Origin of the sequence: Rhodanobacter glycinis, assembly GCF_006438785.1 — a bacterium.
Classification (GTDB): Bacteria; Pseudomonadota; Gammaproteobacteria; order Xanthomonadales; family Rhodanobacteraceae; genus Rhodanobacter; species Rhodanobacter glycinis_A.
Genome location: NZ_RCZB01000001.1, coordinates 1,532,793 through 1,646,312, shown reverse-complemented (window position 1 = coordinate 1,646,312; position 113,520 = coordinate 1,532,793). Strand labels below are relative to the sequence as shown.

106 protein-coding genes and 1 tRNA gene (2 of these 107 running past the window's edge) are annotated in these 113,520 nt (G+C 64.2%); 55 read left to right on the top strand and 52 right to left on the bottom strand.

The window, feature by feature from the left end; genetic code table 11:
- Window positions 1-582, bottom strand: partial view of an acetyl-CoA carboxylase carboxyltransferase subunit alpha gene (locus EAH75_RS07925; protein WP_140649777.1) — the 5' portion only. It extends 375 nt beyond the left edge of the window; only the first 582 of its 957 coding nucleotides appear in the window; the start codon lies at window positions 580-582; its stop codon lies beyond the left edge, outside the window.
- Between the two features lie 156 nt (window positions 583-738).
- Between EAH75_RS07925 and EAH75_RS07920 the strand changes: the two genes are divergently transcribed.
- Window positions 739-1,119, top strand: coding sequence for a YajD family HNH nuclease (locus tag EAH75_RS07920; RefSeq protein ID WP_140649778.1), 381 nt, complete (start codon window positions 739-741; stop codon window positions 1,117-1,119).
- A 118-nt stretch (window positions 1,120-1,237) separates the two neighbouring features.
- Here EAH75_RS07920 and dnaE read toward each other — a convergent pair whose 3' ends face one another.
- The 17 genes from dnaE to rpsB form a co-directional block, all read right to left on the bottom strand.
- Window positions 1,238-4,810 (bottom strand): DNA polymerase III subunit alpha, encoded by a 3,573-nt coding sequence (gene dnaE, locus EAH75_RS07915; RefSeq protein ID WP_140649779.1) that lies wholly within the window; start codon window positions 4,808-4,810, stop codon window positions 1,238-1,240.
- A 111-nt stretch (window positions 4,811-4,921) separates the two neighbouring features.
- The gene (locus EAH75_RS07910; protein ID WP_140649780.1) at window positions 4,922-5,461 is read right to left on the bottom strand and encodes a TlpA family protein disulfide reductase; all 540 of its coding nucleotides are present in this window, start codon (window positions 5,459-5,461) and stop codon (window positions 4,922-4,924) included.
- A gap of 72 nt (window positions 5,462-5,533) precedes the next feature.
- On the bottom strand, window positions 5,534-5,737 hold the full coding sequence (locus tag EAH75_RS07905) for a hypothetical protein (protein WP_140649781.1): 204 nt from the start codon (window positions 5,735-5,737) through the stop codon (window positions 5,534-5,536).
- A 233-nt stretch (window positions 5,738-5,970) separates the two neighbouring features.
- Window positions 5,971-6,549 (bottom strand): ribonuclease HII, encoded by a 579-nt coding sequence (gene rnhB, locus EAH75_RS07900; RefSeq protein WP_240046159.1) that lies wholly within the window; start codon window positions 6,547-6,549, stop codon window positions 5,971-5,973.
- Window positions 6,550-6,619: 70 nt separating this feature from the next.
- On the bottom strand, window positions 6,620-7,834 hold the full coding sequence (gene lpxB / locus EAH75_RS07895; RefSeq protein ID WP_140649783.1) for a lipid-A-disaccharide synthase: 1,215 nt from the start codon (window positions 7,832-7,834) through the stop codon (window positions 6,620-6,622).
- A gap of 61 nt (window positions 7,835-7,895) precedes the next feature.
- Entirely contained in the window at window positions 7,896-8,684 is a 789-nt protein-coding gene (lpxA, locus tag EAH75_RS07890; RefSeq protein ID WP_140649784.1) for an acyl-ACP--UDP-N-acetylglucosamine O-acyltransferase, read from the bottom strand.
- The gene (gene fabZ / locus EAH75_RS07885) at window positions 8,681-9,154 is read right to left on the bottom strand and encodes a 3-hydroxyacyl-ACP dehydratase FabZ (RefSeq protein ID WP_140649785.1); all 474 of its coding nucleotides are present in this window, start codon (window positions 9,152-9,154) and stop codon (window positions 8,681-8,683) included. Before fabZ ends, lpxA begins: the two co-directional genes overlap by 4 nt.
- A complete protein-coding gene (gene lpxD / locus EAH75_RS07880) occupies window positions 9,147-10,190 on the bottom strand; it encodes a UDP-3-O-(3-hydroxymyristoyl)glucosamine N-acyltransferase (RefSeq protein WP_140649786.1) in 1,044 nt (347 codons plus the stop codon). Before lpxD ends, fabZ begins: the two co-directional genes overlap by 8 nt.
- Before the next feature lie 121 nt (window positions 10,191-10,311).
- Window positions 10,312-12,732, bottom strand: coding sequence for an outer membrane protein assembly factor BamA (bamA, locus tag EAH75_RS07875; RefSeq protein WP_140649787.1), 2,421 nt, complete (start codon window positions 12,730-12,732; stop codon window positions 10,312-10,314).
- A 192-nt stretch (window positions 12,733-12,924) separates the two neighbouring features.
- Entirely contained in the window at window positions 12,925-14,271 is a 1,347-nt protein-coding gene (gene rseP, locus EAH75_RS07870) for an RIP metalloprotease RseP (protein ID WP_140649788.1), read from the bottom strand.
- 36 nt (window positions 14,272-14,307) lie between these two features.
- Window positions 14,308-15,498 carry a 1-deoxy-D-xylulose-5-phosphate reductoisomerase gene (locus EAH75_RS07865; protein WP_140649789.1) on the bottom strand — a complete coding sequence of 397 codons (1,191 nt, stop codon included), beginning with the start codon at window positions 15,496-15,498 and terminating at the stop codon, window positions 14,308-14,310.
- A 1-nt stretch (window position 15,499) separates the two neighbouring features.
- Complete coding sequence (locus EAH75_RS07860) at window positions 15,500-16,318, bottom strand: phosphatidate cytidylyltransferase (RefSeq protein WP_140649790.1); 819 nt, start codon at window positions 16,316-16,318, stop codon at window positions 15,500-15,502.
- A gap of 8 nt (window positions 16,319-16,326) precedes the next feature.
- Window positions 16,327-17,067: a polyprenyl diphosphate synthase gene (gene uppS / locus EAH75_RS07855; RefSeq protein ID WP_140649791.1), complete on the bottom strand. Its 741-nt coding sequence runs from the start codon at window positions 17,065-17,067 to the stop codon at window positions 16,327-16,329.
- 17 nt (window positions 17,068-17,084) lie between these two features.
- The gene (frr, locus tag EAH75_RS07850; protein ID WP_140649792.1) at window positions 17,085-17,642 is read right to left on the bottom strand and encodes a ribosome recycling factor; all 558 of its coding nucleotides are present in this window, start codon (window positions 17,640-17,642) and stop codon (window positions 17,085-17,087) included.
- Window positions 17,643-17,713: 71 nt separating this feature from the next.
- Entirely contained in the window at window positions 17,714-18,436 is a 723-nt protein-coding gene (gene pyrH / locus EAH75_RS07845) for a UMP kinase (protein ID WP_140649794.1), read from the bottom strand.
- A gap of 201 nt (window positions 18,437-18,637) precedes the next feature.
- On the bottom strand, window positions 18,638-19,516 hold the full coding sequence (tsf, locus tag EAH75_RS07840) for a translation elongation factor Ts (protein ID WP_140649796.1): 879 nt from the start codon (window positions 19,514-19,516) through the stop codon (window positions 18,638-18,640).
- A 98-nt stretch (window positions 19,517-19,614) separates the two neighbouring features.
- On the bottom strand, window positions 19,615-20,487 hold the full coding sequence (gene rpsB / locus EAH75_RS07835) for a 30S ribosomal protein S2 (RefSeq protein ID WP_140649797.1): 873 nt from the start codon (window positions 20,485-20,487) through the stop codon (window positions 19,615-19,617).
- A gap of 310 nt (window positions 20,488-20,797) precedes the next feature.
- Between rpsB and map the strand changes: the two genes are divergently transcribed.
- The 3 genes from map (at window position 20,798) to EAH75_RS07820 (ending at window position 24,813) form a co-directional block, all read left to right on the top strand.
- Window positions 20,798-21,562: a type I methionyl aminopeptidase gene (gene map, locus EAH75_RS07830; protein WP_140649799.1), complete on the top strand. Its 765-nt coding sequence runs from the start codon at window positions 20,798-20,800 to the stop codon at window positions 21,560-21,562.
- A 74-nt stretch (window positions 21,563-21,636) separates the two neighbouring features.
- Complete coding sequence (glnD, locus tag EAH75_RS07825; protein ID WP_140649801.1) at window positions 21,637-24,285, top strand: [protein-PII] uridylyltransferase; 2,649 nt, start codon at window positions 21,637-21,639, stop codon at window positions 24,283-24,285.
- A 78-nt stretch (window positions 24,286-24,363) separates the two neighbouring features.
- Window positions 24,364-24,813 (top strand): CopD family protein, encoded by a 450-nt coding sequence (locus EAH75_RS07820; RefSeq protein WP_140649804.1) that lies wholly within the window; start codon window positions 24,364-24,366, stop codon window positions 24,811-24,813.
- 7 nt (window positions 24,814-24,820) lie between these two features.
- On the opposite strand, the gene EAH75_RS07815 is transcribed toward EAH75_RS07820, so the two are convergent.
- Window positions 24,821-25,831: an NAD-dependent epimerase gene (locus tag EAH75_RS07815; protein WP_140649806.1), complete on the bottom strand. Its 1,011-nt coding sequence runs from the start codon at window positions 25,829-25,831 to the stop codon at window positions 24,821-24,823.
- A gap of 251 nt (window positions 25,832-26,082) precedes the next feature.
- Between EAH75_RS07815 and thrS the strand changes: the two genes are divergently transcribed.
- From thrS to EAH75_RS07770, 9 genes are all read left to right on the top strand, one after another.
- Complete coding sequence (gene thrS, locus EAH75_RS07810; RefSeq protein ID WP_140649808.1) at window positions 26,083-27,984, top strand: threonine--tRNA ligase; 1,902 nt, start codon at window positions 26,083-26,085, stop codon at window positions 27,982-27,984.
- Between the two features lie 29 nt (window positions 27,985-28,013).
- On the top strand, window positions 28,014-28,556 hold the full coding sequence (gene infC / locus EAH75_RS07805; protein WP_140649810.1) for a translation initiation factor IF-3: 543 nt from the start codon (window positions 28,014-28,016) through the stop codon (window positions 28,554-28,556).
- A gap of 206 nt (window positions 28,557-28,762) precedes the next feature.
- On the top strand, window positions 28,763-28,960 hold the full coding sequence (rpmI, locus tag EAH75_RS07800; protein ID WP_140649813.1) for a 50S ribosomal protein L35: 198 nt from the start codon (window positions 28,763-28,765) through the stop codon (window positions 28,958-28,960).
- A gap of 16 nt (window positions 28,961-28,976) precedes the next feature.
- On the top strand, window positions 28,977-29,336 hold the full coding sequence (gene rplT / locus EAH75_RS07795) for a 50S ribosomal protein L20 (protein ID WP_072757645.1): 360 nt from the start codon (window positions 28,977-28,979) through the stop codon (window positions 29,334-29,336).
- A 137-nt stretch (window positions 29,337-29,473) separates the two neighbouring features.
- The gene (gene pheS, locus EAH75_RS07790; RefSeq protein WP_140649815.1) at window positions 29,474-30,469 is read left to right on the top strand and encodes a phenylalanine--tRNA ligase subunit alpha; all 996 of its coding nucleotides are present in this window, start codon (window positions 29,474-29,476) and stop codon (window positions 30,467-30,469) included.
- Window positions 30,470-30,506: 37 nt separating this feature from the next.
- Complete coding sequence (pheT, locus tag EAH75_RS07785; RefSeq protein WP_140649817.1) at window positions 30,507-32,927, top strand: phenylalanine--tRNA ligase subunit beta; 2,421 nt, start codon at window positions 30,507-30,509, stop codon at window positions 32,925-32,927.
- 1 nt (window position 32,928) lies between these two features.
- The gene (gene ihfA, locus EAH75_RS07780; RefSeq protein WP_007804491.1) at window positions 32,929-33,228 is read left to right on the top strand and encodes an integration host factor subunit alpha; all 300 of its coding nucleotides are present in this window, start codon (window positions 32,929-32,931) and stop codon (window positions 33,226-33,228) included.
- The gene (locus EAH75_RS07775) at window positions 33,209-33,565 is read left to right on the top strand and encodes a MerR family transcriptional regulator (RefSeq protein WP_056386704.1); all 357 of its coding nucleotides are present in this window, start codon (window positions 33,209-33,211) and stop codon (window positions 33,563-33,565) included. Before ihfA ends, EAH75_RS07775 begins: the two co-directional genes overlap by 20 nt.
- A gap of 72 nt (window positions 33,566-33,637) precedes the next feature.
- Window positions 33,638-33,714, top strand: a tRNA-Pro gene (locus EAH75_RS07770).
- A 100-nt stretch (window positions 33,715-33,814) separates the two neighbouring features.
- Here the strand turns inward: EAH75_RS07770 and serA are convergent.
- Complete coding sequence (gene serA / locus EAH75_RS07765; protein WP_140649819.1) at window positions 33,815-35,047, bottom strand: phosphoglycerate dehydrogenase; 1,233 nt, start codon at window positions 35,045-35,047, stop codon at window positions 33,815-33,817.
- A gap of 120 nt (window positions 35,048-35,167) precedes the next feature.
- Here serA and EAH75_RS07760 point away from each other — a divergent pair, with 120 nt between their 5' ends.
- The gene (locus tag EAH75_RS07760) at window positions 35,168-36,559 is read left to right on the top strand and encodes an FAD-binding oxidoreductase (protein WP_140649821.1); all 1,392 of its coding nucleotides are present in this window, start codon (window positions 35,168-35,170) and stop codon (window positions 36,557-36,559) included.
- A gap of 64 nt (window positions 36,560-36,623) precedes the next feature.
- Window positions 36,624-37,583, top strand: a complete 960-nt coding sequence (pip, locus tag EAH75_RS07755) for a prolyl aminopeptidase (protein ID WP_140649823.1) — start codon at window positions 36,624-36,626, stop codon at window positions 37,581-37,583.
- 31 nt (window positions 37,584-37,614) lie between these two features.
- On the opposite strand, the gene upp is transcribed toward pip, so the two are convergent.
- The 3 genes from upp to EAH75_RS07740 all read right to left on the bottom strand — a co-directional run bounded on the left by upp (window position 37,615) and on the right by EAH75_RS07740 (window position 40,400).
- Window positions 37,615-38,259 carry a uracil phosphoribosyltransferase gene (upp, locus tag EAH75_RS07750; protein ID WP_140649825.1) on the bottom strand — a complete coding sequence of 215 codons (645 nt, stop codon included), beginning with the start codon at window positions 38,257-38,259 and terminating at the stop codon, window positions 37,615-37,617.
- Between the two features lie 102 nt (window positions 38,260-38,361).
- Window positions 38,362-38,748 (bottom strand): PsiF family protein, encoded by a 387-nt coding sequence (locus EAH75_RS07745; protein WP_140649827.1) that lies wholly within the window; start codon window positions 38,746-38,748, stop codon window positions 38,362-38,364.
- 155 nt (window positions 38,749-38,903) lie between these two features.
- Window positions 38,904-40,400, bottom strand: a complete 1,497-nt coding sequence (locus tag EAH75_RS07740) for an aminotransferase class III-fold pyridoxal phosphate-dependent enzyme (RefSeq protein ID WP_140649829.1) — start codon at window positions 40,398-40,400, stop codon at window positions 38,904-38,906.
- Window positions 40,401-40,691: 291 nt separating this feature from the next.
- Between EAH75_RS07740 and EAH75_RS07735 the strand changes: the two genes are divergently transcribed.
- The 9 genes from EAH75_RS07735 to secF all read left to right on the top strand — a co-directional run bounded on the left by EAH75_RS07735 (window position 40,692) and on the right by secF (window position 50,131).
- On the top strand, window positions 40,692-41,621 hold the full coding sequence (locus EAH75_RS07735; RefSeq protein WP_140804932.1) for an ABC transporter ATP-binding protein: 930 nt from the start codon (window positions 40,692-40,694) through the stop codon (window positions 41,619-41,621).
- Between the two features lie 13 nt (window positions 41,622-41,634).
- The gene (locus tag EAH75_RS07730) at window positions 41,635-42,411 is read left to right on the top strand and encodes an ABC transporter permease (RefSeq protein ID WP_428993494.1); all 777 of its coding nucleotides are present in this window, start codon (window positions 41,635-41,637) and stop codon (window positions 42,409-42,411) included.
- A gap of 45 nt (window positions 42,412-42,456) precedes the next feature.
- Window positions 42,457-43,686 carry a sensor histidine kinase gene (locus EAH75_RS07725; protein ID WP_140649835.1) on the top strand — a complete coding sequence of 410 codons (1,230 nt, stop codon included), beginning with the start codon at window positions 42,457-42,459 and terminating at the stop codon, window positions 43,684-43,686.
- A gap of 79 nt (window positions 43,687-43,765) precedes the next feature.
- Window positions 43,766-44,368, top strand: a complete 603-nt coding sequence (locus tag EAH75_RS07720) for a response regulator transcription factor (protein WP_077442406.1) — start codon at window positions 43,766-43,768, stop codon at window positions 44,366-44,368.
- Window positions 44,369-44,417: 49 nt separating this feature from the next.
- A complete protein-coding gene (queA, locus tag EAH75_RS07715; RefSeq protein ID WP_194150614.1) occupies window positions 44,418-45,467 on the top strand; it encodes a tRNA preQ1(34) S-adenosylmethionine ribosyltransferase-isomerase QueA in 1,050 nt (349 codons plus the stop codon).
- A gap of 27 nt (window positions 45,468-45,494) precedes the next feature.
- Window positions 45,495-46,637, top strand: a complete 1,143-nt coding sequence (gene tgt, locus EAH75_RS07710) for a tRNA guanosine(34) transglycosylase Tgt (RefSeq protein ID WP_205043171.1) — start codon at window positions 45,495-45,497, stop codon at window positions 46,635-46,637.
- Between the two features lie 194 nt (window positions 46,638-46,831).
- Window positions 46,832-47,164, top strand: coding sequence for a preprotein translocase subunit YajC (gene yajC / locus EAH75_RS07705; RefSeq protein ID WP_140649841.1), 333 nt, complete (start codon window positions 46,832-46,834; stop codon window positions 47,162-47,164).
- A 111-nt stretch (window positions 47,165-47,275) separates the two neighbouring features.
- Window positions 47,276-49,159 (top strand): protein translocase subunit SecD, encoded by a 1,884-nt coding sequence (gene secD / locus EAH75_RS07700; protein WP_140649843.1) that lies wholly within the window; start codon window positions 47,276-47,278, stop codon window positions 49,157-49,159.
- A 9-nt stretch (window positions 49,160-49,168) separates the two neighbouring features.
- A complete protein-coding gene (secF, locus tag EAH75_RS07695) occupies window positions 49,169-50,131 on the top strand; it encodes a protein translocase subunit SecF (RefSeq protein ID WP_140649845.1) in 963 nt (320 codons plus the stop codon).
- A 172-nt stretch (window positions 50,132-50,303) separates the two neighbouring features.
- Here the strand turns inward: secF and murU are convergent, their stop codons facing one another.
- The 4 genes from murU to EAH75_RS07675 form a co-directional block, all read right to left on the bottom strand.
- Window positions 50,304-51,008 (bottom strand): N-acetylmuramate alpha-1-phosphate uridylyltransferase MurU, encoded by a 705-nt coding sequence (murU, locus tag EAH75_RS07690; protein ID WP_140649847.1) that lies wholly within the window; start codon window positions 51,006-51,008, stop codon window positions 50,304-50,306.
- Window positions 51,005-52,018: an aminoglycoside phosphotransferase family protein gene (locus EAH75_RS07685; RefSeq protein WP_140649850.1), complete on the bottom strand. Its 1,014-nt coding sequence runs from the start codon at window positions 52,016-52,018 to the stop codon at window positions 51,005-51,007. The genes murU and EAH75_RS07685 overlap by 4 nt, the downstream gene beginning before the upstream one ends.
- A gap of 71 nt (window positions 52,019-52,089) precedes the next feature.
- Window positions 52,090-53,415, bottom strand: coding sequence for an ammonium transporter (locus EAH75_RS07680; protein ID WP_140804928.1), 1,326 nt, complete (start codon window positions 53,413-53,415; stop codon window positions 52,090-52,092).
- Entirely contained in the window at window positions 53,405-53,743 is a 339-nt protein-coding gene (locus EAH75_RS07675; RefSeq protein WP_140649855.1) for a P-II family nitrogen regulator, read from the bottom strand. The genes EAH75_RS07680 and EAH75_RS07675 overlap by 11 nt, the downstream gene beginning before the upstream one ends.
- A 240-nt stretch (window positions 53,744-53,983) precedes the next feature.
- On the opposite strand from EAH75_RS07675, the gene EAH75_RS07670 reads away from it, so the two are divergent.
- The 11 genes from EAH75_RS07670 (at window position 53,984) to EAH75_RS07620 (ending at window position 63,551) form a co-directional block, all read left to right on the top strand.
- Window positions 53,984-54,442 (top strand): SUF system Fe-S cluster assembly regulator, encoded by a 459-nt coding sequence (locus EAH75_RS07670; protein WP_140649857.1) that lies wholly within the window; start codon window positions 53,984-53,986, stop codon window positions 54,440-54,442.
- A gap of 8 nt (window positions 54,443-54,450) precedes the next feature.
- A complete protein-coding gene (gene sufB / locus EAH75_RS07665) occupies window positions 54,451-55,917 on the top strand; it encodes a Fe-S cluster assembly protein SufB (RefSeq protein ID WP_428993493.1) in 1,467 nt (488 codons plus the stop codon).
- Window positions 55,914-56,420, top strand: a complete 507-nt coding sequence (locus EAH75_RS07660) for a hypothetical protein (protein ID WP_140649861.1) — start codon at window positions 55,914-55,916, stop codon at window positions 56,418-56,420. Before sufB ends, EAH75_RS07660 begins: the two co-directional genes overlap by 4 nt.
- Window positions 56,421-56,422: 2 nt before the next feature.
- Window positions 56,423-57,202 carry a Fe-S cluster assembly ATPase SufC gene (gene sufC, locus EAH75_RS07655; RefSeq protein ID WP_140650422.1) on the top strand — a complete coding sequence of 260 codons (780 nt, stop codon included), beginning with the start codon at window positions 56,423-56,425 and terminating at the stop codon, window positions 57,200-57,202.
- Entirely contained in the window at window positions 57,199-58,521 is a 1,323-nt protein-coding gene (gene sufD, locus EAH75_RS07650) for a Fe-S cluster assembly protein SufD (protein ID WP_140649863.1), read from the top strand. The genes sufC and sufD overlap by 4 nt, the downstream gene beginning before the upstream one ends.
- Window positions 58,522-58,628: 107 nt before the next feature.
- Window positions 58,629-59,873 carry a cysteine desulfurase gene (locus EAH75_RS07645; protein WP_140649865.1) on the top strand — a complete coding sequence of 415 codons (1,245 nt, stop codon included), beginning with the start codon at window positions 58,629-58,631 and terminating at the stop codon, window positions 59,871-59,873.
- A gap of 80 nt (window positions 59,874-59,953) precedes the next feature.
- Window positions 59,954-60,868 carry an acyltransferase gene (locus EAH75_RS07640; protein WP_140649867.1) on the top strand — a complete coding sequence of 305 codons (915 nt, stop codon included), beginning with the start codon at window positions 59,954-59,956 and terminating at the stop codon, window positions 60,866-60,868.
- Window positions 60,869-60,871: 3 nt separating this feature from the next.
- Window positions 60,872-61,807, top strand: coding sequence for a 2-dehydropantoate 2-reductase (panE, locus tag EAH75_RS07635; protein WP_140649869.1), 936 nt, complete (start codon window positions 60,872-60,874; stop codon window positions 61,805-61,807).
- A 59-nt stretch (window positions 61,808-61,866) separates the two neighbouring features.
- Window positions 61,867-62,415, top strand: coding sequence for a GNAT family N-acetyltransferase (locus EAH75_RS07630; protein ID WP_140649871.1), 549 nt, complete (start codon window positions 61,867-61,869; stop codon window positions 62,413-62,415).
- A complete protein-coding gene (locus tag EAH75_RS07625) occupies window positions 62,412-62,726 on the top strand; it encodes a non-heme iron oxygenase ferredoxin subunit (RefSeq protein WP_140649873.1) in 315 nt (104 codons plus the stop codon). The genes EAH75_RS07630 and EAH75_RS07625 overlap by 4 nt, the downstream gene beginning before the upstream one ends.
- Before the next feature lie 51 nt (window positions 62,727-62,777).
- The gene (locus EAH75_RS07620; protein ID WP_140649875.1) at window positions 62,778-63,551 is read left to right on the top strand and encodes a CPBP family intramembrane glutamic endopeptidase; all 774 of its coding nucleotides are present in this window, start codon (window positions 62,778-62,780) and stop codon (window positions 63,549-63,551) included.
- Here the strand turns inward: EAH75_RS07620 and EAH75_RS07615 are convergent.
- Window positions 63,525-64,307: a MipA/OmpV family protein gene (locus tag EAH75_RS07615; protein WP_140649877.1), complete on the bottom strand. Its 783-nt coding sequence runs from the start codon at window positions 64,305-64,307 to the stop codon at window positions 63,525-63,527. The genes EAH75_RS07620 and EAH75_RS07615 overlap by 27 nt on opposite strands.
- Window positions 64,308-64,446: 139 nt before the next feature.
- Here EAH75_RS07615 and EAH75_RS07610 point away from each other — a divergent pair, with 139 nt between their 5' ends.
- Together EAH75_RS07610 and EAH75_RS07605 are read left to right on the top strand one after the other, a co-directional pair.
- Window positions 64,447-65,142 (top strand): MtnX-like HAD-IB family phosphatase, encoded by a 696-nt coding sequence (locus tag EAH75_RS07610; protein ID WP_140649879.1) that lies wholly within the window; start codon window positions 64,447-64,449, stop codon window positions 65,140-65,142.
- Between the two features lie 61 nt (window positions 65,143-65,203).
- A complete protein-coding gene (locus tag EAH75_RS07605) occupies window positions 65,204-66,604 on the top strand; it encodes an aspartate aminotransferase family protein (protein ID WP_140649882.1) in 1,401 nt (466 codons plus the stop codon).
- Between the two features lie 98 nt (window positions 66,605-66,702).
- Here the strand turns inward: EAH75_RS07605 and EAH75_RS07600 are convergent, their stop codons facing one another.
- Window positions 66,703-67,935 carry a beta-ketoacyl-[acyl-carrier-protein] synthase family protein gene (locus tag EAH75_RS07600; protein ID WP_140649884.1) on the bottom strand — a complete coding sequence of 411 codons (1,233 nt, stop codon included), beginning with the start codon at window positions 67,933-67,935 and terminating at the stop codon, window positions 66,703-66,705.
- A complete protein-coding gene (locus tag EAH75_RS07595; protein ID WP_140649886.1) occupies window positions 67,935-68,207 on the bottom strand; it encodes an acyl carrier protein in 273 nt (90 codons plus the stop codon). Before EAH75_RS07595 ends, EAH75_RS07600 begins: the two co-directional genes overlap by 1 nt.
- A gap of 68 nt (window positions 68,208-68,275) precedes the next feature.
- Between EAH75_RS07595 and EAH75_RS07590 the strand changes: the two genes are divergently transcribed.
- Both EAH75_RS07590 and EAH75_RS07585 read left to right on the top strand, forming a co-directional pair.
- Window positions 68,276-69,346: a peptidogalycan biosysnthesis protein gene (locus EAH75_RS07590; protein WP_140649888.1), complete on the top strand. Its 1,071-nt coding sequence runs from the start codon at window positions 68,276-68,278 to the stop codon at window positions 69,344-69,346.
- Window positions 69,339-70,220 carry a hypothetical protein gene (locus tag EAH75_RS07585; RefSeq protein WP_140649890.1) on the top strand — a complete coding sequence of 294 codons (882 nt, stop codon included), beginning with the start codon at window positions 69,339-69,341 and terminating at the stop codon, window positions 70,218-70,220. The genes EAH75_RS07590 and EAH75_RS07585 overlap by 8 nt, the downstream gene beginning before the upstream one ends.
- 2 nt (window positions 70,221-70,222) lie before the next feature.
- Here the strand turns inward: EAH75_RS07585 and EAH75_RS07580 are convergent, their stop codons facing one another.
- The 10 genes from EAH75_RS07580 to EAH75_RS07535 all read right to left on the bottom strand — a co-directional run bounded on the left by EAH75_RS07580 (window position 70,223) and on the right by EAH75_RS07535 (window position 79,774).
- Window positions 70,223-71,434, bottom strand: coding sequence for a DegT/DnrJ/EryC1/StrS family aminotransferase (locus EAH75_RS07580; protein ID WP_140649892.1), 1,212 nt, complete (start codon window positions 71,432-71,434; stop codon window positions 70,223-70,225).
- A gap of 20 nt (window positions 71,435-71,454) precedes the next feature.
- Window positions 71,455-71,856 (bottom strand): DMT family transporter, encoded by a 402-nt coding sequence (locus tag EAH75_RS07575; protein ID WP_140649894.1) that lies wholly within the window; start codon window positions 71,854-71,856, stop codon window positions 71,455-71,457.
- Window positions 71,853-72,230 carry an EamA family transporter gene (locus tag EAH75_RS07570; protein WP_140649896.1) on the bottom strand — a complete coding sequence of 126 codons (378 nt, stop codon included), beginning with the start codon at window positions 72,228-72,230 and terminating at the stop codon, window positions 71,853-71,855. The genes EAH75_RS07575 and EAH75_RS07570 overlap by 4 nt, the downstream gene beginning before the upstream one ends.
- 2 nt (window positions 72,231-72,232) lie before the next feature.
- Window positions 72,233-73,069: an alpha/beta hydrolase gene (locus tag EAH75_RS07565; protein ID WP_140649898.1), complete on the bottom strand. Its 837-nt coding sequence runs from the start codon at window positions 73,067-73,069 to the stop codon at window positions 72,233-72,235.
- An 83-nt stretch (window positions 73,070-73,152) separates the two neighbouring features.
- Window positions 73,153-74,151, bottom strand: coding sequence for an efflux RND transporter periplasmic adaptor subunit (locus tag EAH75_RS07560; RefSeq protein WP_140804926.1), 999 nt, complete (start codon window positions 74,149-74,151; stop codon window positions 73,153-73,155).
- A complete protein-coding gene (locus tag EAH75_RS07555; protein WP_140649903.1) occupies window positions 74,148-74,903 on the bottom strand; it encodes an ABC transporter ATP-binding protein in 756 nt (251 codons plus the stop codon). Before EAH75_RS07555 ends, EAH75_RS07560 begins: the two co-directional genes overlap by 4 nt.
- A 5-nt stretch (window positions 74,904-74,908) precedes the next feature.
- On the bottom strand, window positions 74,909-76,039 hold the full coding sequence (locus tag EAH75_RS07550) for an ABC transporter permease (protein WP_140649905.1): 1,131 nt from the start codon (window positions 76,037-76,039) through the stop codon (window positions 74,909-74,911).
- Window positions 76,039-77,502, bottom strand: coding sequence for an efflux transporter outer membrane subunit (locus EAH75_RS07545; protein ID WP_240046160.1), 1,464 nt, complete (start codon window positions 77,500-77,502; stop codon window positions 76,039-76,041). Before EAH75_RS07545 ends, EAH75_RS07550 begins: the two co-directional genes overlap by 1 nt.
- 170 nt (window positions 77,503-77,672) lie before the next feature.
- Window positions 77,673-79,088: a sensor histidine kinase gene (locus tag EAH75_RS07540; protein ID WP_140649909.1), complete on the bottom strand. Its 1,416-nt coding sequence runs from the start codon at window positions 79,086-79,088 to the stop codon at window positions 77,673-77,675.
- Window positions 79,085-79,774, bottom strand: coding sequence for a response regulator (locus EAH75_RS07535; protein ID WP_140649911.1), 690 nt, complete (start codon window positions 79,772-79,774; stop codon window positions 79,085-79,087). Before EAH75_RS07535 ends, EAH75_RS07540 begins: the two co-directional genes overlap by 4 nt.
- A 342-nt stretch (window positions 79,775-80,116) precedes the next feature.
- Between EAH75_RS07535 and EAH75_RS07530 the strand changes: the two genes are divergently transcribed.
- Window positions 80,117-82,300: a M1 family metallopeptidase gene (locus tag EAH75_RS07530; protein WP_343182729.1), complete on the top strand. Its 2,184-nt coding sequence runs from the start codon at window positions 80,117-80,119 to the stop codon at window positions 82,298-82,300.
- Between the two features lie 44 nt (window positions 82,301-82,344).
- Window positions 82,345-83,229 carry a hypothetical protein gene (locus tag EAH75_RS07525; RefSeq protein ID WP_343182728.1) on the top strand — a complete coding sequence of 295 codons (885 nt, stop codon included), beginning with the start codon at window positions 82,345-82,347 and terminating at the stop codon, window positions 83,227-83,229.
- A gap of 47 nt (window positions 83,230-83,276) precedes the next feature.
- On the opposite strand, the gene EAH75_RS07520 is transcribed toward EAH75_RS07525, so the two are convergent.
- The 3 genes from EAH75_RS07520 to EAH75_RS07510 all read right to left on the bottom strand — a co-directional run bounded on the left by EAH75_RS07520 (window position 83,277) and on the right by EAH75_RS07510 (window position 84,744).
- Window positions 83,277-83,816, bottom strand: a complete 540-nt coding sequence (locus tag EAH75_RS07520) for a GNAT family N-acetyltransferase (protein ID WP_140649918.1) — start codon at window positions 83,814-83,816, stop codon at window positions 83,277-83,279.
- Between the two features lie 5 nt (window positions 83,817-83,821).
- The gene (locus EAH75_RS07515) at window positions 83,822-84,295 is read right to left on the bottom strand and encodes an SET domain-containing protein-lysine N-methyltransferase (protein ID WP_140649934.1); all 474 of its coding nucleotides are present in this window, start codon (window positions 84,293-84,295) and stop codon (window positions 83,822-83,824) included.
- Window positions 84,296-84,381: 86 nt separating this feature from the next.
- Complete coding sequence (locus tag EAH75_RS07510) at window positions 84,382-84,744, bottom strand: ComEA family DNA-binding protein (RefSeq protein ID WP_140649936.1); 363 nt, start codon at window positions 84,742-84,744, stop codon at window positions 84,382-84,384.
- A gap of 223 nt (window positions 84,745-84,967) precedes the next feature.
- On the opposite strand from EAH75_RS07510, the gene EAH75_RS07505 reads away from it, so the two are divergent.
- From EAH75_RS07505 to EAH75_RS07490, 4 genes are all read left to right on the top strand, one after another.
- On the top strand, window positions 84,968-86,392 hold the full coding sequence (locus tag EAH75_RS07505; RefSeq protein WP_140649939.1) for a M20 family metallopeptidase: 1,425 nt from the start codon (window positions 84,968-84,970) through the stop codon (window positions 86,390-86,392).
- A 22-nt stretch (window positions 86,393-86,414) separates the two neighbouring features.
- A complete protein-coding gene (locus EAH75_RS07500) occupies window positions 86,415-87,146 on the top strand; it encodes a YggS family pyridoxal phosphate-dependent enzyme (RefSeq protein ID WP_140805074.1) in 732 nt (243 codons plus the stop codon).
- Window positions 87,147-87,705: 559 nt separating this feature from the next.
- Window positions 87,706-88,323, top strand: a complete 618-nt coding sequence (locus EAH75_RS07495) for a C40 family peptidase (RefSeq protein ID WP_241668921.1) — start codon at window positions 87,706-87,708, stop codon at window positions 88,321-88,323.
- Between the two features lie 203 nt (window positions 88,324-88,526).
- Complete coding sequence (locus tag EAH75_RS07490; RefSeq protein WP_140649941.1) at window positions 88,527-89,192, top strand: rhomboid family intramembrane serine protease; 666 nt, start codon at window positions 88,527-88,529, stop codon at window positions 89,190-89,192.
- A 4-nt stretch (window positions 89,193-89,196) separates the two neighbouring features.
- On the opposite strand, the gene rapA is transcribed toward EAH75_RS07490, so the two are convergent.
- From rapA to EAH75_RS07450, 7 genes are all read right to left on the bottom strand, one after another.
- The gene (gene rapA / locus EAH75_RS07485) at window positions 89,197-92,037 is read right to left on the bottom strand and encodes an RNA polymerase-associated protein RapA (RefSeq protein WP_140649943.1); all 2,841 of its coding nucleotides are present in this window, start codon (window positions 92,035-92,037) and stop codon (window positions 89,197-89,199) included.
- A 123-nt stretch (window positions 92,038-92,160) separates the two neighbouring features.
- Window positions 92,161-92,841, bottom strand: coding sequence for a Fe2+-dependent dioxygenase (locus tag EAH75_RS07480; RefSeq protein WP_140649945.1), 681 nt, complete (start codon window positions 92,839-92,841; stop codon window positions 92,161-92,163).
- Window positions 92,842-92,900: 59 nt separating this feature from the next.
- Complete coding sequence (locus tag EAH75_RS07475; protein ID WP_140804924.1) at window positions 92,901-95,240, bottom strand: catecholate siderophore receptor Fiu; 2,340 nt, start codon at window positions 95,238-95,240, stop codon at window positions 92,901-92,903.
- A 364-nt stretch (window positions 95,241-95,604) separates the two neighbouring features.
- On the bottom strand, window positions 95,605-97,737 hold the full coding sequence (locus tag EAH75_RS07470) for a M13 family metallopeptidase (protein ID WP_140649949.1): 2,133 nt from the start codon (window positions 97,735-97,737) through the stop codon (window positions 95,605-95,607).
- 131 nt (window positions 97,738-97,868) lie between these two features.
- Entirely contained in the window at window positions 97,869-99,704 is a 1,836-nt protein-coding gene (locus EAH75_RS07465) for a M14 family metallopeptidase (protein WP_240046161.1), read from the bottom strand.
- A complete protein-coding gene (locus tag EAH75_RS07460) occupies window positions 99,701-100,378 on the bottom strand; it encodes a DUF502 domain-containing protein (RefSeq protein ID WP_140649951.1) in 678 nt (225 codons plus the stop codon). The genes EAH75_RS07465 and EAH75_RS07460 overlap by 4 nt, the downstream gene beginning before the upstream one ends.
- Window positions 100,379-101,368: 990 nt before the next feature.
- A complete protein-coding gene (locus EAH75_RS07450) occupies window positions 101,369-101,992 on the bottom strand; it encodes a hypothetical protein (RefSeq protein WP_140649955.1) in 624 nt (207 codons plus the stop codon).
- A gap of 85 nt (window positions 101,993-102,077) precedes the next feature.
- Here EAH75_RS07450 and EAH75_RS19800 point away from each other — a divergent pair, with 85 nt between their 5' ends.
- From EAH75_RS19800 to EAH75_RS07435, 3 genes are all read left to right on the top strand, one after another.
- Window positions 102,078-102,437 (top strand): hypothetical protein, encoded by a 360-nt coding sequence (locus tag EAH75_RS19800; protein WP_205043173.1) that lies wholly within the window; start codon window positions 102,078-102,080, stop codon window positions 102,435-102,437.
- Window positions 102,438-102,746: 309 nt separating this feature from the next.
- Window positions 102,747-103,274, top strand: coding sequence for an RNA polymerase sigma factor (locus EAH75_RS07440; protein ID WP_140649957.1), 528 nt, complete (start codon window positions 102,747-102,749; stop codon window positions 103,272-103,274).
- 2 nt (window positions 103,275-103,276) lie between these two features.
- Window positions 103,277-103,942 carry a hypothetical protein gene (locus tag EAH75_RS07435; protein ID WP_140649960.1) on the top strand — a complete coding sequence of 222 codons (666 nt, stop codon included), beginning with the start codon at window positions 103,277-103,279 and terminating at the stop codon, window positions 103,940-103,942.
- A gap of 105 nt (window positions 103,943-104,047) precedes the next feature.
- Here the strand turns inward: EAH75_RS07435 and EAH75_RS07430 are convergent, their stop codons facing one another.
- Together EAH75_RS07430 and trxA are read right to left on the bottom strand one after the other, a co-directional pair.
- Window positions 104,048-104,500 carry a DUF4442 domain-containing protein gene (locus EAH75_RS07430; RefSeq protein ID WP_140649962.1) on the bottom strand — a complete coding sequence of 151 codons (453 nt, stop codon included), beginning with the start codon at window positions 104,498-104,500 and terminating at the stop codon, window positions 104,048-104,050.
- A 117-nt stretch (window positions 104,501-104,617) separates the two neighbouring features.
- Entirely contained in the window at window positions 104,618-105,487 is an 870-nt protein-coding gene (gene trxA, locus EAH75_RS07425) for a thioredoxin (protein ID WP_140649964.1), read from the bottom strand.
- Between the two features lie 151 nt (window positions 105,488-105,638).
- On the opposite strand from trxA, the gene EAH75_RS07420 reads away from it, so the two are divergent.
- The 7 genes from EAH75_RS07420 to holA form a co-directional block, all read left to right on the top strand.
- The gene (locus EAH75_RS07420; protein ID WP_140649966.1) at window positions 105,639-106,256 is read left to right on the top strand and encodes a paraquat-inducible protein A; all 618 of its coding nucleotides are present in this window, start codon (window positions 105,639-105,641) and stop codon (window positions 106,254-106,256) included.
- A complete protein-coding gene (locus tag EAH75_RS07415) occupies window positions 106,253-106,906 on the top strand; it encodes a paraquat-inducible protein A (RefSeq protein ID WP_140649969.1) in 654 nt (217 codons plus the stop codon). The genes EAH75_RS07420 and EAH75_RS07415 overlap by 4 nt, the downstream gene beginning before the upstream one ends.
- Window positions 106,899-108,602: an intermembrane transport protein PqiB gene (locus EAH75_RS07410; RefSeq protein WP_140649971.1), complete on the top strand. Its 1,704-nt coding sequence runs from the start codon at window positions 106,899-106,901 to the stop codon at window positions 108,600-108,602. The genes EAH75_RS07415 and EAH75_RS07410 overlap by 8 nt, the downstream gene beginning before the upstream one ends.
- The gene (locus tag EAH75_RS07405) at window positions 108,599-109,267 is read left to right on the top strand and encodes a PqiC family protein (protein WP_140649973.1); all 669 of its coding nucleotides are present in this window, start codon (window positions 108,599-108,601) and stop codon (window positions 109,265-109,267) included. The genes EAH75_RS07410 and EAH75_RS07405 overlap by 4 nt, the downstream gene beginning before the upstream one ends.
- A gap of 101 nt (window positions 109,268-109,368) precedes the next feature.
- Window positions 109,369-112,125: a leucine--tRNA ligase gene (gene leuS, locus EAH75_RS07400; protein ID WP_140649975.1), complete on the top strand. Its 2,757-nt coding sequence runs from the start codon at window positions 109,369-109,371 to the stop codon at window positions 112,123-112,125.
- 5 nt (window positions 112,126-112,130) lie between these two features.
- Window positions 112,131-112,679 (top strand): LPS assembly lipoprotein LptE, encoded by a 549-nt coding sequence (gene lptE, locus EAH75_RS07395; RefSeq protein WP_140649977.1) that lies wholly within the window; start codon window positions 112,131-112,133, stop codon window positions 112,677-112,679.
- Window positions 112,679-113,520, top strand: partial view of a DNA polymerase III subunit delta gene (gene holA, locus EAH75_RS07390; protein WP_140649979.1) — the 5' portion only. It continues 169 nt past the right edge of the window; 842 of the gene's 1,011 nt are visible here — the first part of the coding sequence; the start codon lies at window positions 112,679-112,681; its stop codon lies beyond the right edge, outside the window. Before lptE ends, holA begins: the two co-directional genes overlap by 1 nt.

The following is a 113,520-nucleotide window of genomic DNA, read 5'->3' as shown; positions in this document are numbered from 1 at the left end:
GCAGATGATCGGCACCTTCAGCTCGGCCATTTCCAGCAGGTTGCGGGCGATCGCCTCGCTCTGGCCGCGCTCCTCGGCGCCCACGCCGGGATAGGCTCCGGGGGTATCGATCAGGGTCAGCAGCGGCAGGCCGAAGCGTTCGGCCATCTTCATCAGGCGCAACGCCTTGCGGTAACCCTCGGGGCGCGGCATGCCGAAGTTGCGGCGCACCTTGGTCTTGGTGTCGCGACCCTTCTGGTGGCCGATGATCACCACCGACCGGCCGTTGATGCGGCCAAGGCCGCCGACGATGGCGGCGTCCTCGGCGTACATGCGGTCGCCGGCCAGTTCGTGGAACTCCTCGCAGATCACACCGATGTAGTCGAGCGTGTACGGCCGCGCCGGATGGCGCGAGAGCTGGGTGGTCTGCCATGAGTTGAGGTTGCGGAAGATCTCGTTGGTCTTGAGCTTCAGCTTCTCGCGCAGGCGGCCGACTTCCTCGTCGATATTGAACGCCTGGCCACTGCTGGCATGGCGAAGCTCTTCGATCTTCGCGTCCAGTTCGGCAATGGGTTGTTCGAAATCGAGGAAGTTGGGGTTCATTCGTTGCATTTCGTGGCACAGAAGCGGGTCAGTATACCGTCCCGCAGGAAAACGCGAGAACGCCGCCGTATGGCTGTGGCGGGTTCGCCGACGCCCGCCATGCGGCGCCGGATTGCGTTATCGTCCGCTCCATCAAGCCTCCACACGGGTCCGACCATGCCGATCAAGCCACCCATCGACAACGCCAAACTCGACCGCATCGTGGCCGAGGCGCGACGCAACGCCGAGCAGCGCGAGCTGGGCTATCGCGAGCGGGCGCTGAAGATGTACCCGTGGATATGTGGCCGCTGCGCGCGCGAGTTCACCCGCACGAACCTGCAGGAGCTGACCGTGCATCACCGCAACCACGATCACGACTTCAACCCGCCCGACGGCAGCAACTGGGAGTTGCTGTGCGTGTACTGCCACGACAACGAGCACTCGCGGCACATCGACCACGTGCGTGGCGGGGTGATGGAGGTCGAGGATGCGCCGGCCGCCACCGGCAATCCGTTTGCTGACCTGAAGGCGATGATGGAGCGGGGCAAGAAGGCGTAGAGGTGTGGGTGCGCTTGCGGGAGTGGCTTCAGGCGCGATGTGGTCGATGTTGCCCAAGCTGCAGGGCCAGAAGCATCGCGGCTGAAGCCGCTCCCACAAGTACGTGCATCTGGCTTGCTCAGTCCTGCTGCTTGACGATACGCAGGCGCGCGGCCTGCACGCCGGGCAGGCCGCGCACGGCGCGCAGCAGTTCGGGGATGGCATCGACGCGCCAGGCTTCGCCGAGTTCGATATCGGCCTGCGCGTTGCGGTTGCGATAGCCGTGCAGGGTCACGCTGGCGCGGCCGCCACGGTAGCCGGCCAGGGCATGTTGCAGCTGGTCGATGAAGCCAGGACCTACACCGTTCAATTTCAGCTGCAGCACGCGCGCGTACTTGCGGCAGGCGTCGGCCAGCGAGATCGCGCTGCGCGCGCGCAGCTGGAAGCCGCCGCCGGAGAAATCGTCGATGCGCAGTCCGCCATCGACGATCAGCATCTGGTCACGGGTGAGCAGCGGGGCGATCTGCTGGTACAACTCGCCGAAGAAGCTCACCTCGATGATGCCGCTGCCGTCCTCCAGCCGCACGAACGCGTCGCTGTCGCCGCGCTTGCGCACGGCGGTGACCATGCCGGCGACGGTCCATGGCGTGTCCGGCCCACGGCGGAACCGGTTGCCATCATCGTTGTCGTTCTTGCGCGGTTTCGGCGGCTGGTAACGATCGGCGATCTCGCCCAGTGGGCAGGTCGACAGCTGCGCCAGCTCGTCCTTCCACGGGTCGGTGGGATGGCCGGAGAGATAATGGCCGAGGGTGTCGCGCTCGCCCTGCAGCACCTGCTCCAGCGGCCATTCCGGCACGGTCGGCAGGTTGATGTGCACCACCGGCGTCAGGGCACCCATCGCCGCTCCGAACATGTCGTTCTGGCCCGACTGCTTATCGCGCAGGTGCTGTTCGGCAGCCTTGATCGCATCGGGCAGCTGCAGCATCAGGCTGGCGCGGTTCGGCGCCAGCGCGTCGAGCGCGCCAGACAGGATCAGCGCTTCGAGCACGCGGCGGTTGAGCCTGGTCGGGTCGACCCGGCGGCAGAAGTCGGCGAGATCGGTGTACGCACCGTGCGCACGTTCGGCGACGATCGCTTCGCAGGCGCCGTGGCCCACACCCTTGATCGCGCCCAGGCCGTACTGGATCGTGCGAGCGCCCTGGCGCGAGGGTTTGGACAAAGTGTCCGGCTCCACGGCAACGAACATGTAGTCGGACGCATTGACGTCGGGCGGCTGCACGGTGATGCCGAGCGCGCGCGATTCGTCGAGGAAGGTCACCGCCTTGTCGGTGTTGTCCATGTCCGCGGAAATCGTCGCGGCCATGAACTCGGCCGGGTAGTGCGCCTTCAGCCACGCGGTCTGGTACGACACCAGTGCATAGGCGGCGGCGTGCGACTTGTTGAAGCCGTAGCCGGCGAATTTTTCCATCAGGTCGAAGATTTCATCGGCCTTGGATCCGGCCAGGCCGTCCTTCGCCGCACCCTCGCGGAACTTGGCGCGCTCCTTGGCCATTTTCTCGGCGTCTTTCTTGCCCATCGCACGGCGCAGCAGATCGGCGCCGCCGAGCGAATAGCCGCCCACGATCTGCGCCATCTGCATGACCTGCTCCTGGTAGACCATGATGCCGTAGGTCTCCTTCAGGATCGGCTCGACGCGCGGGTCGGGATACTCCACTTCCTCGCGGCCGTGCTTGCGCGCGACGAAGCTGGGAATCAGGTCCATCGGGCCGGGACGGTACAGCGCCACCAGCGCGATGATGTCCTCGAAGCGGTCGGGCTTGGCGTCCTTGAGCATGCGCTGCATGCCGGAGGATTCGAGCTGGAACACCGCGACGGTCTGCGCCTTCTTCAACAGCTCGTACGGCTTCGGGTCGTCCAGCGGCAGCTGCGAAATATCCAGCGGCGCTTCGCCGATTTTCGCGCGGCGCACGTTGATCGCCTTCACCGCCCAGTCGATGATGGTCAGCGTGCGCAGGCCGAGGAAGTCGAACTTGACCAGACCGACGGCCTCGACGTCGTCCTTGTCGTACTGGGTCACCACGCCGCCGCCGCCCGCTTCGCAGTACAGCGGTGCGAAATCGGTGAGCGGGGTCGGCGCGATCACCACGCCGCCGGCGTGCTTGCCGGCGTTGCGGGTGAGGTTTTCGAGTTTCAGCGCAAGGTCAATCAGCGCGCGGGCGTCTTCATCGTGCTCGTAGGCTTCGCAAAATTCCCTGACGACGCGATCGGTTTCCTTCTTCGATTTTTCCGAACGGCCGAGTGCGTCGGACAAGGTGAGATCAAGTGGCCGTGGCGGCACCATCTTGGCCAGCCGGTCGACCTGGCCATACGGCATGCTGAGCACGCGTCCGGAGTCGCGCAGCACGGCCTTGGCCGCCATCGAGCCGTAGGTGATGATCTGGCTGACGCGATCGCGGCCGTACTTGCGCGACACGTAGTCGATCACCTCGTCGCGGCGGTCCATGCAGAAGTCGATGTCGAAGTCGGGCATCGACACGCGTTCGGGGTTGAGGAAACGCTCGAATAGCAGGTTGAACTGCAGCGGGTCGAGGTCGGTGATCTTCAGCGCCCAGGCGACCAGCGAGCCGGCGCCGGAACCGCGGCCCGGGCCGACCGGGATGCCGTTCTGCTTGCCCCAGTTGATGAAGTCCGCAACGATCAGGAAGTAGCCGGGGAAACCCATCTCGACGATGACGTCGAGCTCGCGTTCCAGCCGTGCCTCGTAGTCGGGTAGCGTGTGGCCGGCAGCCAGCGGCGCGCTGGCCAGGCGTTCGCGCAGGCCCTGCCGCGAGAGTTCGCGGATGTGGCTGTTGAGATCGTGGCCGGCCGGTACCGGGAAGTCGGGCAGGTAATATTTGCCGAACTGCAACTCCAGGTTGCAGCGCCTGGCCAGCTCCACGCTGTTTTCCAGCGCCTCCGGCAGGTCGGCGAACAGCGCGGCCATCTCGTCCGGCGTCTTCAGGTATTGCTGGTCGCTGTAATCGCGCGGGCGCTTGGGGTCGGCCAGCACGCGGCCCTGGTTGATGCACACGCGTGCCTCATGCGCGCCGAAGTCGTCCTGCTTGAGAAAGCGCACGTCGTTGCTGGCCAGCACCGGCAGGCCCAGTTCCGCCGACAGCGTGAGCGCAACAGCGTTCCAGTTTTCCTCACCGTCGCGGCCGCAGCGGGTCAGCTCCAGATAGAGCCGCCCCGGAAACAGCCGGGTCAGCGGGCGCAGCTTTGTCAGCGCCGCCTCGATGCCCTGGTTGACCGCGATGCGGCCCACTTCGCTTTCGCGACCGAGCAGGGCGATCAGCCCGCCGCAGGCGTCCGCATTCAGCCAGCCCGCTTCAACCAGCGCACGACCGCCGTGCTGGCCTTCCTGCCATGCGCGCGATACCAGCCGTGACAGGTTGAGGTAGCCGTCGTGGTTCTGGCACAGCAGGGTGAGTCGCCACGGACGCGGGTCGTCGGGTGCGGAAATCCACAGGTCGCAGCCGCCGATCGGCTTGATGCCGGCGGCGCTGCATGCCTTGTAGAACTTCACCAGCGCGAACATGTTGCATTCGTCGGTCAGCGCCACCGCCGGGATGCCATCGCGCACGCACGCAGCGACCAGCGCCTTGATGCGGATGGTCGAATCGACCAGCGAATATTCGCTGTGCAGGTGCAGGTGGGTATAGCGGACGGTCATGCAGGTTTACGCGGTGAGTCCATGCAGGCTAACCGGCGCTCCGTCCAGCGGCAAGATTGACTTCCGCGTGGTTTGCGCAAAGCGTGTTGGCGTCTCGCCGGCCGCCGACAATCAGTTTGCCGCGACCGCCGTCGAAGCAGGCGACGGCTCGCTGAGCAGCGCGTTGATCTCGGCCACCAGACTGTCCAGCATGTCTTCGCCGTAGCCGACATGGACATGTGCCACGGTGCCGTCCCGATGCAGCATCACCATCACCGGGATGCTTTTGTCGGTGCCGTAGGGCTTGCCGATGGTGCCGTCGCGATCCCATGTCATCAGCAGTCCGGGCAGGCGCGGTCGGAGCACGCGAACGGTATTGACGAAGGTGCGTCGATCCTCCTTGTCGTTGACCGTGACTACCTGTAACTGCAGGCCACGTTCGCTGGCCAGCTTCTGCAAGTTGGCCAGCACCGGCATCTCTTTCATGCAGTAGCCGCACCACGTGGCCCAGAAGCTGATGACCACCACTTTGCCGTGCAGGGAGGACACGCTTATGACCTGCCCGTCCTGGGTCGAGCCGAGAGCATCCGGTGGCGTATCGCCGGGGTTCACTGCAGCGCTCGCAGCAAGGCAGAGCAGCAGTCCGATCAGTGCGGCCACGATCTTGCGCATATCATCCATCCCCTGGTTGGTATGGCCAGCGTAGCAACAGGGGCTGGACGGCGAAAGCCGTGTCGGGCGCAATCAGCGGATATGAAAGCGTTCGAGTTCGCTTTCGTCGACAGGGATGACGTAGTGGTCGAGGCTTTTCACCAGCAACGGCTGAAGGTTGTAGTCGGCGTGGGTCAGGCCGTCATCGCCGACTTCGCCTGGCGTCATGGTGGCTGTTGCGGAGGGCATGGCTGCCGGCATCGGCGATTTGGATGAGAGAGTGTTCGGAAGCATCATGGCACGGTTCCTGCAGTCGATGAGTGCGCCAATGGGGGCGCTAATGACAGCTGGTCGGCGTGTCTCGCGTGGACAGGCCGGTGTTGCTGGCGCGTCCGTGCAGGCGGGGATTCCTGTAGGGAGTGATGCGCGTGCGCGGGGGAAAGTTGCATAGACTCAATGGGCTATACCGATCAATCTCGTTCGTGGCGCAATCAGGCGATTTGCATGCGTCAGGATTCCTGGTTGGCTGATCAGAACAATCTCGCCTGATCCAGCAGCACGCGCACCGGCGCAAAGCTGCGGCGATGTTGCACGCATGGCCCGAGCTGCTGCAATGCATTCAGGTGCACTGGAGTCGGGTAGCCTTTGTGAATGGCAAAGCCGTAGCCGGGATGAATGGCATCCAGCCCCACCATCAGGCGGTCGCGGCTGACCTTGGCCAGGATCGAGGCGGCGCTGATCGCCGGCTCCAGCGCATCGCCACCGACAATGGCGCGGCCGCGGCAAGGAAGGTCCTTTGGCAGCTTGTTGCCATCGATCAGTGCCTCATGTGCCACCAGGGCGAGGCCGGCCACAGCGCGACTCATGCCGGTCATGGTGGCCTGGAAGATATTCAGGCGATCGATCTCATCCGGTTCGATCAATACGATGCAATACGCCAGCGCGCGTTCGATGATCTGCGGATACAACGCCTCGCGCTTCGCCGCACTGAGTTTCTTGGAATCGTTGAGCCCGGCGATCGGGCGATCCGGGTCGAGGATCACGGCGGCTACTGCCAGTGGGCCAGCCAACGGGCCGCGACCGGCCTCGTCCACGCCGGCCACAAGCATGTTCTTTGCGTTCGCGCTGGCTCTCTCTTGGAGAGATGGTTGCGATGAGGGGCCGGTACTCGCCGAAAACTTACCCACCGGCATGTTTTTCGTCGATCAATTCGGCTATGGCAGCTGCCGCGCGATCTCCCGCGTGACCTTCCAGACCACTTCGCAATGACTGATGCAGCTGCTCGAACGCGGCGACGATCGCGCCGCGTCGTTCACTGTCACGGAACAGTGCGAGCGTGGCGTTGGCCAGGTTCCCGGCCGTGCAGTCGTCCTGCATCAGTTCGGGCACCAGCAGGTCGCCGCCGAGACCACTGGCGCGCGCCAGGATATTGGGTAGCGCATAGACATCGGTCTTCAACATTTTCATCGCACGGGCGATGCGGTAGCTCAGCGGCGCGACGCGGTAGCCCACGACCATCGGCCGCTTGGCCAGCATCGCCTCCAGCGTGGCAGTGCCGGATGCCAGCAGCACCACATCGGCAGCCAGCATGGCTTCATGCGCATGGCCGTCCAGCAGCAAGGGCGCCGCTTCATCGCGCGGTCCGTTGTCCAGCAGTTCCTTGAGCCTGGCGTGCACCTGCGGATTGGCGGCCGGTATCACGATGCGCAATCCGGGCAAGGCGGCGGCGACGCGGCTTGCGGCGTCGATGAAAGTCTGGCCGAGTCGCGCCACTTCGGACGGACGGCTGCCGGGCAACACGGCCAGCACCGGCGCCTGCTGCGGCAACTGCAGGGCATCGCGTGCACCCACGCGATCGGAAACCAGCGCGAAACGATCGGCCAGCGGGTGGCCGACAAAGCGGGCATCGATGCCGTGTTTCGCGTAGATCGGTGGCTCCATCGGGAACAGGCAGAGCACGCGGTCGGCGCTGCGGCCGATCTTTTCAGCGCGTTTCTCGCGCCACGCCCAGACCGACGGGCTGACGTAATGCACGGTCAGCAAGCCAGCCTGCTTCAGGCGCTGCTCCACGCCGAGATTGAAATCGGGCGCGTCGATGCCGATCACTACGATTGGCTTCGCCTGCAGCAGACGCGCAACGAGTGCCTTGCGCAAGCGCAACAGCCGGGGCAGGTGGCTGATCACTTCGCTGAAGCCGAACAACGACAGCTCGCGGATGTCGTACCAGGATTCGAAGCCCTGCGCCTGCATCCGGGCGCCACCGATGCCGATGAAACGCGCATGCGGGTAACGCTGGCGCAGCGCGATGATCAGGTCGGCGCCAAGCTGGTCGCCGGAATCCTCGCCGGCGAGGAGGGCGATGATGGGGGCCTGGTCAGTCTCAGTGGCTGGCATGATTCAGTTCCAGCTAGAGCAAGTTCGCGTGCTTGATCTGCTGATATGTGCTGCGCACATATCAGCGCGCGAGCGCCCGCTCGCTGTGATCGAGAAACTCGAGCATGGCCCGCACGTCATCGCTTTCGCGTGCCTGCTCGGCGAGTTTTTCACGCGCCTCGGGCAACGCCATGCCGGCCATGTACAAGGTGCGATAGGCACGCTTGATCGCCGCGATGCGGCTGGCGTCAAAACCGCGGCGTTTCAGCCCTTCGCTGTTGATGCCGCGCGGACGGCCTTGCTGCTCGTTGGCCATCATCACGAACGGCGGCACGTCATGGCCGACCAGGCAGCCCATGCCGATGAACGCGTGCGCGCCGACCTTGCAGAACTGGTGTACGCCGGAATAACCGGAGAGGATCGTCCAGTCGCCGATCTCCACGTGTCCGGCGAGCGCTGCGTAGTTGGAGAACACCACGTTGTTGCCGACCTGGCAGTCGTGCGCCACATGCACGTAGGCAAGTACCCAGTTGTCGTTGCCGATGCGGGTGACGCCGCCGCCGTCGCCGGTGCCGCGATTGATGGTGACGAATTCACGGATTAGGTTGCGGTCGCCGATCACCAGCTCGGCGCGTTCGCCGGCAAATTTCTTGTCCTGGGGCGCGCCGCCGAGCGAGGCGAACTGGGTGATGCGGTTGTCGCGGCCGATCCGGGTCGGCCCCTCGATCACCACATGCGGCCCGATCACCGTGCCATCGCCGATTTCCACCTCGGCACCGATCACGCTGTAGGCGCCGATGCTGACGTTGGCGCCAATGACGGCTGAAGGATCGATCAGCGCAGTAGGGTGAATCGAGCCGGCGGGGATCATTTTTCGGCCCTCGCGGCGCACATCAGTTCACAACTGGCCACTTCGTTGCCGTCGACCAGTGTGCGTGCCACGAACAGGCCCATGCCGCGCATCAGGCGTTTCAGTCTGACCTCCAGCCGCAACTGGTCGCCGGGGACCACGGGTGCACTGAAACGTGCATTGTCGACCTTGACCAGATAGAACAACGGGCTGCCGTTGTCGCCCTTCATGCGGCGGCTGATCTGGGTAAGCAGGCCGGCGGTTTGCGCCATGGCCTCGACGATCAGCACGCCGGGCATCACCGGATGGCCGGGGAAGTGCCCCTGGAAAAATGGTTCGTTGATGGTCGCGTTCTTGAGTGCGACCACGCTCACGTCGGGCACGATCTCGATCACGCGATCCACCAGCAGGAACGGATAGCGGTGCGGCAGCAGTTCCTGGATCTGCTCCACGTTGATCGGCAATGACAGGGACCCGATTTTTTTACTCATTGTTGCTGTCCTTCTCCAGCGCCGACAGTCGGCGCGCGTACTCGTCCAGATGCTTGAAGCGTGCGGCGTTCTTGCGCCACTGACGGTTGTCCTGCAGCGGCACGCCGGATGAATATTCGCCGGGCTCGCGGATTGAATGTGTGACCAGGCTCTTGGCGGTAATGGTAACCCGATCGGCCAGCTCCAGATGGCCAAGCACCCCGGCGTTGCCGCCGATCATGCAGTAGCGGCCGATCTTCGCGCTGCCGGCCACCGCGGCGCAGCCAGCCATGGCAGTGTGCGCGCCGACGTGCACGTTGTGGGCGATCTGGATCTGGTTGTCCAGCCGTACATCCTCTTCCAGCACGGTGTCGTCCAGCGCGCCGCGGTCGATCGTGGTGTTCGCGCCGATCTCGCAGTCGTCGCCGATGCGTACGCCGCCCAACTGCGGCAGCTTGATCCAACTGCCGTGATCGGATGCGCTGCGATCGAAGGCGAGGCCGAAGCCGTCCGAGCCGATCACCGCGCCCGGATGCACCAGCACCCGTCGCCCCAGCGTGACCCGCGTGACCAGGGTGACCCGCGCCACCAGCCGTGACTGTGCGCCGACCGTGCAATCTTCCCCGATGATGCAATGCGGCCCCAGGATCGCGCCGTCTTCGATCACGGCACCGTTCTCGATCACGCAGCAGGGGCCGATGCTGGCGCTGCCGCTCACCCGCGCTCCGGCGGCGATCACGGCGCTGGGATGGATGCCCGGTGGTGCTGCGGGCAGCCGTTCGAACAGCGCGGCGATCTGCGCGTAGGCAACGTAGGGATCGCGGGCGACCAGGGCGGCGCCCGGGCAGTCAGCGAGGTTTTCCTCGCGCACCACCACCACGCCTGCGCGGGTCGCCGTCAACTGGGCGGTGTACTTGCTGTTGGAGAGGAAGCTCAGCTGGCTGGGACCTGCCCCGGCCAGCGTGCCGACGCCCTCGATGACGTGCGTGCCATCACCGCTGAAGGTGAGCCCAAAGCGATCGGCCAGCTCGGCTACGGTGTAGGTGATTGCGCTCATGCCTGGCTCCAGAACCTGCCGGTCATTGTAGGGGGTGGCGCCATGAGGTGCAGCGCGCCGGCCGGCAAAAGAAAGCGCGGCATGGCCGCGCTTTCTTTGGTTCCCTGATCGTGGGACCAGGTCAGAACTGACTGCCGAAAGTGAACTGGATCCGCTCCTCGTAGTGACGGTCCGCGGCCGACGAGCGGAACGGCACGGCGAAGCTGATGATCAGCGGTCCGATCGGCGCCTGCCATTGCAGCGACAGGCCGGTGGATGCGCGCAGGTCCGAAGCGTTGAAGCTCTGGTAGTCCTTGTAGACATTGCCGGCATCCAAGAACCAGGACACGCGCGCCGTATTGACGTCCTTCAGGAACGGCAACGGCAGGTAGACCTGCGCCGTGCCGAGCACCTTGAACGAGCCGCCGACCGGTTGCGAATAGTAGGCGCCGCCGTTGCAGGTGCCGTTGGCGATGGGAGCACTGCCGTCGATGCAAACGCGAGGCCCCAGCGTGTTGTCCTGGAAGCCGCGTACATCGCGCACGCCGCCGGCGTAGAGGTTCTGCCAGAACGGGAAATCCTGGCGCATGTCGGTCAGCACATGGTTGGGATTGGCCACCAGACTCGCCGCTTTCAGCGCATCGAATGCGGTATCGCTGATGCCGTTGCCGCCATAGGTCTGCCCATAACCGACCTGGCCATCCAGGTACAGGACGAAACCCTTGCCGATCGGCCAGTAGTGGTTGATCTCGGTGGTGAGCTTCCAGTACTGCACGGTCGAACCGGGCAGGGCGATGTCGGTCGAGGCGGAGATCAGGCCGCCGCGGGTAGGTGCCCAGTAGCCGTTGCGGGTGTCGTGATTCCAGCCCAGCGTTCCGGTCCACGAGTGGATCGTCTTGTTGCCGATCTGGTTTTGGTAATCGATCAGTATCTGCGGGCTATAGCCATCGAACAGGTTGACCTTGTTGCTGCTGATGCCCATGCCGATGCGCACGCCGTCCGTCTCGGTGATCGGTATGCCCAGATAGGTGGAGAAACTCTTGGCGCTGGTAGCGTAGTTCGCGAAATCGGTATTGCCGTAGTCGGTCTTCGAGTACGACGCGCTGTAGCCGATGCCGATGCCGCTGTCGGTCAGATAGGGGTTGTAGTAGTTGACGCCGAGATTGGTCTGATAGCTGCTGCGCTCGCCGCTGATCGAGAAGCTGTCGCCGGTGCCGAACAGGTTGTTCTGCGATACCGAGGCATTCAGGATGATGCCGGAGTACTGCGAATAGCCGACGCCGAACTGCATGCTGCCGGCGGATTGCTCCTCGACCTTGACGCTGACGTCCACCTGATCCTGCGTGCCAGCGACCAGCTTCTTGTCGATGTCGACCTTCTTGAAGTAGCCGAGTTTCTGCAGGCGGATCTTGGAGCGATCGAGCGCGGCCTGCGAATACCAGGAGCCTTCGAGTTGGCGCATTTCACGACGCAGCACGCCATCTTCGGTGCGGGTGTTGCCCTCGAATACCACCCGGCGCACGTACACGCGCTGACCCGGTTCGATGTACATGGTCAGGTCGACCGTGCGCTTTTCCTTGTCCAGTTTGGGAACCGGAGTGACCTTGGCGTAGGCGTAGCCGATATTGGCCAGCACCGCCTTGATCGCCTTGCTGCTCTCCTCGATCGCGCCGCGGTTGAAGGTTTCGCCCTCCTTGACGAAGACCAGCTGGCGCATGGTCTTCTCCGGCAGGATCAGCTCGCCGAGCAGCTTGACGCTGGCGACCTTGTAGATTTCACCTTCCTTGATGCTGGCATCGATGTACATCGCGCGCTTGTCCGGCGCGATCGCCACCTGGGTGGAATCGACGCCGAAGTCGGCGTAGCCGCGATCCATGTAATAGGACTGCAGCTTCTCCAGATCGCCGGAGAGCTTTTCACGGGAGTACTGATCGTCCTTCGAATACCATGACATCAAGTTGCTGGTGTTCGATTCAAAGCCGTCGCGGATCTGCTTGTCGGCGAACGCGTGGTTGCCGAGGATGTTCAGTTCCTTGATCTTGGCTGCCTTGCCCTCGCGGATCTCGATCTCGACGGCGACGCGGTTGCGGTCCAGCCGGGTCACGTGCGGCTCCACCGATACGTTGTACTTGCCGCGGTTGTAGTACTGCCGGATCAGTTCCTGCTGCACATTGTCCAGCGCCAGCCGGTCGAAGGTTTCGCCTTCGGTGAGTCCGATTTCCTTCAGGCCCTTCTTCAGGTCATCGGTCTTGATGTCCTTGTTGCCGCGCAGGGTCAGCTTGGCGATGGACGGCCGCTCGACCACCTTGATCACCAGGATGTCGCCGTCGCGATCGAATTCCACGTCGCTGAAGAACTTGGTCTGGTACAGCGCCCGGATGGCCCGCTGGGCCTCGTCGCTGGTCAGCCGGTCACCCTTGTTCACAGGCAGGTAGTTGTAAACCGTACCGGCAGAAATGCGGCTGAGGCCGTCGATGCGAATGTCGGACACCACGAACGGGTCGAACGCGAACGCATTGGCGGAGAGGGAGGCAAGCAGGATCAGCGCGGCGATACGCTTCATCGTCGATTCCGTTGGGTTATTTCGATGGAGCAGCCAGCGCGGCTGCTCCGATCAACGCATGAGGCAGGGCCGGGCCCTGCCTCGAAAGAGAGTCTGCAATCCACCGCAGAAGTGCTTTGGTTGACACGCCGCCGCGCCTTGCTGCCGCTGGCTGGCGTGTCGCCGAGATGCTGCTGTCACCGACCATCGGTGTCACGACAGCAACATGCGGTGGATATCGTTGTAGAACGCCAACCCCATCAGGGTGAACAGCAACGCCAGCCCGATGTACTGACCGACAATCATCGTCTGTTCGCTGACCGGGCTGCCTTTGATCAACTCGACAACATAATACAGCAGGTGCCCGCCATCCAGGACCGGTATCGGCAGCAGGTTGAGAATCGCCAGGCTCAGCGACACCAGCGCCAGAAACTGCAGGAACCAGGGTAGCCCCATGTTGGCCGACGCATTGGCCACTTCGGCAATGCCGATGACCCCGGAAAGGTTTCTGGTCGAAGCCTGGCCGGTCAGCATCTTGCCAAGCATGCTGAAGGTCTGCGTGGTGTTGCGCCAGGTGGTACTGAACGAGGCACCCAGTGCCTTGATCGGGCCATAGTGCACGGTGGCCGGTTCGATCGACGGTGCGCCGATACCCATCACCCATTTCTGTGGCTGGCCTTCCAGCGATTCCCACCTGGCGGTGATGTTCAGCGGCAGTGGCTGGCCTGCACGCTCCACGATGACGGCCAGCTGCGGTGACTTGGAGGCATCGGCCTGTACCTGTTTGCCGAACGCGAGGAAGTCGCTCACCGGTTTGCCGTTGACACTGACGATGCGATCGCCGCCCTGCATGCCAGCCAACGCGGCCGGCTGGCCAGCCATGACAGTGGCGGCGATCGCTGGCGGCGGCGCCAGTTGCAGCCCGAGTTTGTCCAGGTATTGGCCCACGTCCTGGCCCGGCGGCAATTCGTTCAGCGGCAAGGTCAGTTGACGTGAATGACCGTCACTGCCGCGCACGGTAAGCGGCAGCGGCGAACGCCCCAACAGGGCGTTGGCCACCGCATCCATCGAATCGGTCCAGGTGGTTACCGCCCGGCCATCGATGCTGAGGATGCGGTCGCCCGGTTGGATGCCTGCCTTGGCGGCGATGCTTTGCGGGGTTGCGGTCACCACCGGCGCCACGTCCGGGCGACCCAGCATGAACATCAGCCAGAACGCCGCCAGGGTGAAGATCAGGTTGAAACCCGGCCCGGCAGCGACAATGGCGATGCGCTTCCAGACCGATTTGCCGGTGAATTCCTGGTCGCGCAAGGCCGGATCAACCTCGCCCTCGCGTGCGTCGAGCATCTTGACGTAGCCGCCCAGCGGGATCGCGGCAATCTGATACTCGGTGCCGTCGCGGCCCACCCGCTTCCAGATGGCCGTGCCGAAACCGATCGAAAAACGCAGCACCTTGACGCCACAGCGGCGGGCGACCCAGTAGTGGCCGAATTCATGAAAGGTCACCAGCACGCCAAGCGTGACCAGCAACCAGAACACCGAGCCGAAGAAGGGAGTCATCAAGTACCGTACGGAAAAGTCATCGAAGCAAGAATATCAGCAAGCATTGCGCAGAATGCGACGGGCCGCTTCACGGGCGACGCGGTCGCGTTCACACAGGGACTGAACATCGACCACGGCTTGCGCCGGCAGTTCCGCAAGCACGGCCTCGACCACATCGGCGATCGACAGGAACGGCAGGGTGCCGGCGAGGAAGGCCTCCACCGCGATCTCGTTGGCGGCATTCAGTACGGCCGGGGCATCACCACTCTCGCGCAGCGCCTGGAATGCGAGCGCCAGACAACGGAAGGTGACCAGATCCGGCTGCTCGAACTGCAGCGGTGCGCAGGCGGTCAGATTCAGCGGGGCGACGCCGGCCTCCACTCGCTCGGGCCAGGCCAGCGCATGGGCGATCGCGGTGCGCATGTCCGGGTTGCCCAGCTGGGCCAGCACCGAACCGTCGACGTACTCGACCATCGAGTGGATCAGGCTCTGCGGGTGCACCACCACCTCGATCACGTCGGCCGGCGCACCGAACAGATGGTGTGCCTCGATCACTTCCAGCCCCTTGTTCATCAAGGTGGCCGAATCGACCGAGATCTTGCGGCCCATCACCCAGTTCGGGTGCTTGCAGGCCTGGTCCGGCGTGATGTCGGCCAGCTGCGTCCGCGTGCGTCCGCGAAAGGGGCCGCCGGACGCGGTCAGGATGAGGCGACGCACACCGCTCTTGCGCAGGTCGGGGTGACCGCCGGGCAGGCACTGAGGCGGTAAACATTGAAACAGCGCATTGTGTTCGGAGTCGATCGGGATCAGCGCGCCGCCACCGGCAGCCACTGCTTCCAGCAGCAGCGGGCCGGCCATCACGATGGATTCCTTGTTGGCCAGCAACAGGCGCTTGCCTGCATGCGCGGCGGCCAACGTGGATTCCAGCCCGGCGGCGCCGACGATCGCGGCCACCACGGTGTCGCACAGGCTGCTGGCAGCGGCGGTGGCGAGCGCGGCATGCCCGCTGGCCACTTCGCAGCGCACACCGGCGGCCACCAGCCGACGCGACAGCTCGGCTTCCAGGGCGGGGTCGGCGATCACCGCGAGTTCCGGTCGATGCTGTACGCACAGGGCGACCAACGCCTCGACCTGGCGATGCGCGGTCAGTACGGTTGCGCGGAAACGCCCCGGGTGACGCGCGACCACGTCGAGCGTGTTGCCGCCGATCGAACCGGTGGCGCCGAGGACGGCGACATTATTCATTTCAGAGATCCAGCAGCAGCATGCCGGCGGCGAACACCGGCAACGCGGCGAACACGCTGTCCAGTCGATCCATCAGGCCGCCATGGCCGGGGAAAATGGTGCCCGAATCCTTCACCTGGGCATGCCGTTTCATCAGGCTCTCGGTCAGGTCGCCGACGATCGACACGGACACCGTGAGCACGGCCAGCAGAGCCAGCGCAAACAACGGCGCACCGCGCACATCGAGCAGCCAGCCGCCGACCTCGGCGACCACCACGCCGGCCACCATCGCGCCATACGCACCGGCCCAGGTCTTGCCGGGGCTGATCTGCGGCGCCAGCTTGCGTTTGCCGAACGTGCGGCCGCTGAAGTACGCACCGATGTCGGATGCCCACACGATCAACAGCGCAAGCAGGGTCCACCACGGTCCGTTCGGCTGGTGCGCGTGGATGGCGATCAAGGCCACCCAGGTCGGGAAGATCACGAAGGCACCGGCGAGCAGCTTCAGCGCGAGATTCTCGCGGGTGGGTGCCGCGGCAAACGCGAAATGGCGCAGCCACAGGCAGGCCAGCAGCCACCAGGCTACGCCAGCGGCCAGCAGCAGCGGCGTCACCGCAGTGGCGCGAGCCCACCACAGCAGCCCGAACACACATGCCGCCACGACCAGCAAGCCGGCACGCCATGACGGGCTCTTCAGCCCGCTCAGCTGGGCCCATTCCCACAGGGCGGCGAGGAACGCCAGCGAGACGATCATCGCGAACACGACGCTCGACGACAGCAGGATGATCAGGATCGCCAGCGGCGCGAGCACCATGGCGGTGAGGGTGCGCTGAAGCAGCATGGGAATCCTCAGGAAGCGGTGGCGACCTGCTCGCCGGTGCGACCGTAACGGCGCTCCCGGCGGGCATAGTCTTCAATGGCCTGGCGCAGGCAAGCCTGGTCGAAATCGGGCCACAAGGTATCGGTAAAGTACAGTTCGGCGTAGGCAACCTGCCACAACAGGAAGTTGCTGATGCGGCATTCGCCGCCGGTGCGGATGAACAGATCCAGCGGCGGCAGGTCGGCCAGGCTCATCCATTGGCCCAGACAGGTTTCGTCGATGTCCTCGGCGCGCAGCTCGCCTCGTGCAACGGCGGCGGCGGCCTGGCGGCTGGCCTGCACGATATCCCAGCGACCGCCGTAGCTGACGGCGATATTCACCTGCAGCCTGGTGTTGCCGGCAGTGTGGGTCATCGCCGCCTGCATGAGCTGGCGCAGTGGCTCGTCGAACGCACTCAGGTCCCCGATGAAACGCAGCCGCACACCGTGGCCATGCAGCTCCTCCACTTCCTTGTCGAGCGCTCGCACGAACAGCCCCATGAGGGCGCCTACCTCGTCCTGCGGGCGCTGCCAGTTTTCGCTGGAGAACGCGAACAGGGTCAGTGCCTGCACGCCTTCGCGAAGGCAGGCTTCCACCACCTCACGCACCGCCTTGCGGCCGGCATTGTGGCCGAAGCTGCGCGGGCGATGGCGGGCCTTGGCCCAGCGGCCGTTGCCGTCCATCACGATGGCAACGTGGCGCGGAACCTGGGCGGCCTCGGCGCCGGACATGGCGGGCGTGACGGCGCTCAGAGCGCCATCAGCTCCTCTTCCTTGGCCTTGCACACGGCGTCGACATCCTTGACCGCGCGATCGGTGAGCTTCTGGATCTCGTCGTCGACGCGGCTTTCGTCGTCTTCGGTAATCAGTTTCTCCTTGAGCAGGTCCTTGACCTGCTGCAGGGCGTCGCGGCGCACGTTGCGGATCGCGATCTTGGCGTTCTCGCCTTCGTGGCCGACGTGCTTGGCCAGCTCCCGGCGGCGCTCTTCGGTGAGCGCAGGCATGTTCAGGCGGATCACGGTGCCGGCGGTGGTCGGCGTGATGCCGATGTCGGAAGCCATCAGCGCCTTTTCGATCGGCGCCACCATGTTCTTTTCCCACGGCGTGATGATGATCGTGCGCGCATCGGCCAGCGACACCGAGGCGACCTGGCTCAGCGGCATGTCGGCGCCGTAGTAGGGCACCTTGATGTGGTCCACCAGCGAGGTGCTGGCGCGGCCGGTGCGAATGCGGGTGAGGTCGTGCTTGAGCGAGTCGATGCTCTTGCCCATGCGGGTATGGGCATCGTTCTTGATGTCGTTGAGCATGTGGCGTTTCCCGGTAAATCTGCAACGTTTGATTATAGCAGTGACGGAGTCATACCCTGGCGCAGGCGAGTTCAGCCGCCATCGACCATGGTGCCGATCGGCTCACCCTGCATGATCCGCATCAGATTGCCCGGCACGGTCATGTCGTAGATGCGCAGCGGCATCTGGTGGTCGCGGCACAACGCGATCGCAGCGGTGTCCATCACGGCCAGCTTGCGCTCGATCACGTCGTCGTAGCCGAGCCGGTCGTAACGGGTGGCGTTGCGGTCCTTGGCCGGATCGGCGGTGTACACGCCGTCCACCTTGGTCGCCTTCAGCAGCAGGTCGGCACCGATTTCCACCGCGCGCAGCGCAGCAGCGGAGTCGGTGGTGAAGAACGGGTTGCCGGTGCCGGCGGCGAACAGCACGATGCGGCCTTTCTCGATATGGCGGATTGCACGGCGGCGGATGTAATCCTCGGCCACGTCATGGATCTGGATGGCACTGGTCACGCGCGCAAAGCCGCCGCGCTTTTCGATCGCGTCCTGCATCGCCAGCGCATTCATCACGGTGGCCAGCATGCCCATGTGATCGCCGGTGACGCGATCCATGCCGGCAGCGGCCAGGCCGGCACCGCGGAAGATGTTGCCGCCGCCGATCACGATGCCGATCTGCACGCCGGTACGCTGCACCTCGATGATCTCGTCGGCGAGCCGGCCGATCACTTTCGGATCGATGCCGTAGTCGGCGTCGCCCATCAGGGCTTCACCGGAGAGCTTGAGCAGGATGCGATGGTACTTGGGCTGGTCGCTCATGGAATCTCCGGATTGTGTGGGGCAAACCGATGCATTGTAGCGGTAGCGGGCTCCTGCCGGAACGCTGGCGTCGGGCTGTCGTTGCAATGGTTGGGAGCTTCCCGCTGCCCAATCATGTGACGACGTGATTCGTGAGAGATGCATCCACAAAAAAGCCGCGGTTTCCCGCGGCTTTTCGCAGCTTGATGGTCTGGAAGTCGCTTAGACCTGCATCGCCTTGGCCACTTCAGCCAGGTAGTCTTCCTGGACCTTCTCGATGCCTTCGCCGACGGCCAGGCGGGCCACCGAGATGACATCGGCACCTTCCTTTTTCAGCGCGTCGGCGACGGTCGTGTTGGTGTCCAGCACGTACGGCTGACCGAGCAGGGTGACTTCGGCGATGATCTTGTGGACCTTGCCGGCGACAATCTTCTCGAGGATCTCGGCCGGCTTGGCCTTTTCCTTGTCGGACATCTGGCTCAGCGCGATGTCCTTTTCCTTGGCCAGGAATTCGGCGGGAACGTCATCGGCGCGGACATAGGCCGGGTTCATCGCGGCGACATGCATCGCGATGCCCTTGGCCAGCTCCTCGGAACCGCCCTTGAGCGCGACCAGCACGCCGATGCGGCCGCCGTGGGTGTAGCTGCCGATCACGCCATCATTCTTGACGACAGCCATGCGGCGCACGTCGATCTTCTCGCCGATGGTGGCGATCAGGACCTTGGCGGCTTCCTCGACGTTGCTGGCACCCGGGTAGGCGGCAGCCTTCAGCGCGTCGATGTCGGCGGCACCGGAATTCAGCGCGACGTCGGCGACGGTGTCGGTGAACTTCAGGAAGCTGGCATCTTTGCCGACAAAGTCGGTCTCGCAGTTGATCTCGACCAGCACGGCCTTGCCCGGTGCCTGGGCGGCCACGATGCGGCCTTCGGCGGCGATGCGGCTGGCCTTCTTGTCAGCCTTGGCCAGGCCGGACTTGCGCAGCCATTCCATCGCGATTTCGATGTCGCCGTTGTTCTCGACCAGCGCCTTCTTGCATTCCATCATGCCGGCGCCGGACCGCTCGCGCAGATCCTTGACCAGTTGGGCGGAAATATTGCTCATCGGTAGTCCTCTAATGCTTGGATGCGCCGTGGCAGGTGAGTGTCACGGCGCGGTTATCGCGGCGGATGCGACGGCGGAATCACCCGCCATCGTTGCGCTTACTTGGCGGCAGGCGCGCCGTCGTTGCGCGGGCCACGGCCGCCATCACGACCGCCTTCACGGCGCGGTGCGCTCTTGCGCGGGGCGGCGTCGCGGCGCGGGGCCGGCTTGCGATCGATCTTGGCGACCGGGTTGCCTTCCTCGTCCAGTTCGACAAAGTCGTTCGCGTCGCCCTGGGCAGCAGCCGGGGCGGCAGCCTTGCCTTCGAGGATCGAGTCGGCGGCAGCGCGGGCGTACAGCTGGATCGCGCGGATCGCGTCGTCATTGCCCGGAATGGCGTAGTCGACCAGTTCCGGGTTGTAGTTGGTGTCGACCACGGCGATCACCGGGATGCCGAGCTTCTTGGCTTCCTGCACGGCGATGTCTTCGTGGCCGATGTCGATCACGAACAATGCGTCAGGCAGACGGTTCATGTCCTTGATGCCGCCCAGCGAAGCCTGCAGCTTGTCGCGCTCGCGGCGACGGGCCAGCACTTCGTGCTTGACCAGCTTCTCGAAGCTGCCATCGGTCTCGGCCGCTTCCAGTTCCTTCAGGCGCGACACGGACTGCTTGACGGTGCGGAAGTTGGTCAGCATGCCGCCGAGCCAGCGCGAGGTGACGAACGGCATGCCGGCGCGTGCAGCCTCTTCAGCCAACGGCTCGCGGGCCGAACGCTTGGTGCCGACGAACAGCACGGTGCCGCGCTTCTGCGCCAGCGCCGACAGGAAATTCATCGCGTCGGTGAACAGCGGCAGGGTCTTTTCGAGATTGATGATGTGGATCTTGCCGCGCGCACCGAAGATGTACGGAGCCATCTTGGGGTTCCAGTAACGGGTCTGGTGACCGAAATGGACGCCGGCTTCGAGCATCTGACGCATGGTGACTTGTGCCATGGGTGTAACTCCTTGCATGGGCCTTTGAAAGGCCTGGGGGTTGGGACCTCCACGCATCCCCGGCTTCGACCGCGACTTGCCCGGTTCAATGGTGGGCAGGCCGCAGCACCCCGAAGGCGGTGCCGATACGTGTGTGGCGTTGGTTTGGGTGTTGTACCGCTGAGGGTTACAATCCCGGTTCGCTTTGCGCTGGCCGACCGTTAAAACGGGTACGTCAGTTCTGCAAAACTCCGAAATTGTAGCCGGTACGCCGGCAGCGCGGCAAGTTGCTGGATTGCAAGAGCTTCTGCCGCCCATATGAGTGGAACGCATGGCCATTACCCTGAAATCCCCCGAAGACCTCGAAGGCATGCGCATTGCAGGCAGGCTGGCGGCCGAAGTGCTTGCGATGCTGAAAGAGCACGTGAAGCCCGGTGTCACCACCGAGGAGCTGGACCGGCTTGCCTACGAGCACATCGTCAACGTGCAGAAGGCGATCCCGGCCAACGTCGGTTACCACGGGTTCCCCAAGACCCTGTGCACCTCGGTCAACCATGTGATCTGCCACGGCATCCCGAACGAGGGTAAGGTGCTCAAGGACGGCGACATCGTCAACCTCGACGTCACCGTGATCAAGGACGGCTGGCATGGCGACACCAGCCGCATGTACGTCGCAGGCACCCCGTCGGTGCTGGCCAAACGGCTGGTCGACACCACGTTCGAGGCGATGATGCGCGGCATCCAGGCGGTGCGTCCGGGTGCCACCCTGGGCGATATCGGCCATGCGATCCAGCAGCATGCCGAGGCGGCGGGTTTCAGCGTGGTCAAGGAATATTGCGGTCACGGCATCGGCAAGGTCTATCACGATGAACCGCAGGTGCTGCACTACGGCAAGCCCGGCGCCGGCGTCGAACTGAAGAAGGGCATGACCTTCACCATCGAGCCGATGATCAACGCCGGCAAGCCGCAGACCCGCCAGCTGCCGGATGGCTGGACCGTGGTAACCAAGGATCATTCGCTGTCGGCGCAGTGGGAGCACACCATCGCGGTGACCGACGATGGTTTCGAGATACTCACGCTATGGCCGGATGCCTGAAGACATGACGTAGAAGTGCACGGCCGTCGCTTTTTTCCGCAAGCCGCCAGGCGCTCACGGAGTTCCGTCCAGCCATGTCGCCGACACCAAGCTCTGTCGCTTTGCCGCCGCTGCCGCGCCTTCCGGTGGCGGTGCCGCGTTCCGGCGTGTCGGCCGAAGCACGTCGCGCACTGCGGCAATTGCTGGGTGACGTCGACCGCGCGTTGGCCACCGCGTTTCGCGATGGTGCCGATGCCAGCGCGCTGGCGCGACGCCGCGGCGAATCGGTCGAGCGGGTGGTTGCACACGTGTGGCTCGCCTGCCTGGGTGAAGTCGGCGAAACCACACTGTTCGCCGTCGGCGGCTTCGGCCGTGGCCTGTTGTTTCCGTATTCGGATGTGGACCTGCTGGCGCTGGTGAAATCCCCCGAGCCCGCGCGCCTGCGCGCGCTGGAGCAGTTCTTCGCCACGTTGTGGGATATCGGCCTGAAGGTGGGTCATGCAGTGCGCGACCCTGCGCAGTGCCGCGCACTGGCGGCGCAGGATGCCAGCGTATTCACCAGCCTGCTGGATGCGCGGCGGCTGGCCGGCGATCCGGCATTCGATGCGAGCTTGCGGGCCATCGTCGATGACCCCGTGCTATGGCCTCCGCATGAATATCTGGCCGCCCGGCTGGCCGAGCGCGACGCCCGGCATGCCCGTTACGACGACACGGCCTACAACCTCGAGCCGAACCTGAAGGATGGCCCCGGCGGCTTGCGCACGCTCGATTCGCTGCGCTGGATGGGTCGACGGCTGGCGCACGCGGACGGCTTGGGCGGCATGGTGGCCGAAGGCCTGCTCGATCCGGCCGAACTGGCCACGCTGGAACAGTCCGAAGCCACCTTGCGCCGCTATCGCTACGCACTGCACCTGGAGGCTGGCCGGCCCGAGGAGCGGCTGCTTTTCGACTACCAGCGAGCGCTGGCCACCCGGTTGGGTTTCGAGGATGAGCACGAGAAGAACCTCGGCGTCGAACAGTTCATGCAGGGCTACTACCGTGCGGCCAGCCAGGTCGAGCGGCTCGGCGTGCAGGTGGCCGAGCGTTTTGTGGAAATGCTGGAGCCGCCGGGCGAGGCACAGCCGGTCGGGGCCGAGTTCCTGCGCTATGGCTCGCGGCTGGCGGCGCGCGATCCGCAACTGTTCATGCAGCGGCCGGCCGCGCTGGTGGAGATCTTCATCACGCGGCTGGATCAGCCTGGCCTGGTCGGCTTCAGCGCCGACACGATGCGGCGAATCCATCAGGCCACCGCCGTGCATGGCGACACGCTGGCCGATGACGACGACGTGCTGGCGGCCTTCCTGCGACTATTGCGCCGTGGCGCGCCAGCGGTGGAGGCGCTGTGGCGAATGAACCGGCACGGCCTGCTGGCGGCGATCCTGCCCGCGTTCGGCAAAGTATTCGGGCGCATGCAGTACGACCTGTTCCATGTCTACACCGTCGACGAACATACCTTGCGCGTACTGCGCAACATGGCGCGCTTCGCCGACCCGGCGGCGCACCGCGAATTTCCGTTGGGCTGCGAAATCTGGGTCAGCCTGCCCAAGCCCGAAGTGCTGCTGCTGGCGGCGCTGTTTCACGACATCGCGAAGGGCCGTGGCGGCGATCACTCGGTGCTGGGCGAGCAGGATGCGCGCGCGTTCTGCTCGCGGCTGGGGTTGTCACCAAGCGACATAGAGAGGGTCGCCTGGCTGGTGCGCTGGCATCTGCTGATGAGTACCACTGCGCAGCGCCAGGACATCACCGACCCGGATGTGGTGCACCGGTTTGCGGAACTGGTCGGTGAGCGCGAGCGGCTCGGTCAGCTGTACCTGTTGACCATCGCCGACATCATCGGCACCAGCCCGCGGCTGTGGAACGGCTGGAAGGATCGACTGCTGTCCGATCTGTGCGTGGCTACCCGTTACGCGCTGCGCAGCGATGTGGAGCTGCCGCGCGATATCGGTGTGCGCGTGCACGAATGTTCCGAGTATGCGCTGGCGCTGCTGATGAACGAGGGCTACGCCGAGGCTGACGTGGTACGGATCTGGGCGGACTTCCCGCAGCTCAGCTTCCTGCGTCACCGGCCCGAGCAGATCGCCTGGCAAACGGGCGCAATCCTGCTTGCGAAGGGCGCGCTACCGCTGGTCGCGGTTCATCCGTTGTCGGTACGCGGCAGCACCGAACTGTTTGTCTACACGCCTGATCGCGATGGCCTGTTCGCCACCGTCACGGCGGTGCTGGACCGTTTGCGCTTTTCGGTGATGGAGTCGCGCATCCTGAGTTCGCCGACCGGCATGGCATTGGATACGTTCCTGTTGCTGGATGCGGACAGCCAGCAGCCGGTCAGCACGGCGCGCGCGGAGGAACTCCAACAAAGATTGCAGCGTGCGTTGACGCAATCCGCCGGCGTGCAGCCGAGCAAACGCGGCATGTCGCGCCATCAAAAGCATTTCCAGATGACACCGAAGATCAGTTTTCATGCTGCCGGTGATCGCACCCAGCTGGCGCTGGTCGGTACAGATCGCCCCGGCCTGCTGGCCGCGGTAGCGCAGATCATGCTGCATGCCGAGGTGCGCGTGCATGACGCTCGCATCGCGACGTTTGGCGAACGCGTGGAGGATTTCTTCCAGCTGACCGATCGCCACAATGCGCCGCTCGATGCTGGCATGCAGGAACGCTTGCTGCAGGCACTGATGGAGCGGATCGGTCCGGCACAGGAGTGAATGCTGCCGCTTCGGAGTAATCCTGGGCGCGCGCTATCATCTCATCGCTGCGCGCTGCAGCGGCCACGTGTTTTCTCCATGACCTACCTGCTGATCAAATCGCTGCACCTGCTGTTCGTCATCGCCTGGATGGCTTCGGTGTTCTATCTGCCGCGGATCCTGGTGAATCTGGCCGAGACTGCCAACGAACCTGCAGTGCAGGCACGGCTGCAACTGATGGGGCGGCGGTTGTACAAGTTCGGCCACAACATGTTCGGCCTCGCCTTCCTGTTCGGCGTGACCCTGTGGCAGGGCTGGCGAGTGTTTCCCTCCACGTTGCCGAACGTGACCGCAGGCATGCACTGGATCGACGCCAAACTTACCCTGGTTGCCGTGCTGCTCGCATATTTCATCGGGTGCGGTCGTCTGCTCAAGCGCAAGGCCGCGGGTGGTGCATTGCCGTCGTCACGGGCATTGCGCTGGCTCAACGAGCTGCCGGTGCTGCTGCTGCTGGCGGTGATCTATCTGGTGATCGCCAAGCCGTTCTGAGGCTTGCTCAACGCTGTCCGTAGTACTGGCGATACCACGCCGCGAACTTTTTCACGCCCTGCTCGATGGGCGTGCCCGGCGCGTAGCCGACATCCCGGCGTAACGCCGAGACGTCCGCCCAGGTATCGGGCACGTCACCGGGCTGCATCGGCAGCAGGCGCTTTTCGACGGTGCGGCCGAAGTTCTGCTCCAGCAGTTCGATGAAACGCATGAGCTGCACCGGCTGGTCGTTGCCGATGTTGTAGACGCGATACGGTGCGTTCGATGTGCCCGGATTCGGCGCTTCGGCGTCGTACGCGGGATCAGGTTCGGCAGGGTGATCGAGGGCGCGGATTACACCCTCGACGATGTCGTCGACATAGGTGAAGTCGCGACTGTGGTGGCCGTGGTTGAACACGTCGATCGGTTCGCCGCGGCTGATCCGGTCGGCGAACAGGATCGGCGCCATGTCCGGCCGCCCCCACGGCCCGTACACGGTGAAGAAGCGCAGGCCGGTGGTCGGCAGGCCGTACAGATGGCTGTAGGTATGCGCCATCAGTTCGTTGGCCTTCTTGCTGGCCGCGTACAGGCTGACCGGATGATCGACCGCGTCCTCGACTGCGAACGGCAGCTTGCGGTTGGCGCCGTAGACCGAGCTGGACGAGGCGTAAACCAGATGCTCGACGTTGCCGTGGCGGCAGGCTTCGAGGATGTTGACGAACCCGACCAGGTTGCTCTGCACATAGGCGCGCGGATTCTGCAGCGAATAGCGCACGCCGGCCTGCGCGGCGAGATTCACTACGCGCTGCGGCTTGAACGTGGCGAACGCGTGATCCACCGCGGCAGCATCAGCCAGATCGGCGCGCTGATGGATGTAGTTCGGATGACCGGCGAATTGCGCGAGCCGGGCTTCCTTCAGCGCAGGATCGTAGTAGTCGTTGTGGTTGTCGAAGCCATAGACCTCCTCCCCGCGTGCCAGCAGGCGCTGCGCCAGGGCGGCGCCGACAAAGCCGGCGGTACCGGTAACCAGAATGCGCATCGAGGATCCTCGGATAGTTGGATTCATTCTATCGCTGACGGCTGATCTGCATGGCCGCATAAGCAAGGATTGACAGCCGATTTGAGCTAAACTAGCGTCTCGACTTCATCCATCAAGAAGGTGGCCCGCGTTTCGCGCTGGCCGAGTGTGCGACATGGCAACTACCTGCTTCCATTGCTGATTCCACCACGCCTTTAGTATTTCCGGGAAAAGGGCGTTCGCCCTTTTTTGCTTTTCAGAGAATGGTTCCCATGATTGAGATCACGTTACCCGACGGCAGCAAGCGGCCGTTCGATCACTCCGTTACCGTGCAGGACGTGGCCGCCTCGATTGGCGCCGGTCTGGCCAAAGCGACGCTGGCCGGCAAGGTCGACGGCCAGCTGGTGGATGCCAGCTTCCCGATCGAGCACGACGCCAGCCTGCAGATCATCACCGACAAGAGCCCGGAAGCGCTGGAGATCCTGCGTCACTCCACGGCGCACTTGATGGGGCAGGCGGTGCAGCGGCTGTATCCCGGTGCACAGGTGACGATTGGCCCGGTGATCGACAACGGCTTCTTCTACGACTTTGCCTACGAGCGGCCGTTCACGCCGGATGATCTGCCGAAGATCGAGGCGGAGATGAACAAAGTCGTTGCCGAGCAGTTGCCGGTGACGCGCAGTGTGAAGTCACGCGACGAGGCGGTAGCGTTCTTTCGCGGCATGGGCGAGAACTACAAGGCCGAGATCATCGAGTCGATCCCGTCCGACGAGCCACTGTCGCTCTATTCGCAGGGCGAGTTCACCGACCTGTGCCGCGGACCGCACGTACCGAACACCGGCAAGCTGCGCGCGTTCAAGTTGATGAAGGTAGCCGGCGCGTATTGGCGCGGCGATTCCAACAACGCGATGCTGACCCGCATCTACGGCACCGCCTGGCTCAACGACAAGGACCTGAAGGCTTACCTGTTCCAGCTCGAAGAAGCCGAGAAGCGTGACCATCGCAAGATCGGCAAGCAGCTCGACCTGTTCCATCAGCAGGAAGAAAGCCCTGGCATGGTGTTCTGGCACCCGAATGGCTGGGCGATCTGGCAGCAGGTCGAGCAGTACATGCGCGGCGTCTACAAGAAGAGCGGCTATCAGGAAGTGCGTTGCCCGATGGTGCTGGACGTGTCGCTGTGGAAGAAGTCCGGCCACTGGGACAACTACGCCGAGAACATGTTCTTCACCGAGTCCGAGAAGCACACCTACGCGCTGAAGCCGATGAACTGTCCCGGCCATGTGCAGGTGTTCAACACCGGCCTGCACAGTTATCGCGAACTGCCGATCCGCTACGGCGAATTCGGCGGCTGCCATCGCAACGAACCGTCCGGTGCACTGCACGGCATCATGCGCGTGCGTGCGTTCACCCAGGACGATGGTCACATTTTCTGTACCCCGGAGCAGGTCGAAGCCGAAGTCACGGCTTTCCATTTGCAGGCGATGAAGGTCTACGCCGACTTCGGTTTCACCGATCTGGCAATCAAGCTGGCGTTGCGGCCGGACAAGCGCATCGGCTCGGACGAATTCTGGGACCGCACCGAAGAGATGCTGCGCCGCGCATTGCGCGCCGCCGGTGTGGAGTGGGAGGAGCTGCCGGGCGAGGGTGCGTTCTACGCGCCCAAGATCGAGTATCACCTCAAGGACTCGATCGGCCGGGCCTGGCAGGTTGGCACCATGCAGGTCGATTTCATGATGCCCGAGCGTCTTGACGCCGAATACGTGGACGAACACTCGCAGAAACAGCATCCGGTGATGCTGCACCGGGCCATCGTGGGTTCGATGGAGCGTTTCATCGGCATCCTGATCGAGCACCATGCCGGCTTGCTGCCGGCGTGGCTGGCTCCGATACAGGCGGTGGTGCTCAATATCACCGATGCACAGGGCGATTACGTCAGTCAGGTGACGCAAACCCTTGTCGACAAAGGTTTCCGGGTACAATCGGATTTGCGCAACGAGAAAGTCGGCTATAAAATCCGCGAGCATACGATGCAGAAAGTGCCTTATCTTCTTGTGGTCGGTGATCGCGAGAAAGAGACGGGGACCGTTTCTGTGCGTACCCGTTCCGGCGAAGACCTGGGCAGCATGCCGCTGGCCGACTTCATCGAGCGACTGGAGACCGAAACCCGGCGCTGAGCGCCGAGCGGTCTGTTTCATCACTTCTTCTGGAGGATCGTGGTATCGCAACCACCGACAACAAGGGCAATCGTCGTAACCTGGAAATCCGTGTGCCGCGGGTGCGTGTGATTGGTGCTGAGGCGGAACAGCTTGGCATCCTGACCCGTGACGAGGCGCTGGCGCTGGCGCAGGAAGCTGGCATGGATCTGGTCGAGATCCAGCCGAACGGCGACCCGCCGGTCTGCCGCATCATGGATTACGGCAAGTTCAAGTTCGAAGCCCAGAAGAAGGCGCAGGCCGCCAAGAAGAAGCAGAAGCAGGTCGAGATCAAGGAAGTGAAGTTCCGCCCGGTCACCGACGTGGGCGACTACCAGATCAAGCTGCGCAACATGCTTCGCTTCCTTGAGGAAGGCGACAAGGTCAAGGTCACCATCCGTTTCCGCGGTCGCGAGATGTCGCATCAGGATCTGGGCCAGAATCTGGCCAAGAAGATCCAGGAAGACGTCGGTGAAAACGGCCAGGTCGAGTCCTTTCCGCGGCTCGAAGGACGCCAGATGGTCATGATGATCGGCCCCAAGAAGAAGCAGTGAGGCTAACGGCGACCCATGGGGTCGCCGTTCTGCATTGCGCAGCTGGTATAGCGCAGGTTTAATCCGTATAATCGCCGGTTCGACCCGCATGGATGGGTCGTGCACCGATCGCGGCAGGACGGAAAGCGTGGCTCCAGGCCACCGCCAGATCAGTCAGAAACCGGGGCCGCTTCAAGACAGGCAGGCCCCACACAAGGAGCATTTCCATGCCCAAGATCAAGACCAACCGGGCGGCTGCGAAGCGTTTTCGCAAGACGGCATCGGGCAAAATCAAGTGCGGTCACGCTTACCGGTCACACATCCTGACCAAGAAATCGACCAAGCTGAAGCGCGGTCTGCGCTCCAAGAACCACCTCAAGGCGTGCGACACCAAGGGTGTAGCGCGCATGTTGCCGTACTTGTAAGACGAGGAGATAAACCATGGCTCGTGTAAAGCGTGGCGTTACCGCCCGTCGTCGTCACAAGAAAGTTATCGGTCGTGCCAAGGGCTACTACAATGCCCGCCGCAAGGTCTTCCGGGTTGCCAACCAGGCCGTCATCAAGGCCGGTCAGTACGCCTATATCGGCCGCAAGCAGCGCAAGCGTCAGTTCCGTGCGCTGTGGATCGTCCGCATCAACGCCGCCGCGCGCATGTTCGGGCTGTCCTACAGCCGCCTGATCAATGGCCTGAGCAAGGCTGGTATCACCGTTGACCGCAAGGTTCTCGCTGATATCGCCGTGCACGACATCAAGGCGTTTGAAGTGATCGCCGAGAAAGCGAAGGCCAGTCTGGCCGCTTGATCGTCGGACGCTCTTGCGTCAGCACGATATGATGTAAAGCAAGCGGAGAGGAGGCCACAGCCTCCTCTCCGTTTTCGTTTTTGTGGATCACAAGAGCCTGTTTTCAGCGAACGGGTTCGCTAGCGGGAATCGCATCGATGGACGATCTGGACAGCCGCGCCGCTCAGGCGCTGGCCGATATCGACAGGACCGACACGCTCGAGGCGCTCGATGCAATGCGCGTCGGCCTGCTGGGCAAGAGTGGCGTTGTCACGGCCGCACTGAAGGCGCTTGGCACGCTGGCGCCGGAGGAGCGCAAGACGCATGGCGCTGCGGTGAACAGGGTGAAGGAACGTCTGGCTGACGCGCTCGTCGTCCGCAAGCAGGTGCTGGAGCAGGCCGAACTGGATCGCCGGTTGGCCTCCGAGAAGCTTGATATCAGTCTGCCTGGTCGCGACGGCGAACGCGGTGGCATTCATCCGATCACCCGTGCGCTGGAGCGCATCGCCTCGATCTTCGCGCGGCTCGGTTACCAGCGCGCCGATGGTCCGGAGATCGAGGACGACTGGCACAACTTCGAGGCACTTAACTTCCCACCGCATCATCCGGCGCGCGCCATGCACGACACCTTCTATTTCGGTGACGGCCGCCTGCTGCGCACGCATACCTCGCCAGTGCAGATCCGTGCGATGGCCGGCCGTCAGCCACCGATCCGCATCATCGCGCCGGGCAAGGTCTACCGCAGCGACTCGGATCAGACCCATTCGCCGATGTTCCACCAGATCGAGGGCCTGCTGGTCGATGAGACATCCAGCATGGCCGATTTGAAGGGCACCCTGGCCGAGTTCTTGCGCGCGTTCTTCGAGCGCGACTTCGAGATGATGTTCAAGCCCACCTACTTTCCGTTCGTGGAACCCGGTGCGGACGTGATCATTCGCTGGGAGCAGGAAGACGGTTCGAGTCGCTGGCTGGAGGTGCTTGGCTGCGGCATGGTGCATCCGAACGTGCTCAGGAACGTGGGCATCGATCCGGAGCGTTATACCGGCTTCGCTTTCGGCATGGGTGTCGAGCGTCTGGCGATGTTGCGCTACGGCGTGAAGGATCTGCGCGCGTTCTTCGAGAACGACCTGCGCTTTCTCAAGCAGTTCGCCTGATGTCGTCGAATAAACCCCGCAGGCAGGAACGAGACCGATGAAATTTTCCGAGAACTGGCTGCGCGAACTGGTCGAGATCACGGCGGATCGTGACGCCTTGGCCCGCGCACTGACCATGGCTGGCCTGGAGGTGGAAGACGTCACACCGCTGGGCGAGAGCCTGCACGGCGTCGTGGTGGCGCAGATCGTGGCCGCCGAGAAACATCCGGAAGCCGATCGCCTGCAGATATGCAAAGTGGACGCCGGGCAGGGCGTGCTGCTGCAGATCGTCTGTGGCGCGCCCAACGCGCGGGTTGGCATCAAGGTTCCGCTGGCCACGGTCGGCGCCAACCTGCCGGGCGGCATTGCGATCAAGGCCGCGAAACTGCGTGGGGTCGAATCGACCGGCATGCTGTGCTCGGCCCGCGAGCTGGGCATCGATGCCGATGCGTCCGGCCTGCTGGAATTGCCGGCCGAGGCGCCGGTGGGTCAGTCGCTCGCGGACTACCTCGGGCTGCCAGACGCCAGCTTCGAGCTCAGCATCACTCCGAACCGTTCGGATTGCCTGAGCCTGCACGGTCTGGCCTACGACGTTGCAGCCTTGTTCGGCAGCGCGGCGAAGCTGCCGGAGCAATCTCCTGCGCTGGTTACCAGCGCGTCGCGTCGCGGTATCCGACTGGAGGCCGGCAAGGATGCACCGCGTTATCTGGGGCGCATCGTCGAGGGTATCGATCCAGCCGCACGCACGCCGCTGTGGCTGATCGAGCGGCTGCGTCGTTCCGGTCTGCGCCCGATCAGCGCGGTGGTCGATATCACCAATTACGTGATGCTGGAACTGGGCCAGCCACTGCATGCATTCGACAACGACATCTTGCAGGGCGATATCGTGGTGCGCCATGCAGGCACGAGCGAGACGCTGATGCTGCTGGATGGCAACGAAGCGAAGCTGGATGAAGGCTTCGTGCTGATCGCCGACGAGCACAAGGCACTGGCGGTGGCCGGCGTGATGGGGGGATTCGACTCGCGCGTCACCGACACCACCCGCAACATTTTCCTGGAATCCGCGCACTTCGCGCCGGCCGCGATCATGGGCCGAGCACGCAAGCTGGGGCTGCACACAGAGGCCTCACACCGTTTCGAGCGCGGCGTCGATCCGCAGTTGCCGCAGCGCGCCCTGGAACGCGCCACCGAGCTGTTGCTTGCGATTGCCGGCGGCAACGCCGGGCCCGTGCTGCTGGCGGAAAACCGTGCTGACCTGACGCCCCCTGCAGCCGTAGGCCTGCGTCGTGCCCGACTCCAGCGCGTGCTTGGCGTGAGCGTGGGTGATGCCGAAGTGGCGCGCATCTTCACCGCGCTGGGCATGCAGGTGGAAGTGACTGCCGACGGTTGGCAGATCACCGCGCCGAGTAGCCGCTTCGACATCGAGCGCGAGGAAGACCTGATCGAGGAAGTGGCGCGCATCTTCGGTTACGACAACATTCCCACACTCTCGCCGGCCGGTGCACTGGCGCTGGCAGTCGAGCCGGAGGCACGGATCAATGAGTTGGCGCTGCGCGAACAGCTGGCTGCGCGGGGCTATTATGAGGCAGTAAACCTGTCCTTCGTTGCGGCGGACCTGCTGGCGAGTTGGGGTTTCACCGAACGGCTGGTGTCCCTGGCCAACCCGCTGTCGGCCGATCTGGCGGTGATGCGCCCATCGTTGCTGCCGGGCTTGATCGAGACACTGCGTCACAACCGTGCCCGCCAGCAGGAGCGCGTGCGATTGTTCGAGGTGGCACGGGTATTTCATCAATTCGGGGCCGTCCGCGAAGACCCGGAAGCGCATCAACAGGCGGGTGACCCGCCGGTGGAAATCCCGAGTCTGGCCATCGTCGCCTGCGGCAACGCGCGTGCCGAGCAGTGGGGCGAACCGTCGCGGATGCTCGACTTCCATGATCTCAAGGGTGAACTGGATGCATTGATTGCATGGGGTGGCGAGCCGCAGCGTTGGTCGGTGCACGCCGATGACCTGCCGGGCTGGTTGCACCCGGGCCGCGGCGCGAGGGTAGCCCGCGATGGCGAGACAGTGGGCTATCTCGGGGCGTTGCATCCGCAACTGGCCAAGGCGCTGGACCTGGGTGCGGACGTGCATGTGCTGGAGCTGGCCCTGGATCCGTTGCTGGCGCGCCGCCTGCCGCACGCGCAGGCCGTGCCGCGTTTCCCGGTGGTGCGGCGCGATATCGCGATGGATCTGCCGGAAATCGTCAGCTGGTCACAGATCGAGCAGCTTGTTCGCCGCACGCTGGGCGAGCGCCTGAAGGAACTGCGCCTATTCGATCGCTACAGCGGCAAGGGCGTCGAAGCGGGCCGAAAAAGTCTCGCTATGGGCTTGATTTTACAGGACGCTTCACGCACGCTTACCGACGACGACGCGGACCGCTGCGTACGCGAAGCGGTAGCTGCGTTGGAGCAAACATGCAAGGCAAAGCTGCGAGGATGAGATGGCGCTGACCAAGGCGGAAATGGCCGAGCGGCTTTTCCTCGACGTGGGCCTCAACAAGCGTGAGGCAAAGGAGTTCGTGGACGCCTATTTCGAGGTGGTTCGCGGAGCACTGGAAAACGGCGAGCAGGTGAAGTTGTCCGGATTCGGCAACTTCGATCTGCGGCTGAAGAACCAGCGGCCTGGACGCAACCCGAAAACCGGTGAGGAGATCCCGATCTCCGCCCGGCGCGTGGTGACGTTCCGACCGGGACAGAAACTCAAGGTAAGAGTCGAGGGCTATGCTGGATCAAGGGAATAACACCGAACTGCCTGCCATCCCGGCCAAGCGCTACTTCACCATTGGTGAGGTGGGCGAGTTGTGCGGTGTGAAGCCCCACGTGCTGCGTTACTGGGAGCAGGAGTTTCCTGCGCTCAACCCGGTGAAACGCCGCGGCAACCGCCGCTACTACCAGCGCCACGACGTGCTGATGATCCGCCAGATCCGCTCGCTTCTGTACGACGAGGGCTTCACCATCACTGGTGCGCGTGCGCGGCTGGAAGGTCCGCAAGCCCGGATGGAAGCGAGCATCTCGCATCAGATCGTGCGTCAGGTGCGCATGGAACTGGAAGAAGTTCTGACCCTGCTGCGCCGCTGAGCACATTCGGACTCCATGATGGCTTCCGGCATGGCCCGGTGAGCTGATAGACTAGTCGTCTTGCCGAACAGTCGGGGCGTAGCGCAGCCTGGTAGCGCATCTGCCTGGGGGGCAGAGGGTCGTCGGTTCAAATCCGGCCGCCCCGACCAATTCGGTATCAAGCACAAAAAAAGCGCCGTTGGGCGCTTTTTTTATTGGGAACAGGAATCGTGTCCGGACGAAAGTCGCAATATTCCGGCCGCTCTCAGATCAATACAGCACCCGGCTGCGCAAGGTGCCCGGGATCGCCGCCAATTGCTCCTTGAGCGCGCTGGCCTGGAGCGCATCGGCGCTGACGTCGATTACCACGTAGCCCACTTCGCTGTCGGTCTGCAGGAACTGCGCGTCGATGTTGATGTTGCCGGCCGAGAACACTTCGTTGATGCGCGACAGCATGCCCGGTACGTTGCGGTGGATGTGCAACAGGCGGCGACTGTGCGGGTGTTCGGGCAGGTTGACTTCGGGGAAATTCACCGCCGACAGAGTGGATCCGTTGTCGCTGTAGCGGATCAGTTTGCTGGCGACCTCGATGCCGATGTTGTCCTGCGCCTCCAGCGTGCTGCCGCCGATGTGCGGGGTCAGGATCACATTGTCCAGGCCGACCAGCGGCGAGACGAAGGGATCGTCGTTGCCTTTTGGTTCGAGCGGAAACACGTCGACCGCGGCACCGGCCAGGTGGCCGGCGTGCAACGCAGCGGCCAATGCGTCGATATCCACCACGCTGCCGCGCGAGGCGTTGATCAACATCGCGCCGGTACGCATCCTGGCCAGCTGCTCTTGCCGGATCATCAGCTGGGTGGCAGGGGTTTCGGGCACGTGCAAGGTGACCACGTCAGCGCGTTCCAGCAGTTCGTCCAGACTGGACACCGCACGCGCATTGCCCAGCGACAGCTTGGTTTCGATATCGTGGAAGATCACCCGCATGCCGAGACCCTCGGCCAGCACGCCGACCTGGGTGCCGATGTGGCCGTAGCCGACGATGCCGAGCACCTTGTCGCGCGTTTCGTAGCTGCCGCTGGCCGACTTGGTCCAGCCACCGCGGTGGCACAACGCGTTCTTCTGCGGGATCCCGCGCAGCAGCATGATTGCCTCGGCGATCACCAGCTCTGCCACGCTGCGCGTGTTGGAGTAAGGCGCATTGAATACCGGCACACCCAGCTTGCGTGCTGCGGCGAGATCCACCTGGTTGGTACCGATGCAGAAGCAACCCACCGCGATCAGCCGTTTCGCGTGTGCCAGCACCTCGTCGGTGAGTTGTGTGCGCGAACGGATGCCGACGATATGTGCATCGCTGATGCGCCGCTTGAGTTCATCTTCCGGTAGCGATTTCGCATGCAGTTCGACCTGGCTGTAGCCGGCACGTCGAAAATTCTCCACCGCGCTGGCGCTGACGCCCTCCAGCAGCAATACCTTGATGTCTTGGCGGGGGTAGGAGGTTTGCATGCGTCGGCCTGGGCAAGGAAGAGCGCCTACTATGCCAGAGCCGGGAACAATTTGCGGCACTGCAGCACTGGACGTGATGCGGCGCGACTGGCAGGCTGCCGCAATATCCTGGAGCAAAGCATGCCCGACCCACGTCTTGCCGAATTGTCCCGATGGTTGCCCGATCTCCGGCTGCTTACTGCGCCTGGTGATCTGGAACATTACGGTCGCGACTGGACCCGCCGCTGGACACCGGCACCGCTGGCCATTGCGCTGCCGGCCAACGTGGACGAAGTGCAGACGATCGTGCGTTGGGCGAACGAACGACAGGTAGCCATCGTGCCATCCGGTGGCCGCACTGGCCTGTCCGGCGGCGCGGTGGCGGCCCATGGCGAGCTGGTACTTAGCCTGGAGCGGATGAGCCGCGTGCTGGATTTCGACGCAGTCGATCGCACGCTCACCGTGCAGGCGGGCATCGCGCTGCAGACCGTGCACGAAGCGGCTCATTGTCATGGCCTGATCTATCCGGTCGATTTCGCTGCTCGTGGTTCGTGCTCGATCGGCGGAAATATCGCCACCAATGCCGGTGGCATCCGGGTGATCCGTTACGGCAACACGCGCGAATGGATTGCCGGGATGAAAGTGATCGCCGGCAATGGCGAACTGATCGAACTCAACCGAGGCCTGATCAAGAATTCCAGCGGCTACGATTTCCGTCAGCTGCTGATTGGTTCGGAAGGCACATTGGGTATCGTGGTGGAGGCGACCCTGAAGCTCACCGATCCGCCGCCCATCTCGCAAGTCATGCTGCTGGCGTTGCCGAATATGGATGCGCTGATGCAGGTATTTGCGCTGTTTCGCACGCGGCTGGCGCTGCAGGCGTTCGAGTTCTTCACCGACCAGGCGCTGCAGCATGTGCTGGCGCATGGTGCACAACGTGCCATCGACGGCGATCATCCGTATTACGTGGTGACCGAGTTCGACGCGGTTGACGAGCGGCAACAGCAGATGGCCCTGGCTGCGTTCGAGCATGCGCTGGAGCAGGGCTGGGTCAGCGACGGCGTGATCGCGCAAAGCGAGGCGCAGGCTGCCACGCTGTGGCGGCTGCGCGAAGGCATCACCGAGAGCCTGGCCCCGCGGCGGCCGTACAAGAACGACGTGTCGGTGCGGATCAGTGCAGTGCCGGCGTTCCTGCACGAGATGCAGGCTCTGCTGGCGCGTGAGTACCCGCAAATCGAGGTGGTCTGGTTCGGCCATATCGGCGATGGCAACCTGCACATCAACGTGCTGCGTCCGGAGGATCTGGTCGAGGAGGCGTTCATCGCGCAGTGTGAGCACGTCACCCGGTTGCTGGCGGCTACCTTGCAACGCCATGGCGGCAGCATCTCGGCCGAGCATGGCATCGGCCTGGTCAAACGGGCCTACCTGGAAAGCACGCGCAGCGTGGCCGAGATCGCGTTGATGCAGGGCGTGCGCAAGGTGTTCGACCCGAACGGCATTCTCAACCCAGGCAAGTTGTTTGCAACTGGCTGAAAGAGTTGGCAATCCGCGCTCGTGCTAGCCTTATCGGCTTGTGCGTTGCTTCTGAGGAACCGTCATGCCGTCGTCGTCACTGCGTTCGTTGTATCCCGAGATCGAGCCATTCGACAGCGGGTTTCTGAAGGTATCCGCGCTGCACACGCTGTACTACGAGCAGAGCGGCAACCCTGACGGCAAGCCGGTGGTGTTCCTGCATGGTGGTCCGGGCGGCGGCACCAATGGGAAGTGCCGACGCTTCTTTGATCCGGCGGTCTATCGCATCATGTTGTTCGACCAGCGCGGCTGCGGCAAGTCGACCCCACACGCGGAGCTGACTGACAACACCACCTGGGATCTGGTCGCCGATATCGAGCGCCTGCGCGAGCATCTGGCGATCGATCGCTGGCAGGTGTTCGGTGGTTCGTGGGGCTCCACGCTGGCGTTGGCGTATGCGCAAACGCATCCGGACAAAGTTACCGAGTTGGTGTTGCGCGGCATCTTCATGCTGCGTCGTTGGGAGCTGGAGTGGTTCTACCAGAAGGGCTGCGACGCGCTGTACCCCGACGCATGGGAAACCTATCTCAGCGCGATTCCCGAGGTCGAGCGCGGCGACTTAATGAGTGCCTATCACCGACGCCTGACCAGTCCCGACGTGAAAACGCGCACCGCCGCCGCACGCGCTTGGTCGGTGTGGGAAGGCGCCACCAGCTTTCTGTGGCAGGATCCCTCGCATATGGCATCCAGCGCCGAGGACGAATTTGCACTCGCGTTTGCACGCATCGAATGCCACTACTTCGTCAACGGTGGTTTCTTCGAACACGACGACCAGTTGCTGCGCAATGTCGATCGCATTCGCAACATTCCCACGGCGATCGTGCAAGGTCGCTACGACGTGGTGTGCCCGTTGCGCAGCGCGTGGGACCTGCACCGTGCATGGCCCGAGGCCGACCTGCACATCGTTCAGGACGCAGGCCATTCGGCGTTCGAGCCGGGCATCATGCATGAGCTTCTGCAGGCCACCGACCGCTTCGGCCGCTGAAACCCCTGTTCGTCGGCCGGGCGAGCTGAGTTCAGTGGGTAGCAGGCAGCTGCTTGGTACCGAAGATCTTGTCGCCGGCGTCACCGAGGCCGGGCAGGATGTAGCCATGCTCGTTCAGGCGTTCATCCACTGAGGCGGTGTAGATCTCGATGTCGGGATGGGCAGCCTCGATGCGCGCCAAGCCCTCCGGCGCGGCAACCAGGAACAGTCCCTTGATGCGTTTGCAGCCAGCAGCCTTCAGCATGTCTACGGCCGCGATCAGGGTGCCGGCGGTGGCCAGCATCGGGTCGACGATCAGGGCGATGCGCTCGTCCATGCGGCCGCTGAGCTTTTCGTAATAGGCAATCGGTTGCAGGGTCTTTTCATCACGCTGCACGCCGACCACGCTGACCTTGGCCGACGGAATCATGTCGAGCACGCCGGGCAGCATGCCCAGGCCTGCGCGCAGGATCGGCACGATGGTGATCTTCTTGCCCTTGATCCGGTGCACGTTCAGCGGGCCGGCCCAGCCGTGAATCCGTTCCTCGACCGTTTCCAGATCCTTGGTGGCTTCGTAGGTGAGCAACGCTGCGACCTCGGAGGCCAGTTCGCGGAACTCCTTGGTACTGATGCCGGCGCGACGCATCAGCCCCAGCTTGTGCTGGATCAACGGGTGGCTGACTTCGACGATCTTCATGGCTGCTGACTTCGATGGCGGCGCGCGGCGCGACAGTCAGTGAGCTTAGCGAAGCGACACGGCGCACGCACGCATGGCATGCGTGCGCCGTGTCGGTGTTGCTCAGTGTGCGGCGGGCGCGGCGGTGTCGCCCTTCAGGCAGGTGCTCATGAAGCTCTTGCGCTCGGCACCCTTGAGTGCCTTGGTTTTGGCGGTGGCATTGCAGGTTTTCATCTTGTCCTGCTGGGCCTGTTTGGCCGACGGTGCGGCGGCGGCGGCTGGCGTGGCGGCCGCTGTCGTGCTTCCAGCTTTCAGGCAGGTGCTCATGAAGGTCTTGCGTTCGGCGCCTTTCTTGCCGGTCGCCTGCTTGTTGCAGTCGACCATGCGTTGTTGCTGCGCGGTGTGGGGCTTGGTCGGCGCGGTGGCGGCCGCCGGTGGCGTTGCCGCGAAGGTGGCACCGGCAAAGGCGAAGGCGGCGCTGACGGCAAGCAGACGTAGTGACATCGACATCGTGAAGTCCTCCCTGGGTAACCGGCAGCTGCCGGCCGCGCCAGTCTATGCCGATCGACAACCGCCGCGGGAGTGGGCAAAACCTGACATGTACGAAGTATTCAGCTGCAGCGACAGGGCGAGCGTCGCTGCGGCCGATTGGTCCAGATGGCGGCTCAGGCCGCCTCGGCCTTGGCCTTGCGCGGGCCTTCCAGCAGCGCCTTGCGCACGTGCGCCACGATCAGATCCACTTCGGCGCTGGTGACCTTGAAATGCGGGGTGAAACGCAGCGAGTTGGTGCCGCCATGGATCACGCCGACGCCACGCTCGCGCATGTATTCCTCGGTCGAATCGGCGCCGTAGCATTTGTACTCCGGCGCCAGCTCGCAGGAGAACAGCAGGCCGGTGCCCTGCACCTTGGTGATCAGACCACCCAGCTCGTTCTTCAGCGCGCTGAGCTTGTCGACGAATTCCTTGCCGCGCTCGCGGATGTTTGCGCGCACGTCGTCGGTCAGCTCGCGCAGCGTGGCCAGCGCCACGTCCAGCGCGCGCGGGTTGGCGGTCATGGTGTTGCCGTAGATTCCCTTGCGATACAGCCCTGCAGTACGCTCGCTCACCGCCAGCACCGACAACGGGTACTGGCCGGCGTTGAGTGCCTTGGAGAAGGTTTCCATGTCCGGTGCCGGCAATTTTTCGAAGCCTGGGTAGTCGACGAACGACAACACGCCGTGCGCGCGCAGGCCGGCCTGGATCGAGTCGATCAGCAGCAGGGTGCCGTGGGCTTCGGTCAGCGCGCGCGCCGCCTTGTAGAACTCCGGCGTCACCGCACGGCCGGGGTCGCCTTCGCCCATCACGGGTTCCAGAAACATCGCTTCGATGAACCAGCCGTGCCTGTCGGCATCGGCGAACGCCGCCTCCAGCTGCGCCACGTCATACGGGGCGATGGTGAGCACGCTGTCTTCGTGGCGGTAGCTGGCCAGGTGCTGCTGGTAGGTCTTGCGGCTGGAATCGGAATACAGCGCCGGTTTGTCGGTGCGGCCGTGGAACGCGCCCTTCACCGCGAGCCGCTTGATCGTGCGGCCGGCATAGCGACCACCGGCATCGGTCATCAGCTTGGCATTGACGTCGGCGATTCGGCAGGCCAGCGAGACCGACTCGGAGCCGGAGTTAAGGCACATGTAACGCGCATACGGATTGCTGTCGCGATTGCGACCGAGCTCCTTGTTGAGCGCCGCAGTGAAGCGCAGCTGCGCCACGCTGGGCGCCATCACGTTGGCCATCACTTGCGGGCGGCTCAGCGCTTCTAGGATCGCCGGGTCGTTGTGGCCGAAGCCGAGCATGCCGTAGCCGCCGTTGTCATGCACCACGGCGCCCTTCAGCGTAATGATCCACGGGCCACGTGCGGTGGCCGGCAGGTACGGACTGATCGCGTCGTCCGGGTAGAAATTGACGAAACCGACCTGCACCTGGGCGAGCTGCTCGGCTTCATCCAGTTTCAGGAAATCACCCATCTCAGCGCGCAACTCGCGATGGCGCGTTACCGCCTCGGCAATCGCCTGGCCCAGCATGGGGTCGTTCGCCGCCATGCGCTCGATCGTGACGTCGTCCAGACCGGTGGTCCGCGGCGTGCCGCCGAATTCGCGCAGTTCGCGCAGCTGGTTGATCACACCCATGATGAATCCTCCGTAGCTCCGCCGATCGGTTGCCATGCCGGAGGCGGACATTAGTGAATGCGTGGCGGGAGGCGCAGGCGATCAAGCGCTTCCTCAATGTTTTCAGACGTTTCACGCCGCCAAGTCAGAGCCGGCCCGGCGTCTTTATTTCTCACAGGATACCTTGCGGCGGCGGCGGCCGTAACCCCGTGGCAGCGCTCCGGGTGACGGCTGTCACCCACGATGACTGACGCCAGCGACTGCCTGCGAGACCCCCTTTCGCGCAGGATGAACGGCACTGGAGGACTACCCATGCCGCACAACCATGAACCGATTGCCCGCCTTGGCGGTGCCGTCAAACGTTACGGCCAGCTCACCGCGCTGGATGGTGCCGACCTGCAATTACAGCGCGGCGAACTGCTGGCCCTGCTTGGCCCCAACGGTGCCGGCAAGACCACCGCGATTGGCCTGTTGCTGGGGCTGATCCGGGCCGATGCCGGTACAGTCGAACTGTTCGGACAGGATCCGCAGCGGATCGAGGCGCGCCGGCGCATCGGTGTGATGCTGCAGAACGCCGAGCTGCCGCCGACGCTGCGGGTGGGCGAGCTGCTGCGGCTGACCGCCAGCTATTACCCGGCGCCGCGCACTCTGGCAGAAACTGCCGAGCTGGCTGGTGTCAGCGACCTGCTCAAGCGCTCTTACGCGAAGCTCTCTGGTGGACAGCAGCGGCGTGTGCAGTTTGCACTGGCACTGTGTGGCCGGCCCGAACTGCTCTTCCTCGACGAACCCACCGTAGGCATGGACATCGAGGCGCGGCAGAAATTGTGGACGGCGATTCGCCAGTTGCTCGCCGAAGGCTGCTCGGTGCTGTTGACCACGCATTATCTGGAGGAGGCCGAGGCACTGGCCGACCGCGTCTGCGTGATGACGCACGGCCGCATGATTCACGAAGGTACGGTCGAAGAGCTGCGGGCGCGAGTGGCGCTCAAGCGCATCCGCTGCCTGAGCACAATGTCGATCGATACGGTGCGCGGCTGGCCCGAGGTCAACGAGGTGCGTCGGGAAAACGAACGCCTGCACATCACCGCGGCCGAAGCCGAAGTCGTAGTGCGCCGCCTGCTCGGCGCTGACTTGCAACTGCGCGAGCTGGAAGTGCAGCGCGCCGGCCTGGCCGAGGCATTCACCGAACTCACCCGCGATGCCGACGAGGCATCGGACACCAACCAGCGCGAGGCTGCCTGAGATGGAAACCGTCATGTCTGTCAACGAACCGACCTCGCTCGCCATGCCTCGCAGCCGCGTCATCGGCGCCTATCTGGAAGAAGCACGTAGCGAATGCCTGCGCTACATGCGGGCACCGGGCTTCATGCTGCCGATCATGTTGTTTCCGGCGATGTTCTACCTGCTGTTCGGCGTGCTGATGGCGAAGTCCAACGGCGCCGACGCGGCGCGCTACCTGCTGGCCAGCTACGGCGTGTTCGGCGTGATGAGTCCGGGCCTGTTCGGCTTCGGCGTGTCGCTGGCGCTGGAGCGCGACGGCGGCCTGCTGACGTTCAAACGCGCGCTGCCGATGCCGCCCGGCGCCTATCTGCTGGGCAAGATGCTGATGGCAATGGCGGCAGCCGGGGGGGTCATTCTGTTGCTGCTGACCATGGCGGTGTCGCTGGGGCACGTGACGCTGGGTCCGCTGCAGGCCGGCGCGTTGCTGCTTACCGGCATGCTTGGCGTGCTGCCGTTCTGCGCGCTGGGCATGTTCGTCGGCACCTTGATCAAGGGGCAGGGTGCGCCCGGCATGCTACAGCTGATCTATCTGCCGATGTCGTTCATGTCGGGCCTGTGGATGCCGTTGCCGATGCTGCCCAAGTTTCTGCAGCAGATCGCACCCATCTGGCCGAGCTATCACCTCGACATGCTGGCGATGGCCGCCGTCGGCCTCAACAAGGAAGCGCTGCTGCCGCATGTACTGGTACTGGTCGGTTTTGCTGTCGGCTTTCTGTTGCTGGCGGCACGACGCCTGCGTCGGAACGGTTGAAGTAGCATGTCGTCCAGTCCGAGCCGCCCACGGAAAGCGCCCATCATGATTCCAGCCTTCATTGCCCGATGGTTCGTGCCGGCGCCGGATTCCGCAGCGGCCGACGACCTTCGCCGCGGCAAGTCGCCATGGGCTGACAGCGTGCACTTGCTGTGGTCGTTGTGGATCTTCATCACTCCGATGTTTGACCATGGCCTGCGCGGCTATACCTTGACGTGGCTGCTGTGCACGTTGGGCTCGTACCCGTTGTTCCTGCTGCTGTTCGCCAGGATGCAGCTGGCTCCGCGGCGAACGGCGCGTTTCTATGCGTGGGGCATGGCGGCGCTGTGTTTCGGCCTGCTGCGCTGGTATCCCAGTGGCCTCAGCTATTTCGTGTACGCCTGCGTGATGCTGAGCCATTGCGACATGCGAAGCTTTCGCAACTATGTGGTCCAGATATTGGTACTCAACGCCATCTACGTGGCACTGGCCTGGTGGATTGGCTTTCCGGCGTCGCTGCTCGTGATCATGCCGGTCACGGTGTTCGTCATCTGCACTATTGTCACGGTTGAGCAGATCCACAAGGAAAAGGATGCCGCCCTCAGTCTTTCGCACGACGAGGTGCGCCGGCTTGCCGCTACCGCGGAGCGCGAGCGGATCGGGCGCGACCTGCATGACTTGCTGGGACATACGCTGTCGCTGATCACGCTGAAGCTGGAACTGTCGCGCAAGCTGTTCGACCGCGACGTCGACGCAGCCAGACGCGAAGTGGAGGAGGCCGAGAAAGTCGCCCGCCATGCGTTGGCTGAGGTGCGCAGCGCGGTCACCGGCATTCGCGCTACCGACCTCGCCGCCGAGCTGGCTTCGGCGCGACTGTTGCTGGAATCCTCGCGGGTGCATCTGGATTACGGCGATCTGCCCACCGATCTGCCGGGCGATGTCGAGCGTGGCCTGTCGCTGATATTGCGCGAGGCGGTGACCAATATTGCGCGCCATGCCGATGCCAGCCAGGCCCGAATCGAGATTATGCATGAGCGGGCCAGCGTCTGCATGCAGATCAGCGACAATGGTCGCGGCGGCATCGAGGTCGACGGCAATGGCTTGTGCGGCATGCGCGAGCGGGTGCGTGCACTCGGCGGTACGCTGACCTTCGAGTCGCCGCGTGGTCAGGGATCGCGTCTGCGGGTGGTGGTTCCGCTGCCGATCATGCGTCTGGTTGAAACATCCCGATCATCGCTGGATACGACGACAGTCGATCCGTTGACGCACAGGATTCCGGGTCAACCCGTCGCGTGAGCCCACCCATGTCTCCATGTCGTCCGCACCAGCCGTTTGCACCATCCCTTCGCCGCTGTGGATACCAGGAAACCATCGCATGATCCGTGTTCTTTTGGCCGAAGATCAGGCGATGGTGCGCGGCGCACTGTCGGCACTGCTGAATCTGGAATCCGACATCGAGGTACTCGGCTCGGCCGCCGATGGCGAGGCCGCGTGGCGCGAACTGCAGCGCCTGAAGCCCGACGTGCTGGTCACCGACATCGAGATGCCGGGACTGACCGGGCTGGAACTGGCGCAGCGCATCCAGCGCCAGGAGCTGCCGATGAAGGTGGTCATCGTCACTACCTTCGCGCGGCCCGGCTTCCTGCGTCGTGCGCTGGATGCCGGCGTGTCCGGCTATCTGTTGAAGGATGCTCCGGCCGAGAACCTGGCCGAGGCATTGCGCACCGTGCATCGCGGCGGCCGCGCGATCGATCCGCAGCTGGCGCTGGAGGCGTGGTCCGAAGCCGACCCATTGAATGATCGCGAGCGCCAGGTATTGCGGCTGGCTGGCGAAGGTCAGTCCGCCGGTGACATTGCCACGCAATTGAATCTGTCGCATGGCACCGTGCGCAATTATCTTTCCGAAGCTATCGGCAAACTCGGCGTCGCCAATCGCATCGAGGCTTATCGGCTGGCGCGGCAGAAGGGCTGGCTGTAACTCTTCGCACCAGGTTCGGCGCGCTGCGGGATAATGTCGCGTTTTCCGCATGCCGGCCGAGTCTCCCTTGAAGAAATCCGATTTCGATTTTGAACTGCCGCCCGAGCTGATCGCGCAGGCACCGCTGCCCGAGCGCTCGGCCAGTCGCATGCTGGTGCTTGATGTGCCGGCGCAATGGCGGCAGGACCGCATGTTCCGTGAGCTGCCCGACTACCTGCGGCCCGGCGATCTGCTGGTGTTCAACGACACCCGCGTGCTGCCGGCGCGGTTGTACGGGCGCAAGAGCACCGGCGGCGCGGTGGAGATCCTGATCGAGCGGGTCACCGGCGCGCACGAGGCCATCGTGCAGCTTGGTGTCAGCAAGAAGCCGAAGGAGGGCGGCCGGATCGAGCTGGCCGATGGCAGCCATGCCGTGGTGCTGGGGCGGGACGATGGGTTTTTCCGGCTGCATTTCGAGGCGCCGGAGCCGCTGGAAAAGCTGCTGCTCAAGCTCGGCGAGATGCCGTTGCCGCCGTACATCGAGCGGCATGCCGACGCCAGCGACATGGAGCGCTACCAGACCGTGTTCGCGCGCGAGCCCGGCGCGGTCGCCGCGCCCACCGCGGGGTTGCACTTCGACGAGGCGATGTTGGCGACGTTGCGCGAACGCGGCGTCGAGTTCGGTTACATCACGCTGCATGTGGGCGCCGGGACGTTCCAGCCGGTGCGCGCGGACGATCTGAAGGATCACCACATGCACCGCGAGTGGCTCAATGTCGGAGCGCATCTGGTCGGGCAGATCCGCCGTGCCCGCGCCAACGGCGGCCGGGTGATTGCCGTGGGCACCACCGTGGTGCGCGCGCTGGAAAGCGCCAGCAAGGATGGCGAGCTGCATCCGTTCGCGGGGGAGACGCAGATCTTCATCTTCCCCGGCTATCACTTCAGCAGCATCGACGGCCTGCTCACCAATTTCCACTTGCCGCAGTCGACCCTGCTGATGCTGGTGTCGGCGCTGGCCGGCCGTGAGTTCATGCTCGACTCCTATCGCCATGCGGTGACGCAGGGTTACCGGTTCTTTTCCTACGGCGACGCCATGCTGATCTTGCCGCAGGGCGGCTGAGCGGCGGTAGCGGTTAAACTTTGCCAGATGACCGTCATGACTTTCGATCTGCATGCCACCGATGGCGCCGCGCGCCGCGGCCGCCTCACGTTTGCCCGCGGCACGGTGGAGACGCCCGCGTTCATGCCGGTAGGCACGTATGGTTCGGTCAAGGCGATGACCCCGCGCGACGTCACCGAAACCGGCGCCGAGATCATCCTGGGCAATACGTTTCACCTGTTCCTGCGGCCGGGACTGGAGATCGTCGAGAAGTTCGGCGGGCTGCACAAGTTCATCGGATGGGACAAGCCGATCCTCACCGATTCCGGCGGGTTCCAGGTGTTCTCGCTGGCGCACAAGCGCAAGATCACCGAGGAGGGGGTGACGTTTGCCTCGCCGGTCGATGGCTCGAAAGTGTTCCTGTCGCCGGAAGTGTCGATGCAGATCCAGAAGACGCTGGATTCGGACATCGCGATGATCTTCGACGAGTGCACGCCGTACCCGGCGACCGAGAAGGTCGCCGGTGATTCGATGGAGCTGTCGCTGCGCTGGGCCGAGCGTTCGCGCCGGGCGTTTGACGACCTGCAACGTGTCGATTCAAAGCCGCCGAACGCGCTGTTCGGCATCGTGCAAGGCAGCATGTACGAAAACCTGCGCCAGCGTTCGGCGGCAGGGTTGGTGAATATCGGTTTCAGCGGCTATGCGGTTGGTGGCCTTGCGGTCGGCGAGCCGGAGGCCGAACGCAACCACGCGCTGGATTTCACCGTGCCGCTGCTGCCCGCAGACAAGCCGCGCTACCTGATGGGCGTGGGCCGGCCGGAAGACATCGTCGAGGCGGTGCGCCGCGGCATCGACATGTTCGATTGCGTGATGCCGACGCGCAACGCGCGCAACGGTTTCCTGTTCACCGCCGAGGGCACGCTGCGCATCCGCAATGCGAAGTTCGCCACCGACACGCGGGCGATCGAGGAGGGCTGCGATTGTTATGCCTGCAGCAACGGGTTCAGCCGCGCCTACCTGCGGCATCTAGACCGCTGCAACGAGATCCTCGGCAGCCAGCTCGCCACCATGCACAACCTGCGCTATTACCAGCGGCTGATGGCCGGCCTGCGCGAGGCGATCGGCAGCCACACGCTGCCGGCGTTTACCGCTGAGTTCTACGCACGCCGCCAGGGTGCGGTGATCGCCTAGGAGCCGGCAGGCGATCGATGCTGCTGGCCGTGCAGGAGACGCCGGCTCCCGCGCTTGCAAACATCGGGAACGTCGCCATAACCCTGTCAGCCCGCACGCAGTGCACGGCTCCGGGGTGCATGGCATAATCAACGATCTTTTATCAGGCGTTCAGCTGAAATCCCTGGCTGCGCCATAACTTGCGAGACAATCCGATGAGTTTTCCGTCTTCTCCCGTGATCGCCCAGGCCGCTGCTGCCCAGCCCGCCGGTGGTGGCATGTCCATGATCATCATGATGGTGGTGCTGTTCGGCCTGATGTATTTCATGATGATTCGCCCGCAGATGAAGCGCCAGAAAGAGCATCGTGCGCTGATCTCCGGATTGGCCAAGGGCGACGAAGTGGTCACCAACGGCGGCATCGCCGGGCGCGTGGAAGAAGTGGGCGAGACCTTCATCACGGTCGAGATCGCGGCCAACGTGAAGGTCAAGGTGCAGAAGGGCTCGGTCCAGCAGGTGTTGCCCAAGGGTTCGCTGAAGTCCGTTTGATGACGGCTCAGGAGTACCTCCCGGCGATTGCGGCGGTTGCCCCTGACGCGATTATTCCTCGATTGTTGCTAGCGCCGCGGCCTGTCGCCGTGGCTTTGATGGGTGCATGGCATGAGTGATTTTCCCCGCTGGAAGTACGCGCTGGTCGCGCTGATGATGCTGTTTGGCGTCATCTACGCGTTGCCGAATGCATTTGTCCCGGTGCCCGCGGTACAGGTCACCGCCAACCGCGACGCGCCACCGATTGATCAGTCGCTGCAGCAGAAAGTGCAGGCCGCGCTGGCCAGCAAGAAGATCGCGGTCAGTAATGTGGTGGTGGAAGGCGACCATATGCTGGCCACCTTCACCAATTCCGACGTGCAGAAGAGTGGCGCCGACGTCATCAAGGCAGCCCTCGGCGACGGCTACACGGTGGCGTTCAAGCTGCAGTCCAATGTGCCGGGCTGGCTGCAGGCGATCGGTGCACGTTCGATGCCGCTGGGCCTGGATCTGCAGGGCGGCGTGCATTTCCTGATGCAGGTCGACCAGAACGACGCGATCGACAAGCAGGAAAACAGCTACGCCGACGACATCCGCAGCCTGCTGCGGCAGAAGAACATCCGCTATGAATCGGTGACCCGCAATGCCGTGCGTGACCAGGGCATCGCGGTAATCCTGCGTTCGGCCGCCGATCGCTCCACGGCCGCCGACGCGATCGGCAACGAATACACCGACCTCAACGTGGGCAATGGTGCCAACACCGGCGATCGCTTCGTGCTGAATGTCGTGATCAAGCCGGAGAAGTTGCGGGATCTGTCACGCAGCGCGATCACCCAGAATCTGGGCACGCTGCGCAACCGCATCAACGCGCTGGGTGTGTCCGAGCCGCTGATCCAGCAGCAGGGCGAAAGCCGCATCGTGGTCGAATTGGCCGGTGTACAGGACCCGGCCGAGGCCAAGAAACTGATCGGTGCGGTGGCCACGCTGCAATATCGTCCGGGTATCGGCCAGGCCGGCGATCCCCAGGCTCAGGAGGCTGCGCGTACCGGCAATATTCCGCCGGATGCCAACCTCTATCGCATGCGCGGCAGCAACCTGCCGGTGCTGGTCAGCAAGCAGATCATCGTGACCGGCAACCAGCTGGTGGACGCCTCGTCGGGCATCGACCAGCAGAGCGGCACGCCTAAAGTGGACGTCACCCTGAACGCCGCCGGCGCCAGGAAGATGGGCGACTTCACCAATGCCAACGTCGGCAAGCCGATGGCGGTGGTGTATGTGGAACAGGTCTACGAGACCAAGATCGTCGACGGCAAGCCAGTGCGGGTTGCGAAGGTCACCGAGACGGTGATCAACGACGCCTCGATCGCGAGCCCCTTCAGCAAGCAGTTCCAGACCACCGGTTTGGGCAGCGCGAAGGAGGCTTCCGACCTCGCCCTGCTGCTCAAGGGCGGCGCACTGGCCGCCCCGATGGACATCGTCGAAGAGAGCGTGATCGGTGCCAGCCTCGGCAAGGACAATATCGACAAGGGCTTCAATGCGGTGCTGCTGGGCCTGGCGCTGGTGCTGCTGGCGGCGGCGATCTACTACAAGCTGTTCGGCCTGGTCGCCGATATCGCGCTGTTCTTCAACCTGGTGATCCTGGTGGCGGTGATGTCGCTGATCGGCGTGACCCTGACCATGCCGGGTGTGGCCGGTATCGTGCTGACCCTGGGTATGGCGATCGACGCGAACGTGCTGATCTGCGAACGCATACGTGAGGAACTGCGCAACGGCTCGACCCCGCATGCCTCGATCCGTGCCGGTTACGAGAAGGCATGGTCGACCATTCTGGACGCCAACGTCACCCACCTGATCGCCGCGCTGGCGTTGACCACGATGGGTACCGGCGCGATCAAGGGTTTCGGCGTGACGCTGATGATCGGCATCCTGACCTCGCTGTTCACCTCGGTGACGTTGACTCATGCGTTCACCGCGCTGATCCACGGCCACCGCAAGCTCAAGACGCTGTCGGTCTAAGGAATCGCAATGGAAATCTTCAATCACGACAGCAACATTCCGTTCCTTGGCATGCGCAAGTTCAGCATCGCCATCGCGTTGTTCCTGATGGTTGCCTCGATCGGGCTGATCGCGACCAAGGGGCTCAATTACGCGCTGGATTTTACCGGCGGCGTCTCGATGGTGATCGACTACGACCAGTCGGTGGAAATCGCCGACGTGCGTGCCACCCTTGAAAAGGGCGGCTTCGACCACGCGATCGTGCAGAGCCTTGGCGGCACCCGCGAGGTGGCGATCCGCATGCAGCCGAAGGAAGACCAGAAAGCGGTGGATGCCAACGGCAAGGTCAACCTCGATCTCATTTCCGCCGACGTGCTCAAGACGCTGCATGTGGCACGTGCCGATGCCAAGCTGAAGAGCCGCGAACTGGTTACCGCCGAAGTGGGTGCCGAACTGAAGAGCGACGGCACCGTGGCTGCGGTGTTCGTGATCCTCGGGATCATGGCTTATCTGTGGATCCGCTTCGAACGCCGTTTCGCGATCGCCGCGGTGGCGACTGAAATCCACGACGTGCTGGTGACGCTGGGCATCCTGGCATTGGCGCAGCGCGAGTTCGACATGACCGTGCTGGCCTCGGTGCTGGCCGTGATCGGTTACTCGATCAACGACAAGGTGGTGGTGTTCGACCGCATCCGCGAACTGTTCCGGCTCGCGCGCAAGGCGGAGCCGGAAGAGATCCTCAACCGCTCGATCAACAACACCCTGTCGCGAACCATCATTACCTCGCTGTTCACCGCGATCACCATGGGCGCGTTGTTCTTCTTCGGCGGCACGGCGGTGCACGGCTTCGCCGTCACCATGTTGATCGGCATCGTGGTCGGCACGCTGTCCTCCATCTTTGTCGCCAGCCCGATCCTGCTGTGGCTGGGCGTGTCGAAGAAGGACCTGATGCCGGTCACCAGGGAAAACCCGGAGCTGGCGCGGCGTCCGTAAACGCACAGGTTCTGTCGAAACGCAAACGGCCCGGTTTGTACCGGGCCGTTTTTTGTTGACTATGTATTGTGGGAGCGGCTTCAGCCGCGATGCTTTGCCGGCAAACTGTTGTGGAGCTATCGCGGCTGAAGCCGCTCCCACAAGTTTGATGGTTGTTGGATGCGCGTTCGCATTACCCGCGCAGTTCGGCTTCCAGCTGAGCCAGCCGTTGCGGTGTACCCACATCGGTCCATTTGCCGTCTTGGTGGCTGCCACTGATCGCGCCATTCGCCATCGCCGTGCGCAACAGTGGCACGAGCCGGAAGCGCGGCGGCTGGGCTTCGGTGCCGGCTGCATTGCCGATCACTGCGCGCCAATTACGCAACAGCTCATACCGGTATACGCCGATGCCGCTGAAGGTCAGCCTGACATCGCCTTCATCGTGCACAATGCCCTGCGCATCCAGCGAGAAATCGCCGTGCGGATGCTGCGCTGGATTGTCGACCAGCAGCAGGTGGGCGAGACCAGTCGGCTCGACGGGCAGGGTGGTGAAATCAACATCGCACCAGATGTCGCCGTTGACCGCGATGAACGGCGCGCTGCCCAGCAGCGGTAGCGCGTTCAACATGCCACCACCGGTTTCCAGCGGCGTCGTGCCTTCGTAGGCGTAACGGATGCGCAAACCCCAGCGCGAACCGTCACCCAGTGTGTGAGGGAACTGTTCGGCCAGATGCGAAGTGTTGACCACCACGTAATGCACGCCGGCGGCAGCGAGTCTTTCCAGATGCCACACGATCAACGGCTTGCCACCCACCGGCAGCAGCGGTTTGGGCGTGTGGTCGGTCAACGGCCGCATGCGCTCGCCGAGACCGGCAGCGAAGATCAGCGCGTGCCTCATGCAGCCACCGGCAGGCGCAGATCGCGTTCACCCACGCAGCGCCGAAGCAGCGCCATGAATTCGGCCAGCTCGGGATAACGGCCGGCCACGTCGATCACGTAGTCGTATACGCGCGGCAAGTCGTCGAGATAACCGGGCTTGCCGTCGCGATAGCACAACCGGCAGAAGATGCCGAGCACCTTAATATGCCGCTGCAGCCCGATCAGGTCGAACCAGCGCAGGAAGTGCTGGCTGTCGACATCCGTGGCGATCAGGTTTGCAGCTTGCAGGCGTCGCCGATAGCTTTCGACCCAGGCTTCGACCTGCGCGCGATCCCACACGATGTAGCAGTCGCGCAGCAACGAGGCGAGGTCGTAGGTGATCGGTCCGTGCAACGCGCCCTGGAAGTCGATGATCCCGGGATTGTTGCTGGTCGTGATCAGCAGGTTGCGGCTGTGGTAATCGCGGTGCACGAAGCAGCGCGGCTGTGCCAGCGCGTTGTGCAGCAGCACGGTGAACGCCGACTCCAGCACGTCCCATTCCTCGCACTCGGGCGTGTAGTCGAGATGTCGGCGAAGGAACCACTCCGGCATGATCTCCAGCTCGCGCTGCAGGAACGCGTGGTCGTATGGCTGCATGCCGTCCACGTACGCGTCGCGCTGCATGCGCAGCAGCGCATCCATCGCATCGCCGTACAGCGTATCCACCGTACTGTCGTTCAAGGCTGACAGGTACAGCTGCGAACCGAGATCCTCGATCAATAGGAAACCCTGCTCAATATCCTTCGCATGCACCGCTGGCACATGCAGGCCGGCGGCGGACAGTCGCGCACCGATTTCCAGCCACGGCTGCGGATCCTCCTGCGCTGGTGGCGAGTCCATCACGACCCAGCTTTGACCTTGGTGCTGTGTACGCCAGTAGCTGCGGAAACTGGCATCGGCCGAAGCGGATGCCAGCGTCAGGGTCGGATCGCCGAGGGTGTGACGTGTCCAGGCTATGCGGGCGGTGGCGCGGTCTTGGGTGCTGTCCATGAAGTAAGTCGCTGGATAAACACGAACAGCTTAGAGCCTGCACGCGCCGAACGCACCGTTGACTGCCTTGCTCAGGTCAGGTTGTAGGCGCGCTCCTCGTGCTCGGCGATGTCCAGGCCCATCTGTTCCTGTTCGGCATCGACGCGCAGCCCCATGGTGCGGTCGAGCAGTTTCAGGATGCCCCAGCTGAGCACAGCGCTCCATACGATGGTGAAGCCCACGCCCTTGGCCTGGATCCACAGCTGCAGCAATGGCGATGTCACTGTGCCGAAGCCGCCCAGCTTCGGCGCGGCGAACGGGCCGGTGAGCAGGGCGCCGATGATGCCGGCGATGGCATGCACGCCGAACACGTCCAGCGAGTCGTCATAGCCCAGCTTGTGCTTGAGTCGCGTGGCGGTGAAGAAGCACACCGCGCCGGCGACGAAGCCGATGAGCAGGGCACCGGCAGGCCCGGCCGTTCCCGCGGCCGGAGTGATCGCCACGAGGCCGGCGACCGCACCCGAGGCGATGCCGAGCACGCTGGCGCGCCGATAGATGGCCCACTCCACCGCGACCCAGCCGATCGCGGCTGCGGCGGTGGCGATCTGGGTCACCAGCATCGCCATGCCGGCGCTGCCGTTCGCCGCGACCGCCGAGCCGGCGTTGAAGCCGAACCAGCCCAGCCACAGCAGGCTGGCGCCGATCACGGTGTAGCCGAGGTTGTGCGGTGGCATGTGCGTCTGCGGCCAGCCACGGCGCTTGCCGATCACCAGGCAGGCGACTAGGCCGGCGATGCCGGCATTGATGTGCACCACGGTGCCACCAGCGAAATCGAGTACGCCGAGATCACCGAGCAGCGAACCGGGGCCGCTCCACACCATGTGCGCCACAGGCAGGTAGACGAAGGTCAGCCACAAGCCGCTGAACCACAGCATCGCGCTGAATTTCATGCGCTCGGCATAAGCGCCGATGATCAGCACCGGGGTGATGATCGCGAAGGTCAGCTGGAACATCACGAATACGCTTTCCGGCACGGTCTGGTAAAGCGTGTCGGGTTTCAGCCCGGCGAGCATGACGCGATCCAGGCCACCGATGAACGAATGCCAGTTTGTCACGCCGGCATGCATGCCCTCGGTGCTGAAGGCCAACGAGTAGCCGTAGAGCATCCACAGCACGGTGACCAGGGCGGTGATCGCGAAGCATTGCATCATCACCGAGAGCAGGTTCTTGGCGCGCACCATGCCGCCGTAGAACAGTGCGGCGCCGGGGATCGTCATCATCAGCACCAGCATGCTGGCGACGATCATCCAGGCAGTGTCGCCGTGGTCGAGCACGGCAGGAGCGGCGGTTTGCGCGGCAGCGGACAACGGCAGGATGGCCACCCCGGCGCCGGCGATGAGCAAGTGTCTAGAGCGCATCGGCATCGACCTCTTGCGTGCGGATACGAATCACCTGTTCGAGTTCGCTGACAAAAATCTTGCCGTCGCCGATCTTGCCGGTGCGGGCCGCCGCGCTGATCGCCTCGATCGCTTGGTCGAGACGGTCATCGCTCACCGCCACCTCGATCTTCAGCTTGGGCAGGAAGTCGACAACGTATTCGGCGCCGCGATACAGCTCGGTGTGTCCGTGCTGGCGACCAAAGCCCTTCACTTCGGTCACCGTCATCCCCTGTACGCCGGCCTCGGCCAGCGCCTCGCGCACGTCGTCCAGCGTGAACGGCTTGATGATGGCCGTGATCCACTTCATGTCGTGCTCCCGCGTCGGTGAACTCTATTGCGGTGCAGCACATTGCATGCCAGCGTCGAAACACGGGGCTTTCGCAGGGTTTCTGCCGTCGCATGCTGCATTGGTGACTCGTGCATGCGCGATTTTCGGGCAATCGGCAATGGGCATTGCCCGATCATGGTGCATGGCGCGGATTGACCGCGCCGCATCAAATCAGTACCATTTTAGTCCCGATTCAAACCGTCAGGCCCGAGCGTATCCATGCTCCGCGTCAGCCGACTTACCGATTACGCCACCGTGGTGATGACCTGCATCGCCGCGCACCCGACCGACGTGCTCAGCACGGCGCAGATCGCCGACGAGACGCACCTGGAATTGCCGACGGTAAGCAAGCTGCTGAAGGCGCTCAGTCACGCCACGCTGGTCGAGTCGTTCCGCGGCGTCAACGGCGGTTACCGGCTGGCCCGGCCGGCCAGCGAGATTTCGCTGGCCGAGATCGTCGAGGCGCTGGAAGGCCCGATCGGCATGACCGAATGCAGCGCGGCCGATGGTCAATGCGATCGCGAATCGCAGTGCGGCGTGCGCGGTAGCTGGCAGCGGGTCAACAGCGTGTTGGACAACGCGCTGCGCGCGGTCAGTCTGGCTGAAATGCTCAAACCGGCGCAGCCGGGCCGAAAGATTGCGGTCACCGTGAGAACCGGCGAGGCTACCACCGAATGAACAGCAGCATGATCAACGAAAGCAGCACCAGCACCACGCTCCGTGACAACGCCGAAGTGGCCGAGGTCCTTGGCCGCAGCTACGCGGCCGGCTTCGTCACCGATATCGAGATGACCAGCCTGCCGCCTGGCCTGGACGAGGGCACCATCCGCGCGCTGTCCGCGATCAAGCAGGAGCCGTCTTGGATGACCGAGTGGCGGCTTGAGGCGTACCGCCATTGGCTGACCATGCCGAAACCGGACTGGGCCAAGCTCAACATCGATCCGATCGACTATCAGGCGATCAGCTACTACGCCGCGCCCAAGGCAGGCCCGAAGTCGCTGGCCGAAGTCGATCCGGCGCTGCTGGAAACCTACGAGAAGCTGGGTATCCCGCTGCACGAGCGCGCAGCACTGGCCGGCGTGGCGGTGGATGCGGTATTCGACTCGGTCTCGGTCGGCACCACCTTCCGCAAGCAGCTGGCCGAAGCCGGCGTGCTGTTCTGTTCCATGAGCGAGGCGATCCGCGAATATCCCGAGCTGGTGCAGAAATACCTGGGCAGCGTGGTGCCCACCGGCGACAACTTCTTCGCCGCGCTGAACTCGGCGGTGTTCTCCGACGGCAGCTTCGTATTCATTCCGAAGGGCGTGCGCTGCCCGATGGAACTGTCCACTTACTTCCGCATCAATGCGCAGAACACCGGCCAGTTCGAACGCACCCTGATCGTGGCCGAAGAGGGCAGCCACGTCTCCTACCTGGAAGGCTGCACCGCGCCGAAGCGCGACGAGAACCAGCTGCACGCAGCGGTGGTCGAGCTGGTCGCGCTGGAAAAGGCGCAGATCAAATACTCCACCGTGCAAAACTGGTATCCCGGTGACGAGAACGGCGTGGGCGGCATCTACAACTTCGTGACCAAGCGCGGCGACTGCCGAGGCGATGATTCGAAGATCAGCTGGACCCAGGTCGAAACCGGTTCGGCGATTACCTGGAAATACCCCAGCGTGATCTTGCGCGGCGACCGTTCGGTCGGCGAGTTTTATTCAGTGGCGCTGACCCATCACTACCAGCAGGCCGATACCGGCACCAAGATGATCCACCTCGGCAAGTACACCAAGTCGAAGATCGTCTCCAAGGGCATCAGCGCTGGGCGCAGCTCCAACAGTTATCGCGGTCTGGTCAAGATGGAGAAGGGTGCCGAGGGCGCACGCAACTATACCCAGTGCGATTCGCTGCTGATCGGCAAACAGTGCGGCGCGCACACCTTTCCGTACATGGAAGTGAAGAATCCGACAGCGATCGTCGAACACGAAGCCACCACCTCGAAGATCTCCGACGACCAGATGTTCTACTGCCGCTCGCGCGGCGTTAGCGAGGAAGACGCCGTGTCGATGATCGTCGACGGCTTCTGCAAGCAGGTGTTTCGCGAACTGCCGATGGAGTTCGCGGTGGAGGCGAAGAAGCTGCTCGAGGTATCGCTGGAAGGCGCGGTGGGATGAGGCCGATTTATCGAATTTTGATATGCATCATGTTCGCGGGACTCGCCGGTTGCGTGCCGTGGCCGCATCACTACCTGACCGCACCGCGGATTGCCGGCACGATCGTCAAGGCAGGCCAACCCGTGGCGGGTGTGCGTATACAACTGGCCGATGTGATGGATGAATCCGGCGAGACGGCTTCCACCGCAAAGAAGCTGGAGGTTGTCACCGATGCGCAGGGGCATTTCACGGTGGGGCCGATTCGTCGGTTCGCATGGAGCGCTCACGTACCGGTTCTGACCGTCACGCTGAACACCGTGCCATGGGGACTGCGACTGTCGACGGATGGTCAGTCCTTTCGAGCAGGCTGGCTGTCGGATCCCACGTTGTTCGGTGAAGTATTGAACGTCCCCGTCGTTGCCACGTGTGATTTGAATGCGGCAAGCAAATCCAGTGTCATCGCGGGTTACAAATCTCTGGTAGGCAACGGGCCGTGCACGCTGACGGCGGAATCGAAGAAATGAGCATGCTGAAAATCGAAAACCTGCACGCCCGCGTCGAGGGCAAGGAAATCCTCAAGGGGCTCAGCCTCACCGTGAATGCGGGCGAGGTGCACGCGATCATGGGACCGAACGGCGCCGGCAAGTCGACGCTGGGCAATGTGCTCTCCGGCCGCGACGGCTATGAGGTGACCGCGGGCACGGTGACCTACAACGGCATCGACCTGCTGGCGCTGGCGCCGGAGGCGCGTGCTGCCGCTGGCGTGTTCCTGGCGTTCCAGTACCCGGTGGAGATTCCCGGCGTCAACAACACCTACTTCCTGCGCGCGGCGTTCAATGCGCAGCGCAAGGGGCGTGGCGAGAAGGAGCTGGATTCCATGCAGTTCCTCAAGCTGGTGCGTGAGAAACTCAAGATAATGCAGATCTCCGACGAGCTGCTGCACCGTGCGGTCAACGAAGGTTTCTCCGGCGGGGAGAAGAAGCGCAACGAGATCTTCCAGATGGCTGTGCTCGAACCACAGCTGGCGATCCTCGACGAGACCGATTCGGGCCTGGACATCGATGCGCTGAAACAGGTCGCGCAGGGCGTCAACACGCTGCGCTCGCCGGATCGCGCGTTCCTGATGATCACCCATTACCAGCGCCTGCTCGACTACGTGGTGCCGGATTTCGTGCACGTACTGGCCGATGGTCGCATCGTCGAGAGCGGTGACAAGTCGCTGGCGCTGAAGCTGGAAGAACACGGTTACGCTGGCATCGCCGCAAGCCATCCGGCGGACCCGCGTCAAGCAGGAGCCGCGGCATGAGCCAGTCGGCATCCTTGCCGTTGGTCGCCTCGTTGCTGGACGCGCCGTTGCCGGTCAGCGGCATCGCCTGGCTGGATGCGGTGCGGCGAGAGAATCGCGCGGCGTTCGCCGCCAGCGGCTTGCCCGACACGCGGGTGGAGGCGTGGAAGTACACCACGCTGCGCGGGCTCGGTCAGCGCAGTTTCGCCAGCGGCGATACCGATGCGCAGACGCGCGTGGTCGATGCGTCGTTGCTGGCCTTGCCCGGTGTCGATGGCGCGCGATTGGTCTTCGTCAACGGCGCGTTTCGTGCCGATCTTTCAGTGCTCGACAACCTGCCTGCCGGGCTCTCGCTGCAGCCGTTGTCGCAAGTGCTGCGCGGTGATGCGGAGCCGTTGCGCTTCGCGCTGTCGTGGCCGGCTCCGGTCAGGCATGCGGGTGAGGTGGGCGATGCATTTGCGCGGGTCAATGCGGCCAGCGCCGGCGATGGCGTGGTCCTGCGTGTTGCAGCCCATGCAAAAATCAGCGTGCCGGTGCAGCTGGTGTTTGTCGGTGCCGCCGCCGAAGCCGATCTGGCCTGGCATGCACGCAACGTGATCGAACTGGGCGAGGGCGCTGAGCTGACCCTGGTCGAACAGCACGTGGCCAGCGGTGAACAGGCTCATCTGGCCACGCTGGTCAGCGACATCGAATTGCGCGAGGGCGCGCAGCTGCATCACACCGTGCTGCAGCATGCCGCGATTGGCGTGAGCCTGGTTCGCCGCGACAATGTGCGCCTGCGCGCCCGTGCCCGCGCCACGCTGCATGTGCTGGAGCTTGGCGGCGCACTGGTGCGCCACGACCTGCAGGCCGAGCTGATCGGCGACGACGCGCAATTCCACACCCGCGGCGTGTTCATGCCGCACGGTCGTCAGCATATCGACACCCAGCTGGCGATCCGCCATCAGGCGTTGAACACCATTTCCACCTCGAACTGGCGCGGCGTCGCCAATGACCGCGCGCGCGGGGTGTTTCGCGGCGCGATCGTGGTGGCGCCTGGCGCCGACGGCAGCGATGCCAGTCTCAGCAACAAGAACCTGCTGTTGTCGCCCGGCGCCGAGATCGACACCAAGCCGGAACTGGAAATCTATGCCGACGAGGTGAAGGCCGCGCACGGCGCCACCGTCGGCCAACTCGACGAGCGTTCGCTGTTCTACCTGCGCTCGCGCGGTATTCCGCTGGCAGAGGCACGCGCGTTGCTGACGGCGGCATTCTGCCGAGCGGTGCTGGACGATCTGCCGAACAAGGCATTGCGCGAACATCTGTCCGCCATGCTGGTCGGGCAATTGCCGGATGCCTGATCCTGCTTCCAGCGATGCCGGAGCTGCCGTAAAACCTTCTCCCCCTGCGGGGAGGGGGCAGAGGTGAGGGGCCACTCTCGCGCCAACCACATCGAAGCGAACACGCCATGACGAATGCCTCAACCACCCCTACGGTCTTCGACGTCCAGCGCATCCGCGCGGATTTCCCGCTGCTCACGCGCAGCGTGCACGGCAAGCCGCTGGTGTATCTCGACAACGCCAACACCAGCCAGAAGCCGGAGTCGGTGATCGAGGCGGTGAATGCACACTACCGCGAGCACAACGCGAACGTGGCGCGCGCGGTGCATCAGCTGGGCGAGGAAGCCACAGCCGCCTATGAGGGCGCCCGCGACAAGCTGGCGCGCTTCATCAACGCGCCGTCGCGCAACGAATTGATCCTGACCTCGGGCACCACCCAGTCGGTCAACCTGGTCGCCTACAGCTACGCGCTGCCGCGGCTGCAGCCCGGCGACAGCATCCTCACCACGGTGATGGAACACCACGCCAACATCGTGCCGTGGCAGCTGGTCGCCGCGCGCAGCGGCGCCACGGTCAAGGCGGCACCGATCGACGAGCGTGGCGAGCTGATCGTCGAGAAGTACATCGAGATGCTGACGCCGGACGTGAAGCTGGCCTGCGTCACCCATGTCTCGAACGTGCTGGGCACGGTCAATCCGGTGCGCGAGATCGCGCGCGAATGCAAAAAACGCGGCATCGCGCTGCTGGTCGACGGCTCGCAGGCCGTGCCGCACCGGCCGGTCGACGTGCAAGCGCTGGGTTGCGATTTCTATGCGATCACCGGGCACAAGATGCTCGGCCCGACCGGCACCGGTGCGCTGTGGGCAAGGCGCGAACATCTGGAAGCGATGCCGCCGTTCTTCGGCGGCGGCGAGATGATCCGCGAGGTACGCTTCAGCGGCACCACGTTCGCCGCGCCGCCGCACAAGTTCGAGGCCGGCACACCGAACATTGCCGGCTTCGTCGGTCTGGCGGCGGCGATCGACTATTACGAATCGGTGGGTTTCGCGGCGATCCATGCATGGGAGCAGAACCTGCTTGCCTATGTCACCGAAAGGTTGCGCGAGATCCCCGGGCTGCGCATCTTCGGCGAGGCGGCCGAGAAGGAACCGGTGATCTCATTCCTGCTCGAAGGCGCCCAAGCCAGCGACATGGCCACCCTGCTCGACCTGCAGGGCGTTGCTGTGCGCTCCGGCCATCATTGCGCGCATCCGCTGATGCAATTCTACGGCGTGCCTGCCACGCTGCGCGCATCGCTGGCGTTCTACAACACGCGCGAGGAGATCGACGCGTTCATCGTCGCGCTGCTCAAGGTGCGCAAGCTGCTGATGTGAACCGGGGTCGGAAGGTCGAATGGTTCCGTCGTCGCGGGCAGGGCATTATCCTGCCGGTATTCTCACCGCCGACTGATCCCATGTTCGCCACGTTCCCCGGCCTGATCCGCATCCCGCTCGCGCTGCTGTTGCTGGCGATCAACATCGTGCTGCACGTGGTGCTGTTGTTCGCGTTCACCCTGTTCAAGGTGATCCTGCCGATCCGTGCGGTGCGGCTGGCCTGTTCACGCGTGCTGGTGGTCATCGCGGAGAGCTGGATCGGCGTCAACAACCGACTGTTCGACGTATTCACCCGCACGCGTTGGCAAGTCGACGGACTCGATGGCCTGCGTCGCGACGGCAACTATCTGGTGCTGTGCAATCACCAGAGCTGGGTGGATATCCCGGTGTTGCAGAAGGTGTTCAATCGGCGCATCCCGTTTCTGCGTTTCTTCCTCAAGCAGCAGCTGATCTGGGTGCCGTTGCTGGGGCAGGCATGGTGGGCGCTGGATTTCCCGTTCATGAAACGCTATTCGAGGGAAACCCTGATCAGACATCCCGAGCTGCAGGGCAAGGACAGGGAAGCGACCCGGCTTGCCTGCGAGAAATTCCGCCATATGCCGGTATCGGTGATGAACTTTGCCGAAGGCACCCGCTTCACGCCGGCCAAGCATGACGCGCAGTCTTCGCCATACCGGTATCTGCTGCGGCCCAAGGCGGGCGGCGTGGCGTTCGTGCTGGACGCGATGGGCGATGCGCTGCATGCGATTCTCGACGTCACCATCGTCTATCCGGAGGGTCCGTGCACGATGATGGACCTGATTGCCGGGCGCGTGCACGATATCCGCGTGCATGTCCGCGAGCTCCCGATCGAGGCCGGATTGACTGGCAGTTACGACGAAGACGCAGCGTTTCGCGGGCGCATCAAACGGTGGGTGAACACACTGTGGAGCGAAAAGGATGCCCAGGCGGCACGCATGCACATGGCGACAGAACCCGCACCGAAAGGAGATTGATCCATGCGTATTCTGATTGTTGGCGCAGGTGCCACCGGGGGTTATTTCGGCGGGCGTTTGCTGCAACATGGGCGCGACGTGACATTTCTGGTGCGCGAGCAGCGCGCGGCGCAGCTGGCACGCACCGGCTTGGTGATCCGCAGCGCCAGCGGCGATGCGCAGCTGCCGGCACCGCGAACCGTGCTGGCATCGGAGTTGCGTCAGCCGTACGACCTGATCCTGCTGAGCTGCAAGGCGTACGGGCTCGAACAGGCGATGGCCGACGTGGCGCCGGCAGTCGGCCCGCACACGGCGATCCTGCCGCTGCTGAATGGCATGCGTCAGCTCGATCTGCTGGATGCGCGATTCGGGGCGCCGCATGTGCTGGGCGGGCAATGCGTGATCGCCGCCACGCTGGACGCGCAAGGCGCCGTGCAGCACCTCAACCAGTCGCACAGCCTCACCTTCGGCGAGCGCGACGGTAGTGCTTCCGAACGCATGCAGCGGATCACATCGAACCTGACTGACTCCGGTTTTGACGCGCGACCCAGTGCAACGATCCTGCAGGACATGTGGGACAAGTGGATCTTCCTTGCGTCGCTGGCCGGGATCACCTGCCTGCTGCGCGGATCGGTCGGCAGCATCGCCGCCGCGCCGGGCGGCAGCGCGGCGGCGCTTGCCCTGCTGGAGGAATGCCGGGCGGTGGCGGAGCACGCTGGCCATGCGCCGGGCGAGGCGACACTGCAACGTGCCCGTCATGTGCTGACCGAGGCGGGCTCGACCCTGACCGCGTCGATGCTGCGCGACCTCCAGCATGGTCACGCCATCGAGGCCGATCACGTGGTCGGCGACATGCTGGCCCGCGCCGATCCGCAACACGCCGCACCCGTGCTGTTGTCGGTCGTATATGCCCACCTGAAAGTCTACGAGGCTGGCCGGATGGGCGAGCAGCGAGCCTGATGCATCTGCACTTGCGGCAGATCATGGTGAGCAGGCACAGCGGCCATTATGATTCGCGCATGAGCATACAAAACCCTCCTGTGTTTCGCGCGGCCGAAGCCGCCGACATTGCTGCCATCGTGGCGTTGGTCGAGTCGGCCTATCGGGGCGAGTCCGGTTTGCGCGGCTGGACCACCGAATCACACTTGCTCGATGGCCGGCGTACCGACGCGGCCGATGTCGGCGCACTGATCGGGCGCCCCGACAGCCGCTTGCTGCTGGCCGAATGCGGCGGTCGACTCATGGCCAGCTGCCATGTCGAGCGGCAGGGCGAGGCCGGCTATTTCGGCATGTTCGCGGTCGATCCGGGCGAGCAGGGCGGTGGCCTGGGCAAACACGTGCTGGCCGAGGCCGAGCGCATCGCGCGCGAGGAATGGCATTGCCGCGCCATGCGCATGACGGTGATCGTGCAGCGTGAGGAGCTGATTGCCTGGTATGGCCGGCGCGGCTATCGGCGCACCGGCGAGTACCAGCCGTTTCCGTATGGTGACGAGCGCTTTGGCATCCCGCGGCGCGACGATCTGCGCTTCGAGGTGCTGCTCAAGGAGTTCGCCGGAATCACGCCATGAACGGCTGGGTCAGGGTCGGCACCCGCAGCGAGCTCCTGCCGGGCGAGTACAAGGTGGTGTGGGATGGCGATACGCCGATCGCGGTGTACAACATCGATGGTGCCCTGTACGCGGTCGAGGACACCTGCACGCACGATGGCGGCGACCTGGCTGGCGGCGAGGTGTTCGGTTTCGAAGTCGAGTGTCCGCGTCACGGTGCGCGTTTCGACCTGCGCACCGGCGCGGTGACGAAACCGCCGGCGTACGAACCGATCGCCAGCTTTCCGGTGCGTGAGGAAGACGGTGCGATCTGGACCCGCGACGACCGCTGATATGCTGCGCACCGCGATGCTGGACTGACGCGTCGACAACAAGGGGGCGGAATGACTTATCGATGGCGGGCGCTGCTGGCGTTCGTGGTGCTGTGGCTGCTGTACCAGGCAGCCGAAGGCGTAGGTGAGCGCTGGTTGCATAGTTTTGCGGTGCAGGCCGGGCTGATGCTGGCTTGCGCGGTGATGGCGTGGCCGCTGTCGCGCTGGCTCGGTTACCGCGGTTACGCGGCGTATGCCCTGGCCGCTGGCAACGGCTTGCGCTGGTGGTTGCCCGGCGGCCTGTTGCTGGCCGTGCTGGCAAAGTTTGGCGCGGTGTGGCTTGGCCTGCATCTGGGCGTCTATACGGCCGACGCGCCGGCGGCGACAGGCGGACTCGTTGTCGTGCTGACGGCGTTGCCGCTGCTGTTGCTGTCCACCTTCGTGGCATCGCTGGCCGAGGATATCCTCACCCGCGGTTTCTGGTATCGCGCTGCCGGTTTGCGTTGGCGCAGCGGCCCGGTGTTCGTGCTGGCGTCCAGCGCGATCTATGTACTCAATCACATCTACCGGTTGGGCAACGGGCCGCTGGAATGGTTGATGTTGTTCTGCTTCGGGCTGGCTTACGCGACGGCACTGTGGCGCAGCGGCAGCTTGTGGGCCGCTGTGGGATTGCACTGGGGCTGGAACCTCGGCAATGGCCTGCTCACTGGTCTCATGCCGGCCTCGGTGGTGGATGCCCGCGCGGCTGCCGGCCTGTCGATGGGTGCCCACCTGTTGTTCTTGCTGCTGGTACTCGCGTTGCCGAAAACGCGCGCGGGCTCACAGGTGATAGACGACCGCCAGTGACTCGGACAGCTGCGTGCGCGAGCCGTAGCGGGTGACCAGCGGACTGTCGGCGGCGCCGCCGAGCAGGCGTCCGTAGACCAGCACCAGCGCCACGCCGGTGTGCTTGCTGGTGGGCAGGAACAGGTCGTACTCCAGCGACGCGAGCTGGCTGCCGGCGCCGGGTTGCCATGGCGGAACCGACAAGGCGTGCGCGGCTGGTGGGTCGACGCCGAAGAAGCGGTTCATCGCCGGCGCGTTCATCGCCTGCCAGTGCAGCGCGACGGAATGTTCCAGCAGGCCGATCGATGGCAGATCCCATTCGGCATACAGCTCGAGATAGGCGCCGGCGCCATTGATGTCATGGCTGAGGCTGCCGCCCACGTCGAGCTGCCGGCTGAGCTGCCATTCCAGGTAGCCGCCGAGATTGATGCGCGGCGGCAGCGAGCCGATCTTTCCGCGCAGGCTGCCGAGATCGCCGCGCTGGCGCCCCCATTGGTAATCGCCATAGATGCCGCCATGCCAGGCGGTGCCGCGAATCAGGTCGATCCGCAATCCATCCAGCGTGGAGAAGCTGCCGCGACCAGGCAGTTCGATGTCCAGGTACGGCACCGGCTCGCTGTGCTGGTTCTTCGCGCCGGGCCAGCTGGGCATGCGCTGCATGCCGGCACCGATCGCCAGCACGGCAGGGTCGGTGGCTGCGATGCAGCGCAGCGGCCACAGCAGGCATGCTGCCAGCAGCAGGCAAAGTCGCAGCAGGGGGCGGTGGTCGACGGACATGGAGCAGCAGCATAGGCGTAGTCGGCGTGCTTCGGTGGACCGCGGAGCGCGCGTACTCAGCATCCGTTCGGGAAGGGGAAAGGGCGCCGAAAGACAGCTTTTCTACCCTGTCGGGTATCGTCATTCGAGTGTGCTGTCGATGTCCGTGTCTGGCTGGACCATTTTGTGTGATTTCGACGGCACCATTTCCGTCGAGGACGTGATCGACTCGCTGCTCGATCGTTTCGGCCGCCCCGGCTGGGAGGTGCTGGAACAGGACTGGCGCGCCGGCCGCATCGGTTCGCGCGAATGCATGGCAGGGCAGGTCGACCTGTTGCAGATGACCCGGGAGGAACTGGATACCCATCTGGCCGGTCTGTGGATCGATCACGCGTTCCCCGGTTTCGTGGCAAAGGCGCGTGAGTTGAACGTGCCTATTCGCGTGGTCAGCGACGGTCTCGACTATGCGATCCACCAGATCCTTGGCCGCTATGGTCTGGATGGTCTGCCGCTGGCGGCGAATCATCTCGCGCCGGCGCAGCCGCCGAAGCAGTGGCAGCTGACCTCGCCGTTCCAGGCCGATGGGTGCCGCAGCGGCACGTGCAAATGCGCTTGCGTGGCCCAGGCCCGCGAAACCGGTGCGAAGACTTTGCTGATCGGCGATGGCGCGTCGGATTTCTGCGCTGCCGATACCGTCGACTTCGTGTTTGCCAAGCATCGGCTGATCGAGCACTGCCGTGCCGCGGGCATCGACTATGTGCCGATCACCGGCTTCGAGGATGCGCTCGATTTCCTGCCGAAGCTGCTCGACGGCAGCCTGATCAGCCATGCCCATCACGCACCCGCGCTGTCCTGATCGCGCGGCTGCGTTTTCACTCCCTGTTTCCCGAATCCCCGAACAAATCCGGATAGCTCCCATGAAAATCGACAAGACCGCCGCCGGCTTCATCGACGACGCGCAGCTGCTCGCCGACGAGGCGAAGTACAGTTCCTTCGGCGACACCGTGCACTACGTGGACCCGCCGAAGATTTTCCGCCATGGTGAAGGCAGCTACATGTTCGACACCGCCGGTACGCCGTTCCTCGATCTGCAGATGTGGTACTCGGCGGTGAATTTCGGCTACGGCAACCCGCGCCTGAACAATGTGCTGAAGCACCAGATCGACGTGCTGCCGCAGGTGGCCAGCCAGTACCTGCACCAGACCCGCATCGAGCTGGCCAAGACGGTGGCACTGGACGCGAAGAAGAAATTCGGTCTGGATGGCCGCGTGCATTTCAACGTCGGCGGCGCGCAGGCGATCGAGGATTCGCTGAAGATCGTGCGCAACGCCAGCAACGGCAAGAGCCTGATGTTCGCGTTCGAGGGCGGCTACCACGGCCGCACGCTGGGCGCTTCGTCGATCACCTCCAGCTACCGCTATCGCCGCCGCTTCGGCCACTTTGGCGAACGCGCGATGTTCATCCCGTTCCCGTATCCGTTCCGCCGGCCGAAGGGCATGACGCCGGAAGAGTATTCGGACGCCTGCGTGCGCCAGTTCGCGCGCCTGTTCGAGACCGAATACAACGGCGTGTGGGATCCGAAGGTGAAGCAGGCCGAATACGCCGCGTTCTACGTCGAGCCGATCCAGGGCACTGGCGGCTACGTGATCCCGCCGATGAATTTCTTCAAGGACCTGAAGAAGGTGCTCGACCAGTACGGCATCCTGATGGTGGTCGACGAGATCCAGATGGGCTTCTGGCGCACCGGCAAGCTGTGGTCGATCGAGCACTTCGGCGTGACGCCTGACGTGCTGGTGTTCGGCAAGGCGCTGACCAACGGCTTGAACCCGCTGTCCGGGCTGTGGGCACGCGAGGAGCTGATCAATCCGACGATCTTCCCGCCGGGCTCGACCCATTCCACCTTCAACTCCAATCCGCTGGGTACTGCATTGGGTCTCGAAGTGATCAAGATGGGTTACGAGCTGGACTACGAGACCAGCGTGCCGAAGAAGGGCGCGCATTTCCTCGAAGGCCTGCGCGACCTGCAGAAGCGGCACAAGGAAATCGGCGACGTCGACGGGCTTGGCCTGGCGCTGCGCGCCGAGATCTGTACCGAGGATGGCTTTACCCCGAACAAGGCGTTGCTGGACAAGATGGTCGATATCGGCCTGGCGGGCGACCTCGAGCACAACGGCAAGAAGATCGGCCTCGTGCTGGACGTGGGCGGCTGGTACAAGAACGTGATCACGTTCGCGCCGTCGCTGGAGATCACCCATGAGGAGATCGATCTGGCGATTGCCTTGCTCGACCAGCTGCTGACCAAAGCCAAGAAGGGCTGATGTCGGCCGCGCGGAGGTTACGCGCAAAAAGAACCCGGCGACCTGTCGCCGGGTTCTTTGGTTTGTTGCAGGGTGAAATCCGTGAAATGAAAGGGAAGCTAGGGCGCGCGCTTGAGCGCCAATACCGCGTTGAGTCCACCGAACGCGAACGAGTTGCTCAGCACCGCACGCACCGGCATCTCGCGGGCGACATTCGGTACGTAATCCAGATCGCAGGCCGGATCGGCCTGATCCAGGTTCGCCGTGGGCGGCACCACGCTGTCGCGCAAGGCGCCAATCACTGCCACCAGTTCCAACGCGCCGGACGCACCCAGCGCATGGCCATGCATCGACTTGGTCGAGGACACCGCAAGGCGATCGGCATGTGCGCCGAACGCGAGGCGGATCGCCCTGGTCTCGGTGGCATCGTTGGCGAGCGTGCCGGTGCCGTGAGCGTTGATGTAATCGACATCCTGCGGAGTGAGGCCGGCGTCGGCGAGCGCCTGGCGCATCGCGCTGGCCGCACCGTCCGCGCTGGGCATCACGATGTCGGTGGCATCGGCGGTCATGCCGCTGCCAGCCAGCTCGGCGAGGATCGTTGCGCCGCGGGCCTGCGCATGTTCCATCGACTCCAGCACGAAGATGCCGGCGCCCTCGCCGAGCACCAGGCCGCGCCGATTGACACTGAACGGACGGCAGGTATCGTCGGCCAGCACGCGCATCGCTTCCCACGCGCGCAAGGCGCCATACGTGATGCAGGCTTCGGTGCCACCGGTGATGGCGGCATCGGCCATGCCGTAGCGGATCATCATGGCGGCCTGGATGATCGCGTGGTTCGCCGAGGCGCAGGCGCTGGCCACCGCATACGTGGGTCCGCGCAGGCCATACGCGATGCTGATCTGGCTGGCCGAGGCATTCGTCATCAGACGCACGATGGTGAGCGGGTGCGCGCGTTGGGAATTCTCCCCGTACAGACGCTTGCTCTGTTCGTCCTGGGTGGTTTCGCCGCCGACGCCGGTGCCGACCACGACGGCCGTGCGCACGCCGAGTTCGTTCCGGCCGAAGTCCAGCCCGGATTGCGTGATCGCCTCACTTGCCGCATGCAGCGCGAATTCCGAGGTACGGTCGAGCATCGGCAAGACGCGTTCGTCGATATTCGCTGCGGGATCGAAATATGCCGGCACCTGGGCGGCGATTTTCACGCGCAGGCGCTCGGCATCCGGATGGCGCAGCGGGCCGATGCCGCTGCGGCCTTCGCGCAGACCTTGCCACAGCGCCTCGGCGCCGATGCCGAGCGGGCTGATCGCGCCCATGCCAGTGATCACCACGCGGCGCATGGAAACGGTCGGCATTACTTCGATCCTTCGCCGGCAGCGGCCTTGTCGTCGAGCGCCTTCTGCACGGCATCGACCAGGCTCTTCGCCGTGTCGCTGTCGAAGTTGGCGCCTTGCTGGTCGGGGAAGTTGATGTTGAAGTGTTCCTCGATGTCGAAGATCAACTCGATCGCCTCCAGCGATTCGATGCCAAGATCCTTCAGGGTGGACTCGGGCTTGATGGTGGCGATCTCGATCTTGGCCTGCTTGGCGATAAGCTCGAACACTTGCTGCTGGGTCGATTCGTTCATGGCGATCAGGTTCCTGGCTGCAAACGACTATGTTATGCCCCAATCAGTCTAGGCAAGCCAGCTTACTCATGCCTTTCATTTCGCAACTGGAACCGGATGCACTGCTCGCGCATTTCATGGCGCAGCCACCGGTTGGTTTCACGGTGCAGCTGTCGCCGCAGGGGATGCCGAGCTTCCTGGCGCCGTTCGACCTGCTGACCACGGCGGACGACGCGCTGCGCCGCCGCGTGACTCGCCTGCCGCTGTACCGCCTGTGGGGACGCCTGCTGCGCTGGCGCACGCGCTTCGCCGGTACCACCGTGTCCGAATATGCACCGTTGCCCCCGGGCGTGCCCCCGGACGCACTGGCACAAGGCCTCAAGGCGGCTTATGGGCGTGAATGCAGGCTGCTTGTCGTCAAGGATATCGCGCAGGATTCGCCCTTGCTCGACGACGCCGACAATGCGTACGCAAACGCGTTTGCCAGTGCCTGCGAGCGAGCGGGTTATGTCCTGCTGGAAGGGCAGGCGCTGGCATGGGTGTCGATTGATTTCGACTCGACCGATGCGTACCTGGCGCGACTGTCCTCCGGCCGGCGGAAGAACATCCGGCGCAAGCTGCGCTCGCGCACCGATCTCGAGATCGAGATGGTGCCTGCCGGCGATGCACGTTTCGACGACGCGGCCACGCTGGCGGATTTCCAGGCGCTCTTCGACAATGTGTATGCGCAGAGCGAGATCCATTTCGACCGGTTGACCGCGGCGTTCTTTCGCGAGGTACTGCGCGATGGCGGCAGCGGCGGTGTGGTGTTCGTCTATCGCCATGCCGGGCAGATGATCGGCTGGAACCTGTGTTACGAACATGGTGGCAAGCTGATCGACAAATACGTCGGTTTCGCCTATCCGCAGGCGCGCGAACACAACCTGTACTTTGTCAGCTGGATGCACAACCTCGACTACGCGCGGCGACGCGGCCTCACGCAGTACGTGGCCGGCTGGACCGACCCCGAAGTGAAATCCTTCCTCGGTGCGCGCATGACCTTCACCCGACATGCGGTGTATGCGCGCAACCCGCTGTTGCGCGTGCTGCTGCGCCGGCTCGGCCGTCATTTCGAAAGCGATCGTCAGTGGCAGGCGGCAACGGAGGCTACCGATGAGTGATCTGGTGAACCGGCCTGTCGTGCTCGACATCGACCATTCGGTGGGGGCGTTGCCCGACCGGCTGGTGCTGCCGCTGGAACACTGGCAGGAGTCGATCCGGTTCGGCTGCTCGCTGGCGACCATGCGGCGATTCCGTTGCATGCTGGACGAACTGCTGCCGGCGCGATATGGCACGGTATTCACCGGCAGCGGCGACTTCCATCACCTGAGCTGGCCGCTGATCGCGCGACTGACCGCGCCCGCACCCTTCCAGGTCGTGGTGCTCGACAACCATCCGGACAACATGCGCTTTCCGTTTGGCGTGCATTGCGGTTCATGGGTGCGTCGCGTGGCGATGTTGCCGATGGTCAGCCATGTGCACGTACTCGGCATCACTTCGAGCGACATCGGCGCAGGGCACGCGTGGGAGAACTACCTCACACCATTGCTGAGGAAGAAGCTGACTTACTGGAGCATGGGGGTGGATACCGAGTGGGCACGCCGGTTTGGCCTGGCGCACGCGTTTCGCGGTTTCGACACGCCTGCGGCGATGGTCGATGCGTTCATCGAACTGCAACGCGCGCAGCGTATGCCGACCTACCTGTCGATCGACAAGGATGCATTTGCGGCGGAAGTGGCGCACACGAACTGGGACCAGGGCCGGTTGTTGGCCACTCACGCGCTGGCCTTGATCGACAGTCTTCGCAATGGCCTGGTCGGCAGCGACATCAACGGCGAGGTCTCGCATTACCGCTATCGCAGCTGGTGGAAGCGCAAGCTGTCGGCGATGGACGAGCAGCCCGAGATCGATCCGGCGAAGCTGGCCGACTGGCAAGCGCAGCAGCATGCGTTGAATCTGCAGTTGCTGGCGGCGATCGCGGCGCGTTCCGGCTGATTTCAGTCCCGCGTGTTTTCCAGCACGGTGCAGACGGTCTCGAAATCCGCGTCGCTCATCCAGGCGCTGTTGCCGATGCTCAGGCTGCGCGCAGCGAAATCGCGCGCATGCGGTACGGCCTGCGCTGGCACCATGTCGGCGAGATAGGTGTAATCAGGCAGCGCGTGGATGAACAGGCGACTGATGCCGTGTCCGGATGACCATAGTTGCGCCATGGCCGCATCGCGGCGCGCCTGATCCGGCAGCAGAAGCAAGAAGAATGGCCACGTGCCCTGGGCACCTGACGGATCATCCATGACCTGGATGCCTTCGATCCGGCGCAACCGCGGCAGGCGTCGCGATGCCTGCGCGGCGAGCTGATCGAGAAATGCCGGCAGACGCGCCGCGGCATGCACGCCGACCGACTGTCGCCAGCGACCGACCCGATGCAGCGGTATCGTCAGCGAAAAATCGTCGCCCACCGCGGCCACCGGATCGCCTCGGCGCAGTGCGCGGCGCAGAGGGTTGCCGTAGACCAGCCCCAATCCCGCGGGACGATATAGCGTGGCGTAGCCGAGCAGTTGGAGGCTGCGTTTCCATTCCCAGCCGAGGCTGCGCGGTACGCTGCGTGCGGCGGTGCGCGCGAGGCTCTCGCGCAGCAGCGGATCATTCGCCAGCAGCAGGCCGCCTTCGTAGATCGACAAACCCTTGCCGGCAGCAAGGCTGAAGAAACCGATGTCACCGGCAAGTCCCACGCTGACGCCGCCACGGCGTGCGCCCAGCGCCTGCGCGGCGTCTTCGATCACATAGGCACCCACGCTCCGCGCGACCGCGACGGCATCGTCGACGTCGGCAACGCGGCCGGCCAGATGGGTCGGGATGATCGCTAGCGTGCGTTCGTCGCAGGCGGCGCGCAAAGCGGCCGGATCCATGTCGTAGTGACCGGGCTTTAGGTCACACAATTGCAGTTCGAGTCCGGCCTGTCGCACGGCGATGGCAACCAGCGGGCAGGTGAAGGCGGGCACCACCACGCGGCGACGCGCTGGTTGCAACTCGCTCAGCGTGATCAATGCGATCAGCAGGCACGCCGTGCCGGAACATTCCAGTTGCAGCGGTGGCGTGCCCAGCTGCGCGGCGATGTCGGCGGCCAGGCTTGGCGCACCGGGACGCAGATCGGCGAGCCGCAGCGGCAGGCCGGCGGTGGGCGGCAGTTCGTGAGGGCGGCGGGGCAGCATGCGCACAGCTTAGCCGGTGATCAGGCTTCGGCTGGAGTCGGCTCGGGCACGTGCTCGCGGCTTTCGGCGAGCCCCAGGCAGACGATGCCGGCGATGATCGCGAGGGCGCCGAGCACGCGGGTGGTATTGAGGTGCTCGTCGAACAGCCACACCGACAGCAGCATCACCGATACCACTTCCAGATGCGAAGCGGCGAAGGCGGGGCCGATCGGTGCATGCTTGAGCAGCGCCATCCAGGTGAAGAACGCGCCGATGTAGCCGATCACTGCACCGTAGACCCACGGCTGGCCGAACACGCGCAGCAACCACGCCAGGCTCGCTTCCACCGGTAGCGCCTGCGTGCCGGCGTATTTGAAACTGATCTGCGCCAGCGTGTCGAAACCCATCAGCAGCAGGAAACCGATCAGATAAAAGCGTTTCATCTGCCGACTCCAACGATCACCACGCCAAGCGTCACCAGCATGATGCCGGCCACTCGCAGGCGGGTCAGCTTTTCACCGAACAGGAAACGCCCGGCGACCATGATGGCCACGATATTGATCGAACCCAGCAGCACGCCCTCGGACAACGGAATCAGCGACAGGAACGCGATCCACACCAGGAACTCGATCACATAGCAGCCGACGCCGAGCCATAGCCACGGACGCATCGCCATGTGTCTCCAGCGCGCCAGCCCGTCACCGGCCGCGGGGTCGCCAGCCGCGGCCTTGAAGGCCAGCTGGCCGCCAGTGTCCAGCACGATGTTGAGCAGCCACAGGCTGGCAACCAGGGCGGAGAGGGAGCCGGTCACCGGCATGCTCAGGCGGCGATGCGCTGGGCGCTATCGGCGGCGACGATGCGGTCGAAGAACGCGGCCGATCGTTCGATCAGGGTGCGTCGTTCCTTGTCGATGGTGATCATGTGATAGCTGTCGTCAAGCAGCAGCAGCTCGGTCGGAGCACTGACTCCGCGCATCACCAGCTTGGCGTTTTTCACGCTGGCGACATCATCTTCGCTGGCGTGTGCAACCAGGCAGGGTGCACTCACCTGTGACAGCTGGCGGCGCACATCGGCAGCCAGCCCGTACATCTCGGCCAGCGAATACCACGGGTTGCCGGGCAGGCCGGCGGCGGCGCTGTCGCCGCCGAGCATCGCCGTGCTGACTTGCGCACGCAGGCGTTCGTCGCGGATACCGTAAGGTGGTTGCTCCATGAAGCTGCGCTGGCGGCCGATGCCCAGCCGTTTCAGCAGCGGCAGCATGAACGACAGCCGCGCCAGCCACGGAATGCTCCAGCCGTCGTAGCGGAAGGTGGCCCCGTACACGCCCACACCGGCGACCTGCTGCGGGCGATCCGCAGCCAGTTTCAGTGCCAGCAACGCACCCATCGACAGGCCACCGACGAACAGGTGGTCGACCTTGCCCAGCAAGTCGTCGGCGGCTTTTTCGACACTGGCGTACCAGTCGCGCCAACCGGTGGCGAGCAAATCCTCGACGTTGCCGCAGTGACCGGCCAGCTGCATGCCGTGCACGGTGAATCCGGCACGGTTGAGGCCCTTGCCGAGCAGCCGCATTTCCATCGGCGTGCCGGTGAGGCCGTGGATCAGCAATACGCCGCTGCGGCCACCCTCGAAGAAGAAATCGGTTTGCTGGATCACGCGGTCGCCCTGCAGGTTTGAGCGACGACCTTACAACCGGCTGCCGTCCTCGATGAAACACAGCGTCGCAGAACGCGGTTTCCTCAGTCTTTCGACGCGGTTGCAGCGGGCGCAGGCGTGGCGCCAAAGCGGACCATCACGCGCTGACCGATGCGCAGATCCCGGGTTTGATCGGAGTTGGGCTGGTCGAACGCCAGCACGCACTCCACGGTGCGGGCGTTGGCGCGCACCTGCGGATCGTTCTCCAGTGTCGCCGGGCCGTAGACCTGGCCGATGCGCAGCACGTGTGCGCTCCAGCGGGCGTTGGCGGCATCGTTGCTGGCGGACACTTCAGCGTGCATGCCCGGGTTGATCACGCCGACAAAACTTTCGTTGAGTTCGGCGCGGACGATCCGCGGCTTCTGCGGCAGCAGGGTGAACAACGCGCCGGAGGATGACGAGACGCTTGCACCCGGTTGGGCCGCGACATGCACGACCTCGGCATCGAACGGGGCTAGCAGGCTGCGCTGCTTCAATTCGTAGCGTGCCTCGGCCAGTTTCTGGCTGGCCATGCTGGTGGCGGCCTGCGCGGCCTGATGCTCCGCGTCCAGTTGCGCAGCGGCCTCGTGGGCATCGTCGGCGCTCTGGCCATCGCCGGCACCGGCGGCAACGGCTGCAACCAGTCGACCGGCGCGCTGTTTCGCCGCGACCTGCTTGATGCCAAGCAGCTTCAGTTGTGCCTGCGCCTGCTCCAGCTGCGCCTGGGCGGCGTCAACTGCCAACCGGGCCGGCTCGGTGTCCAGCGCGGCCAGCAGCTGATCTTTCTTGACGCGATCGCCCTCATGCACGGCGACCGTGGCGAGCGTGCCTTCGCGTGGCATCGACAAGGCCAGCAGGCCGCCTTCGATGTCGATCCGGCCGCGTGCCACGGCGGTGTAGGCGGCGGATTTTGCGCCGCCGCCGGCAGGCACGTCGGCCGGCCTGGAACAGGCGGCGAGCAGCCACGCCAACGACAGCGCCAGGCAGCTGAGCCGGAGCAGGTTGAGATCGCCTGGGCGCCGTGATGGATGGATGGCGAGCGGTTTCGTGTCAGGCGGCGTCATGGGGTGAGGTCCTTGCTGCTGTCGCTGAGCGGCGCATGAGTGCGCCGGTCACTGAGTATGCGGCCGTCTTCCATCGCCAGTACCCGGTCGGCGTGGACGACCAGGCGTGGGTCATGGCTGACGCAAAGCACGGTGGTGCCGTGCGTGTGGGCGATCCGGTGCAGGATGTCGATGATCATCTGGCCATTGGCGGCGTCGAGCGCGCTGGTGGGTTCGTCGGCGAACAGCAACTCCGGCTCCTTGGCCAGTGCGCGGGCAATGGCCACCCGCTGCTTCTCGCCACCGGACAGTTCGGACGGCCGCAAGCGCATGCGATGCGCCAGGCCGACTTCCTCCAGTGAACGCTGCGCGCGGCGGCGGGCTTCGTCACGCGACAGGCCCATGTGGTTCAGCGGCAGCTCGACCTGCTCGAACGCGCTCAGCGCGGGAAACAGGTTGAAGCCCTGGAACACGAAGCCGGTGTGCTGCAGACGGAAACGTTCCAGCGCGCGCAGATCGAGCTGTCCAAGCTCGCTGCCGAGCGCGCGCACGCGACCGCTGTCGACCTTCTGCAGACCGCTCAGGATCGCCAGCAGGGTGCTCTTGCCGCAGCCGGAGGGACCGGAGATCAGGGTCAGTTCGCCGGCGTCGATGCTCAACGAGAGGCCGTCCAGCACCTGCGTGCGCTGGTGGCCGGAGACGAACGCCTTGCTGATACTTTCGGCCTGCAGGGCAGGCACGGGTGTCGCTTCGATGGCAGGAGCAGCGTGCATGGCAACTATCTCAACAAGGTGGCGGGATCGGCGCGGCGCAGGCTGCGCATCGCGGCCAGGCCGGAGACGGCGGCAAGACCCATCACCAGCACGATGCAGGCCAGTGCGGCCGGCACGTTCAACACCACCGGTACGTCCTGGCTGCGCGCCAGCAACAGCAGCAGGATGCCGAGCACGCTGGCACCGAGCAACCCCAGGGCGCCGACCCAGAAAGCCTGCTCCAGCACCACCCGGCGCAAGGCGGCCACGCCTACGCCCAACGCGTTGAGCGTGGCGTATTCGCGCACCGAGCCGTTGACGGCGGCGATCAGGGTCTGGCTGGTGATCGCTGCGCCGACCAGAAACACGATGCCGGCCAGGAACAGCACGCCGGCACCGGCGCCGGTATCGAACAGCCAATAGAGCACGGAGCGACGCGCGAAATCGTCGGCACTCCATGTGGTGTAAGGGCCAAACGCCTGGTCGCCGCGTAGGCGCAGTGCAACTGCATCGGCCTGACGTGGGTCGCGCAGCTTGGCCACCAGATAGGTCGGGCCGTCGTCGACCGGGTCGTTGTCGAGTCGGCGGGCGGTATCCAGCGAACACAGTACGTTGATCCCACCCAATGCCCGCAATCCGCTGCTGATACCCACCACGTGCACCTGTTGACCGTTGATGGTGGCGCTATGGCCCAGGCTGACGCCGAGTTCTTCCAGCGCGGAGCGATCGACCACGATCGCATCCGGCTCGGCCAGTCGTGCGCGCAACTGTGGCGACAACGCCTTGGAAAACATCAGGCCATCGGCGGACGGATCGATACCGGACACGAACACCGAAACGCCGCCGGTTTCGCCCGGCCCGCGCCAGTCGCCATCGACCCACAAGTAGGGTTCGACCCGCTGTACCGCCGGGTCCATCAGGATGCGCGATTCCACGTCGGCGTCGATCGCGCGGCCCTGACCCACGCTCTGGGTACCGGGATAGCCCACCCAGATGTCGGCCGACGAGCCGGTGATGTAGAGGCTGGTGCTGCCGAAGATGCCCAGCACCAACGCGATCTGCAGCAGCTGCAACAGGCCGGCGAAACCCACCGCGAGCATCGCCGGCAGAAAGCGTCGCCATTCGTAGATCAGCGTCTTGCGTGCAAGGGCGACCATCAGCGCCGCGCCTCATGGGCGGCGGCCGGTTCGGCGGATGCAGCCGGTGCCGTTTCCTCTGCCGCGGTGGATGGCAGCGGCGCCCCACCCAGGGCTTTGAACAATGCCACGTAAGCCAGGCTGTGCCCGGCGCGTGCATCGGCCAATTCAATCGCGGCCTGGGTGACGGCGATCTGGCTTTCGGCACGATCGAGCGGGCTGCCCAGCCGCAGGCGGACGCGGGCCTGCACGGATTGATCCACACGTTGCAACGCCTGCCAGGCCCGCGTGTCGTCCTGTTCGCGCTGTTGCTGCTGCTGCAGGCTGCCAAGCGCGGTTTCCACCTCCGCCACGCCCTGCAGCACCGCTTGCCGGTAAGCCAGTACGCTGGCTTTCAGTTCGTGACCCTTCGCATGGGTGGCCGCCAAGCGCATGCCCCAGTCGAACAGCGGGATGTTGATGGCCGGGCCCACCGATGCAATGCCATTGGGAGTGTTGGAGAACTTGTGGTTGTTGTTGATGTCGGTGGCCCAGATCATCGAAGCGCCAAGCCCGATGCTGGGAAACATGTCGGCATGAGTGAGCGCCAGTTCGCCGGCCGTGCGCAACACATCCGCCTCTGCGCGCGCAATTTCCGGGCGCGTACGCAACAGATCGGCAGGGGCGCCATCGAGCCGCCATGCGCCCAGCTCCGGTGGCGTGCCGGGCTGCAGCCACAGCGGATCGGGATGGTTTTGACCAAGCAGAACGGCCAGTCGTTGCGCGCTGGCGTTAATCGCCTGTCGCGGCGAGGCCAGCGCGGCCTGCGACTGCGCGAAAGCTGCCTGCGCCTGATCCACCGTGCCGGGCGCGGTCAACTGGAGCCGTTGCCGCACTTGCAGCAACTGCCATTGGTGCTGGCGGGCGTGGCTGACCTGCAGCAGCAGCTCTTCTTGCTGTTGTGCGGCACGCAGGGTGATCCATTCGCGCACGACCTCGGCAACCAGGCTGACTTGCGCGGCACGCAGGTCGGCGACACTGGCGTCCAGGCTGCCTTGCGCCTCGCGCCGGGTGCCTTCAGCACGGCCGAACAGTCCCAGCTCCCAGGTGGCGTCGAAACCGGCGACAAAGAACGATGCGCTGGCGTCCGGATCGATCGCGTCATTGGTGCGCGCGCTCAGCGCCGGCAGGTAACGCGCCTGGGCATGGGCATGCAGAATTCGAGAAGCACGCAGTCGTTCGACCGCTTGTGCAACATCAAGATTGCTGTCCAGTGCGCGATCGACCAGCGCATCGAGTTCGGGATCGGCAAAGGCATGCCACCAGCCGTGTGGATCCGTCGGCTTGGCCGAAGCCGAAGCCATTGCATGCTGCCACTGCAGCGGTAGGGGCGGCACCAGTTTGGGCAGTGGTGCGGCACAACCGGCCAGACCGGCGAGCAGTACGCCCAACAGGCACCAGCGCAAATTGCTGCCGTGAGTTGCCTGGTTCAATCGAAGTGGCACGGTATGCATTTTCCATGGCAACGATCGGGTGCTGTTACACCCATGGGTAGTCTGTGAGGACTCTGGCGCGTCATTGTCGTCACGGAGTCTTTCTTTATCCTGACGGCGCCGCCGCGGGCCGGCCAAGTCGAGCCAATTGTACTTTGAGGTGGCGCAGGCGCGGGTTACCTTCATGTTGTGCGGGCGGCCGACGGCGCCGTTGGCGGAAAGCGCACTTCCACGCGCAGGCCACGCTCCCTGCCGGCCTGATAGACCACTTCGGCGCGATGGCGTTTGGCGATGCTCTGGACGATCGCGAGCCCCAGTCCGCTGCCTGCTTCGTTGCTGCCGGCGACACGAAAGAAACGTTCGCTCAATCGCGACATCAGTTCGGGCGGTACGCCAGGCCCGTTGTCCTCGACGCTGAGATTGGCACCGCCATCAGCACGCGCCTGCAGGTGAACCGTGATGACGCTGCCACGACCGGCGTAGCGCACGGCATTGTCGATCAGGTTGTCCAGCATGTCCTGCACGCTGGCGGCCTCGCCCAGGATGTGCAGCGGCTGCGTGCTGCCCTCGTAGCCTAGGTCGACCCCGGCGCGGATCGCCTCGTGGATACGCTGCGCTACGGCTTCGGGAATCAGCTGGCCCAGATCGACCAGCTGCGGCCCCTCCGTTTCCAGCGGCGCAGCCTGCGCGCGGGTCAGCGCCAGCAATTGTGATGAGGTGCGCGCCGCGCGCTGGGTCAGCCGCTGGATGTGGGCGAGCGCATCGGCCACGGTTTCCGGTCGCGGATCGGCGAGGGCGCGCTCGACATGCAGGCTCAAACCGGTCAACGGGGTACGCAGCTGGTGCGCAGCATCGGCGATGAAGCGATCGTGCAGTGCCAGCATGCTGCGCAGGCGACTGAACAGCGCATCGATGGTGCTGGTCAGCGGCTGGATTTCCTGTGGCACATCGGCACCGTCGATCGGGGTAAGTTCGTGCGAGCGGGCAGCCAGGCGGGACGTCAGCGGATCAAGCACGCGCAAGCCGCGGGCGACTCCGAACCAGACCAGCGCCAAAATGCAGACGATCAGAAAGGTCTGCATGACGACCGCCAGCAGCAGGATCTCGCGTGCCTGTTCGTGTCGATCGTGCAGGGTTTCGGCGACGGTGACGATCAGACTGTCACCAGGGTCGTGTCGCGCCATGGTGCGGACCGTCGCTGCACGCAAGGTGCGCTTGTCGAACAAGGTGTTGTACAGCGTGGGCGCGGCGCCGAGCACCGGGGCATGTGCCAGTTGCGGCAGCTGTCCATTGCCGGCCAGCAGACCGTGTCTGCTGCTGCTTACGCTGAAGTAACTGCGGCCGTCCGGATCGTATTCGAGCAGGAAACGTGCCTGCGGGGTCAGCTGGCTGCCAAGCTGATCGTTGCCGAGCATCTTCGCCAACGCCACCGCATCGTCGCTGAGATCGCGATCGTGTACGCGATTGGCATAGGTCAACGCCACGCCATAGGAAAGTACGGCATCGAGCATCAGCAGTGCGATCACCGGGATCAGCAGGAACACCAGCAGGCGACGACGCAGGCTGGGGCGCCGGCGCGGGGGGCGGGGAGCGGTCATGCTGGATCGTTCCCGGCTTCCGCCATTTCTTCCAGCAGGTAGCCGAGGCCGCGGATGGTGCGCACGCCCGTGCCACTGCCATGCAACTTGCGCCGCAGGCGATGAATCGCGATGTCCAGCCCGTTGTCGGTCAGCTCCTGATCCCAGTCGCACAGCGCTTCGACCAGCTGCGTGCGACTGGTGATGCGGTCGGCGCGTAGCGCCAGCGCTTCCAGCAGGCCGAACTCGCGCGCCGTCAGTTCGAGCGGATTCTGGTCGATCCAGGCACGGTGGCCGGGCAGATCCAGGCGCAATCGACCCAGCACGAGTTCCGGCTTGCCGCGGCTGCTGGCCCGTCGCAGCAGCGCACGCACGCGCGCCTCGAATTCGGCCAGTGCAAAGGGCTTGACCAGATAGTCGTCGGCACCAAGATCCAGCACGCGAATGCGTTCAGGCAAGCCATCGCGGGCCGTCACCACCAGCACCGGCATGCCGGTGCCGCGGCTGCGCAGTCGGCGCAAAACCTCGCTGCCATCGATCGCGGGCAGCCCGAGATCCAGCACCAGCAAGTCGTAGGCATGGTCGCGCAGCGCGGCATCGGCGAGATTGCCGGCGGCCACATGGTCCACGGCATGGCCGCCATGTCGCAGCGACGCGCAGATGCCCTCGGCGATGGAGGGATCGTCCTCGGCAAGCAGGATGCGCATGGGGACTCCAGGTGGCGCGTGAAGATCACCGGCCCGGTAGCCGGCTGTTCCGGGGTTGATTCTAGTTGGCGTTTCGGTGCAGGTAGACAGGTGCTGCCGGAATATCCTGCGACTGCGCACATCCGACCACCCCGACCGGCCGCAGTTCCCTCGCGGCGATTTGCGCAAGGCTCATGCGACGCCCTGGCGGCTGGCGCCTGCATGACCTCTGGCCTATGCCGCACGGAACTGGTTGAGTGCACTCTGTACGGATTGCCCGGGGGAGCAGCAAACATGCGGCCAGTTGTACGCAAGTGGGGATATCTGTGTGCCGTAACGCTGTCAGTCGCGGTCTGGCCCTGGATGGCGACTGCGCAGCTGGCTGTTGCACCTGCGGCGGCGTCCGTGCCGGCCAGTGCGACTTCAGCGCCCACCGATTCGGGTACGGCGGTACTCGCCGACATTCCGTTTGCCGTCGCCGATGCCGCCGCTCCGCTGGCGCCCAGTGCCGCCGATGCGTGGGGCGGCGAGCGCACCGGCACCGAAGCGACCTTGTCCGACCGCGTGGTGAGCTATCGGATCGATGCCGAGCTGGATGCCACCAAACACGCGGTGACCGGCAGGGAGCACATGACCTGGCGCAACCGCAGCGATCGCCCGGTCAGTCATGTCTATTTCCATCTGTACCTCAACGGATTCCAGAACGAAGGCAGCACCTGGTTCACCGAACGCAAGGTATTGACCGCGCATGGCCGTTCGCGTGGCGAGGCAGCGCTGAAGAAGGGTGAATGGGGCTGGATCGACCTGCAGCAGGTCAGGCAAGGTGATGCCGCGCTGAAGTGGAGCTTCGTGCAGCCCGATGGCGGGCCGACCACCGACCAGACCGTGGTGCGCATCGATCTGGCCGAGCCGGTGGCGGCCGGTGCGACCCTGGCACTGGATATCGATTTTCTCAGTCAGCTGCCACGTGTGGTCGAACGCACCGGCTGGTTCGGCGACTTCAACCTGGTCGGGCAATGGTTTCCGAAGATCGGCGTGCTGGAACTGGCCGGCGAGCGCGGTGCCATCGCACCGCGCTGGAACGTGCACGAGTTCCATTTCAACAGCGAGTTCTACGCCGACTTCGGCTCGTACGACGTGAACCTGACCGTGCCCAGCGATTACACCGTGGGCGCGGTAGGCCAGTTGCAAGGTCAGCCGCAGGCGGCAAACGGCAAGACCACATATCACTTCATGCAGGGCGATGTGCACGATTTCGCCTGGGTCGCGGCCAAGGGCTACAAGACGCTGGACGGAAGCTGGCAGGGGCCGGGCAGCCCGAAGGTGGCGCTGAAGGTGCTGTATCCGCCCGAGTATGTCGGCAGCGCGCAGACCCAGCTGAAGGCCAGTACCGATTCGCTGGACTACTTCTCGAAGACGCTTGGTGCGTATCCGTACCGCACGCTCACCGTGGTGGTGCCGCCGTACAACGCCGACGAGGCGGGCGGCATGGAGTACCCGACGTTCTACACCACCGAGGGCTATACCAAGGTGGAGCCGGGCACGCCCAACCAGTACGCCTCCGACTTCGTCACCATCCATGAGTTCGGTCACGGCTATTTCTACGGCATTCTCGCCTCGAACGAGTTCGAGGAGCCGATGCTCGATGAAGGCCTCAACGAATACTGGGACCAGCGCATGCTGCGCGAGCGCGGGCAGAGCATCGATCTCACCACGCCGTTGCTGCGCCGTCTGGGTTTTGCGCCAGCGTTCCCCGGCTTTTCGGTGGAACGCATGGCTTCGGGCCTGAAGCAGCCGGCTGATCCGCTCGGCGAGAACGCATGGGATCGTTTTTCCAGCAGCAGCTACGGTACGGTGTATTCGCGCACCGCCACCGCAATGCACGATCTGGAAGAGCGTCTGGGCAAGGATGTTACCGAGCGCGCCTTCCGCGAGTACTACAAACGCTGGCGCTTCCGGCATCCGTCCGCGGCCGATCTGCGCGCCACCTTGATCGATGTCTCCGGTAATGCGAAGGCGGTCAACGAGGTCTTCGACCAGTATGTATATGGCACCGCACGCATCGATGACCGCGTTGCCAGCATCGACACCGTCGAAGTGTTGCCACAGACCGGCAGCGTGCTGAAGGATGGCAAGCGCACCGAGTTCAACAGCAGCGAGATTGACAAGCAGATCGACAAGCAGCGCGAGGATTGGGCCAAAGTTCATTCGAATGCAAAACCGGGCGGTGGGCCATTTCCGTGGAGCAGCACGGTGACCGTATCGCGCGACGGCGCCCAGGTGCCGCAGCTGTTGCGTGTGAAGTTTGCCGATGGCAGCAGCGAGGACGTGAAGTGGAATGACGATCGACGCTGGGCCCGTTTCGTCTTCACCAAGCCCGCCAAGGTGGTCTCGGCCGCGCTCGATCCGGAACAGAAGATCTATCTGGATGCAAACAAGCTCAACGACAGTCTGACTACCAAGGCCGACGGCACTGCGTCGCGTCGCTGGAGTGCGGATGTCGCTTCCTTGTTGCAGGCCTTCTACGCCTTGGTGGGGTCGCTGTGATGATGAACAAACATGCTTCGCGCCGGGTTGATCTTGGCGCCGCCATGCGTGCACCCCTGGCAGCCATGCAATGGCGCCTGCTGCTGCTCTGGGTTCTGCTCCTGCTGCTGCCGACGGCCGTGGTCAGCCTGCCGTTATGGCGCACGCTGAGTGGATTGCTCGATCATTCGGTGCACGTGCAGGCGTGGGCGACACAGTTCAGCCCGTTGATGTTCGGCGACACCATGTCGGCGCTGAGCGACAGTGCCGACTGGTTGCATGGTGCGGCCATGCTGGGCCTGTTGCTGACCCTGCTGCTGTCGCCGTTTCTCAACGGCATGATGATCGGCAGCGGGCGCGCTGGGCGTGCCGGGCGCGTGCTCGGTTTCAGCCACCTGCTCCAGTGTGGCGTGGTCGAATACGGCCGCATGTTCCGTCTGATGTTGTGGTCGATCCTGCCCTATGCGGTGATGGCAGTGCTGATTGGCCTGACATTCAAGGCGGTAGACCGGATCGATCACAAGGCGGTGCTGGAGTCGCAGGTGAACAGTGCGTCGCACATGGCCATGTGGCTGTCCTTGTTGTTGTTCGTGCTGGCGCAGGCGATCGTGGAATCGGGGCGGGCGGCATTCATTGCAGACGTCAGCCTGCGATCCGCCACGCGGGCGTTCGGTCGCGGTTTCATGCAGTTGCTGCGCCGGCCGTTCAGCACGTTGTCTTGCTATCTGTTGATCAGCCTGGTTGGTTATGCACTGGCGCTCGCGCTGGGCGTGGGCCGCGTGCACACCCAGGCCGTTGGCGTGGGTGGCCTGGTACTGGCAGTGTTGCTGGCGCAACTGATGGTGCTGGTGCTCGGCTGGGTTCGTGTGGCCCGGCTATTTGCCCTGGCGGAAGTGGCGCGTTCCCTGCCATCGTCGCAGCGCAGCGGCGGATTGCCGTCAGCTTTGTAACTGCCTGGTAGTCGCTGGCGCACGACCGGCGACTCAGGCGAAAGAATTCATGCGTAAGCGCGGCGGTGTTCGCGGTGCGGCGGGTAGTAGGCGAAGACGTGACTATTGCTGCCGTAGAAATCCATGTCTTCGATGTGCTCGCCGCCGAGCCGTTCGGCCACCCGGTCGGAGGCTTCGTTGCCGATGCGCACCAGGCTGATCACACGCGGCGCGTGCAACTGGCTCCAGGCGAAATCGAGCACGGCGTTGCCCGCTTCGGTGGCATAGCCGTGATGACGGTGTCCTGGCTTCAGCATCCAGCCCATTTCCAGGTCCGGCCAGCCCTCGGGGTACATCAGCCCGGCCCGGCCGATGAACTCGCCCGTGGACTTCAGTTCCAGCGCCCACATGCCGCAGCCGCGCAACTGCCAGTGTCCAAGCAGCATCGCGAGCGAGCGCCAGGCATTGGTACGATCCAGCGGCTGGCCGTCACCGATCCAGCGAGTGCTGTCCGGATCGGCCAGCATTGCGGCGTAATCGTTGAAGTGCTTTTCGGTCAGCGCGGTAAGGCGCAGGCGCGCCGTTTCAAGAGTAGGGATATCAAACATCACGGTCAGCGGTGGGCGGCGTCCAGCAGTCCGGCCAGCGCGCGGGTGCTGCTGGCAAGGCTCTCATGCCAGGACAATCCGGTGATTGTCTCACCTGTGAGCGAATCCACAAAATCCTCGGCCTGGCCGGGTGGCAGCAGGTGGCGGTAATCCACGGTGATCTCGCTGCCCGCGGGCAATTCGGCCAGCGCAAACACGAAACCCAGGTGCCACAGGCCGTTTGGGGTGAAACTATGGTTGATGTAGCACTCGTCCGGCCAGTCGGGCGACAGCGTGTAGCGATCCTCGAACCAGCGCGCACTGGCATGAAACTGCGCGCTGAGCTCGGTCGAAGCGGCGATGTCGGCATGCCGGAAGGTCTGCTCGATGCCATCGGGCGCCGTGATGATGCGCCCCGCAGCAACGGTTTCATCGAGAAACAGGCCCTTGCCGGCGCCGCGGATGGCGGAGGCGGCAATGTGGTAACGCGGCAGGATCATGAAGGCGTGACGGCAGGGTGGGCGCGCGAGTGTAACGCAAGCGGCGCGACCCGCCATGGATCGCGTCGCCGGTTCCCCAGGCTGGATCACTCTTCGGCCGAGGCTTCCACGTTGGCGGCCTTCTTGCTCTTGTGCGCGGCTTTGGCCGGAGTGTCGGCCTTGGCAACGGCACCGGCAGCGTCGTCGGTGAGCAGGATCGCATCGCGGTTGCGCTCGATCGTGGCCTTGCCGATGCCCTTGACGTGATGCAGGTCGTCGGCCTTCTTGAATGGCCCGTGGGCGGTACGCCAATCCACGATGGCCTGCGCCCTGGACTGGCCGATACCATCGAGTGATTTGGCGATAGTGGCCGCGTCGGCCTGGTTGATGTTGACCGGCGTGGCGGCGAGCAACAGCCCCGGCGTGGCGAGGGTCAATGCAAACGCAAGTGCGGCGAGTTTGTGGAACATGGCCTTCCTCCTTGAAATGGTGGTGACGTAGCGAAGTGATGATGGCGATATGCAGATACCGCGATCGCACTTTGCGTGGCACTGGCGCAACGCGCAGTCGGATGCGCCGCAATGACGACGTGCGCCATGCCCGTCGACATCTGTGGGTGCTTCCTGAGGGTGTGTCAGTGCCGGCAGGTCACGCTGCTACAATGAAAATCTGACCGCCAGATGGAGTTTGCCCGTGGATACTGCCCGCCTTTCCCGCTACGTCAGTGGTTTGTGGGACGACGAAATCGTGCCGCAGCTGGTTGAATACATCCGTATTCCCAACAAGTCGCCGATGTTCGATGCGAAGTGGGTTGAGCATGGCTACATGGACGCTGCGGTCTCTCTGATGGAGACCTGGGCGCGCTCCAAGTTGAGCCAGTTGCCGGGCGCCACGCTTGAAGTAGTGCGGCTGCAAGGGCGTACCCCGCTCATCTATATCGACGTGCCGGGCGAAGGCGACGACACCGTGATGCTATACGGCCATCTGGACAAGCAGCCGGAGATGACTGGCTGGGCCGACGGCCTCGGACCATGGACGCCGGTGATCAAGGGCGACAGGCTGTATGGTCGTGGCGGCGCCGACGATGGCTACGCGATTTTCGGCTCGCTGGCGGCACTGCTGGCGCTGCACGAGCAGGGCATTGCGCACGCACGTTGCGTGGTGATGATCGAGGCCTGCGAGGAATCGGGCAGCTACGATCTGCCGTTCTATGTCGATCATCTGGCTGCGCGCATCGGCAGCCCGTCGCTGGTGGTGTGCCTGGATTCCGGCTGTGGCAACTACGACCAGTTATGGCTCACCACCTCACTGCGCGGCATGACCGGCGGCAACCTCACCGTGCAGGTGCTGGAGGAGGGCGTGCATTCGGGCGATGCCTCTGGCGTGGTGCCATCGAGCTTTCGCATCCTGCGTGATCTGTTGTCGCGACTGGAGGATCCGGCCACCGGCCAGATCAAGCCGAAAGAGCTGTACGTCGAGATCCCGCAGCAGCGGGTCGAGCAGGCGAAACTTTCAGCCGAGGTGCTGGGCGAGGACATCTACGACAAGTTTCCGTGGGTGGAAGGCATGCAGCCGGTCACTCACGATCTGGCCGAACTCGTGCTCAACCGTACCTGGCGCCCACAGTTGGCGGTGACCGGCATAGGCGGCATCCCGCCGCTGGAGAGTGCCGGCAACGTGTTGCGACCGCAGACGTCGGTGAAACTCAGCCTGCGCGTGCCACCCACGCTCAGTGGCGCCAAGGCGGGCGAGATACTCAAGCAGCTGCTGGAAAAGGAACCGCCGTATGGTGCCAAGGTTACTTTTGCGCTGGAAAAGGATGGCAGCGGCTGGAACGCACCGCAGCTGTCGCCATGGCTGGAACAGGCAGTCGCCGATGCCTCGCAGCACTACTTCGGCGCTCCGGCCACCTACATGGGCGAGGGCGGCAGCATTCCGTTCATGGGCATGTTGGGCGAGAAATTCCCCAAGGCGCAATTCCTGATCACCGGTGTGCTCGGGCCACATTCCAATGCGCACGGTCCGAACGAGTTTCTGCATATCCCCACCGGCAAGAAGGTCAGCATGGTGGTTGCCGAAGTGGTGGCGCGCCACCACCAGCAGGGCAGACAGGCCTGAGCACGATCGTCGGCGCATGAGTATGGACACGGCCTATCTGGCGAGCAACTGGGTGCGGATCCGCCGACGCGTCGACGATGCCTGCCGCATGGCAGGGCGCGATCCTGCCGATGTCGACATTCTGCCTGTCAGCAAGACCTTCGGCCCGGAGCTGATCCGGGCTGCGGTCGCGCTGGGCCTGCACCGTTTCGGCGAGAACAAGGCGCAGGAGATCCGCGACAAGTCCGCATCGTTGGCCGATTGCGACATCGACTGGGTGATGATCGGTCATCTGCAGACCAACAAGGCCCGGGACGTGGCGCGGCTGGCCAGCGAGGTGCAGTCGCTGGACCGGCTGGAGCTGGTCGAGGCGCTGGATCGGCGGTTGCAGCAGGAGCGCCGCGCGATCGACGTGCTGGTACAGGTGAAGACCTCGTCCGAGCCCAGCAAATACGGGCTGCCGCCTGAACAGCTGCCGGATTTCCTGAATACCCTGCGCGGTTACGACACCTTGCGGGTGCGTGGCCTAATGACCCTGGCGATCCATTCCAGCGAGCCGGCCGAAGTGCGTGGCTGCTTCCGCCTGCTGCGCGAGCTGCGCGATCAGGCCGTGGCACAAGGTCATGAGTTGACCAGACTTTCCATGGGGATGAGTGACGATTTTCCGCTGGCCATCGCCGAAGGCGCCACCGAGGTACGCATCGGCACGGCGATTTTCGGAAACCGGTCCTACCCGGACTCCCATTACTGGCCCGAGGCGCCTGTCGAGTCCTGAACACGGCTTCGTTACAAGTCACGATTGCGATAATTATTTACGAATCAGAAACTTGGATTGGAGTGTGCGCCCCTTCTCCGTTTTTTGAAACGACAGGGTTCAGTTAACCTCAATCCAACATACACACGGCATCTTCTTGTTAAGTTCACTACTTCGTCACGTCGTCAGCTTCTGCAGGCGGCCAATCCTGTGAATCACAAGGGATTTCCCCCGCATGCCCATCAAGCGATTGACCGTCTTCTCTGTGCTTGCTGCAGCCATGCTTGTGATTGCACCGCTGCAGGCAACGACCGGCAAGACTCACGGTAAGTCAGTCCCTGCGACGCACGCCCAGCATCACAAGCAGACACACGCCAAGGCGGCACATCACGTGTCGGCGCATGCACGGCACGGCAAGCTCGCCGTCGCCAAACACAAGTCAGTTGCCCATTCACGGCGGGCCGTGGCCAAGGCCCATACCTCGGCTGCAGCAAAGAGTGTCGCGACAGTCGGACTGACACCGGGCCTGTCAGGTTTTGGTGTCCTTGGCGCCACGCCGGCGGCGACCGGCCCGCAGACCTTGTCCTTTCTCACCTCGCAACCGCTGCATTCGCTGCCGGTCTTCCATCCGGCGCCGCTGCTGACCCAGGCCGTTGTTCCGGTGAATGCCTGGTCCCAACCAACGGTCGGCAATGAAGTGGCTGCGAACAGCGTGGTGGCCGACAGCGTCGCCGCGGATCAGGCAGAGGGTGACGAATTGTCACCCGCCGTTGACGGCGCCCAGAGCATCACCGATCTGCGCAAATCGCTGATCGCGATGGCGATGAAGCTGCGTGATATCCGCTACGTGCGCGGTGGCCGCGACCCATCCACCGGTTTCGATTGCAGCGGCTTCGTGCGCTACGTATTCGCGCATGCGGTCGGCATGCAGCTGCCGAACAACTCCGCCTCGCAGTTCCTGGCCGGGCTCAAGGTCAAGCGGGGCGACATGAAGCCAGGTGATCTGGTGTTTTTCCGCACCCATGGCAAGCGGCGCATTTCGCACGTGGGCATCTATATTTCCAATGGTCGCTTCATCCATTCGCCCAATACCGGCAAGTCGGTCGAAATTTCCAGCCTCGACAGCGGTTACTGGGCCAAGCGCTTTGCCGGTGCCAAGCGGCCCGAAGCAATGGCGCAGGTGGTCGACAAGGGTTGAGCCGACTGGATTGCAGCATCGGTTGTATCCAAGAGCCGCCGCAAGGCGGCTTTTGCGTGGTGGCCGGCTTGACGTCCTGTCGTGCTGACAGCACGCTGGCTGGATGAACGAATTTCCGCGCCACGGGTCAGCGTATCCGTACATTCATCGGGCGGCGTCAGCTGCGCTCGCCACGCCTGTCTCCGGTTTCTGGAAATCATCTGATGCCATTTGATCTGCCGCCCGTCACGCGCAACCTGTTGATCGCCAATGTTGTCGTGTTCCTGCTGCAATTGCTGTTGCACGACCAGACGAGCCTGGCACTGAGCCAGCACTTCGCACTATGGCCGCTGGGCCCGGATGTCACCGGAACGACATCGGATGGCAATGTCGTCAACGCCGGTTTCCGCGTCTGGCAGGTGGTGACGTACGCCTTCATGCATGGCGGATTCACCCACATCCTGTTCAACATGTTCGGCCTGTACATGTTCGGCGGAACCATCGAACGCACGTTCGGCTCGCGTCATTTCCTCGTTTACTACTTCGTCTGCGCGATCGTGGCGGCCGTGGCCCAGCTGATCGTGGTGCAGTGGTTCACCCACGGCTTCTACCCGACGCTGGGCGCGTCGGGTGCGATCTTCGGGGTGCTGCTCGCGTTCGGCATGCTGTATCCGCAGGAAAAGATGATGTTGATCTTCCTGCCGGTGCCGCTGCCGGCATGGCTGTTCGTGACCGGCTATGCCGTGGTCGAATTGGTGCAGGGGGTTACCGGCACGGCGGCCGGCATCGCCCATTTCGCCCATCTCGGCGGCATGCTGGGCGGCTTTGTGCTGATCCAGTACTGGCGCGGGCGACTGCCGCTGAAGCCGAAGGGACGCCTGCTGCGCTGAAGGATCAGCGCAGTGCGAGGAAGTCTGCGCTGACCACGAAACGCACCGCGTCCAGCCGCAGGCGGGATTGCGGCAGCGCCGCCAGCAACTGGGTGCGCTCGTCGGCCACCGCCGCGATTTCCCTCTCGCTGATCGACGGATTCACGGCGCGCAACGCGAGCAGGCGGGACAGTTCGGCATCCAGCGTCTCGGTGGCGAGGCTGAGCGCCTCGTCGATGCTGGCCTGGCCGCGCGCGCCGGCGAGCATCTCGGCGCGCGCCAGCATCGGCGGCACCAGCTTGCCGAGGAACTTGCGGTAGCGCGCCACTTCGATGTTGCGGTCGCTGGCCTTGCGCAAGGCGATGTCGCTGGGAGCAAAATCGGCGCGTTCGGCCAACCGGGTATCGACCGTGACCACGATCGGCAGGCTGGGCAGGAAGCGTTCGGCATCGAGCCGGCGATCAGCCACGCATTCGAGCACATACACCGTCTGCAGCAGTGCGGTACGCGGTGGCAAAACGTCGTCGACCATGAACGCGGCATTGCCTTGTTCGCCGGACAACGCCAGGTCCATTGCACCGGCAACCAGCGGGTGATCGAGCCGCAGCAGCGGCAGCTCCTCGCGCGCCAATGCCGTGTCGCGCGCGAACGTCACTGACTGCGGGCCCTCGGCAAAGCCGGGCAGGGCGTCGGTGGACAGGTATTGCGGATCGAGCAGCAGCACCTGGCCTCCGAGTTCCTCCGCGTGGATGCCGAACGCTTCCAGCAGGCGCTGCACGAACGCGTCACGGCCCGGGTCGTGATCCTCGCGGGAGAAGGCCTGCTGCAGATCGTCTGCATGCAGATCGCGGCTGGCAGCCAGTTCGAGCAGGTGGTCGCGGCCGCCCCGGATCAGCTCAGCCATCTGCTGGTGGCTGGCGTGGGTGTCGGTGAGCAGCGCGTCCAGTTCCTGGTCGCGATTGTCGTCGCCGCGGGCATGTTCGTCGGCCAGCCGGGTCAGCGGCTCGCCGTAGCGACGCAGCAGTTCGCGGCCATCGGCCGGGCTCATGCGGAACGCGTTGACGCCCTCGTCGTACCAGCGCGCCAACACATGTTGTGCGCTGTCGGCGACCACCAGGATATGGATGTTGATGTCGTGCTTCTGGCCGATCCGGTCGAGCCGGCCGATGCGCTGTTCGAGCAGGTCCGGATCCAGCGGCAGGTCCCACAGGATCAGTCGATGCGCAAACTGGAAGTTGCGTCCCTCCGAACCGATCTCCGAACACAGCAACAGGCGTGCGCCATCAGGCTGGGCAAAATACGCCGCATTGCGGTCGCGTTGCACGATGCCGAGGCCTTCGTGGAAGCGTGCCAAGCCGACGCCGCTGCGTGTGCGCAGCGCTTCTTCAAGCGCCAGCACCTTGGCCTGGCTGCGGCAGATCAGCAGGAACTTGTCCTGCGGGTGTTGATCGAGCAGGGTGATCAAGGTGTCGATGCGTGGGTCGGCACTGTAGTCGACTTCGATCAACGCCGGCGGCTGCTGAATATCGGCGTGGAACTCGGCCAGCAGCGCCTGGCGTGTGCTCTCCTCCAATGCATCGGCGTCCAGCAGGTGCCACTCAGGCAGACGGTTGGGAAAGCCGCCGACGCCTGCGCGATTGTTGCGGAACATCGCGCGGCCGGTGCCGTGGCGGTCGATCAGCGCGGCGAGCAGCTCGCGCGCGTGCGCCGGTTTGGTCGAGTCGGCCAGTTGCGCCGTGAGCGTCTCGTCGCCGCGGAAAGCTTCGGCGAGCGTTGCGCGCTGCGTGTCGTCGAGTACTTCACCGTCGAGCAATCGATCGGCAATTTTCGACAGCACCTGAAAGGTATCCGATTCCGCCAGATAGCCGTCCAGATCATGGTAGCGCTGCGGGTCGAGCAGGCGCAGTCGGGCAAAATGACCGCTGCGGCCGAGCTGTTCCGGCGTGGCGGTGAGCAGGATCACGCCGGGAATCACGGCAGCCAGCTGCTCCACCATCGTGTAACGCGGACTGGCGGCTTCCAACGACCACGCCAGATGGTGGGCTTCATCCACCACCAGCAGGTCCCACGGCGCATCCAGCAATTGCTGCGCGTACTTCGGCGAACTCTCGAGAAAGCCGAAATCGGCGATCACCAGTTGCTCATCCTCGAACGGATTGCTGCCATCGCCGGATTGCTCCAGCGCCTCGCAACGCTCCTCGTCATAGATCGCGAAACTGAGGTTGAAGCGGCGCAGCAGTTCGACAAACCACTGATACACCAAGGTGTCGGGCAACAGCAGCAGCACGCGCGAGGCGCGGCCGGTGGCGAGCTGGCGCGCGATGATCATGCCCGCCTCGATGGTCTTGCCCAGGCCCACTTCGTCGGCGAGCAGCACGCGCGGTGGCCGCCGCGCGGAGGCGATGCCGGCCACGCGCAGTTGGTGCGGCACCAGTCCGATGCGCGCAGCACCCAGTCCCCACATGGGCGAACGGCGCGCCTCGGCACGCCGCTTGAGGCCTTCCAGGCGCAGCTCGAATTGCGCCACGGCATCGGTGCGCCCGCCGATCAGGCGATCGTCGGCCTGGCTCACGCTTTGTTCGTCGTCAAGCTGGCCTTCTTCCAGCTCGCGGCCCTCGCCGCGATAGATCAGCAGTTCGTCGCGGATCTCCACTCGCTCCACCAGGAACGCTATGCCCTTGCCGGCGACGCGCTGGCCGGCGCGGAACTCGGCGCGGATCAGCGGCGCCGAGTCGATCGCGTACGGGCGCAGCACCCCGGCCTTGGCGAACAGCACCTGGACTCCGCGCCCTTCGATGCGCAAGACAGTGCCGAGGCCGAGCTCGGGTTCGGCGGAGGAGATCCAGCGTTGACCAGGTACGAACATTGTTCAGCCGTGTTGCATCAAGGGCCGACGATTATCCGCCCCGCAGCGCGCGGTGGGAACAGTTGATGGTTGGCGGGTTTCGCCATGTGTCGTGCGGGTACGTTGGGGCCGACGCGGCACGGCTCAGGTTTCGGCCCACTGGCGCAGCAGGTTGTGATAGATGCCGGTCAGTTGCAGTAGCACATCAGCATCGGCGCCGGATCGGGTCAGCGCCTGGATCGAAGTATCCAGCTCGAACAGCAAACGGCGTCGGTTGTCGTCACGCACCAGGCTCTGCACCCAGAAGAACGAAGCCACGCGTATCCCTCGCGTAACCGGCGCGACCCGGTGCAGGCTGCTGGAGGGATAGATGATCATGTCGCCGGCCGGCAGCTTTATCTCATGCTCGCCGTAAGTGTCGTTGACGATCAGCTCGCCGCCGTCGTACTCGTCCGGTTCGCTGAGAAACAGCGTGCAGGAGACGTCGCTGCGCAGCTGGCCGGTGTCGACGGGCAGTGCCATCACTGCCCCGTCGACATGCATGCCGTAATGACCGCCGCCTTCGTAGCGGTTGAAGCGTGGCGGCAAGGTGCGCAGCGGCAATGTCGCTGCGTGATACAGCGGATGTTTCGCCAGCGCCGCCAGCACGAGGTGACCCAGCTGCTGCCGCAATGGCGATGCATCCGGCAACTGCTGGTTGCGCTTTACCCTGGCGCCCTGCGCACCGACCGTTTCGCGCCCGTCGGTCCAGTCGGCCGCGTCGAGCGCGCTACGCATCCGGGTGATCTGCTCGCGGCTGAGAATATCGGGGATGTGCAACAGCATGGAGAACTCCAGCGTGAGAATCTTCCTTCTCCCGAGGGGAGAAGTGCTTTGAAGCAAGTTCAGAAGCGGAAGTTTGCGGTGAGCATCGCCGAACGCGGCGCCCCTGGGGTGTAACGGTAGCCGCTCTTGTTGATGGCGGCGACGTAGCTCTTGTCGAACAGGTTGTACAGATTCAACTGCAGGTCGAGGTGCTTGCTGACCGGATAGCTGGCCATTGCATCGAACACCCAGTACGCCTCGGTGAAGGCCGGCGTGCCGATCGCGCCGTCGGTGCCGCGCTTCATCTCGCCGGCATAACGGGCGCCGCCGCCGATGGTGAGGTTGAACGGCAGGTGGTAGGTGGTCCACGCGGTGAGCGCGCTCTTCGGTGTGTAGGCGAGGTCGCTGGAACCATCGTTGGCCACGGCGCTACCGTTGATCACCTTGGCATCCATCGTTGTATAGCCAGCGCTGATCGCCCAGTTGTCGGTGAGCTTGCCGACCGCACTCAGCTCGATGCCCTGCACGCGCTTCTTGCCAACCTGGTAGTACTGCAGATCGACCGGATCCTGCACCAGTTCGTTACTGACCGTGGTGCGGTAGAGCGCACCGGTCAGCAGCAGTTTTTCGCCGAGCAGATCCCACTTGGTGCCGAACTCGATCGTGCGGGCCTTTTGTGGATCGAAGTTGGGGTTGTCGGCGCTGTTGGCCGATGCGCTGAACGTGAGCGTGTTGCCGCCCGGCGGCTCCTGCGATACGGCGAAGTTCGCATAGATGCTGCCGTTGGCGGCTGGCTTGTACAGTACGCCGAGCTTGTAGTTTGGCAGGTTGCCGGATTTGCTGGTGTTCACGCCAGGCAGCACGCTGCCGGCCGGCAAAGCGCCGCAGGCCGGGCCGTTGCGGGCACCGCAAACCACCAGGCTGCTGAAGTCGGTGGTGTAGTGATCCAGCCGCACACCGGCATTGACCTGCCATTGCTCGTTGAACTTCAGCGTATCGAACAGGTAGGCCGCTGCGGTGTCGGTCCTGCCCCGGCTGACGGCGCCGGTCGGACCACGGATCAGGCCGCCGACATTGGCATTCGGGTCATACAGGTTGGCGGCTGGCCATGCGCTGCCGTTGAGCGCGCCCATCCCGACCGTATCCGCCTTTTCCTGGCTCAGCTCGACACCAGCGCTGAGGCTGTGCGTGACGCTGGCGGACTCGATCGTTGCAGTGATGTTCGTCTGGTTGGTCAGGATGCGGTTGACCTGCTGCTTGAAAGTCGGGTTGCTGCGCGCGATCCTCCATCTCGACGGGTCGGTCGGATCTGGCGTCAGCAGATTGGCGGCGCTGCCCATGAACGACGTCAGCAGGTAATTCTGCCGCGTGCGACCCCAGCGCGTGGTGTTGTGCAGGGTGACGTTCGGCGAGAAGTCGCGCTCGACGATGGCAGTGAACATGTCCGCCTGCACGTTGTCGTGATCGCTGTCGGTGCCGTAGAAGTTTTCCGGATCGACCCTGGCGGCGGTGGTGAGAAATGGGCGGCTCGGATCGGGGCTGCTGTAGCCGGGCAGGCCGATGGTCGGCACGCCGCCATCCGGCAGGTTGTTCTGCTTCACATGCAGAAAATCGAGGTAGACGCGCGTCGCTGTCTTCAGGCCGAAGGCCAGCGAAGGGGCGATGCCCCAGCGGTTGTTCTCGACCTTGTCGCGCCCAGGCACGCCGCTGTCTTGCCCCATCACGTTGAGGCGGAAGGCGGAGTTGTCGCCCAGTGTCTGGTTCCAGTCAGCGGTGGCACGCCTGTGCTGGCCGTTGCCGTAGGCTACCGAGCCGGAGACGCCGTTGCCCAGTTGCGGTTGCTTGCTGACCAGGTTCACCGCGCCGGTGGGAGCGGTGCGGCCGTTGTCGGTGCCGGCCGGCCCCTTGCTGACTTCGACCTGCTCGATGTTGAACACGTCGCGCGAGATCGAGCCGAGGTCGCGCACGCCATCGACGAAGATGCTGCCCGAGGTGTCGAAGCCGCGCATGTAGATGCCGTCGCCGGTCGTGGTAGCGCCGTTCTCGCCAACGAAAAAGGTGCCCACCCCCGGGCTGTTGCGTAGCGCCTCGGTCAGCGTGGTGGCGCCCTGCTGCTGGATCAGCTCCTTGGTGATCACACTGATCGTCTGCGTGGTGTCGAGCAGAGGCTGGGTGAATTTCGGCGAGGACAAGTTGTCGACGCGATAGTCGTTGCTGGTGGCCTCCACTTTCACTCCGGGCAGGTTCTTGGCGTTTGCTACTTGCGGGGCCGCTCCGAGAGCGGTTGCCGGCATGTCCGCAGCCATGGTCGGAAGCGCCAGTGCCAAGCCCGTGAAAAGGGTGGCGGCCGTCAGCATGCCGGTGGCCGACTGTGGCTTGCCCTGGGTGATTGGATGCTTGCGTGACTTGATGAAGGCCATGGGGATTCCGGTGATGGATGTGGTGCTTCTCGACGGGGCCGGGCGGGTCGGCCCAATGCGGGTGTTTCGCTATGGCGGGATGCAGGTTTCTCCGGCCGGCCGAAAGCGCGCCGCCGGATGGCTGCGTGGATCGGGTCGACCGACGAGGGTCAGTGGTCAGGAACGTGCAAGGTTCATCGGCGGATAACCGCCGGTGTTGGCGCATACGATATTTTTAATGAGAATGATTTGCAATACCCATGTACAGGAATCAGCTCGGAATCCTTGGGCCAACGTAGCGGTGTTCCACGAAAAAGGCCCCGCACTTGCGTGCGGGGCCCCGATTTCGTGCGGCGCCAATGGCGCCGTACTCAGCAACAGCTAGTTACCAGATCTTCACCTGCTTGTCGTCCGCACGAATCATCGCGTCGCCCGGCTTGCACTGGAACGCGCTGGCGAAGGCCGGCATGTTCGACGGGGCACCGATCGCGCGCAATGAGGCGGGGGCGTGCGGGTCGGTGTTGAGGTACAGCAGCGCCTGCTTCTCGCGCACGTGGCCGCGCCACACGCGAGCCCAGTTCAGGAAGAAACGCTGGTCCTGGGTATAGCCCTCGATCTGCTTGCCGGCTTCCTCCGGGTGGGTCTTCAATGCTGTCTGCAGGGCGTCATAGGCGACATTGAGGCCGCCCAGGTCGGCGATATTCTCACCCAGGGTCAGCTTGCCGTTGACGTGCGCGTCCGGCTTGTTCTTGATCGGGGTGTAGTCGTTGAACTGCTGCACCAGTTTGTCGGTACGTGCATCGAACTTGGCGCGATCGTCCTTGGTCCACCAGTTGACGTTGTTGCCGGCACCATCGAACTGGCTGCCTTCGTCGTCGAAGCCGTGGCTGGCCTCATGGCCAATCACCGCGCCAATGCCGCCATAGTTGATCGCGTCGTCGGCCTTGGCATCGAAGAACGGCGGCTGCAGGATCGCGGCCGGGAAGTTGATCGTGTTGTCGGTCGGGTTGTAGTAGGCGTTGACCGTCTGCGGGGTCATGCCCCATTCCTTGCGGTCGGTCGGCTTGCCGATCTTGGCGATGTCGTAGTCGTAGTTGAACTTCGCCGCCGCCATCACGTTGGCGTAGTAGTTGTCGCCGGTGATGTTCAGGCCCGACCAGTCGCGCCACTTGTCCGGGTAGCCGATCTTCGGCAGGAACGTATCCCACTTGGCAATCGCCTTGGCCTTGGTTTCGTCACTCATCCAGTCGAGGTTCTGGATGCGTGCCTTCAGCGCATTGCGCACGTTGTCGACCAATTCCTGCGCGCGGGCCTTGGCTTCGGGCTTGAACATCTCGGCCACGTACAGCTGGCCCAGCGCCTGGCCCATCGAACTGTTCACCGCGCCCAGCACGCGCTTCCAGCGGGCCTTCTGTTCCGGCTGGCCGGCCAGGGTCTTGCCGTAGAAGTCGAATTTGTTGTCCTGGAAATTCTTGCCCAGGTAGTTCGAGGCGTCGTCGATGGTGTGGAAGCGCAGGTAGGCCTGCCACTGGGCGATCGGCGCCTTGGCCAGCTGCTTGTCGAACTCGGCGAAGAACTTCGGTTGCGACAGCGAGAAGCCCTTGTCGATGGTCACGCCCTGGGCGGCAAAGAACTTGTCCCAGCTGAAGCTCGGGGTGGCCTTGTCGGCGTCCTTGACGCTGACGAAGTGGTACTGGTTCTTCGGGTCGCGCTCGTCGACCGGGGCCAGCGAGGCGGCAGCAAGCTGCGTTTCGAACGCGAGCACGTCGGCGGCCTGCTTCTTGGCATCGGCCTCGGCAACGCCGGTCAGCTGCAGCGCCTTGGCGATGTAGGCAACGTAGGCGTCGCGGATGTCCTTGTACTTGGCGTCGCTGTAGTAGTCCTTGGTCGGCAGGCCCAGGCCGGCTTCGTTCGCGTACGCGATCTGCATGTCGGCGTGGTGGAAATCGGCGCCGGAGCCGAAGGAGAACACCTGGCCATCACCATCGACGTAGCTCTTGGTGATGTAGCTGGCCACGTCGCTGCCATTCTTCAAACCGGCAATCGCGTCGAGCTTCGGCTTGATCGGATCGAAGCCGGCTTTCTCGATGGCGGCTTCGTCCATGCCGGACTGATACAGGTAGCCGATCTTCTGTTCGATCGACCCGGCCTGGGCGGTGGCGGCACCCTTGGCTGCCTTGTCGGCCAGGTCGTGCTGGGTGTTCAGGCTGGCCTCGGCCAGCTGGTCGAACGCGCCCCAACGGGTGCGGTCGGCCGGAATCGGGTTGGCGGCAACCCACTTGGAATTGACGAAGCCATTGAAGTCCTGGCAGACGTTGATGCTCGGGTCGAGTTCGCTGACGTCGAAAATGCTCTTGCCGGCGGCGGCTGCGGCAACCGTGCTGCTGGTGGCCGGCGCGGTGCCGGCGCTGGCCGGCGCGCTGGTGTTGGCCGACTCCTGCTTGCCGCAGGCGCTCAGCGACAGCGCAAGGCTTACGGCCAGTGCCAGTGCCAGGGGCTTCAGATACTGCTTGGTCATGGATATCCCTCTGTGAGTGATTTCGCCCGTTGGGCGGGTACGGTGGTGGTTCGCTGGCCGCGCCCTCGGAACCCCCTCAAATCGCGGCCATACCTTTTCACGCTAGGTCAAACGTCACGGGTCAGACAGTGTCAAAGGTCAGGGGCAGTGCTGCCGGTCGGCGCGCGATTCGTCGACAGCTGGTGTAGCTGTGCCGCATCCAGCCGCAAGACGGGGTAGGCGCCAACGTGCTGGGCGGCGTACCAGGGCGAGTGCTCGAAGAAAAATTGCAACCGGGCGCCAGGGCTGGCAGTGAAGGCGGGGTCGTCGTGCAGCCTGCGTTCGAATTCCGCCTTCAGTACCGGATCCTTCGCCAGCATCTCGCGCGCCAGCTTCTCCACCACGCGTGGTTCGCCGTACTCCTTGGCCTCGAACACCGCATTGAGATAACCCCAGTGCAGCAGTGAATCAGGCGCCTGCGGTTCGAGCAGCTGGATGGCCACATTGGCAGCGCGCTGGTCCAGCGGCACGATCACCGTGCCGGCCGGCAGGGTCAGCTCGCGCGATGCCGCATGCAGGGTGAAGTTGCGCAGCATCAGATGGCCTTCGAACGGCTTGCCGGCCCACTCGGGATCGCCGAGCTGATAATCCTCTGCGCGGGTCGCGACCGGATGATCGAGGCGTGTGTACTGGATGCCATGCGCGTCGAGTTTGTCGATGATCGCCGCCCACTGCGCGGGCACTGCATAGGCAGCCGGCGCAGTGATCGACAGATCCGGCAGCAGGCCGTTCCCGTTGTCGATGCTGTAGTCCTTCGGCTGGCTCGGGTCGTACTGGATCCAGTCGCTGTTGGAAATGTCGCTGTGGCTGATCGTGAAGGCGTAGCCCTTGAGTTCGAACTTCGTCGCCTGCGGATCCGGCTTGAACGTCAGCGGCACGAGCGCCTGCGCCTGGTGGGCGCGGGCGATGGTGTCGGCATCGGCTCTGGCGGTGGTGGTCAGCAGCGCGACCGGATGCTGGTTGATCTGCTCCAGCATCAGCTCGACCAGGTCGTACACCGCTCGCACGCGGTTCTCGTACGACTTCAGCATGTGCGTCTCGATCAGCAGCGCGGGCCGGTTCTGCAATGCGGCGTAGCCGGTGGAGAAGCGCGGGCCGGAACCGAAGTTGACGATGCCCTTGCGCGGATCGCGGCCGTCCTTGAACTCCAGATAGATCGAGGCGAGGTGGCCGCGCTTCTCGTATGCCGGTATCGCGTGGTTGACGATCGCGTCGTGCTGCCATGCATTCACCGCCGGATCGAGCTTGTGCGGATCCTCGGTGTACCAGGTCAGGTCGTACTGATAGTCGGCGCCGTCGGTGGTGTGCACGTCGATCAGAAAATCCGGCAGCCACTGCTGCCACAGCTTCAGCCACGCCAGCATCTCCGGCGCGTCGGCCTTGACGTAGTCGCGGTTGAGGTTGAGGTACTGCGACTGGCCGCGAAAGCCCATGCTGTGCGGGCCGTTCTGGTTGATGCGATGGTACGGCGACGAATTCTCGTGGCCGTCCACGCTGAACACCGGAATGTAAACCAGCACCAGATGGTCGAGCACGTGCGGGTACTTGCCGGTGACCGCGATATCGCGCAGCAGCATCAGCCCGGCGTCCTTGCCCTCGATTTCGCCGGGGTGGATGCCGGCCTGCACCAGCACCACCGGCTTGCCCGCCTTGCGCGCGGCGACAGGGTCGAACGTGCCGTCGCCGCTGGCGATCACCACCATCATCGGCCTGCCCTCCGGCGTGGTGCCGAAGGTGGCCAGACGGATCACGCCCGGCGCCGCCTGCTGCAGTCGCTGCAGATAGGCCAGCGTGTCGGCGTAACTTGGCGTGGTACGGAACTGCGCGGCTTCGGCCGGCGTGATCCAGTCGGTGTTCGAGTCGGCAGCCTGTGCGGTCATGGTGACAACGCCAAGCAGGGCAGACAGCAGGACGTGGCGCAAGCTCATGCATGGTCCTCCAGTTCGGCACCGCGCAGCAGCGCGGGTGAGGCGGGCAGCGTATCGGGCGCCACCGCACCACCGGAAATGATGAAGGCCATCGCCTGGTCCATCGTCCAGTCGGTCGGGGTCAGCTCGCCCAGCGGCAGCACGACCAGATAACCGCCGGTGGGATTCGGCGTGGTCGGGATGAACACCGCCGCCATCTCGCGGCCCGTGCCGTCCTCGATCATCACCCGGGTGACGAAGCCGACCACCTTCATGCCTCGCCGCGGAAACTCGACCAGCACCACACGCTGCACACCGGACGGCTTGTTCTGCAATACCGCCATCAATTTCTTGGTGCCGCCATAAATCGTCTGCACCACCGGGATGCGCGCGAGCAGGCCATCGAATGCATTGATGAAGCGCTGGCCGATCACCCGATTGGCGACGAAGCCGAGCAGGTACAACGCCACCAGCGTGATCACCAGCGCGACGATGAAGGTCAGCCATTCCATCTTGAGCGATTCGGCCGTATGCGGCGCCACCAGCGCCAACGCATTCAGCAGTGCGGCCACCAGCGGCGCGCCGATGCCGGCCAGCAGCCCCAGCACGAACTTGAACACCAGCCAGGTCACCCATAACGGGATGAAGGTGAGCAGACCAGTCAGCAGGTAGCGTTTGAGGCGCAGGGGGCGCATGGGGATCCGGCGGCGTTGGTTTGGGGAATTTCGCATTGTAGGGGAGGGTGGTGGTTGTGCTGCGGCTTGGATGCGAGGTTCCGGCGCGGCGTTTCCCCTCACAGCTGTCATTCCGGCGAAGGCCCGCCAGACTCTCCCATAGTCGTCATTCCGATGAAGACCCGAATCGCTTCTGTGCACGTGTGCATCCGCGCTTTGGTTTTCAGCGAAGAGCTTTCGTCTGCCTGCGGCAGCCGACCGCCCGGTCAAAGTCCCAGCGAGGCAGGATCTAGGTTGTCGACAAAGACATCCACGACCCGCACCGGGTTGTCTTGCGTCACGTAATCGTCGAGGCGCTCAGGCAGAAAGGTGCTCTGCGAGCGGTCTTCTCCTTCAACAAGACGTCCTGCCGGCAACTCTCGTCGGCGCGGTAAGACAAGTTTATCGAGCCAGGGCGTTTTCACCCAGCCTGGGCCAAAGACGTCGTTCCAGCCTTTCGACGGCGGGAAGAGAAGCGGCCGTCAGTGGTGATTCCGGTCAATTCGGTACAGCATTCCGGCGCACGCCCGCACAGCGTTACGGCTGAGGCCGGTATGGCAGTTCTGCCAAGCCGGTACGTCACTGTTCACGGCAAACCGGCGTTCGATGCGGTTGTTCGCGATGAACCGGTGGTGCTGTGGCTATCGGCGTGCGCGGGTGGAAGCGATCGCCTTTAGTCTTCGAACACAAGCGTCCCTCGCGCATCAATCCGGCCATGGTACTTGCGGCGGACCGCGTGGACACACGCCGCGGCGCGTACCAAACGCGGCGCGCATAGTTACGCAGGGCGGTGACGATGCGGAATCGGTTGCATGGGAATCCCAGGGTGCGATGAAAGTACCGCTTCCCCGCGTCCGTTTTAGCGCGGCAACTTCATTTCACCGCCAAGCAGGCGCGCACTGCCGAGCGCACTCCAAAAAACAATCCCCGTTGCCGTGGATTGTTTGAAGGTCGTTTCGAACGAAAATCACTTCAGTTGTAACGACGGCGCAATCCCAGAAATCCGCAGATCAGCAACACGCCTAAGCCGAACATGCGCAGTCCTGTGGGTTCCGGGACTGGCGTAGGCCCACTACCATCAAACGTGATGTAGTGGCTGAGCCCTCCCGCCTGGCCGGTTGCGGTGAACCATAGGTCCAGCTTACCGTCTAGGTTTCGCAGCAAAGCGTAGCCTTGGTGTGTTGGGCCGTCACCCACCTTGATCAGCAAGTAAGCCGTATCCAGAGAAAATTCGAACGAGTTGCTGTTGGTTGGCGCGAGGTTGCCGCTACTGGGGGCAAAAGTGGAGGCAAAAGCGGTACCAAGCAGGTCGTTGACGAAATTCGTCTCGCTCGTCGGGCTGGCGTTCGACGGGCCACCCAGCATTTGACCAATTGTCGAGCTCCATGCAAGCGGGCTCGTGTCGCTGACGGCGGCAAGCAGTCCGGAGCAATCTCCGCTCGCACTGCCGCAACCGACCGTAAACCGTGCCGCGGTTGGCGTTCCGGCATCGTTGTAGAACGAGATTGGCGTCGCTTGGGCGGCAGGCGCGAGAAAAGCCACCGCGACGGCGGCGAGCATGGCGCCGGCGACTTTGGAACCAAAACGAATCGACATTTTCTTGTTCTCCCTAGGTTGCGTCCCGCAGCGACACCGCGGTGCCTGTACCTATTGCTCTCGTTGAAGAGTGCGAGCATCAAGCGTGCCAATTTCGCAACTTATTGATTTTACGCGCGGACGCGCCGACGGGCTTTTTGATCGCGCGGTGGATCGTAAGGCCTGCCGACGTCAAAGCCAGTTTTGGGCCCGTGTTTTTACCGGAAACCCCGCCATTGCTTGCTGTGCGCCAAACAACCCAAAATGTAAAGTTATTCGACGCTTTCGACAGATGCACCAAAGAATCAGCGCGGGATATCCGGTGCGTGCCTACATGCCAACGCTCGACTTTGCGGTATCCGAGCAGTTCTATCGGGCGCTAGGCTTCGAGGTGCTGTGGTCGGCGGAGGGCTTGCCTACGTCCGCCATGGGGAGGGACGAGTTTTCTGCTGCAAGCGTTCAATGAGCCGTCGTTCGTCAGGAATTTCCAGACGCACTTGCTGGTCGAAAACGTCGACGACTGGCATGCCCACGTGCTGGCGGCCGGCGTGCCGGCTCGTTTCGGCGGAGCCGACGAACCAGCCATGGGGCATGCGCGACTTCACGTTGTTCGATCCCAATGGCGTGCTCTGGCGCGTGGCGCAGAACATTCCGTAGGCGCTGCGCGACCTCTTCGCGTTGCAGGTAACGCCTGCCTGGCTGGACGTGTGGCTGCCACCCTGTGATTTTTTTCCGTACCTTGCGAATCATGGGTGGAACGGAGGAAACGACGTCCATGACTGCCAGACAACATCAGCAACGTTTCGAGTCGCTGCTGCACGAACATCGCAGGATCGTCTTCAAGGTGGCAGGCCTGTACAGCCGCAGTGCCGCCGATCGCGACGATCTGGTGCAGGAGATCGGCGCGCAGCTGTGGCGTTCGTTCGGCGGCTACGACGAAACAAGGGCGAAGTTTTCCACCTGGATGTACCGCGTCGCGCTGAACGTGGCGATTTCGCAGGCGCGGCGCGAGCGCTGGTCGGAGGCCGATCGGTTCGAGCCGCTGGAGGCGCATCACCTGGAAACCGTCGGCGGCGGCGAGGTGATACCAGAGCAGGACGAGCGGCTGACCGCGCTGTATGCGTTCATCGGCCAGCTCGATCCGCTCAACCGCGCACTGATCCTGCTGTATCTGGAAGACCGCAGCTACACCGAGATGGCCGAGATCCTCGGTATCAGCGAAACCAACCTGGCGACCAAGATCAGTCGCATCAAGCAGAAACTGCGCGGCCAGATGACCGGCGCGCAAACCACCGGAGCATGACCATGGAACTTGATGAACTGAAACAGGCCTGGGCCCGCATGGAGATTCGCCAGGAGGGCATGGAGGAATTGCTGCGCCAGGACTTCCGCGATCAGCGCATGGAAAAGTCGCGTGCCTCGATGCGTCGCACACTGTGGTGGCTAGGTCTGGAAGTGGTGGGCTGGATTGCCTTCGTGGTCTGGGTCGCCTCGTTCTGGGTGGCGCAGCGGCATACTCCGCATCTGTTGCTGATCGGGCTGCTGCTGCACGTTTACGGCCTCGCGGCGATCTGGTCCTGTGCCACGCAGTGGTTCCTGCTGGCGCGGATCTATTTGTTCGACGCACCCGTGCTGGTGTTGCAGCGCAGGTTGGCGCAGCTGCGGCGGTTTCGGGTCTACAGCACCTTGGCGCTTGGCCTGCCCTGGTGGTGCCTGTGGCTGCTGGTGCCGTTGGTGGCCGTGATGGACTTCACCGGCGTGGATCTTTACGCGGCGGGCGCCGGCTGGATTTGGGCCAACATGGCAGTGGGGTTGGTGGGCATCGGCATCAGCGTGTGGCTGGCGCGTCGGTTTGCGGGGCGTCCGATCCGCTCGCCGTTCCTGCAGCGCATTGTCGATGACATGAGCGGTCGCAACCTGCGCAATGCCTCGCGGCAGCTGGACGAGATTGTGCGTTTCGAACGAGCGTGATGAGAAGTCGCGTCGCGCCAATGTGCGGGGGTGTTGGCACCCATTGCGGTCGGGATGTGCGGCAACAGATGGCAAGTGCCGGCGTGCAGTGCCCGCCTTACGCAACTATCGAGCCTTCGGTTTCAGCCGCACGTAGATCTGCTTGCGCACGATGGCGATGACCTCGCCGGAAGCGGTCTTCACCTCGGTCTCGAACCAGCGCAGCACTTTCTCGCCACCCGCTGCTGCCGCGCGCAATTCGTCGACGACGCTGCTTTCCAGCTTGAAGTGGGCATACACGTCCTCGCGGCCCGGCGCCACGAAGTCGATCGCGCCGGCCTTGTCCCACACGTAGTAGTCGTTGCCGAGCTGGTGCATCGCCAACAACATCCAGAACGGGTCGACCATCGCGAACAGGTTGCCGCCGAACTGGCTGCGCACGTAGTTGCGGTTCCATGGGCGCAGCCGCAGCACCACACTTGCCTCGCTGTAATCGTCGCTGAGCGACTGCACGCGGATGGCGTTGACCAGGAATGGCGGCCACAGGTTGAGCAGACGGCGGAAGGTGGATGCGCGCATGGTTCTGGAATCCGGATTTTCGGTGGGAGCGACTTCAGTCGCGATGCTCCTGCAGGAGGAAAGGCATCGCGGCTGAAGCCGCTCTCACATGTGGCGAGAGTCGCTGCGTGGTGAAGTTCAGAACAGCAACGAAGCCATCTTGCGGCGGTAGCGGCTGACCAGCTCGGCGTCGTCGAGCGTGGCGAATGCGGCAAGCAGGCGCTTCTTGCCCTGGCCGCCGTTCCAGTCGCGGGCGTGCTGCAGGATCGCCAGGAATTGATCGAGGCCGGCGGCAGGCTCGCCTTCCAGCAGCAGGCGCACACCAAGTTGGTCGCGCGCCTCCCAGTCGTTGCCATCGGCCTGCACGCGTTGCTGCAGTTCGGCCAGCGCGGGGGCGTTCTTCAGCGCATGCGCCAGATCCAGTTCGGTGCGCAGGCGCACGGCGCGCGCATCGGTGGCGAGGTTGATCGGCAGGGCGGTCAGTTCGGTCTCGGCGGCATCGGTCTGGCCTGCGCGCATCAGCGCCAATGCCAGATCGAGCCTCAACTCGGCCTTGGTCGGCTCGGCAGCAATCGCCTGTTGCCAGCGCTCAACCGCCTGTTCGGGTGTTTCCGCTTCGGCTTCAGCGGCGGCGCTGTCGGCGGGTGCTGCTTCCAGCGGCTGCACATGACGGGACAGGAATTCGCGCAGCTGGCCTTCGGGCAGCGCGCCGGCAAAACCGTCGAGCACCTGGCCGTCCTTCACCAGCACCACGGTCGGGATGCTCTTGATGCCGAACATGCCGGCGAGCTCCTGCTGCGCGTCCACGTCGACCTTGCCCAACCGAAACGCCCCGTTGTACTCGGCGGCGAGTTTTTCCAGCATCGGGCCAAGCGTCTTGCATGGTTCGCACCAGGTGGCCCAGAAATCCAGCAGCACCGGCGTGGTCAGCGAGGCCTGCAGGACATCGGCTTCGAAGGTTTGCTGGTCTACATCGAAAACAGCGGAGACGGTGGCGGCATCAGTCACGGAAAAACTCCAGCTCGGCGGATGCCGGTTCAGATCAGGGTGCCTGCCCAGCATATCAAGCGCGGACGCATCACCGGCTTGCGGTTCAGCGCTTTCACCTCAGATTTGCGAGAATCCACTCATCGTCACGCCAGAGCCAGGCATCGAGTGCATGGGCACGACCCCACCGACAGCGTTATTGATCTGCGAACACTGCGACACGGTCTACCGTCGGCGCGCGCTGGTGCGTGGCGACGTGGCGCTATGTGTGCGTTGCGACGCGGAGCTGGAGCGCCATCACGCGCTGAGCGTGAACGCGATGTTGGCGCTGATCCTCACCGCGTTCATCGTGTTCGTGCAGGCGAACATGTGGCCGATCGTGACGCTCGGGTTGAGCGGCCAGCACAACAGCACCACGCTGTGGGGCATGATCATCGCGATGTGGCGCGAGCAGGCCCAGGTCATTTCGGTGCTGGTTGCCTTCACGCTGTTCTTCTTTCCGCTGGGCAAGATGCTGACGCTGGGCTGGCTGCTGTGGTTTGCCCGTCGGGGCCGTCGTGCGCCGGGTTTTGTAAGGCTGATGGTGGCGTTGCATCATTTCGGGCCGTGGACGATGAGTGAGGTTTTCGTGCTGGGTGCGCTGGTGGCGATCGTCAAGGCGCACACCTATTTCGACGTGGTGGCCGATCCGGGCATCTATGCGTACGCCGCGCTGACCCTGCTGATCACCATCTTCGCCGGGGTGGATCTGCGCCAGCTATGGGACGAGCCGCTGGAGAGTCCGGCATGAGCGCGTTGCTGCGCGCCGACGAGCTCGGGCTGATCGCCTGCAGGGTATGCGGGCTGGTATGTCGCAACGTGCCAGGCGACGAACGGCTCAACGGCGACGACGTGGGCGACGCCATGGCGTGCCCGCGCTGTGGCACCACCTTGCACCGGCGCAAGCCGAACAGTTACGCGCGGACCTGGGCGCTGCTGATTGCCGCGTTCATCATGTACATACCGGCCAACCTGCTGCCGATCATGCGCACCGCCAGCCTCAACGACGTGGACGACAACACCATCATCAGCGGCGTGGTCGAGCTGTGGCGCGCCGGTTCACCGAACCTGGCGGTCATCGTGTTTACCGCCAGCATCGTGGTGCCGGTGCTGAAATTTCTCGCGCTGGGCGCGTTGCTGGTGAGCAGCCAGCTCGGCAGCGACTGGGCGCGGGTGCAGCGTGCGAAGCTGTTCCGGCTGGTCGAGCTGATCGGTTACTGGTCGATGCTGGACGTGTTCGTGGTGGCGTTGCTGACCGCGCTGGTGCGCTTCAGCGTGTTGAGCCTGGTGGAGCCATTGCCTGGCGTGATCTTTTTCGGCCTGACCGTGGTACTGACCATGCTGGCCTCGATGAGTTTTGACCCCCGGTTGATCTGGGACGGCAGGGATATTGATGAGTGAGGACAGTCATATCGAACACGACCAGCCGGCAGGTGACGAGCTGCCGCGGCCGGTGGTCAAACGGCGTCGGTTCAACGCCTCGCTGATCTGGCTGATCCCGGCGCTGGCGGCGCTGGTCGGCCTTTCGCTGGTGGTCAGCAACTGGCTGCAGGCCGGCCCGCAAATCACCATCAGCTTCCAGAGCGCCGAAGGCCTGGATGCGGGCAAGACGCCGGTGAAGTACAAGAACGTGGTGATCGGCCGGGTCAAGAAGATCCATCTCAGTACCGACCGCAATCACGTGCTGGTCGATGTGGCGCTGGAGAAAAGCGCCGAGGGCTTCGCGACGCGGGACACGCGCTTCTGGGTAGTGCGGCCGCGGATCGGACTGGGTGGCGTATCGGGTATCGATACTCTGTTGTCGGGCGCCTTCATCGGTGCCGATGTCGGCGATTCGAAAGAGACGCGGGAGGACTTCGACGGGCTGGAGGTGCCGCCGGCCGTCAATCATGGTGCGCCGGGGCGCAGCTTCATCCTGCACAGCGACGACCTGGGTTCGCTCGACATCGGTTCACCGGTGTACTACCGGCGCATTCAGGTGGGGCGGGTGGTTTCGTATGTGCTGGACAAGGACGGCAAGGGCGTCTCGCTGCAAATTTTCGTGGACGGCCCCAATGACCGGTTCGTCAGCCGATCCAGCAGATTCTGGAATGCCAGCGGCGTGGATTTGTCCATCGGTGCGAACGGGCTGAAGCTCAATACCCAGTCGCTGGCTTCGGTATTGGCTGGCGGTATAGCGTTTCAGGATCCGCCGGGCCCGCACGACGACACGCCGGCGACAGCGGACACCGGCTACAAATTGTTCGACGACCAGACCACCGCGATGGCGCCGCCGGATGGCGAGCCGCATTACATCCGCATGCGCTTCGAGCAATCGGTGCGCGGGCTTGCCGTCGACGCGCCAGTGGAGTTCCTCGGTATCAACATCGGCAAGGTGGTGTCGATTCGCCTCGACTACGACGAACAGAAGCAGCGCTTCCCGGTGCTGGTCGGTGCGCTGATCTATCCGCAGCGCCTGGGTGCGGCGTACGACAAGCTGGCTGCCATGGCCAGGGCGCGCGGCCAGAACGGCGACCTGCCGCAGCTGATGGGCGGGCTGATCGATCATGGCCTGCGTGCGCAGGTGCGCACCGGCAACCTGCTGACCGGCCAGCTGTACGTGGCGCTGGACTTTGTGCCGCACGCGCCGAAGGTGGCATTTGATCCGACGGCCAAGCCGCTGACGATCCCCACCGTGGCGGGCAGCTTCGACAAGCTGCAGGAACAGCTGGCCGAGATCGTCGACAAGATCAATAAGATCCCGTTCGACAGTATCGGCAGAAACCTCGATCAGACGCTGGCCGGCCTCAGTGCCACGCTGAAGCAGGTCAATGGCGAGACCTTGCCGGCGTTCAAGGGCACCTTGCAAGACGTGCAAAAGACCATGGGTACGGCGAACGATGCACTGTCCGGCGACTCGCCGCTGCAACAGAACCTGGGCGCCACACTGGAGCAGGTGCAGCGCATGGCGCGTTCGCTGCGCGTGCTCACCGATTACCTGGGCGGTCATCCGGAGGCATTGATCCGCGGGCGTCGCCCGGATGCGAAGCCAGCGAACCCGCCGCCGGCAGGCGTGCCTGCGCCAGCCACCACCACGCCGCAAGGGAGCAAGCCATGATCCGGATCGCCATGCGACTGCTGGGTGCGGGGGGCGTGCTGGCCCTGGCTGCCTGTGCCTCGGCGCCGTTGCATTACTACACCTTGGTGGCTCCGGCTGACCCATCAGCCAGCGGCTTGATGGCGCCGGCTGACGAGTCGGCCAGTGGCGTGGCTGAGGGCATGGCGGCGAATGCTGCCGCCCCGGCGCTGCCGTTCGAGCTGTTGCCGGTGAGCGTGCCGACGCAGGTCGACCAGCCGCAGCTGGTGGTGCGCGAAGGCGGGCAGGGCGTGGCCCTGCTCGGCAGCGAGCGCTGGATCGCTCCGCTCGGCGACGAGGTGCGCGGTGCGCTGTCGGCCGACCTGGCGCGCGAGCTGCACAGCCAGGACGTCAGCGACATGCCCGGCAACGACAAGCCGCTGTTGCGAATCAAGCTGGATCTGCGCCGGTTCGACTCACAGCCTGGCAGCTATGCGTTGATCGAGGGCGTGTGGAATGTGCGCCTGCTGCATGGCGCCCATCCCGGCGCACTGGCCTGCACCAGTCGCATCACCGTTTCGGTAGGGCCGGGTTATCCCGCGCTGGTGCAGGGGCATCAACGCGCGATTGCGCAATTGGCGGCCCGGATCGCTGCCGCGGCGCGCTTGCTCGGCAGCGAGCAGACCCCCGTCTGCCCGGCTGGCTGAGCGCATCAGGCTTGGCGCCCGGCACGCGCTGGGCTAGTCTGCCCAGTTCACTGTCGCCGGTTCCCACCGGCGCGCACCCATCGCATAACGGCACCGGAATCATGCAGGACATTCAAGCCCCGACCATTCCCGACCACGACGAGGCGGCCTACCGCCCGCAGGCCGTGGAGGCTGCCGCCCAGCAGTACTGGAACGCGCAGCACGCGTACGAGGTGAACGAGGACGACTCCCGCCCGAAGTTCTACTGCCTGTCGATGTTGCCGTACCCGTCCGGCGCACTGCACATGGGGCATGTGCGCAACTACACCATCGGCGACGTGATCAGCCGCTACCAGCGCATGCAGGGCAAGAACGTGCTGCAGCCGATGGGCTGGGACGCGTTCGGCCTGCCGGCCGAGAACGCAGCGATCAAGAACCACACCGCGCCGGCCAAGTGGACCTACGCCAACATCGAGCACATGCGCAGCCAGCTGAAATCGCTGGGCTACGCAATCGACTGGAGCCGCGAGTTCGCCACCTGCCGCCCGGATTATTACCGCTGGGAACAGCTGATGTTCACCCGCCTGCTGAAGAAGGGCATGGCGTACCGCAAGAATGCGGTGGTGAACTGGGACCCGGTCGACCAGACCGTGCTGGCGAACGAGCAGGTGGTCGATGGCCGCGGCTGGCGCTCCGGTGCCGTGGTGGAAAAGCGCGAGATCCCGCAGTGGTTCCTGAAGATCACCGACTATGCGCAGGAATTGCTGGACGGGCTGGACACGCTGCCAGGCTGGCCCGACGCGGTCAAGACCATGCAGCGCAACTGGCTGGGTCGCAGCGAGGGTCTGGAAATCCACTTCGCGGTGGAAGGCGGATCGGAGCCGCTCGGCGTGTTCACCACCCGTCCGGACACGCTGATGGGGGTGACCTTCCTGTCGATCGCCGCCGAGCATCCGCTGGCGCTGAAGGCGGCGCAGGACAACCCGCGACTGGCCGACTTCATTGCCGAGATGAAACGCGGTGGCGTTTCTGAAGCGGAACTTGAGACTCAGGAAAAACGTGGCATGGACACTGGTCTGCGCGCGGTTCATCCGCTCAGCGGCGAGCCAGTGCCGATCTGGGTCGCCAACTTCGTGCTGATGGGCTACGGCACCGGCGCGGTGATGGCGGTGCCGGCGCATGATCAGCGTGACTGGGAGTTCGCGCAGAAGTACAGCCTGCCGATCCGGATGGTCATCGTCGATCCGTCGGTGATCGAAGCATTGAACGACATCGATCATGACCTGTCGCAAGGCGTTGGCATCGATCCGATGCGCGCTGCCCTGCAAGGTCGCGACAGCAATGCGCAGGACATTTCGGCGCCATTGCGCGTGGTCGAGGCATTCGAGCGACGCATTCTCGAAGACGCGGCCTGGACGCCACGCGGCATCCTGGTCAATTCCGGCGAATACGACGGCATGGATTTCACCCAGGCGCTGAACGCGCTGGCATCGCGCTTCGAACGCGACGGCAGCGGTTCGCGCCGGGTCAACTGGCGCCTGCGTGACTGGGGCGTCAGCCGCCAGCGCTACTGGGGCTGCCCGATCCCGGTGATCTACTGTCCCAAGTGCGAGGCGGTGCCGGTGCCGGAAGACCAGTTGCCGGTGGTGCTGCCCGAAGACGTCGCATTCAGCGGCGTGCTGTCGCCGATCAAGGCCGACCCGGAGTGGCGCAAGTGTGTGTGCCCGCAGTGCGGCAGCCCGGCCGAGCGCGAGACCGACACGTTCGACACCTTCATGGAATCGAGCTGGTACTACGCGCGCTACACCAGCCCCGGCGCGAACGCGCAGATCGACGAGCGCGCGAACTACTGGTTGCCGGTCGATCAATACGTCGGCGGCATCGAACACGCGATCATGCATCTGCTGTATTTCCGCTTCTATCACAAGCTGCTGCGTGATGCGGGCATGGTGCATTCGGACGAGCCGGCGCAGAACCTGCTGTGCCAGGGCATGGTGATCGCCGAGACGTTCTACCGCGACAACGCCGACGGTTCGAAGGACTGGATCAACCCGGCCGAGGTCGAGATCCAGCGCGACGACAAGGCGCGCGTGATCGGCGCGTTGCTGAAAGCGGACGGCAAGCCGGTGCAGATCGGCGGCACCGAGAAGATGTCGAAGTCGAAGAACAACGGCATCGATCCGCAGACCATGGTGAACAAGTACGGTGCCGATACCGTGCGGTTGTTCTCGATGTTTGCCGCACCGCCGGAACAGTCTCTGGAGTGGAGCGAGGCGGGTGTCGAGGGCATGGCGCGCTTCCTGAAGCGGCTGTGGCGCGAAGTGGGCGCACATGCGGCGAACCCGGATCATCCGGTGGTCGATCCGGCGGTGCTCGACGCCGGCCAGAAAGCCTTGCGCCGCCAGCTGCACGAAACGATCCAGAAGGTCAGCGACGATTTCGGCCGGCGTCATGCGTTCAATACGGCGATTGCCGCGCTGATGGAGTTTCTCAACGCGCTGGGCAAGTTTTCCGACCAGGGCGAACAGGGCCGCGCCGTGCGTCACGAGGCGCTGGAGGCGATGGTGCTGCTGCTCAACCCGGTGGTGCCGCACATCAGCCACGCGTTGTGGCAGGTGCTTGGCCATCCGCAGGCCGTGCTGGAGGATCAGCCGTGGCCGCAGGCCGATCCGGCCGCGCTGGTGCGCGACACGTTGAAGCTGGCGGTGCAGATCAATGGCAAGTTGCGCGCTACCATCGAGCTGGCAGCCAACGCCTCGAAGGAAGAGGCCGAGGCCATGGCCCGCGCGCAGCCGCAGGTAATGCATTTCCTGGAAGGCCTGACCGTGCGCAAGGTCATCGTGGTTCCCGGCAAGATCGTCAATATCGTCGCAGGATGAAATCCATGAGCTTCATGAAAGCGGGCCGCCTGTTCCAAGCCTCACTGCTGCTGGCCACGGCGCTCGCGCTGAGCGCGTGCGGTTTTCACCTGCGTGCGAACGCGGCCCTGCCGCCGCAGATGCAACGGGTACACCTTACCGTCAACGGTGGCGGTGACTTCCAGCGGCGCCTGACCCGCGCGCTGGAAACTTCCGGAGTCACCGTCGAGGATGACAGCGGCGCCGGCATTGCCGAGTTGCGCGTGCCGGTGGCGGCCTTCGGCACTGATACGCTGAGTGCCGGCGGCTACGTGCGCATCACCGAGTACGCGGTGCGCTACCAGGTGCAGTTCGACGTGACCGATGCCGCCGGCAACACGCTGGTGCCGCATCAACGCATCGACATGTCGCGCGAATACAGCTATGACGCCAGCAACACGGTCGGCAATGCGTCGCAGGTGCAGGAGATCCAGCGCAGCCTGAACGACGACATGGTGCAGGCGATCCTGTTCCGCCTGCAGGCCGCCAGCAAACATGGGCTGGTCGCACCGGCAGCTGCTTCCAGCACGCACTGATGCCGCTCAGTTCCGGCCAGTGGCAGAAGGCCTTGGCTGCCGATAGTCTGCAGCCCGCCTATCTGCTGGCGGGCGAGCAACTGCTGGTGCTGGAGGCCGGCGACGCGCTGCGCGCGCAAGCGCGCAAGCTCGGTTACAGCGAACGTGAGGTACTCGACGTCGGCCAGCATTTCGACTGGAACGACCTGGCTCGTTCCGCTGCCGGCATGTCGCTGTTCGCCACCCGCCGGCTGATCGACCTGCGCCTGCCCACCGGCCGTCCGGGCATCGAGGGCGCCAAGGCGATCAACGCGTTCTGCGCCGACCCGCCGCCGGACGTCACCTTGCTGATCACCGCGATGGAGTGGAGCAACAAGCACGATGGTGCCTGGAGCAAGAAGCTCGACGCCAGTGGCTCGATGGTGGTGTTCAATGCGCCGCGACCGGATCAGTGGGGTGCCTGGATCACCGCGCGGCTGGCTTCGCGCGGCCTGTCCGCCACGCCGGATGCGGTTGCCTTGCTGGCCGATCGCGTCGAAGGCAACCTGCTCGCCGCCGCGCAGGAAGTCGACAAGCTCGTGGTGCTGCACGGGCAGGGCCGCATCGATGCTGCCGAAATGGAAAACCTGGTCGCCGACAGCGCCCGCTATGACGTGTTCAAGCTCACCGATGCCGCGTTCGTCGGCGATGGCGCACGTGCGCTGCGTATTCTCGCCGGGCTGCGTTCCGAGGGTGACGAACTGCTGGCGCTGATGGGCTGGCTGGTCAACCAACTGCAGCTGGCCCTGCGACTGGCCAATGCGCAAGACCTCGCCGCGCAGATCCGCAACGAACACCTGTGGCAGGCGCGCGAGCAACTGTT

Bases quoted from the DNA above. Each gene is read 5' to 3' on its own strand.
- EAH75_RS07460 (WP_140649951.1), bottom strand. From the start codon at position 100,378: ATGCGCCCCCTGCGCCTCAAACGCTACCTGCTGACTGGTCTGCTCACC.
- EAH75_RS07480 (WP_140649945.1), bottom strand. From the start codon at position 92,841: ATGCTGTTGCACATCCCCGATATTCTCAGCCGCGAGCAGATCACCCGG.
- EAH75_RS07730 (WP_428993494.1), top strand. From the start codon at position 41,635: ATGTCTGTCAACGAACCGACCTCGCTCGCCATGCCTCGCAGCCGCGTC.
- yajC (WP_140649841.1), top strand. From the start codon at position 46,832: ATGAGTTTTCCGTCTTCTCCCGTGATCGCCCAGGCCGCTGCTGCCCAG.
- EAH75_RS07860 (WP_140649790.1), bottom strand. From the start codon at position 16,318: ATGCTGCTTCAGCGCACCCTCACCGCCATGGTGCTCGCGCCGCTGGCG.
- EAH75_RS07430 (WP_140649962.1), bottom strand. From the start codon at position 104,500: ATGCGCGCATCCACCTTCCGCCGTCTGCTCAACCTGTGGCCGCCATTC.
- EAH75_RS07530 (WP_343182729.1), top strand. From the start codon at position 80,117: ATGGCGACTGCGCAGCTGGCTGTTGCACCTGCGGCGGCGTCCGTGCCG.
- map (WP_140649799.1), top strand. From the start codon at position 20,798: ATGGCCATTACCCTGAAATCCCCCGAAGACCTCGAAGGCATGCGCATT.
- EAH75_RS07920 (WP_140649778.1), top strand. From the start codon at position 739: ATGCCGATCAAGCCACCCATCGACAACGCCAAACTCGACCGCATCGTG.
- bamA (WP_140649787.1), bottom strand. From the start codon at position 12,732: ATGAAGCGTATCGCCGCGCTGATCCTGCTTGCCTCCCTCTCCGCCAAT.
- lpxA (WP_140649784.1), bottom strand. From the start codon at position 8,684: ATGATCCCCGCCGGCTCGATTCACCCTACTGCGCTGATCGATCCTTCA.
- rpmI (WP_140649813.1), top strand. From the start codon at position 28,763: ATGCCCAAGATCAAGACCAACCGGGCGGCTGCGAAGCGTTTTCGCAAG.
- EAH75_RS07760 (WP_140649821.1), top strand. From the start codon at position 35,168: ATGCCCGACCCACGTCTTGCCGAATTGTCCCGATGGTTGCCCGATCTC.
- EAH75_RS07510 (WP_140649936.1), bottom strand. From the start codon at position 84,744: ATGTTCCACAAACTCGCCGCACTTGCGTTTGCATTGACCCTCGCCACG.
- EAH75_RS07520 (WP_140649918.1), bottom strand. From the start codon at position 83,816: ATGTTTGATATCCCTACTCTTGAAACGGCGCGCCTGCGCCTTACCGCG.
- EAH75_RS07740 (WP_140649829.1), bottom strand. From the start codon at position 40,400: ATGGGTGTGATCAACCAGCTGCGCGAACTGCGCGAATTCGGCGGCACG.
- sufC (WP_140650422.1), top strand. From the start codon at position 56,423: ATGCTGAAAATCGAAAACCTGCACGCCCGCGTCGAGGGCAAGGAAATC.
- rpsB (WP_140649797.1), bottom strand. From the start codon at position 20,487: ATGGCACAAGTCACCATGCGTCAGATGCTCGAAGCCGGCGTCCATTTC.
- EAH75_RS07680 (WP_140804928.1), bottom strand. From the start codon at position 53,415: ATGCGCTCTAGACACTTGCTCATCGCCGGCGCCGGGGTGGCCATCCTG.
- EAH75_RS07490 (WP_140649941.1), top strand. From the start codon at position 88,527: ATGCCATTTGATCTGCCGCCCGTCACGCGCAACCTGTTGATCGCCAAT.
- sufD (WP_140649863.1), top strand. From the start codon at position 57,199: ATGAGCCAGTCGGCATCCTTGCCGTTGGTCGCCTCGTTGCTGGACGCG.
- rseP (WP_140649788.1), bottom strand. From the start codon at position 14,271: ATGACTCCCTTCTTCGGCTCGGTGTTCTGGTTGCTGGTCACGCTTGGC.
- EAH75_RS07640 (WP_140649867.1), top strand. From the start codon at position 59,954: ATGTTCGCCACGTTCCCCGGCCTGATCCGCATCCCGCTCGCGCTGCTG.
- rnhB (WP_240046159.1), bottom strand. From the start codon at position 6,549: ATGCTTGTGGCCGGCGTGGACGAGGCCGGTCGCGGCCCGTTGGCTGGC.
- queA (WP_194150614.1), top strand. From the start codon at position 44,418: ATGCCGGCCGAGTCTCCCTTGAAGAAATCCGATTTCGATTTTGAACTG.
- tsf (WP_140649796.1), bottom strand. From the start codon at position 19,516: ATGAGCAATATTTCCGCCCAACTGGTCAAGGATCTGCGCGAGCGGTCC.
- EAH75_RS07735 (WP_140804932.1), top strand. From the start codon at position 40,692: ATGCCGCACAACCATGAACCGATTGCCCGCCTTGGCGGTGCCGTCAAA.
- EAH75_RS07615 (WP_140649877.1), bottom strand. From the start codon at position 64,307: ATGTCCGTCGACCACCGCCCCCTGCTGCGACTTTGCCTGCTGCTGGCA.
- lpxB (WP_140649783.1), bottom strand. From the start codon at position 7,834: ATGCCAGCCACTGAGACTGACCAGGCCCCCATCATCGCCCTCCTCGCC.
- EAH75_RS07630 (WP_140649871.1), top strand. From the start codon at position 61,867: ATGAGCATACAAAACCCTCCTGTGTTTCGCGCGGCCGAAGCCGCCGAC.
- EAH75_RS07410 (WP_140649971.1), top strand. From the start codon at position 106,899: ATGAGTGAGGACAGTCATATCGAACACGACCAGCCGGCAGGTGACGAG.
- pyrH (WP_140649794.1), bottom strand. From the start codon at position 18,436: ATGAGCGACCAGCCCAAGTACCATCGCATCCTGCTCAAGCTCTCCGGT.
- EAH75_RS07625 (WP_140649873.1), top strand. From the start codon at position 62,412: ATGAACGGCTGGGTCAGGGTCGGCACCCGCAGCGAGCTCCTGCCGGGC.
- rapA (WP_140649943.1), bottom strand. From the start codon at position 92,037: ATGTTCGTACCTGGTCAACGCTGGATCTCCTCCGCCGAACCCGAGCTC.
- EAH75_RS07475 (WP_140804924.1), bottom strand. From the start codon at position 95,240: ATGGCCTTCATCAAGTCACGCAAGCATCCAATCACCCAGGGCAAGCCA.
- EAH75_RS07450 (WP_140649955.1), bottom strand. From the start codon at position 101,992: ATGTCGATTCGTTTTGGTTCCAAAGTCGCCGGCGCCATGCTCGCCGCC.
- leuS (WP_140649975.1), top strand. From the start codon at position 109,369: ATGCAGGACATTCAAGCCCCGACCATTCCCGACCACGACGAGGCGGCC.
- lptE (WP_140649977.1), top strand. From the start codon at position 112,131: ATGAGCTTCATGAAAGCGGGCCGCCTGTTCCAAGCCTCACTGCTGCTG.
- dnaE (WP_140649779.1), bottom strand. From the start codon at position 4,810: ATGACCGTCCGCTATACCCACCTGCACCTGCACAGCGAATATTCGCTG.
- EAH75_RS07720 (WP_077442406.1), top strand. From the start codon at position 43,766: ATGATCCGTGTTCTTTTGGCCGAAGATCAGGCGATGGTGCGCGGCGCA.
- EAH75_RS07405 (WP_140649973.1), top strand. From the start codon at position 108,599: ATGATCCGGATCGCCATGCGACTGCTGGGTGCGGGGGGCGTGCTGGCC.
- EAH75_RS07555 (WP_140649903.1), bottom strand. From the start codon at position 74,903: ATGCACGCTGCTCCTGCCATCGAAGCGACACCCGTGCCTGCCCTGCAG.
- sufB (WP_428993493.1), top strand. From the start codon at position 54,451: ATGATCAACGAAAGCAGCACCAGCACCACGCTCCGTGACAACGCCGAA.
- ihfA (WP_007804491.1), top strand. From the start codon at position 32,929: ATGGCGCTGACCAAGGCGGAAATGGCCGAGCGGCTTTTCCTCGACGTG.
- EAH75_RS07550 (WP_140649905.1), bottom strand. From the start codon at position 76,039: ATGGTCGCCCTTGCACGCAAGACGCTGATCTACGAATGGCGACGCTTT.
- EAH75_RS07675 (WP_140649855.1), bottom strand. From the start codon at position 53,743: ATGAAGTGGATCACGGCCATCATCAAGCCGTTCACGCTGGACGACGTG.
- EAH75_RS07775 (WP_056386704.1), top strand. From the start codon at position 33,209: ATGCTGGATCAAGGGAATAACACCGAACTGCCTGCCATCCCGGCCAAG.
- tgt (WP_205043171.1), top strand. From the start codon at position 45,495: ATGACCGTCATGACTTTCGATCTGCATGCCACCGATGGCGCCGCGCGC.
- EAH75_RS07670 (WP_140649857.1), top strand. From the start codon at position 53,984: ATGCTCCGCGTCAGCCGACTTACCGATTACGCCACCGTGGTGATGACC.
- glnD (WP_140649801.1), top strand. From the start codon at position 21,637: ATGTCGCCGACACCAAGCTCTGTCGCTTTGCCGCCGCTGCCGCGCCTT.
- EAH75_RS07745 (WP_140649827.1), bottom strand. From the start codon at position 38,748: ATGTCGATGTCACTACGTCTGCTTGCCGTCAGCGCCGCCTTCGCCTTT.
- EAH75_RS07515 (WP_140649934.1), bottom strand. From the start codon at position 84,295: ATGATCCTGCCGCGTTACCACATTGCCGCCTCCGCCATCCGCGGCGCC.
- EAH75_RS07905 (WP_140649781.1), bottom strand. From the start codon at position 5,737: ATGATGCTTCCGAACACTCTCTCATCCAAATCGCCGATGCCGGCAGCC.
- upp (WP_140649825.1), bottom strand. From the start codon at position 38,259: ATGAAGATCGTCGAAGTCAGCCACCCGTTGATCCAGCACAAGCTGGGG.
- panE (WP_140649869.1), top strand. From the start codon at position 60,872: ATGCGTATTCTGATTGTTGGCGCAGGTGCCACCGGGGGTTATTTCGGC.
- murU (WP_140649847.1), bottom strand. From the start codon at position 51,008: ATGAGGCACGCGCTGATCTTCGCTGCCGGTCTCGGCGAGCGCATGCGG.
- EAH75_RS07560 (WP_140804926.1), bottom strand. From the start codon at position 74,151: ATGACGCCGCCTGACACGAAACCGCTCGCCATCCATCCATCACGGCGC.
- secF (WP_140649845.1), top strand. From the start codon at position 49,169: ATGGAAATCTTCAATCACGACAGCAACATTCCGTTCCTTGGCATGCGC.
- EAH75_RS07610 (WP_140649879.1), top strand. From the start codon at position 64,447: ATGTCCGTGTCTGGCTGGACCATTTTGTGTGATTTCGACGGCACCATT.
- EAH75_RS07595 (WP_140649886.1), bottom strand. From the start codon at position 68,207: ATGAACGAATCGACCCAGCAGCAAGTGTTCGAGCTTATCGCCAAGCAG.
- EAH75_RS07540 (WP_140649909.1), bottom strand. From the start codon at position 79,088: ATGACCGCTCCCCGCCCCCCGCGCCGGCGCCCCAGCCTGCGTCGTCGC.
- EAH75_RS07620 (WP_140649875.1), top strand. From the start codon at position 62,778: ATGACTTATCGATGGCGGGCGCTGCTGGCGTTCGTGGTGCTGTGGCTG.
- EAH75_RS07500 (WP_140805074.1), top strand. From the start codon at position 86,415: ATGGACACGGCCTATCTGGCGAGCAACTGGGTGCGGATCCGCCGACGC.
- pheS (WP_140649815.1), top strand. From the start codon at position 29,474: ATGGACGATCTGGACAGCCGCGCCGCTCAGGCGCTGGCCGATATCGAC.
- EAH75_RS07685 (WP_140649850.1), bottom strand. From the start codon at position 52,018: ATGGACAGCACCCAAGACCGCGCCACCGCCCGCATAGCCTGGACACGT.
- EAH75_RS07725 (WP_140649835.1), top strand. From the start codon at position 42,457: ATGATTCCAGCCTTCATTGCCCGATGGTTCGTGCCGGCGCCGGATTCC.
- EAH75_RS07865 (WP_140649789.1), bottom strand. From the start codon at position 15,498: ATGAATAATGTCGCCGTCCTCGGCGCCACCGGTTCGATCGGCGGCAAC.
- EAH75_RS07590 (WP_140649888.1), top strand. From the start codon at position 68,276: ATGCCTTTCATTTCGCAACTGGAACCGGATGCACTGCTCGCGCATTTC.
- EAH75_RS07815 (WP_140649806.1), bottom strand. From the start codon at position 25,831: ATGCGCATTCTGGTTACCGGTACCGCCGGCTTTGTCGGCGCCGCCCTG.
- EAH75_RS07535 (WP_140649911.1), bottom strand. From the start codon at position 79,774: ATGCGCATCCTGCTTGCCGAGGACGATCCCTCCATCGCCGAGGGCATC.
- EAH75_RS07605 (WP_140649882.1), top strand. From the start codon at position 65,204: ATGAAAATCGACAAGACCGCCGCCGGCTTCATCGACGACGCGCAGCTG.
- EAH75_RS07435 (WP_140649960.1), top strand. From the start codon at position 103,277: ATGGAACTTGATGAACTGAAACAGGCCTGGGCCCGCATGGAGATTCGC.
- rplT (WP_072757645.1), top strand. From the start codon at position 28,977: ATGGCTCGTGTAAAGCGTGGCGTTACCGCCCGTCGTCGTCACAAGAAA.
- EAH75_RS07465 (WP_240046161.1), bottom strand. From the start codon at position 99,704: ATGAGCTTGCGCCACGTCCTGCTGTCTGCCCTGCTTGGCGTTGTCACC.
- EAH75_RS07660 (WP_140649861.1), top strand. From the start codon at position 55,914: ATGAGGCCGATTTATCGAATTTTGATATGCATCATGTTCGCGGGACTC.
- EAH75_RS07585 (WP_140649890.1), top strand. From the start codon at position 69,339: ATGAGTGATCTGGTGAACCGGCCTGTCGTGCTCGACATCGACCATTCG.
- lpxD (WP_140649786.1), bottom strand. From the start codon at position 10,190: ATGAGCGCAATCACCTACACCGTAGCCGAGCTGGCCGATCGCTTTGGG.
- fabZ (WP_140649785.1), bottom strand. From the start codon at position 9,154: ATGAGTAAAAAAATCGGGTCCCTGTCATTGCCGATCAACGTGGAGCAG.
- EAH75_RS07420 (WP_140649966.1), top strand. From the start codon at position 105,639: ATGGGCACGACCCCACCGACAGCGTTATTGATCTGCGAACACTGCGAC.
- EAH75_RS07820 (WP_140649804.1), top strand. From the start codon at position 24,364: ATGACCTACCTGCTGATCAAATCGCTGCACCTGCTGTTCGTCATCGCC.
- serA (WP_140649819.1), bottom strand. From the start codon at position 35,047: ATGCAAACCTCCTACCCCCGCCAAGACATCAAGGTATTGCTGCTGGAG.
- EAH75_RS07580 (WP_140649892.1), bottom strand. From the start codon at position 71,434: ATGCTGCCCCGCCGCCCTCACGAACTGCCGCCCACCGCCGGCCTGCCG.
- EAH75_RS07575 (WP_140649894.1), bottom strand. From the start codon at position 71,856: ATGAAACGCTTTTATCTGATCGGTTTCCTGCTGCTGATGGGTTTCGAC.
- EAH75_RS07910 (WP_140649780.1), bottom strand. From the start codon at position 5,461: ATGCGCAAGATCGTGGCCGCACTGATCGGACTGCTGCTCTGCCTTGCT.
- EAH75_RS07470 (WP_140649949.1), bottom strand. From the start codon at position 97,737: ATGACCAAGCAGTATCTGAAGCCCCTGGCACTGGCACTGGCCGTAAGC.
- pheT (WP_140649817.1), top strand. From the start codon at position 30,507: ATGAAATTTTCCGAGAACTGGCTGCGCGAACTGGTCGAGATCACGGCG.
- frr (WP_140649792.1), bottom strand. From the start codon at position 17,642: ATGCTCAACGACATCAAGAACGATGCCCATACCCGCATGGGCAAGAGC.
- thrS (WP_140649808.1), top strand. From the start codon at position 26,083: ATGATTGAGATCACGTTACCCGACGGCAGCAAGCGGCCGTTCGATCAC.
- EAH75_RS07645 (WP_140649865.1), top strand. From the start codon at position 58,629: ATGACGAATGCCTCAACCACCCCTACGGTCTTCGACGTCCAGCGCATC.
- EAH75_RS07415 (WP_140649969.1), top strand. From the start codon at position 106,253: ATGAGCGCGTTGCTGCGCGCCGACGAGCTCGGGCTGATCGCCTGCAGG.
- pip (WP_140649823.1), top strand. From the start codon at position 36,624: ATGCCGTCGTCGTCACTGCGTTCGTTGTATCCCGAGATCGAGCCATTC.
- EAH75_RS07440 (WP_140649957.1), top strand. From the start codon at position 102,747: ATGACTGCCAGACAACATCAGCAACGTTTCGAGTCGCTGCTGCACGAA.
- uppS (WP_140649791.1), bottom strand. From the start codon at position 17,067: ATGTCCGGCGCCGAGGCCGCCCAGGTTCCGCGCCACGTTGCCATCGTG.
- secD (WP_140649843.1), top strand. From the start codon at position 47,276: ATGAGTGATTTTCCCCGCTGGAAGTACGCGCTGGTCGCGCTGATGATG.
- EAH75_RS07600 (WP_140649884.1), bottom strand. From the start codon at position 67,935: ATGCCGACCGTTTCCATGCGCCGCGTGGTGATCACTGGCATGGGCGCG.
- EAH75_RS07570 (WP_140649896.1), bottom strand. From the start codon at position 72,230: ATGCCGGTGACCGGCTCCCTCTCCGCCCTGGTTGCCAGCCTGTGGCTG.
- EAH75_RS07525 (WP_343182728.1), top strand. From the start codon at position 82,345: ATGCGTGCACCCCTGGCAGCCATGCAATGGCGCCTGCTGCTGCTCTGG.